The organism is Actinomadura vinacea (assembly GCF_039532545.1).
Classification (GTDB): domain Bacteria; phylum Actinomycetota; class Actinomycetes; order Streptosporangiales; family Streptosporangiaceae; genus Spirillospora; species Spirillospora vinacea.
Genome location: NZ_BAAARW010000021.1, coordinates 1 through 88,223 on the forward strand (window position 1 = coordinate 1; position 88,223 = coordinate 88,223).

Here is an 88,223-nt window from a genome sequence, read left to right on the forward strand (position 1 = left end):
GGCCTGCACCCCAGACCGGCTGAGATGCAAGCGATCCGGCCTCCAACATTGCCGGGGCGGTCCAACATGTCGTGGTTCACCGGGAAGTGCTCCGTTTCTCGTGTGGGCGGGTCAGGTGCCGAGCTGGGGCAGGACGGCGTCGGGGTAGCGGCCGTCGGCAGCGGCGCCAGCGGGTAGGGCGGTGTCGAGGTGGTCGAGGTCGGCGGCGGTGAGGTGGAGGTCGAGGGCGGCGAGGTTCTGGTCGAGGTAGCGGATCTGCTTGGTGCCGGGGATCGGTACGACCTCGGGGCCGCGGGAGAGCAGCCATCCCAGGGCTACCTGTCCTGGGGTGGCGTCGTGCCGAGCGGCGACGGAGCGGAAAGGGCGTCACCTCCCTAGACACGCAGCTCGTAAGACTGGGCCCGCCCGGGTCAGGCAGCATGTGGCGCCCTCCAGCCTCGCCCGGGTCCCACGGAACCATGCCGCCTCGCGCCCGTACGCGGACCGGCCGTAGAGGTCGTCACCGTCGCGTACCACCAACACCGTCCGTCGGGTGCGCAGCGCGCCGTCACGCCGGCGGGTGGCGATGGTGGCTTCCGGAGCATCGAGCTCGGAGAGTTGTTCCCCGGTCCAGCCAGACACGGCTTCCGCCTTCCGGTCGAGGTGTGGGAGACGTGTCTCCCACTTCGTCAGTAAGAGCCCTGGAAACAGAACAGGGGCAGATCGCGGACGCACGGGCAGTGACGATCACAGACCTGTGAGGTCATTCGAACGGGACACGCCGGGTCGACCGTCTCTTCTGCGTCAGAGCCTTTCAAATGACAGTCCTACCTGCACCCAGGGGTGAAGAAGCCTAGGGTTCGCAACGCCGAAGGTTGGGTCGGAAGCCGATGCGGTTCGCCAAAGGCGGCGTCGTGGCTTCGTCGACGAATCAGCGATTAGTCGACCGACTCGGCCATGCGGACTGGATGAGGTCACCGGGGTGTCATCCGGAGGGCGCCGTCCATGCGGATGGTTTCGCCGTTGAGGTAGTCGTGATCGGCGATCATGGCGACGAGTCGGGCGTACTCGAAGGGGTCGGCGAGGCGCTGGGGAAAGGTCACCGAAGCGGCGAGGCCGGCCCGGATGTCGTCACAGAAACCGTCCATCATTGGCGTGTCCACAATGCCGGGCGCGATGGTGACGACCCGGATGCCGTGCTGGGCGAGGTCCCGCGCGGCGGTGATGGTCATGCCCGCGACGCCGGCCTTGGAGGCGGCATAGGCGATCTGGCCGATCTGGGCCTCGAAGGCCGCGATGGAGGCGGTGTTGACGATGACACCGCGCTGGTTGTGCTCGTCGGCCGCGGTGGTGGCGATCTGCTCGGCGGCCAGGCGCATGACGTTGAACGTGCCGAGCAGGTTGACCTGGAGGACGGTGTGGAAGAAGTCAAGATCGTGCGGCCCGCTCCTCGACAGGATCCGGGCCGAGGGCGCGATCCCGGCGCAGTTGACGACCACCCGCAGCGACTCGGGGCCCTCGGTGGCGCAGGCGATGGCGTCGCGCACGGACGTCTCGGAGGTGACGTCTGCGGCCAGCAGGGTCACGCCCTTCGGGGGCGATGGGGCTCCGGCGACCGCCTTCTCGAGGTCCAGGCCGAAGACCGACGCGCCCTGCTCGGCGAGGTGGGTGGCGGTGGCGGCACCGAGGCCTGAGGCCGCGCCGGTGACGAGGGCGGCGACGCCGTCGAGCTGCATACGAAGATATCTCCTTCTCGGATGTGGCTGCATACGCGGGCGCCAGCTCAGTCGGGAAATCATGCCAGCCCGCGCTGGATTCGGCCGTTCTCCAGGGAGACGAAATCAGTGAAGGTGCCGCCCACGTCAACTGCGATCATGATTCAGGCCCCTTTCCCAGATGGTGTCCGAGAGCAGCTGCAGCGAACCGAGAAGGTTCCACCGCTCGCGGCCCAGCGAGTGCAGGCAGTTCTGGCACTTGACGACCTGGAACCAGCCGCCCTCGGAGTTGACCGGGTAGCGGCGCAGCTCCTGCACGCCACACTTTGGGCACGAGCCCTCGACGGGGTCCGTGACCAGCGAGACGGTCGCTTCCTGCGGCCGCGGGAACGGGGGCATGCACAACTCCTTCGTCGGGATGACGGTGGAGACGATCTGAACTGAAAGTTCCGACCGGTTGGAATGTTATGAACTATAGTGACTTGCTGCGCCAGTGCAAGACATGCGCCAGATCCGGTCGGCCCCGCGGATCGTCGCGGTTGTCCCCGAAGCCGTTGGCCAGCCGGGCCCCACATGCACCCGACTTCCACGGCGGCGGGGCTTCTGCACGACAGGGGACTGCCGCGACAGGGCATCCGCTACGACGAGCACCGTCTCACCTACGTCGGCGGAGCGATCGGCGAAGCCACGGTCAGCTGGCTACACGCTTCGCCGGACACGAGGCCCGACCGTTCCCGCCGATCGGCGCACGGGCTGGTAGTCATGCGGTCCATCCCTGTGAGGCTGGGGCCCAGCGCCGCAACGTTTCCTCGACGGGGCTGGGTTGCTGTGGTGGTGTGGGAGTCGCGGCCCCGCTGCGGGAGAAGCGGGGCGCGGGGGCGGGCTGGGTGATGCCGTGCAGGTCGAGGAACATCCCACGGGCCCGGGCGTGCGGATGGCGGGCCGCTTCGGCGAAGGACAGCACGGGCGTCACGCACGCCTCGAGCTCGGCGAAGACCGCTGCCCACTCGTCGCGGGTGCGTGAGGCGAACTCCCGGGCGAAGCGGTCGGTCAGGGTGGGCCAGCCCGTGCGGTCGTTCTGGTCGGGCAACTCCACGCCGAGCAGCCCGAGTCCTTTGAGCAGCTCGGTGTAGAACTGGGGTTCGATCGCCCCGACTGCGACGTAGCCGCCGTCGGCGCAGCGGTAGCTGCGGTAGAAGGGGGCGCCTCCGTCGAGCAGGTTCTGGCCCCGCTCGTCGCTCCAGTTCCCGATCCCGCGCCAGGCCCAGATCGACTGCATCAACAGCGCGGACCCGTCGAGCATGGCGGCGTCAATGACCTGGCCACGCCCGGAGCGCTCCCGTTCCCATAGGGCGGCGAGCACTCCGGTGAGCAGCAGCATCGAGCCGCCGCCGAAGTCGCCGGCCAGGTTCAGCGGAGCTGCCGGGGGGCCGTCGTGCGGTCCCATGGCGTGCAGGGTGCCGTTGAGGGCAATGTAGTTGATGTCGTGGCCGACCGCAGTTGCCAGTGGGCCGTCCTGGCCCCAGCCGGTCATCCGCCCGTAGATCAGCTGCGAGTTCTGTGCGGTCAGCTCGTCGGGGCCGAGCCCGAGGCGTTCGGCGACGCCGGGACGGAACCCCTCGAGGAGGACGTCAGTGTGGGCCACGAGGTCGCGGACCCGGTCGCGGTCGGCTGGGTTCTTGAGGTCCAGGGCGTGGTTGCGCCGACTGCGCAGCAGGTGGTCATGGGTCGGGTCGGTGAGCTGGAAGCCGTTCGGTCGCTGGACGCGCACGACGTCGGCACCGAGATCACCGAGCACCATGGCTGCGTGCGGCACCGGCCCGATGCCGCCGAGCTCGACCACCCTCAACCCGGCCAGGGGGCCCGGCTGAGGGCTCATGCCGGCTCCGTGTTGCGCGCATCCGAAGTAGCGGCCTCTTCGAGGGTCTGGTTCCGAGCGCCAGTCGTGCGGGCGTCTGTCATCGGGGCGCCGTCGTCGAGCTGGGTGCGGGCCGTCTCGGACATGACGACGACCGAGACGAACGAGGCGACGGCCGAAAGAACCACCCAACCGGCTACGGGCACGAAGCTGCCCCACTGCGCGTAGAGGGCGGTGGCGATCAGCGGGGTCAGCGCGCCGCCGATGAGGGTGCCGATCTGGTAGCCCAGTGACGCCCCCGAGTAACGCACCCGTGCGGTGAACAGCTCAGCGAACAGCGCGGCCTGGGGCCCGTAGACCAGCGCGACCAGGATCTCGCCCACGGCGATCGCGGCGATCACGGCGGCGGGGTTGCCGGTGCCGAGCAGCAGGAACGCCGGCCACACCCACACCGCGAGAGCGACCGCGCCGATCAAGTACACGGTCCGGCGGCCGATCCGGTCCGACAGGGCGCCGCACAGCGGGATCGCGACGAACTGCAGGGCGGCGCCGATCAGCACCCCGTCGAGCAGCAGCGCGCGGGGCAGCTTGAGCACGGTGGTGCCGTAGGAGAGGAAGTAGGTGCCGAACAGGTAGAAGCTCGTGCCGATCACCACGATGGAGCCGGCGCCGAGCAGGACCGTGCGCCAGTTGTGGACCAGCACGTCCAGGACCGGGGAGTGCGACTGCTCGCCCTCGTCCTTGACCTTCCTCATCGGCGCCGTCTCCTCGAGGGTGAACTGCGCGTAGAAGGCGATCCCGACCAAGACGACGCTGAACAGGAACGGCAGCCGCCAGCCCCAGGACCCGAACGCCTCCTCGCTCATGAGAGCGCCGACGACCAGGAACACCCCCGTGGACAGGAAGAGCCCCGCGGACACGCCAATCTGGGCAAAGCTGCCATAGAGGCCGCGCTTGTCCGGCGGGGCGTTCTCGGTGGCGATGAGTGCGCCGCCCGCCCACTGCCCGCCCACGGCGATGCCCTGCAGGAGCCGCAGGAGCACCAGGATGATCGGAGCGGCCACACCGATGGTGCCGTAGGTGGGCAGCACCCCGATGAGGGTCGTGGAGATCCCCATCAGGAAGAGCGTGGTGACCAGTGCCGGCTTGCGGCCGATTTTGTCGCCGACGTGGCCGAAGATCGCGCCACCGATGGGCCGTGCGGCGAACCCGACGGCGAAGGTGGTGAACGCTAGCAGCGTGCCCACAAGTGGGTCGCCGGCTGGGAAGAACAGCTTGTTGAACACCAGCGCCGCGGCGGTGCCGTAGATGAAGAAGTCGTACCAGTCGATCGCCGAGCCGGTGCCGGCGACGAGCAGGATTTTCCGCAGGGACATGGGGTCTCCAATTGAACGATTGTCGTTGATCGTGCGATCCGGTCCGGCCGCTCGGGCCGGAGCCGGATGGTGCCTCTCGGCGGGACGTGGGCCGGAATGAACCGGGGCGGGGACGGAGCCGCGGGTGGCTGCTCCGACCGGCACCCAGGCGCCCGCGCCGCCGAGGTCGGGGGGTCCTCCTGATGCCGGTGTCGTGGCTGGGGCGTCGCGGCCGTCGCTATGTCGCTGTCGTGGTCGTCGTGGCCCCGAGTTTTCGGTGGTCCCAGGTGCGGTAGCGGGTCGGGTGCAGGACCAGCCCGATCCGGCGCCGTCCGGCCGCCCGCAGCTCCGCGGCCCTGCCGTCGGCGGAGTCCGCGGAGAGCATCGCCGACCCGTAGCGGTCGGCGATGGCTGCTCCGATCGCGAGCACGTCGTCCGGGTCCTCGACGATCTCGACGTCGCAGTCGGCGGACAGCCCCTGCAGCGTCTCGTAGGTCGTCCCGCTCTCGACGAGGACGCTCGCCCGGCCGTGGCGCCGGGCCGAGACGGCCTTCTGGCTGCGGGCGTAGGTCCACAGGAGCAGGTCGGATCCGCGGCGGACGAACCACATCGCCGTCAGGTGCGGTGCCTCGGGCCGCTGGACCCCGAGGACGAGGGTCTTCTCCCGGTCGAGGAAGTCCGCGATCTCGGCAGGGGTCATCGTGATCTGGTGGCGTCTCGGCATCATCGCCTCCTCATCGGCCGGGTGGTCATGTCAGAGCGTCCGCACCGCGACCGGTGTGGCCTGGAAGTCGGCGAGGTCCGGCTCGCGGGTCATGGACCAGTAGTCGACGACCCGGTAGGGGGAGTTGGTGACGACACGACCACGGGAGTTGCGGTAGTAGGTGGTCATGCCCGGGTGGCTCCACACCATCCGTTGGTGGCGGGCGTCGACCTCGGCAACCCAGCGATGCAGCGCCTCGGGCCGGCACTCGAGTGCGCCGATGCCGTCGCGGGCCATGGTCGTGATCAGGTCGACGATGTAGCGGCCCTGGGCCTCGGCCACGAAGATGAAGCTGCCGCCGGCACCGGCGTTGGTGTTCGGGCCGTACATCAGGAACAGGTTCGGGAAGCCCGGCACCGTGATGCCCAGGTGCGCGACGGCGTCGTCCTCGCCCCAGGTGTCGTGCAGGCGCACCCCGTCGCGGCCGCGGACCTCGATCCCGGGCAGGTAGTGCTGGGCGTCGAAGCCGGTGGAGAGCACGACGACGTCGGCGTCGTGGCTCTCGCCTGCGTCGGTCACCACACCGGTTTCGGTGATCCGGGCGACACCGTCGGTGATCAGCTCGACGTCGTCGCGGCGCAGCGCCGCGAACCAGCCGTTGTCCAGCAGCATCCGCTTGCCGAAGGGCGGGTAGTCCGGCAGGCACTTCTCCAGCAGGTCGGGCCGGCCGTCGAGCTGCTTCTCCAGGTAGCGGGTGAAGAAGCGGCGGTGGCCGTCGTTGACGGCGTTGAGCGAGCGCTCCGGGTGCTCCCAGTTCTCGTCGATCTGCAGGGAGGCGTGCACCCGGTCGTTGAACACCCAGGCCAGCCGGAACCGGTACCAGGCGTGGTAGTAGGGCACGTGCTCCATCAGCCAGTGCACGTCCTCGCCGACCTTCGCGAAGTACTCGGCGTTCGGGGCGATCCACTGCGGGGAACGCTGGAACACCGACAGGTGGGCGGTGCGGTCGGCGATCGCCGGCACGACCTGCATGGCGCTGGCGCCGGTGCCGACGACGGCGACCCGCTTGCCGGTGACGTCCACGTCGGTGGGCCACTGCGCGGTGTGGAAGATCGGCCCGCGGAAGGAGGCCATACCCGGCAGGTTGGGGATCTTGGGGTTGTTGAACAGCCCGACGGCGCTGATCACGGCCGAGGCGTCCCAGGACCGCGAGCCCGCCGTGACCGTCCAGCGCTGCTGGTGCTCGTCCCAGGTGGCGGAGTCGACCGACACCCCGAACTCGATGTGCTTGCGCAGGTCGAAGTGGTCGGCCATCTCGGCGGTGTAAGCGGCCATCTCGTCACGCTTGCCGAAGTGGGTCGACCAGTTCCGCGGGAAGAACGAGAAGGAGTACAGGTAGCTGGGGGTGTCGACCCCGGCCCCGGGGTAGGTGTTGGTCAGCCATACACCCCCGACCTCGTCGTTGCGTTCGAGGATGGTGAAGGCCACGCCGGCCTGCTGCAGGCGCAGCCCGGCGATGAGCCCGGAGATCCCAGCGCCGATGATCACGACGGACAGGTCGCGCTCGGCGACCACGGCCGGTGCCACGACCGCGGGGCCGGGGTCGGGCTCGAAGCCCATCTCCTCGCGCATCAGCTTCTCGTACTCGTCGGGTACCGCCTCGCCCATGGCGATGGAGAGCATCCGCCGCAGCAGGTCCAGGTCGGGGTTGGGGACCGCCGGCTCCGCCCCGCGGGACCAGCTCGTGATCGCCTCGACTGCGGCAACGCGCAGCTCGGCGGCCGCGGTCGCGTCCAGGCCGCCGGAGTCGTTGGGCCCTAGTCCGCTGCTGCGCACCGGCCGGTACGGCTCCTCGAGCCAGCGGGGGTCCCCGGTCAGCTGGAAGGTGACCATGGCCAGGGTCGGCAGGTTGGCAGCGTCCACGGCGTCGCGCAGCCGCTGCTCGTCGAGCGGACGTCGGGGGGCGGGCATGAGGGGCACGTCATTCCTCCGGGGCGAGCGCACGGCTCGCGGTGGTCGCCGAGACGGGCGCGTACAGTGTTCGTCGGGTAGCGGAGCGGCACCGTCGCGACGCCGCCTCCATGAGGGCGGGGGGTCAGGTCGTTCTGGTCGGTCCGGTGCGGGTCATCCGCCATCCGGCGGCGGTGCTGACCCAAGTGTTCGGGCCGACCCCGGCGGTGCGCAGCTTGTACTTCTCGACCTTGTCGGTCGGCGTGCGCGGAAGTTCCTCGACGGTGTCGATGAAGCGCGGGGCAATGTGGTGCGGCATCGACTCGGCCGACCGCAGCACCATCCGGCCCCGGTGAGCAGACAGCCGAGCGTGGCGAACTTGCCCGAGATGTGGAAGAACGGGGAGTAGTTCAGCAGCACGTCGTCGGGGCCCAGCCCGTTGATCTCGGCGAAGAAGTGGCCGAAGGCGACCTGCTGGTGGTGGGTGAGCAGCACGCCCTCGGACGGTCCGGTGGTGCCCGAGGTGTACAGCGCGCAGGCGATGTCGCCCGGAGCGGGACCGTCCCACGCGGGGGCCTCGTCGGTGGCGGGGTGAGCGTCGTCGGGCGTGCCCAGCAGGTCCGAGTACGTTCCCGGGAAGCTCAGCACCCCCGTCAGTGACGGGACGTCGCCGCGGACGGCCTCGATGGCGTCGAGCAGCGGACCCTGGTCGGCGATCGCCAGCGACACCTTCGCCTTGTCCAGCTGGTAGCGGAGCAATTCGCCGCGATAGGCGGTGTTGATCGGCACCTCGACCGCACCGAGCTTCGCCAGGGCCAGCCATCCGTAGAGGTATCCCGGGCTGGTCGCCATCGACAGCGCCACTCGGGTGCCCTGGCCGACGCCGGCGGCGTGCAGGTTCCGCGCGAGCAGGTCGACCTGCGCGTCGACCCCGCGGAGGGGGTACTCGCGACGCTCGAAGAGGAACAGCACCTCGTCCGGACGAGCCGCCGTGGCCCGCTCCAGTACCCGGCCCACGGTCCGCTCCTCGAACGGCACCGCGGCCAGCCGGCCGGACGTGATGCCAGATCCGGGAGTTGCACTGTCCATCGTCACCGTCATCCGGGTCTCCTCTCGGCGGCATCGTCGCGTCAACAATCCGACCAGTTGGAATGTAGTTCGCGATTGGCGATGAGGCAAGGGTTGGGTCTGCCTGCTCGGCGCCGGCACTCCTTTTGGCGCCCTCCGGTCGCAACGACGTCGTGCCAGGGCTGCGTTGGAGCCAGCGGTGAGCCCATGACCTAGCCGCGGCCTGACTCGGCGACCGCCGCGAGGGGGTCCGGACCTCCCATGGTGCTCAGTAGCCCTTCCCCGCGGTCCACCCGTCGTCGACGAACAACGTCGTCCCGTTGACGTGGTCGGAGTCGGAGCAACTGAGGAACACGACCGGGCGAGCGATCTCCTCCGGCTGCGCCCAGCGTTCCATCGGAGCGATCGCGCGGATCGACGCCCTCATCTGCTCGGACCGGAGGTAGGCGCTGGTCATCGGGTCTCCACGACACCGGGCGCCACTGCGTTGCACCAGATTCCTGGGGCCCCGTACTCGAGCGTGATCGTTTTTGTGAGCGTGATCAGCCCAGCCTTCGTCGCGCAGTACGCGGCGCGATTCTGGAAGGCGAGATGCCCGGCCATCGACGCGATGTTGATGATCTTTCCGCGGCCCTGCTGCAACATGCCCGGGATCGCGGCCCTGGCCAGGGCGAAGGGGGCGGCGAGGTCGACATCGAGGCTCTTGCGCCACTCGGACGGCGACAGCTCGAGCAGTGGGGCGATCTGGCGCACCCCGCGTTGTTGACCACGACGTCAAGACCGCCGAAGTGTCGGCGGACCCGGTCGGGCAGCGCGGTGGTCTGCTCGTCGTCGGCCAGGTCGACGTCGGAGGCGGCGCCCGGTCCGAGGTCGTCTACGGCCTGATCGAGGGCGTTCTTGTCCAGGTCGGCGAGGGCCAGGCGCGCTCCTGCGTCCCGTGGGCGGCACAGATGGCCTGACCGATGCCGCCCACGGCCCCGGTTGCGAGGGCTACTTGTCCGTTCAGAGTGGTCATCGTCGTCCGCTCCATTCCATCCGGTCGGAACGCAACGGCTGCCGCACCTTCCCTTTGACCGCTAGAGGGGAGTGTGGATCAGTTCGACAGGACGGCGGCTGGGACCTGTGTCGCGCCGACGCTCTGCAGGGTCATGGCGGCGAACTGCTCGGCGATCTCTGTCGGCGTGCGCCGGCCCTCGGGGCGGTACCACTGATACGACCACACCCACATGCCGAGCAGTCCCAACGTCGTGACGGTCGGATCGAGGTTCTGGTCGAACTCCCCGCTGTCGATACCGCGTCGCACCGTGTCCTCGAACAGCGAGGTCGAGCGCCGGCGCTTCTCCAGTATCGCCGCCCGCACGTCGCCTGTGAGGACATGCAACTCGCGGAAGAACACCATGACGTGCTTCTGATAGGTGATGCAGATCATCGTGGTGTGGAAGGCCATCTTCGCCAGTTGCTCGGTCGGCGAGTCGTGGCTGGCCAGTGCTCGTTCCTGGGACTCGAGAGCTCGATCGATGAACTCGTCGTGGATCAGGTGCAGCACGTCGTCCTTGGTGGCGAAGTGGTGATAGAACGCGCCCTTCGTCACGCCGGCCCGCTGCACGACCTCCTGCATTGACGCACGGCTGAAGCCCTTCTCCGCGAAGAGGTCCAGCGCAGCCTCGACCAGGAGGCGCCGGGTCTCTTCCGGCGCGTAGCTTCGTTCAGGCGGCTTGCGCGGCACGACGCACTCCTCGGGTGTCAGATGTTCAGCCTCCCTCAGGCCTTCCGACCAGATGGTATCTGGGCGCTGCGACCGATGCTGTCGAACGCGCCCGATGGACGGGAGCCCTCTTCGATGTGCACGGTTCTCGTCCTCGCCTCCGACAGGCGCAGCCCGAGTGGGGCGAGCACCGTCGCGACCTGCAGGCGCGCCGGAAGCTGAACCTCGACGTCCTCGCCGCGGCCGTTGACCATCATCGCGAAGTCGTGCGTGTAGCGGACCAGGCGGTTGGTCGGCGGGCCGCCGCGGCGGCGCCGGTGCCGGGCGCTGGAATCGCCCATCGCCTCCCAGGCGCTGGTGAAGTGCTCATCCAGCGCGGAGAGGGCGATGTTGGCCAGCAGAGGGGACAGGATGCCGCCTTGCGGGGTCCCGGCACCGGTGTCGTGCTGGAACGCCGCAACGGCCAGATCACGCGAGAGTCAGTCCCAGGCACCGCCGCCGAGCCTGCGCGCCTCCCCCCGGAGACCACTGCAAGACACTCTCACAGATCACGCTGTGGCCGCCCCACACGACGTTCCGCCCATCACCGGGCTGGTCGCACACCACCTTGGCGGACGCCACTGGGCGCCAGTGTACAAGGCGGGCTCAGAGGGTGTTTGGTTTGAACTTTTCGCCCCGAGTATGTCCCTCGCCAGGTTGGTGTGGTTTCGCTGGTTATGCGCTGGCAAGCACCGCCGGCATGGGATGAACCTCCAGGTCATCGCAGGACCGGACGGAAAATGGCTGTGGGTCTCGGGGGAACTGCGCGGCGCCGTCCACGATATGAGGGCCGCGCGGATCTGGGGCATCATCCGGGCGCTGGCCGCAGCCGGGCTGCTCACCCTGGCCGACAAGGCCTATCAGGGAGCCGGTGAACACGTCCTGACGCCCTACAAAGGGCGCGGCAAGCCAGAGTCCCAGAAGGAGGCCAACCGCGCCCACGCTCGGCTCCGCGGACCGGGCGAGCGAGCAAACGCCCAGCTCAAAGCATGGCGGATCCTGCGCAAACTGCGGTGCTGCCCCTTCCGCGCCGGCCGCATCGCCAAGGCCGTCCACACCCTTCACCTCCGCGAAACCGCATCACGTTGAAAAAGGCTCACTGTGCAGATCGACACAAAGAGCTCGGCGGGCAAAAGCTGATCTGTACTGAAATAAGATACCCAAACGCCCTCTCAGGCGCCGGTTTATTTGCTTACTGGCCTATTCTCCTATCCGGAGCGCGGCCGGCTGGAGGCCACGATCGGCCCACAGCCCGATCAGGTCACGTGGAATGCATGGCGGAGCAAAAGGCCTATCGTTCGTGCAAGCTGCCGGGAACCCTGGACTCTGCCAGACGTCGTCATCCGCCGACGAGACGGTCACTACCCTCCCAATACTGGCGGCGTAGCTCATGCCGTTGAATCTTTCCGGAGCCGGTCTTTGGGAGATGGTCGAGGAACTCAATTGACCGTGGTCGTTTGTAGGCAGCGATACGTTCACGGCAGACGCGGTCTACATCCTCGATCGTGACGCTCTTACCCTTCTCAGGTACGACGAGGGCCTTCACCGTCTCGCCCCAACGCGGGTCCGGAACTCCGATGACTGCGACCTCGGCTACTGAGCCGAGCGTGGAAATGGCGCTCTCGATCTCAGCCGGGAAGACGTTGAACCCACCCGTGACGATCATGTCCTTCTTCCGATCGACGATGTGCAGATATCCATCTTCGAGCCGGCCGACGTCGCCAGTGGCCACCCAGCCGCCCTCGAGAAGGGTATCCGCAGTGGCTTTGGCGCGATTCCAGTAACCGGACATTGCAGTGTCACTTCGCGCTTGGATCTCGCCCTGCTCGCCAGGCGGGACTGACTCATTGTCGGGTCCGACGATTCGGATCTCAACAAAGGGGCTCACGCGGCCGGCTGATCCGAGCCGCGCTGGCAGGGCCTGCTGGATGTCGAACCGGTGGGAGTGCTTGGACAGTGACGTGATCGGGAACGGGATCTCGGATAGGCCGTAGGCTTGCACGAAGACCTCACCTAGATGTCCCACCAGGCGAGCGAGACGAGCGGGCGCGATCGCCGATCCTGCGTAGATGATCGTGTGCAGCGAGCTAGTGTCCCAGCGGCTGGTATCCAGAGCCGGAAGCAACATGTTGAGCATAGTGGGCACCATCGGCAGAACAGTGACCCTGTGCTCGGCGATCGCTGCGAGGGCCGCCTCAGGCTTGAACGAGCGCATTGCCACCTGGCTGGCGCCTCGCAGGGTGTACGCAACACCGGTGTAGCCGGACAGGTGGCTGAGCGGTGCCACGTGCAGCACGACATCGTCGCTCTCGATTGCCGGGAGTTCCGCCATCAAGTTGCGTGCGCAGGCCAGGATGGCGCGGTGGCTGAGCATCACACCCTTCGGCTCCCCCGTTGTTCCCGAGGTGTATGGAAGCCACGCCAGATCCTCGGGGTTTGGTCGGACCGGTCTGATGGCCGACGCTCCTAGAAGCTCGCTGTAGGGGGCGTCCGCCTTACCAGCGCCGGGGTCGAGTGCGACTACCATCGTCCTAAGGCCGACGTCTTTCAGCGCACCAACAACCTCGGCCTGGCGTTCGGCGTCGACGACGAGCACACTAGGCTCACAGTCGCGGGCGATATTGGCGACCTCCCGAGCGTGCAATCGAGTCGATAGCGGCACACGAACGAAACCGCCTGCCGCAATTCCGTGATCGACTACGAAGGTCTCTGGGCGGTTCGCGGACAGGACAATGACCCGGTCACCCGGGCGAGCTCCGAGCTCGGAGAGGCCACCCGCGAAGTGTCGGGCGGCCTCTCCGAGCTCCGCATAGCTCATCGATCCTTCGCTTCCGGCTATTGCGGAAAGCCTGGCGAATGACTCGTACCCGCGCTCGTAGCTGGTAGTAAGGGTTGCGGCTACCCTGTCGCTCATCTCTTTGACTCTTTCCTTGGTGCGCAAGGGGAAACTGACAGCAGGTGGAACAAGGCCAGACCGCGCAGAGCGCGCAATCGCCGTCAGTATCAGTGCTGCGTTGTCGGGCGAGATCTGGTTGTTGTCCCGCGCCGAGGGTCACTACTGTCGGTTTCGATCTTCTGTTGCGGCAGCACGGGCCTCAACTCCCGTCGAAGCAGCCGACCCCGGTGCCTGCGACCTGGTGACGGCGGCACCGGAGTACGGCCAACTCCCTGCTCAGTTTGCTACGGATCGGCAATGCTGAACGAGCGGGTCAACAGTGAATCACCTGATGCCGGGTCGGAACCGCCGCTCGAGCCGGCCCCACCGGGTTAGGAGGGAAGCGTGGTGTAGATCGACTTGTACTCGAGGTACGCGTCGATCGCCTCAGGCCCCAGCTCTCGGCCAATACCTGAGTCCTTGTTCTCGTCGAGGGATCGCCGACGACGAGGTCGCGCGCGTACTGCGCGACAGCCTCGACAACCTCGTCGTAGCGCTGCCGCGGCACGAGGATGCGGGACTGGGGCGTGCAGGTCTGGCTGTTGTTCATGAACGACGCGTTGCCGATGCCGGCGAGGAGCGTCCGCGCCGATGATCCGCCCCGCGGCCGTCGAGCCGGTGGAGGCGATCTTGCGGTGAGCTTCACCCGGATCTCGCCCTGGCGCGGATCGTCGAGGTCGATGTCGACGATCTCGAACTTCCCCGGAGTCTCACGGATGATTGCAACTCGAGTCCTCACGAATTGCCTCCTTGCAGCGTGAGCGGTTGCCCTGGTCAGCGGGCAGTTGGTCATTGATGACGGTATATGCATACCAGCTAGTCGGAATGTTGTGAAGTGTCCGCCTTCGCCGTCCCCTCCGCGCTACCGCCTCAACCAGCACAGCGGAGCGCACACCTCAACGCCGGCGACGCACTGACACACCGTGCCGAGCTCGCCGACCGTGACGCTGCCGCGGCTGGGCAACGTGCCGAGCACGACGCCGCGATCGAACGCCTCCGCGCCGAGGCGGCGGCCGCCGCGGAAGCCGCGTGCCGTGAGGAGAATGGCGCTCTGAACTGCGATGATACGGCTTGTCGAAGGCGGTAGTGGTCGCAGGTTCAGGAGCACCATTCAGGTGGGCAAGTGCTATCCGCGGCTGGCGGTAGGCGGGTCGGGTTCGGGCGGCGCGGGCCGCGGCCCGCGCCGTGGCGTGGGAACGCGCCGGTGACCGCGCACTCGGACAAGGAACGAGCCGCACCGAACTTCAAGCAGGGATACGGATTTCACCCGCTGGGCGCGTGGGCGGACCACGGCGCCGACGGGACTGGCGAGCCGTTGGTGATGATGTTGCGGCCGGGCAACGCCGGCAGCAGCAACGCCGCCGACCACCAGCAAGTCCTGGCGGCAGCGTTAAGCCAGTTGCCGTTCCAGCCCGGGTATCGGGTCGGCCAGAAAGTGTTGGTGCGCACCGACTCCGGCGGCGGGACGCACGAGTTCGTGCAGTACTGCCAGCAGCGGCGGCTGCAGTACTCGGTCGGGTTCACCCTCACCACGATCACCGCCGCCGCGGTCGACCGGATCCCCGAGCATGTGTGGGCACCCGCCTACGACGCCGGCGGCAAAGTCCGTGACGGGGCGTGGGTGGCCGAGCTGACCGGGTTGATCGACCTGTCCGCCTGGCGGTCCGGAATGCGCGTCATCGTGCGCGCCGAACGCCCGCACCCCGGCGCGCAACTGCGGTTCACCGACCGCAACGGGTTACGGCTGACCGCGTTCGCCACCAACACCACCCGCGGCCAACTGCCCGATCTCGAGCTGCGGCACCGCCGCCGCGCCTGCTACGAAGACCGGATCCGCGCCGCCAAAGACACCGGACTGCGGAACCTACCCCTGCACGGGTCCGACGCCAACCGGATCGGGATCGAGATCGTGTGCCTCGTGGCAGAACTGACCGGGCTGCAACTGCTCGTCCTGCACGACCACCACGCCCGCCACTGGGAACCCAAACGGTTACGCCTGCGGCTGTTCTCCACCGCCACTCGGCCCTGAACTATCTCAGCCCGGCCGAGCACGAGAAGCGATCAACTACGCTGACCGCTGCCGCATAGCAACCGGTGTCCACGATCAGGGTGGAAGTCCCGCAGGCCACACATCATTCGGCTGGAGCGCCAGGAAAGCTGCTGTGGGCGCACCGGCCGTGTTACGTCCCCTGTCTTTCTCCGGGTGCGCCGGTCTCGGCCTCCACCCGCTCTACAGCTCGGCCGCCTCCTCCGAAGACGAAGTCCCATCGCAGATCCCCATGCGCAGTCAGCCGGGCGTGCACCTCGCTATCCACGACGAGTTGAACGGGGTGATGGGGAAGTGACGCTCACCTTGCGCCTGGCCGCCGAGGTGAGTGTCGCCTTCCTGGTCGACAGACCCGCAGGAGACCCCACTCGATGCGAACCCGGCGAACCGGCACCAACCGCTCGGCCGGCGAACCCCAACGGCGGCCGGAATTCCGAGCCGCCGACCTGCCCAGCCAGATGTCCGGTTTGAGCGGATGCGAGCGGCGCACAGGGACCATGATCGTCCCCGGGTTGGCCCCGCGAGCCAACATGGAGCCAACACGGGAACGTAACGGGACGGAACGGGTGGGGGACATACCTGGGCATTCTCGCGTTTGCCCAGGTCAAACGTGGTGGGTCGCGTGGGACTCGAACCCACAACCTACGGATTAAAAGCGCGGTTCTTATGTCAGGCCGGTTATTTTGGTGCCGCCCGATACCATTTGGTCCACGTCCAGCCCCATTTCGGTGCCAGGCAATATCGCGATGTGGCAGCCCGTACCAATTCCGCCGAGCCAACAACGAGCCAACATGGCCATCGCTTGCTGTGGTCATTGGGCCAGCCTGTTTGGCGGGTGCGTCGCCGTATGCGGCCGCCGCCCGCAGCCATTCCATCCCCTCGTTGGGGCGGTCGTGGCACAGCATCAAGATGCCCAGCCGGCAGGCGGCCTCGGGGTCGCGGGCGAGGCCTTCGGTGGCCATGAGCAGGTCGACGCCATGCTGCCCCAGCAGCTCGAAATAACGGCGGTGCGCCATGGACTGCTGGCGTCGCAACCGATACATCAAGTCCGCCATCGCGGCGCCGTCGAGATCTTGCCAGCACAGGACCTGGGTGGTCAGCCGAGGCGAGAGGGAAACGAAGGCGGCAGGGTTGCGGTGGTGTGATGTGGACCTGGACGAGGGCACCGCGGTGATCTGCCGGCAACTGCAGCGGTGGGACGGGCGGTTGACGGTGTGCCCGCCTAAGACCGCGCACAGTACCCGGGTGATCGCGCTGGACCGCACCACTATTGCTGCTCTTCGTGCGCACCGCTCGCGGCAGCAGGCGGAGCCGGACGCCTACGGTGACGGATACCGCGACAGCGGGCACGTGTTCACCAACCTCAACGGCGACCCGGTCTCACCAGGTCGGCTCACCCACTTCATCCAGAAGCTGATCGTTGAGCACGGGGTTCCGCCGATCCGGCTGCACGACCTGCGGCACCGCGCCGCGACGCTGGCACTGGCGGCCGGGGGCAAGTTCCCCGAACTCTTCGACGCCGTCCAGGCCGATGCGGGCATCCAGGTGGTCCTGACCGGAGTGCGGATGTCCAGGATGAAGGCGGTCATGGAACGGTGGGTCCAGACCTGCCGCCGTGAACTCCTCGACCGAACCCTGATCTGGAACCGGCGGCACCTGCTCCACACTCTGCGCGAGTTCGAGGTCTTCTACAACCAGCACCGGCCCCACCAAGGCATCGCGAACGCCCGCCCGTTGAATCCGCTGCCGTAACCGGTCACCGACCCGGACCAGATCGCCAGCCTGACCGTACGAAGACACCGACGTCTGGGCGGAATCCTCAACGAGTACCAGCATGCTTCTTGACCTGCACGGACGAGATTTCGGCAAGCGCAGCGCCGTGGACCCGCGCGTCGCCGCGGAGGGGGCGGGCCGGTCAGGGCACTTCGGCCGCGATTGCGCGGGCGGCCTTCCGGAGGCGTTCGGCGATGGCCGGTTCATCGGTGTCGTCGGGGAGGAAGACCACCGCGATCGCGGCGATGGTGCCGAGCTTCCCGCTGACCACCGGCACGGCCACGGAGGCCAGGCCGGGGATCACCTCGCCGACGCTGTGGGTGTAGCCGTTGCGGCGGGCCTCGGTGACATCGGGGCGCTCGCCGGGCCGGGCCGGGCCTCCGGCCAGCAGCGCCAGGCCGGGGGCTCCCCTGGCCAGCGGATGGCGGGTACCGGGACGCTGGGCGACCGCTGCGACCGAGTGGCGGGGCTCGACGCTGACGAGGGTGACGCAGTCGGGTCCGTCGGGGACGACGAGGAAGGCCGTCATGCCGACCTCGTTGGCGACCTCGGCGAGTTCGGGCAGGGCCGCCGACTGCAGGTCGCCCGACACCGACCTGGCCAGGGTCGCCAAGCCGACGTCCAGTTCGCAGTTCCCGTCGGTGGTGCGCCGGACGAGCCGGTGGTCCTCCAGGGTGCGCAGTATGCGGTAGGCGATCGACCGGTGCACGCCGAGGGCGTCGGCCAGCGCGGCGATGGAGAGGGGACCGTCGGCCTCGGCGAGGACCTCGAGCATCCGGAGCCCCCGGTCGAGGGTCTGGGAGTGGGGCCGGGCCGCTGCCCGGCCGTTCATGTCCTTCGTGCGATCGGCCATTGGTCGCTCCTCACCCTTGCCCGCCGTTGTGAAGGCAATTAGCCTTATTCTCACATAGAACAAGCAGTTCTATTATAGAATAAGGAGCTCCATGGTGAAGCCGTTCGCCTCATCCGCCGATCTGGCGCCCAAATCCCAGACCCTGGAGGTGCTGGCCGACGGGGTGTACGCGCTGACCGCCGAGGGCGATCCGAATGTGGGGGCCGTCGAGGGCGAGGACTTCCTGGTCTGCTTCGAGGCGATGGCGACACCGGCCGCGGCGCGGACGTGGCTGGCCAGGCTGCGTGAGCACACGGACAAGCCGGTGCGCTATCTGGTGCTGTCGCACTATCACGCCGTCCGGGTGCTGGGCGCGAGCGCCTTCGACGCCGAGGTGATCGTCGCGCATGACAACACGCGCGCGCTGGTGGCCGAGCGCGGCCGGCAGGACTGGGAGTCGGAGTACGGCCGGATGCCGCGGCTGTTCCAGGAGCCCGCCTCCATCCCCGGGCTGACCTGGCCGACCGCGACGTTCTCCGACCGGTTCACCATCGACCTGGGCGGCGGCCGCGGCGACCTGGAACTGCGGTACTGCGGCCGCGGGCACACCGAGGGCGACATCGTGGCCTGGCTGCCCGAGCAGCGGATCCTGTTCGCCGGTGACCTGGTCGAGGCGCAGGCCGCGCTCTACACCGGCGACGCCTTCCACCGCGAGTGGTCGGCCGGCACTCTCGACGCGGTGGGCGCGCTCGGCGCCGAGACGCTGATCGGTGGACGCGGCGCCGTGGTGTCCGGCGAGGACGTCGACGCGGCGATCACGCAGACCCGCGACTTCCTTCGGGTCATGATCGGCGAGGTGGAGGCCGTGCAGGTCCGCGGCGGCACGCTCAAGGAGGCGTTCGAGGCCGTCCACACGGCGCTGGCGCCACGGTACGGCGGCTGGCCCATCTTCGAGCACTGCCTCCCCTTCGATGTGTCTCGAGTGTGGGACGAGCTGTCCGGAGTGGAACGGCCCCGGATCTGGACCGCCGAGCGAGACCGGCAGGTCTGGGATGAACTGCAGGGCTGAGCGGTCTGGGGAGAACAGTGGACACGGCGTTGACGCATGCGGTGGCGGTGATCGGGGCGGGGCCGGTCGGGCAGACGACGGCCCTGCTACTGGCCCGCTGGGGACTGCGGGTGATCCTTCTGGACCGGCGTCCGGAACGGGACCCGATCGGCTCGAAGGCCATCTGCCAGCAGCGGGACGTGCTGGACGTGTGGGCCACCCTGGGGGCGGAGGCGATCGCCCGCGAAGGGCTGACCTGGAGCACAGCCCGCACCTACAACCGCGACGCGGAACTGTTCTCTTGGAGCTTCGCCGATGCCGGCCGGTCCCCGCTGCCGCCATATGTGAATCTCTCCCAGGCGCGCACCGAGGAGATCCTCGACACCCGCATCGCAAGCGACGATCGCATCGAGGTGGGCTGGAACAAGGAGGTCACCGGGCTCCGTCAGGACGATGACGGCGTGTCGCTGGAGTGCGCCGACGGCAGCGTGACCCGTGCCGCGTACGCGGTGGCGTGCAGTGGGGCGCGCGGCGGCGGTATCCGCGAACTGCTGGGCTTGGACTTCCCCGGCCTCAGCTTCGAGGACCGGTTCCTGATCTGTGATATCCGGGCCGACCTGCCCGGCTGGGAGAACGAGCGGCGCTTCTACTTCGACCCGCCGTGGAACCCGGGCAGGCAGGTGCTCATCCATCCCTGTCCGGGTTCCACGTACCGGATCGACTGGCAGGTGCCCCCCGGATTCGACCTGGCGGCCGAGGAGGCGAGCGGCGGGCTGGACAGGCGGATCAGGCAGATCATCGGCGACCGGCCGTACGAGATCGTCTGGCGCTCGGTGTACCGCTTCCACTCCCGGGTCGTCGACCGGATGCGCGTGGGCCGCGTCCTGTTGGCCGGGGACTGCGCCCACCTGTTGGCGCCCTTCGGCGCCCGGGGCCTCAACTCCGGTGTCCCGGACGCCGAGAACGCCGCCTGGAAGATCGCCTTCGTCGCCAACGGCTGGGCTCCGCCGGAACTGCTGGAGACCTACCAGGCCGAGCGGCACGCCGCCGCCCTGGAGAACCTTGAGATCACCACGGCGACCATGCGGTTCCTGATCCCGCAGGACGAGGCCGGATGGCGAGCGCGCCGCGAGATCCTGGACGCCGCGGCGGGCTCACCGGCGACCGCCGCCGCGACCGTCGATTCGGGGCGGTTCGCCGAGCCCTTTTGGTACGTGGACTCGCCGCTGACGACGCCCGAGCCCGGCCGCCCGTTCGGCGGACGCCCCCCGAAGGGCCACGCACCAGCGCCGGCGCCCGGCGTCATCACGCCCGATGCCCCGGTGACCATCGCCGGCCGCCCAGACGTCTCACGTCTCCGGCAGATCGTCCGGGAAGGTCTCACCCTCCTGGTGGCCGGCGATCGCGACACCGGCTCGCCGGGGGACGCGGCGCGGCGCGCCGCCCGCGCGCCGCTCACCGTGCTCGGCATCGACGACGTCGACCCCTCAGGAGAGCTCGCCGAGGCGTTGGCCGCCCGTCCCGGCGAGTCCTGGCTGATCCGGCCCGACGCGCACATCGCCGCGATCCTGCCCGACGCCGACCCGGCACGGGTTACGGCCGCCGTGCGTCGCGCGCTTGCGATGGCATCGCCCGGCGACGCTCTACCTGCGGATGTGTGAGGCGACGCCCGTCGCAGGCTGGCTGGGCCGGCTCGGCCGCGTCGTCGCCGCGTCCGTGCGAAACCGCTGATGCGTCAGCGGTGACGGTCTGGGAGGGGGCGAGCGGGGGTCAGCCGATTGCGGAGGGTTCCGATGCCGCTGATCTCGACTTCCACGACGTCGCCGGGGCGTGCCGCGCGCGGGGGAGTCATGCTCGCCCCCACGCCGCTCGGCGTGCCCAGGGCGACCACGTCGCCGGGTTGGACGGTGAGGGCCTGGGAGATGTGGGCGAGGACCTGGCCGGGAGAGAAGATCATGTCCGCCGTGTCCGCGTCCTGGACGACCTTGCCGTTCACCCGGGTGACCAGGCGCTGGGCACGGTGGTCGAAGCCGGCGTCCGCGACGATCGCCGGGCCCATGGGCGCGGTGAGGTCGCCGTTCTTGCCGAGCGTCCACTGCGGCGTCCGGGTCTGCAGCCGCCGGGCGCTGAGATCGTTGAAGCAGGTCCACCCCAGGACGGCCGCCAGGGACTCGTCCTCGCCCGCGCCCAGTAGCGGGCGTCCGATGATGGCCGCCAGTTCGCCTTCCCAGTCGAGTTCGCCTTCACCCGGCGGTACCGGGACGTCGGCGCCGTCGCAGCTCAGGGTGGAGGCCCATCTCCCGAACACCGTGGGCACCGCGTCAACGGGGCTGACCTTGACTTCCTCGGCGTGGGCCCGGTAGTTGAGTCCCACGCAGAACACCTTGGCCGTCGCGGGAACCGGTGGCGCCGGCTCCAGGGTGGCGGGATCCAGGAATTCCCCCCGCGGGGCGGTGTCCGCGCCGTTGCGGAAGTACTCCTCGACATCATCGATCGGCCGGACCCCATCGGGGTGGAGTTCGCCGATCCAGCGTCGGCCGTTGTTCATGAAACCAACCAGTCGCACCTTGAGCTCCTCGCAAGATCGTAGCTTTAATCGAACACACTACCCTTACGTCTGCTCGATTCCAGTAGGACGAACCCTTGACATCAGCAGGATCAACGCAGTTCACTCGGGGCAGTACTGAGAGCAGAGCGTGGGCATGTCGTTCGTTTTGATGAACATTCCAGGTCTCTGCACTCGACTGGAGGTACCGATGAATCGAACGAACGCGAGGTCTTTCGCGGCGTCGCGGGAGTGGCTGGACAGGGCGGCCGCGGTCATCCCGACCGGGGCGACCTCCGCGGCCCGGCTCGGCGTGCGACCGACCCCGCTGGTCATGGCCGAGGCCGACGGCGCCCGTATGACCGATCTGGACGGCAACGTCCTCCTGGACTTCGCTCTGGCCAACGGGCCGCTGCTGCTCGGCCACCGGCCGCGGCCGGTCCTCGAGGCGATGGCGGCGCAGCTCGACCACGGCATGCTGTACGGCGCGCAGCACCGTCTGGAGGCGGAGCTCGCCGAGGCGCTCGTCGAGGTCGTTCCGAGCGCGGAGGCCGTCTGCCTGTCCACCACGGGCAGCGAGGCGGTTCATGCGGCGCTCCGGTTCGCCAGGGCCGCCACCGGCCGTGATCTCGTCCTGCGGTTCGAAGGCCACTACCACGGGTGGTTCGGCGACATCGCCTACTCGGGGCCTGGGACGCCGCCGGCCGCGCCGGGGGCGCGGGCGCCGTTCGCGCCGCTGCCGTCGGCGGCTGGGCTGGGCGCGCCGCCGCCGGCCCTGGTGGCGCGCTGGAACGATCCAGTGGAACTGGCCGCGGTGCTCGAGGAGCACGGCGCCCGGATCGCCGCGGTGGTCATGGAGCCGGTGCCTCTGGCCGGCGTCCTGGAACCGGCCTCCGGCTATCTGGCCGCGGTGCGGGAGCTCACCCGCCGGCACGGCATCGTACTGATCTTCGACGAGGTGGTGACGGGGTTCCGGCTCGGGGTTGGCGCGGCGCAGGCCAGGTACGGCGTCAGCCCCGACCTGACGGTGCTGGGCAAGGCGCTGGGTGCGGGAATGCCGATCAGCGCGGTCGCCGGGAGCCGGGAGATCCTCTTTGTCGCCGCCGGAACGTCCCCGCACATGGGCACGTTCAACGGCCACCCGCTGGCCGCCGCGGCCGCGCTCGCGGCCTTGGAGTGCTACCGGGAGCCGGACTTCGACAAGACGCTGGAACGGATGGCCGCGCGGCTCGCCGCCGGGCTGGCCGACCTCGGCGAGCAGCACGGGCTGCCGCTCCGGGTCCACCAGGCGGGCGCCCTGCTTCAGACGCTGTTCGCGACGGACGGAGGGCGGCAGGAGTTGCGCGACTACCGGGACGTGGCGACGAGGACCGACCGGGACCGCGCGGCACGGTTCGCCGAGGCGCTGCTGTGCCAGGGCCTCAACGTCCCTCCCCGCAACACTTGGATGCTGTCGGCCGCGCACCGCGACGACGACATCGACTTCGCACTGGAACGTGCCGACGCCGCGATGGCCCGGCTGCGGGAGGAGGCCGCATGACCCGCGTCGTGATCATCGGAGCCGGACACAACGGGCTCGTCTCCGCCGCCTACCTGGCACGGGCGGGACTGGATGTCACCGTTCTGGAGGCGCGCGACACGCTCGGCGGAGCCTGCGTGACCGAGGAGATCATGCCCGGGTTCCGCGCCTCGACCTGCGCCTTCGTGCTGGGCCTGGTACGTCCGGAGATCATCTCCGACCTGCGCCTGCGCGCGCACGGGCTGGAGCTGTACAGCTCGCCGGACGCGTTGGCGTTCACCACCGAGGAGTCCGGCCGGCACTTCTTCATGTGGAAGGAGCCCGATCGGACCATCCGGGAGATCCGCAAGCGTTTCGGAGAGCGCGACGCCGACGCGTTCGTTGAGTTCGGCGTCCACATGCAACGGCTCGGCGCGGTACTGCGGCCGATGATGCTGCAGCCGCCGCCGCGGCTGTCGACGTTCGTCCGGGAGTTCGAACAGCGCGGGTCGATGGACCTGTTCGGCCGGTTCATCACCGGCAGCGTCACCGACCTGCTGGACCACTACTTCGAATCCGACCTGCTTAAGGGATTCCTCGCCTTCAGCGGGGTGGTCTCGGTCCACGGGGCGCCGAGCACCCCGGGCACCGCGTACGTTTTGGCCCATCACAGCGTGGGCGAGTTCGAGGGGCATTTCGGCAAGTGGGGCTTCGCACGCGGCGGAGTCGGCGCGCTCACCGCCGCCATCGCCGACGCGGCGCGGAGCAGCGGGGCGGTGCTGCGCACCTCGGCCCGGGTCGACCACGTGACGATCCGCGGCGGCAGGGCGCGGGGCGTGGTGCTGGAGTCGGGCGAGGAGATCCCCGCGGACGTCGTGCTGTCCAACGCCGACCCCAAGCGCTCCCTCCTCAAGCTGGTGGACCGGGCGCACCTGCCCGACGAGACCGTGCGCGGCATCGAGGAGTACGACGTGCGCGGCTCACAGTGCCGGGTGCTGGTGGCCGTGGACCGGCTGCCGGAGTACGTCGGGCTGCCCGGTGGACCGGGCCCGCAGCACAACGGCCACGCCTTCCTCGGCCCGCGTCTGGACCGTTACGAGCAAGCCTTCGAGCGGGCCCGCAAGGGGCTGCTGCCCACCGACCCGGTGGTCGAGCTGACCATCGACTCGGTACGCGATCCGGCCCTGGTGCCGGCCGGCCGGCACATGATCGTCACAGGCGTCCAGCAGCTTCCGTTCGAGCTGTCCGGGCGGACCTGGGACGACGCCCGCCAGGACCTCACCGACCTGGTTCTGAAGCGGCTGTTCGACCACGCGCCGAACCTGGAGGGCGCCGTTCTCGGCACGCACACGATCACGCCGCTGGACCTGGAACGCGAGTACGGCCTGACCGGCGGCAACATCTACCACGGCGCGATGACGCTCGACCAGCTCCTGACGGGCCGCCCCGCCCACGGCCTCGGCGACTACCGGACGCCGATCGAGGGCTTGTACCTGTGCGGCTCGGGCACCCATCCGGGCGGTGGCGTCATGGGCGCCAGCGGCTACAACGCGGCCATGGCCGTGCTCACCGCGCAGGGCATGCCGACGCCACGGCCCTGGGGCCAAGAGCACGCCGCGCGGCTGTTGCGGCGGCGCGGGCTGGAGGACGCGCTGCACGCCGCCTACGCCTCGCCCCGCATCCGCAAGGCCATGAACACGGCGGCGCGGCAGCCCTGGCTGCGCGGCCTCACCAAGCTGGCCACACGCCGTCCGGGAGGCAGGCGATGAGCTCACAGGACCGCGACCGAACGTTGCGCAGCGGGCGCTGGTTCGGCACCGACGACCTCAGCGGGTTCGCGCACCGCAGTACGCTGACGCCCATCGGGCTGTCGCCCGAGCACTTCGACGGCCGCCCGTTCGTCGGCATCGCCCAGTCCTGGTCGGACTTCGCTCCGTGCAACGCCCACTTCAGGCAGGTCGCCGAGCACGTCAAGCGCGGCGTGGCCGAGGCGGGCGGCGTGGCGCTGGAGTTCCCGACGATCTCGTTGGGAGAGAACCTGGCCAAGCCCACGGCGATGCTGTTCCGCAACCTGATGGCGATGGACGTCGAGGAGTCCATCCGGATGTATCCGATGGACGCCGTCGTCCTGCTCGGCGGGTGTGACAAGACGCTGCCCGCCCAGCTCATGGGCGCCGCCAGCGTCGACCTTCCCACCGTCGTGGTGACGGCCGGGCCGACCAGCCCCCGGTCGTACGGCGGCCGGCGGCTCGGCGGCGGCACCGATGCGTGGAAGCTGGCCGAACGGGTGCGCTCGGGGGCCGCGGACGGCTCCGACGTCGCCGCGATGGAGGCGGCCATCATGTCCACGCCGGGGCACTGCAACGAGATGGGCAGCGCCTCGACGATCACGGCGGTGAGCGAGGCGCTCGGCCTGGCTCCCGCCGGGTCGTCCACGGTCCCGGCGATGGACGGCAGGCGGCTGGCGGGCGCCGCCGCGGCCGGCTGGCTGGCGGTGCGGATGGCCCGTGACGGCGGGCCGCAGCCGAGCCGGATCCTGTCCCGGGAGATGTTCGAGAACGCGATCACGCTGTTGATGGCGCTGGGCGGCTCGACCAACACGATCGTGCACCTGCTGGCGCTGGCCGGCCGTGTCGGAGTCGAGCTGGGCCTGGACGACTTCGCCCGGATCTCCGCGCGCACGCCGTTGCTGGCCAACCTGCGTCCCAGCGGCGAGTTCCTGCTGCAGGATCTGGACGCGGCGGGCGGGGTGCCGGCGATGCTGGCCGAGCTGGCGCCGTTGCTGCACCTGGACGTGCCGACCGTCACCGGCCGGACGCTGGGCGAGGAGGTCGCCGGGGCGAAGGCCACCGACCGGTCGGTGATCGCCTCGCTGGACGAGCCGCGCGCCCCCACCGGCGGGCTGGCCGTGGTGCACGGCTCGCTGGCCCCGGGCGGGGCGGTGATCAAGACCAGCGCGGCCAGCCCCGAACTGTGTGTTCACCGCGGGCCGGCCGTCGTCTTCGAGAACGTGCGTGACCTCGCCGCGCGGATCGACGACCCCGAGCTGGACGTGGAGCCGTCCAGCGTCCTGGTGCTGCGCAACTCCGGGCCCAAGGGCGGGCCCGGGATGCCGGAGTGGGGCATGCTGCCGATCCCGGCCAAGCTGCTGGCGCGGGGCGTCACCGACATGGTCCGGGTGTCCGACGCGCGGATGAGCGGAACCGCGTTCGGCACGAACGTGCTGCACGTCGCGCCTGAGTCGGCAGCCGGGGGGCCGCTGGCACTGGTCCGCGACGGCGACCCGATCGTCCTGGACGTCCCGGCCGGGCGGCTCGACCTGGAGGTCGACCCCGCCGAGCTCGAACGCCGGCGCGCCGAACTGCGGCCGCCCACGCCCCGCTACCGGCGCGGCTACGGCGCCCTGTACCTGCGGCACGTCCAGCAGTCCGACAAGGGATGCGACTTCGACTTCCTCGCCAAGCATCCGGAGGAAGGCCCGGACAACGAGGCGGAGGGCATCCTGGAGGGGTGGCACGGTGGCTGGTGAGACGCGGCCTCCGGCGCCCGAGGCGCCCGGCGCCCGAGGCGGACGCGGTCTGCTAGGCGAAGCCGCCGTTCGGGTTGCTGATCAGCAGAACCGTCTTGGCGTCGGTGTCGTCGAGTGCCTGGATCAGGTAGGGCTGTTCGGGCAGCCGGTAGGTGTCGCCCGGCCCGAGTATCTCCTCGGCGCCCGGCAGGCCGGCCCGCAGCCTCCCGGACACCACGTACAAGTGCTCGGTCATCCCCGGCCTCCCCCCGCTGGAGGCGTGCTTACGACCGGCCAGGAAGGTCACCTCGTAGACGTCGACGCCCGTCCCGGCCGGAATCTGGGCGATCATCCGCCCGAGCGAGGAGTCGCTGTCGACCCGCACGCCCTCGCCCGCCCGCAGCAGCTGCGGGATCTGCTCGTGGATGAGATCGGCGAGCGTGCAGCCCAGCGCCTCGGCGATGCTCCACAGCGTCTGCAGCGTCGGATTGCCGGTGCCGGACTCCAGGTTCGTGAACGTGGACTTGGCCATGCCGGTACGGCGCGACATATCGGAGATCGTCAGACCCCGCTGCGCGCGCAGCCGGCGGATGTTCGACGCCACCGTTTTCTCAATCGAACTCACCGCGTCCGACTCTCCTCGCGGTATCCCCGAGTCTCTCGGGAAATTTGTCATAGTCAACCCTTTTGACGATACCACGGTCATTCGATTAATCGAACGAATGTCGCTGTGTGTAGTCGTTGTGGAACCGTCCTGAAATTCCTGGAGGACCCCATGACCGAGCCCCTGGTGCGCGAAGAACTGTTCATTGGCGGCGAGTGGAAGACGGCCCGTGGCCGCGCCGTCCACCCGGTGGTCAACCCCGCCGACGGGACGCCGCTGGGAGACTTCCCCATCGCGTCGGCCGACGACGTGGACGCCGCGGTGGCCGCGGCCGGCCGGGCCTTCCTGGATTGGCGCCGCTCGACGCCCGCCGATCGCGCCCGCCACCTGCTGGCCCTCGCCGACGAGATGGACGGCGACCTGGAGACCCTGGTCGCGCTGGAGTCGCGCAACGTGGGCAAGCCGCGCCGCAACGCCCGCGCCGAGATCGGCTTCGCCATCGACCTGCTGCGCTTCTGTGCAGGGGCGGCCCGCACGATGGAGTCCAGCGCCGCCGGGGAGTACGTGCGCGGTCAGACCTCGATCGTCCGGCGCGACCCGCTGGGAGTACTCGCACAGATCGCCCCGTGGAACTACCCCATGGTGATGCTCGCCTACAAGCTGGGCCCCGCCCTGGCGACGGGGAACGTCACCGTGTTCAAACCGGCGGAGCAGACCCCGCTGTCCACCCTGCGCGTGGCCGAACTGGCCGCCGGGATCCTGCCGCCCGGCACGTTCAACGTGCTCACCGGCGACGGCACTACCGGCTCGGCCCTGGTACGGCACGCCGACGTCCGCATGGTCTCGCTGACCGGCGACTCGGCGACCGGCCGGACCGTCGCCCGCGAGGCCGCGGACTCGCTCAAGCGCGTCCATCTGGAACTCGGCGGCAAGGCGCCCGCCCTGGTGTTCGACGACGCCGACATCGAGCACACCGTGGCGGTGCTGCGCCGTGCGGCGTTCTACAACAGCGGGCAGGACTGCACGGCGGCCACCCGGCTCCTGGTCGCCGAATCCATCGCCGACGAGCTGGTCGACGGCCTGGTCGAGGCCACCCGCACCGTCCGGACGGGCGACCCCGCCACCGATGACGACCTGGACATGGGGCCGCTGGTCTCGGCGGAGCAGCGGGACCGCGTGCGGGGCTTCGTGGACCGGCTCGGTGCGGGCGACGCCAAGGTCGCCGTCGGCGGCACCGCACCCGAGGGCGCCGGGTTCTTCCACGATCCGACGATCGTCACCGGGGTACGCCAGCACGACGAGATCGTCCAGAACGAGGTCTTCGGCCCCGTGCTCACCGTGCAGACCTTCGCGTCCGAGGAGGAGGCCGTCGCGCTGGCCAACGGGACCCGGTACGGGCTGGCCGCCTCGGTGTGGACCAAGGACGCCGGGCGGGCGCTGGAGGTCTCCGGGCTGCTCGACTGCGGCGCCGTCTGGGTGAACGAGCACGACGTCGTCACCCCGGAGATGCCGCACGGCGGCACCAAGGCGTCCGGTTACGGCAAGGACCTGTCGATGTACAGCCTCCAGGACTACACGCTGGTCAAACACGTGATGATCAACCACCGCCGAAGCGCCTGACGGAACGCTCGGCCCGCGCGCACATCGGGGGACAGCGGCCCGCCGCGAAGGCGGGCGCCACGGACTCACTCGGCTCCTGCTCCAGGAGGGCACCATGACCGCGTCAACCCGACCAGGCGGATCGTCCGCCCCCGGAATCGGCTTCTTCCGCAACGTCGCCCAGCCGCTGTCGGTGTCCGGCCCCTCGGCGGGCACCGCGATCCTGCCCGCGACGATGGTCGCGGTCACCGGCACGGCGGGCGCCGGTTCGTTCCTGCTCGGCCTGGTGGCCGGGTCCCTGATCGTCTACGTGTTCGCCTCGCTCGCCCGGCAGTTCTCCTCGGCGGGCGCCGCCTACCACTACGCCGGAGTGCTGTGCGGCGTACGCGTCGCCATCCTCGTCGGCTGGGCCTACCTGGTGACGTACCTGGCCTTCGCGGGCAGCGTGCTGTCCAACGAGGCGAACTTCGTCGGCGTGGCGATCCGGTACGCCGACGGACCATCCGTGCCGTGGCCGCTGGTGGCGTTCGTGCTGTGGGCGGTCTGCATGGTCATCGTGATGCGCCGCATCGAGTTCAACACCGGCTTCCAGGTCAGCATGGAGACGCTCGGGGTCCTGTCCCTGCTCGTCGTGGGCGTCACCGTGCTCGTCAAGGCCGGTGGCGACGGCGGCGGCCTGGGCCTGGACGCCTTCTCGCTGGACGGGGTGTCGCCTGGCAGGCTGTTCCTCGGCATCGCACTGGCCCTCGGGGCCTTCGGCGGCTTCGAGTCGGGCGCGTCGCTGAGCGAGGAGACCGACCGTCCCGCTCGCACGGTCCCGGCCGGAATGTGGACGTGCCTGCTGCTCAGCGGCGTCCTCTACATCTTCGCCTGCTGGTTCATCAACATCGGCTTCCGCGGTGACGTGAAGCGGCTGGCGGCCTCTCCGGCACCGCTGTTCGAGCTCGCCGAGTCGCACTTCGGCCGCTGGGTCGCGTTCACGATGACGGTGGTCGTCGTGCTGGCCGGGCTGTCCACCGTCACCGCGGCGTCCACCGGAGCGATCCGCACCCTGTTCGCGATGGGCCGGGACGGCTTGCTGCGAGGTGGGTTCTCGGACTCGCCCGGCGCGGGGATCCCGCGGCGCGTCGTCCTGCTGTGCGCGCTGCCGATTCTCGGGCTCTCGGTGGGCTTCTTCTGGACCTCCGCCTACATGGCGTTCCAGTACGTCGCCACGGCCGCCGCGCTGATGCTCACCGCCGTCTACCTGAGCATCGTGATGATCAGCGTGCCGTGGTTCGCGCGGATGCGCAGCTGGCCCAGGGCGGCCGCAGGAGTGGCCGCCAGCGCCCTGCTCGGCTACGCGCTGTACGCCAGCGTGGACTCCCAGACCGCCCCGGCCCTGCGCGCGCTGCCCTACATCGACCTGCTGCTGATCGCCGTCGCCGGTGTGTTCGTGCTGGTCGCTGCGCCGGTCGTGCGGCGGGTCAACGCCTCCCCGCACTGGCGCGAGGGCCGCGAGCACCGGGACCGGCTCCTGGCCGAACGAGCCTCCGCCCCGGCACGGACGGCCTCGTCCGCGTCGATCGACACTTCGAGGAGCGCACCCTGATGACCCCCGAGACCGCGCCGGCTCTCGCCCCCGAGTTCGCCGAGATGCTGGCCGAAGAGGAGGCCGCGGCCGAGGACCATCCACAGCTGTGGGACGTCCCCCTCGCCGAGGCCCGCGAGTTCTACCGCGCGATGATGACGGACGGCCGCACGCAGGCCGCCCTCGCGCCCGTGGCCGAAACCGTGGACGGCGAGCTGCCGCTGCCGGGCGGCCCCCGGCCCACGCGCCTCTACCGGCCGCTCGCCCCGCGCGGGCGCACCGTCGTGTACTTCCACGGCGGCGGGTGGGTGCTCGGCGACCTGGACACCCACGACCCGGTGGCCCGGGTCCTGTGCGATGAGCTCGGCGCCGTGGTCGTCGCCGTGGACGCGCCCCTCGCACCCGAGACGCCGTTTCCCGGCCCGGTCACCGCCGCGAAGGCGGCGGTGACGCGCGTCGCCGCCGCCCGGGCGGACCTGGGAGGGCCCGGTTCCCCGCTGATCGTGGCCGGTGACAGCTCCGGCGCCAACATCGCCGCGGCCGCTGTCCGGCATCTGGCGCGCGAGGAGCCGGGGCTGGTGAACGCGCAGTTCCTGCTCTACCCGGCCACCGACCTGGCCGGCGGACATCCCGACACGCTGCCGTACGCCACCGGCCACTGGCTGGAGGCCGCGCATCTCCGCTGGTTCGTCCGGCAGTACCTGCCGGATCCGGCGCTGGCGAGCGACCCCGACGCCTCCCCGGCCCTCGCGCCCGGCCTGGACGTCCTGCCACCGACGGCCCTGGTCACCGCGCAGTTCGACGTGCTGCGCGGGGAAGGCGCCCGGTACGCCGAGGCGCTGCGCGAAGCCGGGGTGAGGGTCCGGTACCGGGATGTGCCCGGGATGATCCACGGCTTCTTCGGCTTCACCGGCCTCGTCCCCGCCGCGCGCGAGGCCGCCCGGCTCGGTTGCGCCGACCTCGCCGAGTTGCTCGACACGCGGTGACACCGGCCGCCGAACAGGAGGAACGAACATGACCATGGTGAGCGACATCACCGGCGAGGCGCTGTCCCGGGACCCGTACCCGATCTACCGGAGGCTGCGCGAGGAAGAGCCGTGGGCGTGGTCCGACCGGCTCGGGCTGTGGCTCGTCAGCCGCTACGACGACGTCGTCCTCGTCGACCGGTCCCCGGAGATCTTCACCGCCCACCAGGAGAACTCCCTGGCCGAGCGGGCGATGGGCCGGGTGATGATCCGGACCGACGGGGACGCGCACCGCCGGCTGCGCGCCGCGATGGACGGTCCGCTCAAGCGGCGCACGGTACGGGAACGGTGGTCGGCCGCGCTGCTGGCGAACGCCGAGGAGATCGCCGGCCGGCTGGCCGCCCGGCCCGGCTGCGATCTGGTGGCCGACTTCGCGGCGCCGTACGCGGCCCGGGCGCTGACGATGGCCGTCGGGCTGCCGGGCACGACCGTTGAGCAGGTCGTCGAGTGGTCCGGAGCGTTCATCGCCGGGCTGTCCAACCACTCCGGCGACCCGGCGGTGTGGCGGCGCTGCGAACTGGCCCGCGCGCAGGTGGGCGAGCACGTCGCCGCCGCGGTCGCCAGGGTGACCCGGGAGCCGGACGACACCGTCATCTCGACGATGGTCCACGCCGACCTCGCCGAACCGCTGACCGTCGAGGAGATCGCCTCGCAGATCCGCCTGCTGTTCAGCGGTGGTTTCAACGAGCCGTGGCACGCTCTGGCCACGCTCGTGTGGCAGCTGTGCGAGCGTCCCGACCTCGCCGAACGGTCGCGGGCGGACGCCGCCGCCCTCGACGCGGCGATCGAGGAGACGATGCGGTGGCTGACACCGGTCGGCGCGTTCCCGCGGCAACTCGCGGCCGACCACACTCTGGACGGGGTCACGTTGCGCGCCGGTGACAAGCTCCTGGCCCTCGCCGGGTCGGCCAACCGCGACGAGAGCAAGTTCGCCGACGCCGACGTGTTCGATCCCGACCGCGCCGACCTGAACGACCATCTCGCGTTCTCCCTGGGCGCGCACTACTGCCTCGGCGCCTACCTGGCGCGTGAGCAACTCCGCTGCGCGGTCCGCGTGCTCTGGGACCGGTTCCCGGGGCTGCTCGTGACGTCGCCGCCAGTGTTCGCCGGTTGGATGTTCCGCGGCCCTCGGGAACTCCAGGTCGCCTTCGCCGGCGCGGGCCGGGAGTGAGGACGCCATGCTGATCGAACTGTGTTCCGTCGACGACATCGTGCCCGGCATGGTCACCCGTGTCGCCGGCCCCCGGGTGCCGGTGCCGCTGGCCCTGGTCAGAGTGGGCGAGCGCGTCTACTGCCTGGACGACACCTGCTCGCACGAGACGGCCTCGCTCGCCGACGGCTGGCTGGAGGACCACACGATCGAATGCCCACTGCACGAGTCCCGCTTTGACGTGCGCACCGGCGCACCCGACTGCCCGCCCGCCAGGCGCCCCGTCCGCGTCCATGAGGTCCACGTCGTGGACGGGAAGGTCTGCGTCGAGGAGTCCTCCGTAGCGGAGGCCGGATGACCACCATCGCGATCGTCGGCACCGGGCTGGCGGGCGTGCGGGCGGCCGAGACGCTGCGCGCGGAGGGCTATCATGACCGCTTGGTCATGGTCGGCGACGAGGCGTGGACGCCGTACGACCGGCCGCCGCTGTCCAAGGCGTTCCTGCTCGGTTCCGCGGAGCGGGCCGACCTCCGTCTGCTCGACGAGGACGGGTTGGCGGCCCTGGGCGCCGAGTGGCGGCTGGGCACCGGGGCCGCCGCCTTCCATGCCCGCGACCGGATGCTCCGGCTCGACGACGGGCACCGGCTCACGGTGGACGGGCTCGTCATCGCGACAGGCGCCCGCGCCCGGCGGCTGGACGTCCCCGCGCCGCCCGGCGTCCACACGCTGCGCACCCTGGACGATGCGATCCGGCTTCGTGCCGACCTGCTCGCGGGCAGCCGGGCAGTCCTGATCGGCGGCGGCTTCGTCGGCGCCGAGATCGCCTCGACCGCGCGGCGCCTCGGCAACGACCTCACGATCGTGGAGGCGGGTCGGCTGCCGCTGCTGGCACCGCTGGGCGAGCCCGCCGCGTCACTGCTGGCCCGCCTGCACGCCGACAATGAGGTGCGCGTTATCACCGGCCGCACGGTCCGATCGTTCGAGGGACGGCGGCATGTGCGGGCCGTGATCCTCGACGACGGACGGCGGCTTCCCGCGGACACCGTGGTGGTCGGCATCGGCGCGGTCCCGAACGTCGAATGGCTGGACGGCTCCGGGGTCGGATGCGCAGGCGGAGTGCCGACCGACCCGTGGGGACGCACGAATGTCCCCGGCGTCGTCGCCGCCGGGGACGTCGCCGGACCCCTCGGCCGCCGCCTCGAACACTGGACCAACGCCCGGGACATGCCGGTCACCGCCTGCAAAGCCCTGCTGGCCGAAATGCGCGGCCAAGACGTCACCGCCTTGCCCTGCTACGACCCGCTGCCCTACGTCTGGTCCGATCAGTACGACAGCCGCATCCAGCTCGCGGGCCGACCCGCCCCGGACGACGATTTCCTGCTGGAGGAAGGCGCCCCCGAGGGAGCCTTCGTGGCCACCTATCGGCGAGCCGGCGCGATATCCGCCGTCCTGGCGCTGGACAGCCCCCGGACCTTTACCCGCTTCCGTCACGAGTTGCGCCGCGTCTGGGCCGCACGTCAGGACTCCAGGGCGTGAGCGCACGGGCGCGCGCGGGGGGACGGTCCCGACGACCAGGGCCTGCTCGCGGCGCACTCCCGCTAGGTTCTCGTTGTCCACAAGTGTGGATCGGCTGTTAGTCGGCGGGTGATGCGGCGGGCCGGTGAGGGGCCGGGGGTATACAGCATGGTTCGCGGAGCGGCTCGGTGCGGAACAGCAGCACGACGGGCAACAGCAGCCACCCCAGCACCAACGATCGCGATCAGCAGAACCGGGGTGATCATCATGAGGTCGCGGTTCATGGCCCGGTCGGTGTCCAGGCCGGTGGCGGCGGTGCCGCCGACCAGTACCCGGTCGTCCACCCGGTGCAGGGCGGTGCGCAGCTCGCCGACGGTGCGCCGGGCCGCGTCGGTCGTGGGGTGGTTGGGCGGCAACCGGCCGGTGAGGGCAAAGCGACCCGACCGTCAGCAGTGCCCCGGTCGCCCACGTCATCAGGGGTGGTTTGCGGAGAAAGACGTGCGTCAAGGACGGCAGTGCCTTCACGGTGGCCACCAAAGCCAGCACGGCCTCGCCGGGGGCGAGCCGGCCACCAACCGTACCGAGCAGAGCAGCCGCTTCGTGCGGAGGAACTTCCACCCCGACATAGGGCTGTGCCCCCAACGAAACCTCCGCCATCACGCCAGTTCATGCAAAGTGGACCCACCTTACGCAGCGTGTTGGACGACGGGACTGACCAAGTCTTGTGATGGCCAGAAGTTGCCGCGTCACGGGAGCCCACGATTTAGCACAGGGGCCATGTCGGTCAACGCACCCTGCTGCAGTGGACGGCGACGTGTTAGAGCGGAACCGCACCCATTTGAAATGGCCGTTCCCTCACGCTCGCCTGCTCGCGGATGTGTCGATACCGCGGGCCGTTCAGCCCATCGAGCCGCCTATCGGGAAGGGCCCGGCCTCGAATTCGGTCGCCGGGTCGTGCACGAAGTTGAACAAGTCGTCGAACCTGCGGCCGGGGTCGGCCGCTGTACCGCTCGGAAACTGGGTTTCATGCTGTGAGCTGGGGTTTCGCTGCGCGATCGGTGGCGTGGTTGCGACCATTTCGGGGTGTTGTTGTGGCTGCTGTACCGGTTGGTCCGGAGCCTGCTCGGCCTGATCGGGGTGCTGGTCCGCTCGGAGCTGTCCAAGGACGTGGAGTTGCTGGTGCTCTGGCACGAGAACCAGGTGTTACGCCGTCGGCTACGCGGCCGTCCGCGGTGGGAGCACGCCGATCGGCTCTGGTTGGCGGCACTGGCGCGGCTGGTGCACCGCCAGCAGTGGGCAGGGATTTTCCCGGTCACTCCGGAGACGCTCCTGTGCTGGCACCGTAACCTGGTAGCGCGTAAGTGGAACTACTCCGACCGCCGCCGACCCGGGCGACCACGCACCGGCGTGTCGGTCAGAGCGCTGATCCTGCGGATGGCGCGGGAGAACCCGACCTGGGGACATCCAGGGTGAGCTGACCCGTCTTGGGTACACCATCGCCGCGTCAACGGTATGGGAGATCCTGCACCGCGCCGGCATCGATCCCGCGCCACGCCGGGTCGGTCCGAGGTGGCGGGAGTATCTGGCCGCCCAGGCGCACGCGATCATCGCGTGTGACTTCTTCGTGGTGGAGACGGTCCTGCTGAAACGGCTGTGGGTGCTGGTATGCATCGAACACGGCACCCGCAAACTGCATCTGGGCGGGTGACCACGCACCCGACCGGGGCGTGGGCGGTGCAGCAGGCCCGCAACCTGGCCATGGACCTGGGCGAACGCGTCGGCGAGCTGCGCGTGGTGATCCACGATCGCGACCCGCTCTTCACCGCCGTGTTCGCAGAAGTGTTCAAGGCCGAGGGGCTGCGGACCATCACCACGTTGCCCCGGACGCCGCGGATGAATGCGGTCTGCGAGCGGGTCATCGGCACCCTCCGCCGCGAGTTGCCGGATCGGATCCTGATCCTCGGTGAGGGGCACCTGTCGCTGGTGCTGGGCGAGTACATGGTCCACTACAACGGTCATTGGCCGCACCAGTCCCGCCACCAACGACCTCCGGACGTCGACACCGGGCCGGTCCCGGAGACCACCGACCTTGCCGACTTGCGATCCATCCGGCGAAGACCTGTGGTCGGAAGCGTGATCAACGAATATCACCACGCCGCATAACCGCAGCTCAGATCTCGCAACTCAATATTCGAGCGGTACAGGGGCGGGGGACGGCTCACCCGACCCAACGGCTCCGGTGTGCCGGATCACCTGGGCTGAGGGTCCTTGCTCCGCGAGGGGCGCCGTGGTCGTTCGGCTATCGCGTCGCGTTGTCTGCCGATCTGCTTCTTCCCTGGGAGGCAACGGCCCGGCTCAGCTGTCGATGCCGTGGATGGACGGGTGTCCGGTTTGCCGCCACCGACCTGCCCAGGCTGCCCGCCCTTGTCCAGGTTCTGGACCGCATCCCGGATCCCAGGCGGCGACGCGGCCGCCGCTACCGGCTCGGCTCGTTGCTGGCGTTGTGCCTGGTCACAGTGCTGAGCGGCGCGACCACCCTGGCCAAGATCGGCAGGATCGCCGCCGAACTCGACCCGGCCGTGCTCCAGCGGCTGGGCCTGCCCGGGGGGCTCCCAGCCGTCACCACATTGGCGCGGCTGCTGGCACGCCTGGACGGTGACGCCTTCGACCAGGCGATCGGCTCCTACCTGACCACGCTGACCCAGGACCCGGCCGGCCGGGACACCCGGCAGGACGCGGCGGCGGTGGACGGCAAGACCATCCGGGACAGCCGCCACCGCGATGGAGCGACAACGTATCTGCTGGCCGCGGCGCTGCACGGCCACCAGGCCGTGGTGGCACAACGGCAGATCGACGCCAAGAGCAACGAGATCCCCGCATTCGTCCCCCTGCTGACCGGCCTGGACCTGACCGGCAAGATCGTCACCGCCGACGCCCTGCACACCCAGCGTGAGCACGCCCGCCACCTGGTCCAAGACCGCGACGCCGACTACATCCTGGTCGTGAAGGGCAACCAGAAGAACTTGCATGACCAGCTGAAACGCCTGCCCTGGTCGAAGATCGAGCTGCACGACCGCACCGTCGGCGACGGCCACGGGCGGCGAGAGATCCGCCGCCTGAAGGTCTGCACCGTCCGGCCAGGCCTGCTGTTCCCGCACGCCGCTCAGGCCATCCAGGTCAAACGCCGCCGCACCGACCGCGTCACCGGCAAGACCACGATCAAGACGATCTATGCCGTCACCAGCCTCACCGCAGGCCGGGCGGCCCCGGCCCGGCTCGCCTCCCTGATCCGCGGCCACTGGTCGATCGAAGCCCTGCACCACATCCGCGACGTGACCTACACCGAAGACGCCTCACGCATCCGCACCGGTCATGCACCCCGCATCATGGCCGGCCTGCGCAACCTGGCCATCGCCCTGGTCCGCCTCATGAGCTGGACCAACATCGCCGCCGCCAACGACCACTACCGAGCCAACCCCGACCACGCACTCCAGCTACTCGATCTCGCTATATGAGAACGCATTCGCCCTGCCCGGCATCCGGCCGTTCTGGCCGCACTGCGGCAAGCCGTCGAGTCCGGCCGCGACGCCGGGGTTCCGGTGCACGTGTTCGCGCTGGGCGTCGATGTGGACCACTACGTGCGGCACCTTCCGACGCGCCGGCTCATGATGTGCACCGCCGAGTTGCAGCAGCGCGCCCGGGAGGTCAGGGCCCCGGAGGCGGCCGCCTCGACACCGTGACGGCGTGGCTGCCGCGCTCACCGCCCGGCGCAGTCCACATGCGGCCAGCCGGGCGTGAAGCCTCCGGCACTTGCCTGGCATTCTCCCGATCAAAATTGTAGGGAAATTCATCCTCCCCGGTCGGAGGGTGGCGCCATGTCCAGCCCGCCAACACAACCGAATATCGCTCGGTGGAATCAGGTAGAGATGGTCTGCCGTGTTTTCACGAGCAACGGCCCCGGCGCCCGGGGGGCCGCATCCCTGGTGATCGGCACTCCACGTCCACATCTGGTGCGGCCATCTGCGGAAATGTCGTTTCCTGGGCGCCGGCGAGCCGACCGGCGGGGGGACAGCATGTGGACGTGGTTTTGTCGACGCACGTCCAGTTCTTCCACCGTTGACGACTTTGACCGATGTGGTTACTTTCATCCCGGATCCTGGATCAACGACCTCGCGCGCGTCTGCCGTACACCTATCCCAGCGAATTCATCGTGTGCCAGCGAATTCATCACTCCAGGTAAGAGGGATTTCATGCGCAGAGGGATGACAATCTCCGCCGCCGCTCTGGCGCTCACCGCCATGGCCGCCGCACCGGCGTCCGCCACCGGACCGAAGGCCCCCGGACCGGACAAGATCACTGTCGAGATCGTGACCGTCAACGGCTCCGGCTGCCCGCTGGGGACCGCCGCGGTGGCGGTCTCAGAGGACAACACGGCCTTCACGGTCACCTACAGCGACTATCTCGCCCGGACGGGCGGGAACTCCGACCCGACCGCCTTCCGGAAGAACTGCCAGATCAACCTGATCGTGCACGTCCCGCAGGGCTTCACGTACGCGATCTCGTCCGCCGACTACCGGGGCTTCGCCCAACTGCAGCCCGGCGCGACGGGCACCCAGCGGGCGGGCTACTACTTCCAGGGCATGCCCCAGACGGTGCAGACCACCCACACGGTCAAGGGGCACTACGCGGACAACTGGCAGTTCACCGATTCCACCGACGTCTCGCAGCTGGTCTACAAGCCCTGCGGCGAACACCGGAACTTCAACATCAACACCGAGCTGCGCGTGAACCTCGGGACTTCTGACCCCACCAAGACCAGTTTCATGGCGATGGACTCGACCGACGGAGGCATCAAGACCACCTATCACTTCGCCTGGAAGACCTGCCCGTAGCACTGGAGGGTCATCCAGAGGCCGCACCCTCGCCGATCCGCCGGGGGTGCGGCCGACCCCCGATCGATGAACCACATGTGACGAGCCGACGCCAACTGAGAGGGTTCTCATGCGCAGAGGAACAGCGATCTTCGCACTGACGCTGGCCGCGGGCACCGCGGCCGCCACGGCCGCCGCACCCGTGTCCGCCGCGGCCGCGCCCCCCGATCGCATCACCATCGATGTCGTCACGGTCAACGGCTCGGGCTGCCCGGCCGGAACCGCACAGGTCACCCCGCGGCCGGACAACACGGGCTTCACGGTCAGCTACAGCGACTATCTCGCCCGGACGGGCGGGGGTTCCGAGCCGACCGCCTACCGGAAGAACTGCCAGATCAACCTCGCCGTGCACGTCCCGCAGGGCTTCACGTACGCGATCGCCTCGGCCGATTATCGCGGCTTCGCACATCTTTATCATGGCGCCTCCGCGATGACGAGGGCGAACTACTACTTCCAAGGATCGTCGGAGAACTCCCCGGTCAGCCACTCGATCGCGGCACCCTATTCGGACGACTGGCGGTTCACCGACACGACGGATGCCGCGCAACTCGCCTACAAGCCGTGCGGCGTGGACCGCAACCTCAACATCAACACCGAGATCCGCGTGGACCGGGGCACCTCCAACCCGGCGCAGACCAGTTTCATCACGATGGACTCCACCCGCGGAAAGGTCGAGACCCTCTATCACTTCGCTTGGAAGGAGTGCTGACAGGGCGCGCCGCCCCGGCGAACTCCTCCAGGCACGCGGCGGCGTCGGCGAGGTCGGCCGAGGCCACCACGCAGGCGGTGATGTGGTCGTTCAGCGTGTGACACAGCCAGGGCGGCGCGGCGTCGTGCACCCGGAGCCGGACCGCGAGCCGGCGCAGCCGCGCGGCGCACTCGGCGAGCGCGTCGGCGTCGGCGCCGAGGACCCGGCCGAGGGCGGAGATGGCGTCGGTGCGTCCGGGCATGGGCTGCCTCCGTGGGTCAAGGACCAGACCTCACCTGCCACGGCGCGTGCCGGGCTCGCGGTCGTACAGACGGTAGAGCTGCGAACGGACGACCGGGCCCTGGAAGGGCCTCAGCCGTTCCTCCAGGCTGGCACTGGGAGGAAACCGTCTCGGACCGTGGCCACTCGGCTGAGTAGGGGCAGGTCGCGCTTGTGGGGTGGAAGGACCACGCCTCCTCGGATGGGCGGATTGGGTAGACGCCGTGGCACCCGTTGGCGACGCGGTCGGGGCGGTTCTAGGTGTAGGCGAGCCCGAGGGGTTGGCGGAGGAAGGAGGTGGGATCATTTCCACGTGCGATGTTGTCATGAAGTCCGGTTGTCGAGCGATCTTGTTCTGCTTGAGGCCTCGGGCCTGGATTGGTGAAGGCCTCCGTCGTTGCTGCGGCGCCAAGCGTTGATGGTCGGTCTACCGCCCCTCCCCCGAATCGCAATGTCCTAAATGTCCATTCCTGTAGAAGTACTTAAAATTGGTGTTACTCGCCGGTAGGAGGCCAGGTCGGCAAGTCTGCTCCCCGCGCACGCGGGGATGGTCCCGGGCACAGTGAGGTGATCTCAGAGGTCTCGACTCGGACAGCAAGGCATGGTGAGGAACAAACGGCGCCAGCCGGGGAGACACACAGACAGATCACACCTGCGCAGATAGGCGTGGAGCCCCCAGATAGAAGCGGTCTCACCACAAGAACTGCTTCAGCCTGGAAGGCTCCACGTGATCCCTTATCGTGCCACGCTCGACGTCTCACGCGAACTTGCCCAGTACCTCGCGCGGCTGCTGCAGGCCGAACGCCGTCGACGCGGCACTCCCAAGGCAAGCAGGGCGCTGACCTGCTTCTGGCACGCCGTACTGGTGCTGCGCTGGTTCAGAGACCGTGCCGATCCAGCCGCGCTGGCCCTCGACCACGGCGTGTCCAGAGCCACCGCCTACCGCTACATCGACGAAGCGATCGAGGTGCTGGCCGCTCAGGCACCCGACCTGCACCAGGCGCTCTGGCAGGCCAAGGACCAGGGCGCAGCCCACCTGGTCCTGGACGGCACGCTCATCGTCTCCGATCGATGCTCCGAGCAGACGATGAGCGTCAAGGGGCGGCCTGTCGACCTGTGGTACTCCGGCAAAGCCCGCCGACACGGCGGCAATATCCAGGCATTGTCGGCACCCGGCGGATTCCCGCTATGGCTCAGCACGGTCGAGCCCGGCTCGGTCCACGACATGACCGCCGCACGCAAACACCTCTTGGGCGCGCTCTACAAGGCCGCCGCCGAAGGGCTGCCCACACTGGCCGACCTGGCCTACGAAGGTGCCGGCATCGGGGTGTTCACCCCAAGCAAACCCCTCACCGGCGGCCAGACTCCCGACATCGACACCCGGGCACGTGACCTGCTGCTACGCGCTCTGCGTTGCCAGGGCCAACGCGGCTTCGCGCTCCTCACCCAACGGTGGCGCGTCCTGCAGCACATCACCGCCAGCCCCAGCAAGATCGGGATATCGCCAAAGCCGCGCTTGTCCTCACCCATTTCGAGCACGGCCGACTCCGCTAAACCAGTGAGATCACCTCATTGGCCGCACCAGTCCCGCCACCAACGACCTCCGGACGTCGACACCGGGCCGGTCCCGGAGACCACCGACCTTGCCGACTTGCGATCCATCCGGCGAAGACCTGTGGTCGGAAGCGTGATCAACGAATATCACCACGCCGCATAACCGCAGCTCAGATCCAACAACTCAATATTCGAGCGGTAAAGGGTTCAGCACAGGCTTTTAGGGCCACACGACCCCTTGGTCGGTCCATGTAACCCCTTTGTTGCGGCACAGGCAGAAGGGATGCCCGACCGGGTCGGTGTAGACCTGCCAGCCGTAGCCCTCGGGACCGATGAAGTCCTTCTGCAGTGTCGCACCGAGTTTGACGACGCGGCGTTGTTCGGGCTCGATTTCGTCCACTTCGAAGTCGAGGTGGTACTGCTTGGGGTGTTCGTCGTCGGGCCAGCGCGGAGGGCGATAGTCGTCCACCCGCTGGAAGGCCAGCTCGACCTCGCCGAAGGAGATGCCGGCCCAGTCGTCGTCGCTGCCCTCCTTGATCGGGCGGCCTGTCACCTCGGAGTAGAAGGCCGCCAGCCTCATCGGGTCCGGGCAGTCGATGATGAAATCCGTGAGTTGCAGCATCAGGCGATCCTGCCACAGGGCATGGCGTAGCCGATATTGCCCCGCGCAGCGCAGCGTCCAGTCGTCCCGGTGCGATGCGTCCGCCGCCTTGCTCTTTCAGTGCATATCCTGAACTGGCTGGGCCGGACGGCCCGGTTCGCCAGGACGCTCTGAGAGCCGTTCGGAAAGGCGTCACCGGGACGCTCGGACGAACGTCGCCCGCTGCCGCCTCTCGCGGAAACCGCGTCTGATCAACTTCAAGTCGGCCGTCTGAGAGGCCGGAGCCCCACGGTCTCAGCGGCTCGGTTCTGTGGTGCTTTGGAGATGGCGGCGTTTGGTCGCGCAGACGATGAGCTGATGAGAAGAGCGAGAGGTGTCGGTGGTGTACCGGCAATGTGGCTGCGAGGATCCGCGGACCGGCCGCGCCCTGGGCGGCAGGTGCCCGCGGCTGGCAGCGGGGCGCAGCCACGGAAGCTGGTATCTGCGGCTGGAGTGGGGGACTGGGGCGGACGGTCGCCGTCGCCGTGTCCGCCGGGGTGGCTTCCCGACCCGTAAGGTCGCGGAACAGGGGTTGGTGCGGTTGATGGTCCGGCGGGGAGCCTGCTCACGGTGGCCGGGTGGCTGCGGCGGTGGCAGGAGAACCACCCGGGTGCGCCGTCGACGGTGGGGGGATATGCCGATCACGTCCGGCGGTATCTGAACCCGCTGCTGGGCCACCTGCCGCTGGCGGAAACACAGACGCTTCGCTGACGCCCACGACGGGACTCGGCCTTCCAGCGGTCTATCTGCCGATGTGTGACGCTGCGCGTTGTAGGGCGGAAATGGCGCCAGTGAGCTGCCCCGGCTTCCATGACGGACTTCAAGCCAGCCTTTTCTGTGGTGCTTTCGAGAGGGCGGCGGCGCTTTGTCGCACACACGATGAGCTCATGGGAAGAGCGAGGAGTGCCGGTGGTGTGTACCGGCGATGTGGCTGCGAGGACCCGTTGACGGGTCGTGCGGTGGGCAGCCGGTGCCCACGGCTGGGCGCCGGACGCAGCCACGGCCGTTGGTACCTACGGCTGGAACTCGGAACCGGACCGGACGGCCACCGGCGGCGCGTCCGTCGGGGCGGCTCTGCCCATCCGCAAGGCCGCCCAGGAGGCGCTGGTGCGGCTGCGTGGCCCTGCCGGAAACCCACTCACGGCGGCCCAGTGGCTGCAGTGTTGCTGGAGAATCATCCGGGCGTGCCGTCGACGGTGGCCGGTTATGCCGACCATGCCCGGCGATATCTGAAGTGCAAGCTGGACTCGGCCCGGCCCAGCGCCGCCCAGCCAGTCCAGGCGTCGCAGAACAGTCCGACGGCCGCGACCGACGGGTCGATCTGGCTGGGCGAGACGGCCGAGGCCAACGGCAACGGCCTCGTGGCCCGGACGATCGGCACGCTTCGCTCGTTCACCACCAGGCGCGACGGCATCCTGGTGATCATCGTCGCCTGGTCGTCGTCACGTTCGGCTTCCGCCTTCCCGGCCGCAAGCGCCAGGCGTTCATCCGTTCGGTGGCCAAGATCAGTGCCCCGTTCGTCCTGTCACGTAGGCCAAACCTTGGTCCCTCGATCCTGGAGGCCGGTCCACCGGGCGGCGCTCCAAGGCCCGTGATCAAGGCAGCTGTTTGCCTTGATCACGGTCGTCAGGGGCGCGTGGAGCGGGGTTGTCGATCAGTCGGGGGAGGATTCCGAGGGTGCCTCCTGCTGCGGTTCCGGCGGCGAGGAGCGCCGCAGGCCAGCCATTCCCGTCAGCGAGGGCGAGGGCCGCAGTGACTGCGGCCACGAGCGCGGTAACGGTGAGGATCGTGAGAGCGCGCAGGGAGATCACCACAGCCTCCTGGGGGACGGTGCGGCGTAGGGCGGCTCGAGCTGGTCGTCCGCCCAGAACTCGATGAGTTCGTCGGGGCTGAGGTCGTCGACTGACACGGCGCGCAGGTGCCGGCCGGTGCGGACCGACCAGGTCGCGATGAGGGTGAGTGCGAGCAAGCCCAGGTCGGTGCATGCGCGGGTGCGTTCTGCGGGCTGAGTGGGGCGGTGGTGGCTGGCCCGCGGCCGTGGGGGTGCCATCAACATTGGCGTCCTTCGGGTCGGTTGAGTGGGGACGCTTCGATCGTTGCGGCTGACCGGAGCTGCGCGAGCCAGTCTGGACGGGCCCGGAAAGCGTCGGACGGGTCAGGTGTTCAGCCGGACCGTGCCAGAGGATCTGCGCGGCGGATCCCGTTACGTCCGAGCCCTTCCGGAACCTTCCGAGATGCTCCGGAGACGGTCTGCCTTGACCTGTTCGGTTCGGATCGCTTAAGCGGTTGTCAGGCGGACGCTCCCGGATGCGGCAAGATCTGTGATCTGGTCTTCTTGTGCGGGTTTGGGTGAGAACATTTCCCGCATCACTTCCAGCTGATCGGCTACCACTCTGTTCGTAGGCGGAGGCATGCCTGATGACCGCGCCGGCGGAACGGCGCAAAGATCTTTCATCTCGGAGATGAGACGGCTGCGGCGGCAGGCGGGTGACCCGTCGCTGCCGTCGATGCATCGCACCTCGCAGCGGTTGTACGCCGAAGGTGCGATCACCGTCGTGCTGTCCCGGTCGACGATCAGTGATGTGCTGTCGGGCACCAAGCGGGCGAAGCTGCCCAGCTGGCCGTGGGTATTCGGGTTCTTGGAGACGTGCCGGGCCGCCGCCGCAGAGACAAAGCTCGACCTTGAGACCCTGGGAAGCACCGCGGAGTGGAACGCTGGCTGGCAGGCGGCTCGGGCGGCCGAGGACGCCTGTCCCTCTGGGGTCGGCCCCTGCCGAGGACGCATCTGTCGATGCGGAGGTGGATCACCCTGAGCCCATGGCCGGCCTCAGCCGAGGAACGGGACATGAGTCCACGTGCGAGGCTTCTGCTGCCGGCGCAGAACTTCCCGACGAACGGCAGGAGGGCACAGAGCCGCCGACGGAGCCCAGCATCCGCCTGCAACGGTACCTGGAGTCGTTCGGTCGAACAGGTGCGCGGCTGCTGCGTCACGCGGAACGAGGCGACGCTGACGCCGCCTACCGGCTCGGGGTGCTGCTGTTCTGTGAACGCCGGCCACGCGAGGCCGGGGAATGGCTGCAGCTCGCGCGAGTTGGCGGGTACGACATACCGCCGATCGACCGGTTGTCGTTGGACTCTGCTGCCGATGCGGCCTTTGAGATCGGGACTGACTATGAGGCGGTGCGGCAGCCCCACGCTGCCCTGGTGTTCTTCAGGCGCGCTGGTGAGTGTGGGAACGCCGAGGCAGCGTACCGGGTGGGCTTGCACTATGCACAGAAGAACGACCATTGGGATGCGGCGACGTGGTTCAGTCGGGCGGCGATGGTGGGCCATCCTCATGCGCGCAGGGAGTTCGCTGTGGCGTATCGGGAGCTGAGTTTCAGCGGCGTGGTGTTGCCCAGTCCGGATGGCGCCTACTTCGCGTCACGCGGGGGCTCGTACGCCCCCAATGACCCGTTCAGCCTGGACGGCCCGGGGGTGCTGGTCGGGCTCGAGAGTACTTTGGATCCATTGGGCCTCCCGATGGAGTCGTCGCATGACTCCCCGGTCTATGGCATGGCAGATCCGTTGGGACCACCCGCGCACCGTGACACGGTTCGGCTCCCGACCGTTGATGAGCTTCTTCAGCAGATCCAGAGAGACCGGCAGGGGGAGTATGGCGACCGTTACCCGGATGCGGGGGACGGCCGGCCCTGAGGCGACATGCGGGGTGGCGTGCTTGGGTTTGACCCGTGCGGTGGATGTGGGACCCCTGCTTCGACAAGGGAATCCGGTGCTGGTGACCGGCCGCAGCGGTGCGTGAGGCCCCCGGGTTGCGGAGTTACCTGTTGAAGAGGTCGGCCAGCCACTCGGGCAGAGGCGCAATGACGGGGACCGTCGGCGCCGGGGGCCGCCGGTGTCGATCCCGAGGCCAGGCCGGGTGCGGCCGCGGGTCGATGACCTGGCGGCGCCGTCGCTGATCAGCCGCGCCCCGCCGCCGGCGGTCTTGCGCACGCCCACCGCCGTCATGTAGCGCTGGGACAGGTCACAGTTGCGGTCCTCCGCGACCGCGGTTTCGCTGTGAGATCACAGCTGTGGCCGGGATCATCTCGAGGTGTTGTCGCTGGTCCACCGGCTGGTCAGATGCCTGTTCGGTCTGCTCGCGGTGCTGGTCCGGTCGGATCTGTCCATGGACGCCGAGTTGCTCGTGCTGTGTCACGAAGGCCACGTGGCCGGCCGGGTGGGATCACGCTGACCGGTTCTGGCTGGCAGCGTTGCCCAGGCTGGTTCACCGCCGTTGCTGGGCGAGGATCTTCCCGGTCACCCTGGCCGCGATCCTGGGCTGCCTGATCGCCCGCGAGTGGGCCTGCACCGACCGGCGCCGGCCGGGCCGACCGTCCACCGGGGCTTCGATCAAGACGCTGATCGCGCCGATGGCGCGGGAGAATCCACGGCTACCAACGATCAAGAGGCCGGTTCTCCTAAGGCGGAGAAGCGGCCTCTGAACTGGTCTTTCTCTGTAGGAACGGCAGGGATTCGAACCCACGCCCCCTTGACCCCAACCACAAAAGGCCAGTCGATCTAGGTCGATCGGAGTCGAGCGGGGAGCCCCCCCACCTGCACTGATGATCCGGGATTGCCGCGGCGAGTCTGAGCACGATGGCTCCCCGATTGGCTCCGCGGCCGCCCCGCCCAGGATCAGATGGCGAACAAGATCGTTGGCTGTGGCTCATAGCTGGATGAAGTGCAGGGGCTTGCACCATTGTTGTGGGCGAGGGGGTCGCCGGGGCGCCACCGTCGCCGTGGTAGATGCCGCAGCGGTCCATACCGTGCACCGCCTAGCGGTTCGGACAGGACGCGACCGAGCCTGTGCGCCCTGATCCGGCCTCCCCGTTGGCATATGGTCTCGGCGGGACCGGAAGGGCGCCGCACGGGGTCTCTCCCCGCCATCGCGCCGATTCTGTCGAGCCCCTCTGACATCAACAGCGCGGGAGGTCAAGGCTCTGCCGTGAGATGGTCATCCCCGGTTAGTACTCCAGCCGTAGATCGTGATCTTGCTGGTGGGGTCGTGTGGCCGGGAGTGCTCCAGTTGGTTGTGGCCGCGCTTCCGTGATGACTACGACGTTCGACGTGGAGCGCTGACGGCAGAAGCCGTGGGTTTACGGGACATGGATCGAGAGAAGCATCCTGGACAACCTCGGGTTGGAATCGTGCCGATCGCGGGCGCGCGGCCGGATCGAGCCTCCGACGTGCACTGCTGCGGTGGAGGCCAGACCCGCGCGGCGCCCGCCGTCCGCTATCCGAGCGTGAGCATCGCCTCGGTGATCTCGCCGACCGCCGCATCGGGGATCGCAGTGGCGGCCTCCTTGAGGACGAGCAGCCGTGCCCCGGGGATCTCGCGCGCGATCGCCTCGCCGTTGCCGACGGGGAAGAACCGGTCGCGGCGGCCGTGGACGACGAGCGTGGGGACCTCGATCTCGGGCAGGCGCTCGCGCCAGCGGGGTTTGCAGTCGAGCCTGGAGAACACCATGCCCATCTGGTTGGCCATCTGGACCGGGGGTGCGGTGCCGGGCGTGCGGTCCCAGATGCGCGCAGCGATTGCGCGCGCGGCGACGGGGTCGTCGCCGAGGATCTCCGCGCCGGCGGCGGCGAACTCCGCAACCGCCTCGCGGTCGGTCCAATCGGGCATCGGACGCGCGAACAGCCGGCTCATCGTCGCCTGGTCATGGTCGGGGAGGTCATCGTCGGGCGGGCCAGGGGCGACCGCGCGGGTGCCGACCAGGGTGAGCGCCGAGAACGCGCCCGGATGGTCGAGCACGGCCACCTGGGCGACCATCCCGCCGACGCCGATCCCCGCGAGGTGCGCGGGCCCCCCGCCGAGCGCGCCGACAAGGGCCGCCGCGTCGGCGGCGAGGCCGCGCAGGGTGTAGGCGGGCGCCTCCGGATCCGTCGTCGTCGACTCCCCGCTATCGCGCAGGTCGTAGCGCACCGCACGGCGCCCGCCGGCGGCGAGGCGCTCGCAAAGCGCGTCGGGCCAGGAGAGCATCGTCGTCCCGCCCGCGAGCAGGACGAGTGGCGCGTCGTCGTCACCGAACGACTCGATGCCCAAGGTGATCTCATTGGCGTTGACAGTGGTCATCGGATCACCGGAAGACGTCGTAGGTCAGGTGCGCCGCGGTCGATGTCGAGATCACGCTCCGCTGCACCAGCGTGCGCGGCGCTCCGCCGGTGAACAGTGGTGTCCCGGCACCCAGCACGATGGGCGCGAGGTGCAGCGTCAGCGCGTCGACCAGCCCGGCGTCGAGCGCCGAGCCGATCGTGGCGCCGCCGCCCATGAGGATGACGTCGAGGTCCTTGCCGCTGTCCGACGACGCCGCCTCGGCTCGCTCGCGCGCGGCGGTGACGGCGTCGGGCAGACCGGTGGTGACGAACGTCCAGTCGAGGTCGGTTGTCCGCACCGACTCTGGCGGCGAACTCGTCACGACGACGAAGGCGGGCTTGCCGACCTCGCCGGCGCCGTAGCCGGACGTGTCGTCCCAGCCTTTCGTCCCGTCGACAACGTCGAAGAGGTGGCGGCCGAGGACGACGGCGCCCGAGCGGGCGGTCGCCTCGCGCAGGACCCGGCGGTCGTCGGGGTCGTCGGAGAACGCCCAGGTGTGCAGGGCCTCGCCGCCGGTGCCCAGACCGTTGTCCGGGCTGGGGTCGGGCCCGGTGACGAAGCCGTCGAGAGAGACCGAGATGTCCGCGATGATTCGAGTCATGCCAGGGCAGACCCGATCCGCCGCCCGAACTCATCGCTCACGCATGAAGCGTATGGCGGATGCGAACTCGATAGCACGACGCGCGAGGCAGCACGTCGGACATACAGCGGACGATCGTCCCCGAGTACCTCAGAGGCGCATATGCACAAGTCAAAGGGTATGGCCTCCTTGGTGCTCGGAACGGCCAGGTGAAGGGTTGCGGCCGCGCTTCCGTGATGACTACGACGTTCGACGTGGAGCGCGGCCACAACCAATTGGACGCTCAATACAGGTCGGCTGATTGACGGGTACGGCCACCGCTGATCGTCGATGTGTGAAGACTGAAGATCTTGTGGTGGCCGCGGGGCACAGCGTAGATCCTGCCCGCTGGCAGGAGGCGTTCGAGGTCCTGATGGGCCGGATAGCGGGCCGGTTCGCGCGGGTTGAGCCCCGGCGCCGGGTGTGGACGTGCGACCCGGACCGCCGCCGGGCCGCGGGCCTGGGCGAGGACACCGTCTTCGCGCCCAAGCCGGAAAATGGCCGCCCGCATGATCGGCCGGTTCCTCGACGCCGGGCACCGCCTGGACTGGGTCGCAGGCAACGGGTCTACGGCGGCAACCCGAAACTGCGGTCCGCACTGGAAGAGCGCAGGGGCGGCTACGTGCTGGCGGTCGCTTGCTCAGCCGAAGTCCGCCGCAACCGCACCACCGGTGAACTCGCCTACTACCGCTGCTTCTCGCCCGCCCCGGTGCCCCTGGCCATGCTCGCCCACGCCTTCCTCGCCGTCGTCCGCGCCGACGAACACACCCGCCATCCCGCCCCGGACGGGCTGATCCCGCTCACCTGTAACGAGATCCAGCGCCTGTTCACGATGCTTGTCGTCCAGCCCGTGCACGACGTGGCCCACCGGCTCCGCTGGTCCGGCACGCCTGCCGTATGGCGGAATCTGCTGCGAACTGGGCGGCCTCGGCTATCGGGTGGCGCCGTCGACGGTGTGGAAGATTCTCAAGGACGCTGGCATCGACCCCGGGCCGTTTCGCGCTGGCCCGTGCCAGCGGGATTCGGGAGCCTACGGCGTGTCGCGCAGATACCTGGGCGGCCGCAGTTCACTGGTCGCGGGCGCGTCGCTGATCATCGACTATGTGCCCAACGTGGCGGTCTCGGTGGCCGCCGGCACGGCCGCCCTGACCTCGGCGTTCCCGAACTGCTGCCCTACACGGTGTGGATCTGCCCGGCCGCGCTCGCGCTGGTCACCGGGGTCAACTACTGGGGGATCAAGCAAGTTCACCGAGGGTGGCTGGCTGATCCTGGTGGCCCTCCCCGCCATGGTGGCGCTGATGGAATGGGTGCTACGCCGGGATCGCGCAACGGCTTGAGCTGAACCGGGTCCCGCAGGCGCCGCGGCCGCGGCGCGCGCTGGTGGTGGTCCCGGTCGGCGCGGTCAGCCGGCTGACGCGGGAGGCCCTGGCGGCCGCGCTCAGCCTGGGCGACCGAGTCACGACCGGCGTTTCGTCCGCGAGTGGGAGGCCTGGGCCCCCGAGGTGGAACTGGTCCTCATCAACGACGAACGGCGGCGGTTGGTCGAACCGATCGTGCGGTACGTGCGCGGCGTGCGTGAGCAGCACGTCTTCGTGTTGATCCCCGAGGTGGAACCCGAGCGCGTCTGGCAGCGGATCCTGCAGAACCAGCGCGGCGGCGTGCTGGCCCACGCACTGCGCCGCGACACCGAGGCCGTGGTCTGCCGGCTGCGCTTCCGGATGGCCCCGCCCACCACCCGCGCCGATGGGCCGCCGGGACACACTCTGCAACCGCATCGTGCGAACGGCCCGGGAAGCGACCCTCACCAAGCGGGAGAACCATATGCCGCGGGTTAGCCCAACCAGCCCGTGCAGGGACGCAGCATTTCGGCGACGAGCGGGCCTCTGCCGCTGGGCGCGCCCGCCTTGGAGTTCCTGGACGTGGTCGTGCCTGCCGCTCTTGCGCTCACCAGGCCTTTGAGGCGGACAGGCAGTGGGCGCATGGCTTGTTGGCAGGGTCCCGTGGGCGCGGCGGCAGGTCGATGGGAACCGATCCGGACGGGCCCACTCTTACTCGGGGGCCGGTGCACGGCTGGGGTGGCATGGGCGCATGGGCGGGTCTCGCCGGGCTGTCGTCAGCAGCAGCCCTTCTCGTCGGCGTCGACGCAGGTGCGGTCGGTCTCGACGGCCACCACGGCGGTGCGCAGGTCGTCCAGCGCGTGGCCGAGGCGTTCGTCGGCCAGCTCGTAGCGGGTGCGGCGGCCGTCGGGCACAGCGGTGACCAGGCCGCAGTCGCGCAGGCAAGCGAGGTGGTTGGACAGCCGGGTGCGGGAGATGCCGAGCGCGTCGGCGAGATCGGACGGGTAGGCGGTGGCTTCGCGCAGGGCGAGCAGGACGCGGCAGCGGATCGGGTCGGCGAGCGCGCGGCCGAACCGCGCCAGCACCTCGACCTCGGTAGCGAGAGTCAGCACACCTCAACGTACAGAGCATCCTGAATTCAGGAAACCATAATCAATGTAACGCCTGCTACATTTTCCAGTGTGACGAACAACGGCGCACGGATACGGTGGCTCGTCCTCGTCATCAGGCTGCCCGCCGCCCCATCGCGGCACCGGGTGGCGGTCTGGCGTGAACTGCGCAAAGTCGGCGCGCTCTCGCTGGGCCAGGGCACCTGGGCAGTGCCGGACGTGCCGGTCTTCGCCGACGGCGTGCGCCGGGCGGTCGAGCTGACCGAGCGGGCCGAGGGCCAGGCAGTGGCGCTGCACGCGTCCGGGCGCTCCGCCGAGGACGCGGCCCGCTTCGAGGCGATGTTCACCGCCGCTCGCTCGGAGGACTGGACGGAGTTCCTCGCCGACTGCGGCAAGTTCGATGAGGAGATCGCCAAGGAGATCCGGATCGGCAAGTTCACCCTGGCCGAGCTGGAGGAAGAGGAGCAGAGCCTGGAGCGCCTGCGGCGCTGGCACCGGGACCTGACGGCCCGTGATGTGTTCGGCGCACCGCAGGCCGCCGAGGCCGCCGAGCGGCTCAAGCAGTGCGCGGCGGTGTGCGAGGACTACGCCGAACGCGTCTTCACCGCCCTGCACCATGCTGAGGGGGAGGACGCATGACCGCCCACAACGCTGCCGGCGTCGGGCAGGGGCGGGCGATGTGGCCGCTGTACGCGGCCGGTTTCACCACTGCCTTCGGCGCGCACGGTATCGCCGCCAACCTCGGTGGCTTCTCCGCCGACGCGGTCACGTCCTTGCTGGTCCTGGGCGGCCTGCTCGCCCTGTACGACGGCGCTGAGGTCGTCCTCAAGCCCGTCTTCGGCGCCCTCGCCGACAAGATCGGCGCCAGGCCCGTCCTGCTCGGCGGGCTCATCGCCTTCGCCGCCGCCTCCGCGCTGTATGCGATCGCGGATAGCCCCGGCTGGCTGTGGGCTGCACGCCTGGGCCAGGGCGCGGCCGCTTCCGCCTTCTCCCCCTCGGCCTCCGCACTGGTCGCCCGGCTCAACCCAGCCGCCAAGCACGGCCGGGCCTTCGGGAGTTACGGCTTCTACAAGTCCATCGGCTACACCCTCGGCCCCCTCCTTGGCGGCGTCCTGGTCTGGGCCGGCGGACTGCGCCTGCTGTTCACCGTCATGGCCGTCCTCGCAGCGGCCGTCGCCGCCTGGGCCACGCTCGCCGTCCCCGCCTTGGCCCCACTGCCCAAGTCCCGTCAGACCGTGCTCGACCTGGCCCGTCGCCTCACCTCCCGCACCTTCCTCGCCCCCACCGCGGCCCTGGCGGGCGCGACCGCCGCACTGTCGGTCGGCGTCGGCTTCCTGCCCGTCTCCGGCGCCGCCGCCGGACTCGGCACCGTGGCCACCGGCGCGGCCGTCTCCGTCCTCGCCGCCACCGCCGCACTCGTCCAGCCCTACGCGGGGCGGGCCCTGGACGCCGGGCGCATCACCACCCGCACGGGACTCGCGACCGGACTCACCATCACCGCCGCGGGTCTCGGCTGCGCCATGCTCCCCGGCCTGACCGGCGTCCTCACGGGTGCGGTCCTGATCGGTGCCGGAACCGGCCTGATCACCCCGCTCGGCTTCGCCGCCCTCGCCGCCGCCACCCAGCCCGAACGGCTTGGCCAGACCATGGGATCAGCCGAACTCGGCCGCGAACTCGGCGACGCCGGAGGTCCCCTCCTGGTCGCCGCCGTCGCCACGGCATCCACACTGACCTACGGATTCGCCGCCCTCGCCGCACTCCTGGCAGTCGGCCCGCTCCTCACCCTGGCCGCGCACCGCCGTACCATCCCCGCACGGCAGTAGACGCGCACGGCGACAAGCGGATGCCCCGCCCGGTGGTCTTCAGACAACTAGGCCTCCTCGATCGGGTGGACGGCGGTCCGGTACGAGGCTCGGGGCGTTCAGGTCAGCCGACGTCGCGGGCCATGAGGTCTTCGATGGTCTCGCGGCGGATGATGAGGCGGGCGCGGCCGTCCCGTACGGCGACCACCGGCGGACGGCGGACCATGTTGCGGTTGGAGGCCATGGAGTGGTGGTAGGCGCCCGTGCACGGCACGGGCGCCTACGGGGCGCACGTCGGCGGGTAGCCGCACGTCAGGGGCGACCACGTCCCCGGCCTCGCAGTGCCGGCCCACGACGGTCGCGGTGCGCTCGCCCCCGGCGCCGCGGCGGCCGATCAGGCGGGCGGCGTAGCGCGCCCCGTACAGGCTGGGCCTGGGGTTGTCTCTCATTCCGCCGTTGACCGCGACCAGCAACCGGCCTGCCGGGCCGTGCTTGACGCTGACCACCCGGTAGACGGTGATGCCGGCGTGCGCCACGATCGCCCGGCCCGGCTCGACCGTCAGGCGGGGAACAGGGAGCCGAGGCGCGGCACAGGCCGCCTGGACCGTCCGGCGCAGCCGGACGGCCGCCATTTCGAGATCCGGTTCGGGGTCACCCGGCCGGTAGGCGACGCCGAAGCCGCCCAAGCCGTTCGGCGTCGACGAACTCCTGGCCCGCGTCCGCGCCATCACCCGCAGGGTGCCCGCGGACCAGGTCTCCCCGATCGTGCAGGTGGGCGACTACGCCGTCGACCTGGTTCGCAAGACCGTGAGCGGCCCGGGCGAGGTGGCGGTCCACCTGACCCCGATCGAATGGGAACTTTTGGAGATCCTGCTGCGCAACCCGGTCACGCTGGTGACCCAGCGGCGCCTGCTGGCCCAGGTCTGGGGACCCAACCACGTCAAGGAGACCAACTACCTGCGCGTCTACATGGCCTCGCTGCGCCGCGAGCTGGAGCGGGAACCCGCGCGCCCGCAACATCTGATCACCGAACCGGGTATGGACCACCGCTTCGAACCGTGACCCCGGCGAAGCGCGGCGGGGGCATGGCCCGTACTCGGCGAAGTGGGGACGGATCTCCAGGACGAGACCGATCACCGCGACCGTCGCCAGGCCTGGTACGACCCCGCAAGGCTTCAGCGCCCGCTCGCCATCGCGGATCACCTCGTCAAGTGCCGCCGGTCGACCCGCCCTGCGGGAAGTGTTCCTCGCCTATGACCAAGCCCATCGTCGGCGCGACCCGCGATCGACACGGTTCCGACGACCTGCCCGGACAAGGCCTCATCTCTGACATTCCTGAGCTCATCCAACGGACCGTCAACGCCTCCTCACCGGCATGGCCGCGAGTCCCGACGGGTAGACGAAAGTGGTGCCGGTGAACGAGCCGACACGGCCACCTGGTGGTTCACCCGCGCGGCGCTGGCTGCTGCACGGATTGCACCGCGCCGGCGGCACGAAGGCATCCGGGCCGCATCACGGGTGGTGGCAGGTGATGTGCCTCACCGGTGTCGACTACTTCTCCACCCTCGGCTACCAGCCCTGCATCGCGGCTCTGGCCGCCGGAGCGCTCAGTCCGGTGGCGACACTGCTACTGGTGGCGCTGACCCTGTTCGGGGCACTGCCGGTCTACCGGTCGGTAGCGGGGCAGAGCCCGCACGGGCTCGGATCGCTGTCGATGCTGGAGAGGCTGCTGCCCGGCTGGCGCGGCAAGCTCCTGGTCTGTTCCGGACTCGCGTGACCAACGAGAGTATCTTGAGAAGGCAAGCGAGGTCTGGGAAAAGCACCGGCTGCGCAGCAGCGAGGGTGTGATGTTCCTCGAGGTCACGGTCACCGACGCCTCCGAGTTCGAGACCGACCTGCACGTCAAGGGCGAGGCATTGCACGGCTACCGCATCCTGGAGGTCGGAAGCCCGAGCGTGTCCAACGCCATCGCTACCTGATCTTCGGCGGCGGTGACGTCCCCCCGATGACCAGGGAAATCCTCCGGAAAGCCGAGCCGAATCCAGAACGCCGCCCGGTCGTTCACGTGGGTTGACCTCGGGCTCCCCAAAGCTGACCACTGTTGGTGGCCGCCCATGCGGACACGGGGCCGCCGCCGCATTCAGGGCGCGAAACGCTTTATCGCGAAGGCGGCGTGTGTCGGGAAACGATCAAATTTCTCTGGACACTGAAGCTGTCGAAGCGCTTTGCGGGTGCGGTATGCGAAAAGGTTCAGGGCCGTCAGACCTGTTGGTCTGACGGCCCCTGTTCGGCCGGCTCATGGTCAGGCCTTGTTGAAGGTGTTCTTGGCCCAGAGGTAGGAGGCGGCGGCGATGCCTGCGCACCAGGCGGTGGCGATGGCGGCGCCGTTGCCGATCGGGGTGCCGAGGAGGAGGCCGCGGACGGTTTCCATGATCGGGGTGAAGGGCTGGTATTCGGCGAACCAGCGGAGGGCGGTGGGCATGGAGTCGGTGGGGACGAAGCCGCTGCCGAGGAAGGGCAGCAGGATCAGGGGCATCGGGGCGTTGCTGGCGGCTTCGGGGTTCGGGGACTTCAGACCGAGGGCGACCGACAGCCAGGTGATGGCCACGGCGAACAGGGTGAGCAATCCGGTGGCGGCCAGCCATTCGGCGGCGGTGGCGTTGGGGCGGAAGCCGATCGCCAGGGCGATGCCGATGAGGACGGCCATGCCGAGGAGCTGCTGGATGACGCTGCCGACGACGTGGCCGGTGAGGACCGAGGCCCGGGAGATCCGCATGGTGCGGAAGCGGGCGATGATGCCTTCGGTCATGTCGGTGGCGACCATGACGGCGGTTCCGGTCGCGGCCGTGGCGGCCGCCATGAGCAGGATGCCGGGGACGACGTAGTTGACGTAGGCGTCGCGGCCGCCGCCCAGCCCGCCGCCGAGGGTGCCGCCGAGGACGTAGACGAACAGCAGCAGGATGATGACGGGCGTGGCGACCAGTTGCACGGTCATGGACGGGTAGCGGAGCAGGCGCTTGAGCTGGCGCCGGACCATGGTGGAGGAGTCGCGCGCGGCGAGGGTGAGGGTGCTCATCGGGTGGCCTCCTTCTGCTGGCCGGTGAGGGTGAGGAAGACGTCGTCGAGGTCGGGGGTGTGGACGCTCATGTCGTCGATGTCGATCGAGCGTTCGTCCAGGAGGACGAGCAGTTCGCGGATCGCGCGGACGCTGCCGTCGCTGGGCACCTGCAGGGTGAGCGCCTCGGGGTCGGCGGTCCCGGTGCCGAGGAGCCGGTGAGCGGCGTCGAGTGGGTGCGTGTCGGCGAAGGTGAGCTTGACGTGGCCGCCGGGGATGCGCCGCTTGAGTTCTTCGGCGGTGCCTTCGGCGATCAGCCGTCCGTGGTCGACGAGGGCGATGCGGTCGGCGAGTTGGTCGGCTTCCTCCAGGTACTGGGTGGTGAGGAAGATGGTGACGCCGCTCGCGACGAGTTCACGCACGATCTGCCACATGGTGCGGCGGCTGCGCGGGTCGAGGCCGGTGGTGGGCTCGTCCAGGAAGATCAGGCGGGGGTCGCCGACCAGGGTCATCGCCAGGTCGAGCCGGCGCTGCATGCCGCCGGAGTAGGTGGCGGCGGGCTTGTTGGCCGCCTCGACCAGATCGAACTGCTCAAGCAGCTCCTTGGCCTTCTGCTTGCCCTCGCGCTTCGGCAAGTGCTTCAGGTCGGCCATGAGCAGCAGGTTCTCCACGCCGGTCAGCAGCTTGTCGATCGCCGAGTACTGGCCGGTGACCCCGATCGCGCCGCGCACATCGTCGGCCTGGCGGTCCAGGTCGTATCCCGCGACCTGGACCTGGCCGGCGTCGGCGCGGATCAGCGTGGACAGGATCTGGACGGTGGTGGTCTTGCCGGCGCCGTTGGGGCCGAGCAGGGAGAAGATCGTTCCTTCGGGGACGGCGAGGTCGATGCCGTCCAGGACGACCTTGTCGCCGGTTTTGTCGCGGTAGGACTTGCGCAGCCCGGTCGCCGCTATGGCCAGGGGGGTCATGGTGGGGGCTCCTCAGAGAGTGCGGGTCAGAGGCTGCGGGCGGTGATGTCGCCGTGGGCGGTGGTGGCGTGGATGTCGAGTTCGGCGGTGCCGTCGTTCTTGAGGGCGTTGCTGATGCGGCCGTGGGCGGTGCCGGCGTCCATGGAGGCCGAGACGCCGGCGGCGGCGTGGACCGAGATGTCGCCGGACTGGGTGCGGAGCACGACCGTGCCGCGCACGGCCTCGGCGATGCGGATGTCGCCCCTTTGGGTGCTGATCTCGGCGGGGCCGCCCAGGCGGCCGACTTCGATGTCGCCGTCGGTGGCGGTGAGGCGGAGGCCGGCGGCCTCGTCCACCTTGATCTGGTGGTAGGCGCCTTCGAAGGCGACGTCGCCGAGGCGGCCGACGGCCCGGAACTCGGCGCTGGCCGCCTTGGCCTCGATCCGGGAGCCGGCGGGTAGCTTGACCGTCACCTCGATGGATCCTGAGGGGCCGAGGTGCTGGTTCTTGGCCGGGGTCTGGATCCGCAGGACTCCGTCGGCGTAGTCGACCGTGGTCTGCTCGGCCGCCTTCACGTCGCGGCCCTTGGAGGCGTTGGCGGGCAGGACCTCGACCGTGGTGTCGGCCCGGTCGGCGGCGAGGAACTGCACGCGCCCGGCCGGGATGTCCAGGACGGCGGCGATCGGTGCGGGGGTGTCGAACTTGTGCATCGTGCTCTCCCTTGCGCTTGCGGCTCGCTATTTCCAACGCCGGAAACGCTACGTTGCTTTCCAGATCTACACAACAAGTTCGTTGCTTGAAAACAGTGTTTGTCCAGGTCAAGGCGTGATAATCATTGCAATGGCCTCTCGTTTAATGCAACGATAGGCGGTCGTGTCGTTGCAATGTATTGAAGATGAACGCTAAAGTGGAGGCGTCAGGGAACACCGAGCAGCGCCATGGAGCACCCGTGGGGCATGAAGGGGGTCGTGATGCCGGGAGGCAGGCTCACCCAGCAGGAACGCCAGCAGATCGCGCTGGGGCTGGCCGACGGCCTGGCCTACGCCGAGATCGCCAGACGCCTCGACCGCCCCACCTCCACGATCACGCGTGAGGTGACACGGAACGGCGGCGCCACCGGCTACCGCGCCGACCTGGCCCACCGCGCCACCCAGCAACGCACCCACCGGCGTACGCAGGCCACGCCCTGTGGGACGCAGGCCCGCCCCCAGCCCTACGGACGCGACGCCGAGGCCGTGCGCGACTTCCAGGAAGCCCTCACCACCGTCTTCATGACATCGGGCCTGCCCAAGATGATGGCCCGGGTGCTGGGCTGCCTCTACACCACCGACTCCGGCAGCCTCACCGCCGCCGAACTCGTCCAGCGCCTCCAGGTCAGCCCGGCGACCGTCTCCAAAGCGATCACCTACCTCGAGAACCTGGACCTCATCCGCCGGGAACGCGACGAACGCCGCCGCGAGCGCTACCTCGTCGACGACGACCTCTGGTATCAGTCGATGATCCGCAGCGCCCGCGACAACGACCAACTCGTCGAGACCGCACGGCAGGGCGTCGGCGTCCTCGGCCCCGGCACCCCGGCCGGGGCCCGCCTGGAGAACATCGCCCGCTACATGGACTTCGTCACCGAGAGCCTCATCCGCGCCGCGGAACAGGCCCGCGAGATCCTCTACACCAAAACCGAAACGACCCCGGACGGCACCGACAAGACAAGTTCAGATCACGGATAGGCGGCCGTCCCGACGGCCACGGCATGAGACGAAGCCGACCGTGTCGGTAATCGAGCTGTCATGAGGTAGACGTGTGGACGTTCACCCATGTCAGCCGGGGTCTACGGAGCTGATTCGGGGTTCTGGTGACCGCTCTGATCCTGTGCGGTCAGTATTGATCCGGACGAGATGTCAAGGCCCGGATACCGCGGTGTCCGGGCCCTGCGGCGCCTGCCAGCGGGTGTTGAGCCGGCCGTGCCGCAATCGGCCTACCAGGCGGACGTGAAGCGTCTCCGGCGTGTTGTCGCCCGCGTCCCTGCTGATCTCCAGGCTGCTGTGCCGCACCGACAGCTCGTTGGCGTCCACCACCATGCCCGGCGCGAGGACCAACTCCACGTTGCCGCCGCTCACCCGCAGCTCGATGACCAGCTCGGGTGCGCTGCGCACCGCGCTGGTCAGGTCCAGCATCACGTCGCACCACGCGGTGCGCAGCGCCAGCCGGTGCGGCAGCGTCCATCGGCCGTCTCGGCGCACCGAGCCGTGCTTCTCCTTGATGGTGAGCAGTTCGGCGGCCGGCTCGGCCGGCGTCCCAGCGAACGGCAGCGTGAGTGCGCCTGGCACCGCGATCAGATCGGTGGTGAGCGGCGTCAGCGCGTCGATGGTGCGGGCGGCCAGCGCCGTGTCCAGCCGCTCGTCGAATTCGACCGGGTCGAGCCGGCCGTCGGCGAGGGCGGCGTGCAGCAGTTCGATGACCCGGTCGCGGTCCGCGTCGGACGCGCGCAGCGCGGGTGAGCTGGGCGGATCTGCCGGCATCCGGCCTCCTCGGCGGCGAGGTGGTGGCACCGTGCCACCGAAATTGCTGACTGATCGGTATAAGGAGACTGTACCTAGGTGATATTGCGGTGGTAGCTGGCCATGGCAAGGGCGTACGCGGCGATGAGGATGCCGAGGCACCACGCGAGTGCGGTCCAGATGTCGGTGTGGACTGGCTGTTGTGCGAACAGGTCGCGGATCGCGTAGACGATGGATGTCACGGGTTGGTCGTCGGCGAAGGCGCGCACCGGGGCGGGCATGGTGTGGGCGGGCACGAATGCCGAGCTGATGAACGGCAGGAAGATGATCGGGTAGGCGAAGACGCCCGCGCCGTCCGAGGTCTTGGCGGTGAGGCCAATGAACTGCAATTCCTGCTGGTCACGGCCCCCACCCCGCTCCGCGAACAGCTCGCCGCACACAAAGGCGCCAAGCTCGCCGAGGCCTGTGCCCGGCTACGGCCCGGCAGCGACCTGGCCGACCCGACCCAGGGCGCCGAAGCCGCACTGCGCCACCTCGCCAACCGCCACCGAGCTCTCGCCACCGAAATTCGTCAGGCCGACGCCCAACTCGGCGCGCTGGTGAAGAAGGCCCGGCCTGACCTGCTCGCACTCAGCGGCGTCGGCGCCGAGACAGCCCAGCTGCTGTCCACCTGCGGCGACGACCCCGACCGGCTCCACTCCGAAGCGGCGTTCGCGGCACTGTGCGGGGTCTACCCGATTCCGGCCTCCAGCGGCAGAACCCGATGCCATCGGCTGAACCAGGGAGGCGACCGCCAGGCCAACCGCCCCCTCTTAACGGCAATCGGAAATATGTGCGCATCCCCATGCCTGAATCGAATGTGCGCCATGGGAGCCACGCCCGTTAATTTTCCGTGTGAAAGGCGCTAAGAAGCCGTCAATATCGGCCGCGAGTATTAATTCAGAGTTTGACTGGATTGAGAAGCGCGAGATGTGCCTAGGAGGGTCATGATGCAGCGCCTTGAATCGGCCGTCTGGCCGCTGGCCGGCGGCACGGCGTGCACGTTCGTCCTCGCGGTGGTGCTGAAGGAGGCCGGCTGGCAGGTCGCGTTCGCCGTGGTCGCGACGTCCGTGGCCGGGCGGGCGCTGCTGGCGCCGCCCATCGTGGGAGCCGCACTGGGCGCCGTCGCCTGGACCTTCGTGACCTCCTTCGATGTGAACAAGTCCGGCGACCTGACCCTCACCGGCGCCGGCGACACGGCCCGCGCCGCAACGCTGATCACGCTGGGCCTGATCGCGGCCTCCGCCGGAAAGTGGTTCACCTCCCGGTCAATCCCTTGACCGACTGCCGGTTTCGAGAGTTCTGCGGCGACTGAGGAGTCGGCTGGTCTGCCGCGATGGGCCCTGGACCATGCCGTTCTGTCCCGACATCAGGGTGGCCCACGCGCCTCGCGAACGCGGTGGTGCTCGCGTCGGCCGCTGCGAGCGGGAGACGTGTGATCAGACTGCCCGTCGAGAGCGATCGCCCCCGAAGCTCTGCCGGAGTTGACGCTCAGTCGTTCGGCCAGGCCCGATATGGCGAGGCCTGGCAGTGAGTTGAAGGCCGTTCTTCAAGGGCTCGCCGCCGACGTAGTAGTGGTGCGGGGCCAGGGTGCGCAGCCAGTCGGAGCCGACCTGGGGGCGAAGCCGTGCAGGGCGTTGCGGCGGCCTCGCATCCGGGCGGCCGCAACGGCGCGGGCGGCGTTCATCTTACGGGTGTAGGCGGCCCGCACCGCCACGGGCATCTTCCGGCCGATCATCGCTCCTCCGGGCCGGTCTGGTGGCCGCAGCAGCCATCGGTGCAATCGGATGGGCCAGGCGCGGTGGTGCGGGCGGATGCGGCGGTCCCGGCGGCGGGCACGGCGCAGCAGGCGTCCCCGCGCCAGGCTTCGCGGCCTTCCTTGACGGCGATGGCGGCGATGACGAGGGCGGCGATCGGGTCGGCCCAGGCCCACCCGAGCAGGCTGTTGAGGGCCAGGCCCACCAGCAGTACCGCCGACAGGTAGGTGCACAGCAGCGTCTGTTTGGAGTCGGCCACCGCGCTGGCCGACCCCAGTTCGCGTCCGGCCCGGCGCTGGGCGTGCGACAGCACCGGCATGATCGCCAACGACAGGGCGGCCAGCACTAGCCCGGGGGTAGAGTGCTCGGCCTCACCGCCGCCGAGCAGGGCCCGCGCCGAGTCGGCGGTGACGTAGGCGGCCAGCGCGAAGAAGGAGACCGCGATGATCCGCAGCGCGGTGTGTTCCCGGCGTTCGACCGTCTCGGGGTCGCGGGCGGAGAACTGCCAGGCGACCGCGGCCGCGGAGGCGACCTCGATGATCGAGTCGAGGCCGAAGGCCACCAGCGCGCCGGAGGACGCCAGCGTCCCGGCGGTGATCGCGACGATCGCCTCGATCACGTTGTAGGTGATGGTCGCGCCCACCAGCCAGCGCACCCGCCGGGTCAGCAGGGCACGGCGCCGGGGCGAGGGCCCAAGGGTGATCGTTGCTGTGCTCACACCGGGGTTCACGGTCGCGCTCCCGAACGCCTCGTCCCGCTACCAGCCTGAGCGGTGGGGGTTTCAGCGGTACTGATCTGGGCGGTGGTGGGTTCGGCGGGCGGGCAGCAGTCGTCCTGGTCGGCGCACACGGTGGCGTCGGGGTGGGTGATCACCAGCACCAGGGACGCCAGGTCGGCCAGGGCGTGAGCCAGCCGCGGGTCGGCCATCTGGTAGCGGACCCGGCGCCCCACGGGGGCGGCACTCACCAGCCCGCAGCCGCGCAGGCAGGCCAGGTGGTTGGACACGTTGCCGCGGGTCAGCTCCAGCCGGTCGGCCAGCTCGGCGGGAAACGCCGGGCCCTCCAGCAGCGCCAGCAACAGTCTGCGGCGGGTTCCGTCGGCCAGCGCCACCCCGACCCGCTCCAGCGCGTCGGCGTCCACCGCCACCGCCGCGTCCACCGCTGGATCCGGCCCCCTGTCCGGCGCTGCGTCTGCCGCCGTGGTGGCCGGGGGCATCACCACGGCCGGATCGTGATTTGTCGTGATTTCCACACCTCAAGGGTAAAGCCTTGGCTGAATCCAGTCCATGATGAATCAAGTAAGGGCTGTATCGATCGTCTCGTTCGGGGGGTGATGGGGGCGCAGGACTGCCAGAATGCTCCTCTATGTCTGGTCCCGCCATGGTCGGCTGGGGTGCCGACCCCGCCGACGAAGACGAGCTGCCGCCACCTTCCTGGGGGCGGCGCGAACCCGTTTCGGCCCGGCGCACCACCGGCAGCCCGCACTGGCGCGCCCACGGCCCCGCCGTCACGGTTGGAGAAACGCTCCGGCTCTTACCGGCCGCGACCGCCACGTGGAGATCGAGATCCGCGTCCGCGAACCACGCCGACCCAATTCGTCGGGAAACCGCCCTCACGTACGGCGCATCGACGTCATCACCGGCAACATCACCGGACCCGCAGGCGACCGAACCGCCGACACCAACCCCAGCACCCGCGTCGCCGGACGATACGGCCCGCGCGACTGGCGGCACGACGACGGCTTCATCGTCGTACGGCACGTCGTGCGCGACATCGACGGCCCCATGTAACGTCCGCTGCGGGGTACGAACACCGATGAACTGGAGCCGAAGCCGGACCCGCACGGCGCCGCCCCCTGGGCCGATCTGTGGTTCTACTCCAACCCCGTATTCATCGCACGCTGATCAGCAAGGCAAGAAACTGAGTTGTGGTTGAGGGCGCCCTCCGGGGCGCCCTCGCCCGCCTTCAGTCTCACCAAGCCCGCAGTCTCTCAACACTTGGGTCCGGAAAAACCGGGAGACACCAGGCGTGTCGGCCTGGGTCCTGGTCGCCACAGGTTCAGGGCGTGGAGGGGGTCGGCCGCTCGGGGAAGAGGCTGGGGGGTCACCTGTGCCGGATGTGCCGGACTGGGGATGCTGCGGTTGAGGCGGACGGCGCCCGCTGGGTCCGGCAAGCGTCAACGCGCGCTCGTCCAGTCGGCCGTCCGGGGTCAGGACAGCCGTTATCGCCGAGAATGATCTTGGTGGGGTGGTTTAGAGGCTGTCCAGCAGCAGTTTGGCCAGCAGGAGTTGCACGTTGATGTCGATGTCGTCGCGGATGCGGCGGGCCTGTTCGGGGGGCGCCGGTCAGGTCGCCGGTCTGCCAGGCCATGTGTGTGTGCCCGCCGGGTCGATGAGGCAGGTGTCGTCGGCGTGCAGGGTGACGGCGAGGTCGGGCGGGTGGGCCATGGCGCGGACCAGCGGTTCCGTGGGGTGCGCGGCCAGGTCCAGTCCGAGCTCGTCCAGCACAGGTGCCTGGGGGAAGGCGTCGGGGATGGTGGGGCTGGCGGCGCGGGCGGGGACCCCGGCCCCCGGAGTGGTAGCTGAGCAGAGCGGCGGCGATCTGGGCGGGTGCGGCGCTGTGCACGCAGACGAACAGCACCGTGGGGATCGGCGGGGCCGTACTCAGCAGGCCGGGCCAGGCTGGCACGGGGGCCTCCGGCGGGCGCGGCGGGATCACCGGGAGGAGCGATGGGGCGGCCGGTCAGCCGGTGACCGGGATGTGGAGATCGGTGAGCAGGGCGCGGACGCGGCGTTCGATCTCGTCGCGGATGGGGCGCACGCCTTGCAGGTCGAGTCCTTCGGGGTCGTCGACGCTTCAGTCTTCGTAGCGTTTGCCGGGGAAGATGGGGCAGGCGTCGCCGCAGCCCATGGTGATGATGACGTCGGCCGCTCGGGCGATCTCGTCGGTCCAGGGCTTGGGGAACTCGCGGGAGATGTCGATGCCGCGCTCGCGCATCGCGGCGACGGCGGGGTTGACCTCGATGCCCGGCTCGGACCCGCCGGACCAGCCGATGCCCGCGTCCCCGGCCAGGTCCTGGAAGAAGCCCAACGCCATCTGCGAGCGGCCGGCGTTGTGCACGCACAGGAACAGCACGATCGGGGCGTGCCCGGCGTCCTTGCCCTCCAGCCGGGCCAGGGCCTGCAAACGCTGGCGGGCGAACCGCTCGGCCAGCAGCGGCAGGAAGTTGGGGATGGTCGAGCGGCCGGCGAACTGGTCGTAGCTGGAGTGCAGGAACCGTTCGATGGTCTCGGCGCCGAAGGTTCCGGTGAACTGGTCGGTGAGGTTGCGGGCGGCGGTCAGCAGGGCGTGCTGCTGGTCGATGCTCAGGTCGAGGTGGCGGTAGATCTCGGTCACGGCGGCTCCAGGGCGCTTGGAGGCGTGGCTTCAGGGCTCTTGGTGATGGCGGGGGCGAGCCGGTCGACGCGGGCGGCGATGTCGGCGAAGGCGGCCTGGAACGCCTCGTCGGTCCCTGCGCGGACGGGGTCGGGTACCGACCAGTGCAGCGCCGAGGTCTTCCGGAGGTCCTCGTAGGCGTTGTCGCAGACCGCCACTACCAGGTCGCCGGGCTGCAGCACATCGCGGATGTGGGTGGGGCGGGCGGCGTCCAAGGGCAGGTCGTGGCCCTGGGCGAGGTCGAGCGCGCGCGGGGATGCACCCGTGGGCTGGGGTCTGTCCCGGCCGAGGCGGCCGGGACTGGGGCGCGGTGGCGGCCGTGCTGGTTCCACAAGGCGGCCGCGAGTTGGGACCGGGCGGAGTTGTGGGTGCACACGAGCACAACCCCGGCGGCGGCTCGGGTCAGGACCGACACCGCGGGGTTGAGCCCGGCCAGCGCGGCGGGCACCAACCGCACGTAGGTGCGTCGGCGGGCCGTCAAGGGTCGGCCGCCAACCCGGGATGAGAGGTGCCGGTTGAGCGGAGCGGGCTGGGGTTAGGTGTCGAGGAGTTCCTTGGCCAGGTGTTCCACGCGGGTGCGGATCTCGTCGCGGATGGGGCGGACGGCTTCCACGCCTTGGCCTGCGGGGTCGTCGAGGGTCCAGTCCAGGTAGCGCTTGCCGGGGAAGACCGGGCAGACGTCGCCGCAGCCCATGGTGATGCACACATCCGAGGATTGGACCGCGTCGACGGTCAGGACCTTGGGCACTTGGGCGGTGATGTCGATGCCGACCTCGCTCATCGCCTCGACCACGGCGGGGTTGACGGCGTCGGCGGGGGCCGAGCCCGCGGAGCGGACCTCGATGCGGTCGCCGGCCAGGTGGGTGAGGAAGGCGGCGGCCATCTGGGACCGGCCCGCGTTGTGGACGCATACGAACAGCACACTGGGCATGTCGGACACCGGCACGATCCTCTCGATTCGGCGGTCGCCGGGGCGGTGGCCTGGGCGAACCGGGCACTGCTAACGTAACAGCCCATGATGACATCAGTGGAAACTGATGCGTTGGATCTCGCGACGCTCAAGCTCCTCGCCGACCCGCTGCGCGCCCAGATCGTCGTGCTGCTGGCTCGGGAATCGCTGTGCGTGTGCCACATCGTGGAGGAGACCGGCGCCCAGCAGACCAACGTCTCCAACCATCTGCGCGCCCTGCGCCGCGCCCGGCTCGTGGAGACCGAACCGTCGGGCCGCTACGTCTACTACCGGCTGCGCACCGAGGCCATCGAGGCGCTGGCCGCCCAGCTCGGCGAGCTGGCCGGCCTCGCCGCCCGCTCCACCGACCAGAAAAGGCCCTGTCCATGACCGCCCCGCCGGACCAGACCGCCGTCCCCCGCCAAGGCCCCGCACCGGGCCAAGACGCCGCGATCGACCCCAAGCAGCTGCCGTTGGCGCGCCGGGCGCTGGCCGAACTGGTCGGCACCGCGCTGCTGGTGACCGTGGTGGTCGGCTCGGGGATCATGGCCGTGGAGCTGTCGCCCCGCGACACGGGGCTGCAGCTACTGGAGAACTCCACCGCCACGGTGTTCGGCTTGGCCGCGCTCATCCTGATCTTCGGCCCGGTGTCCGGGGCGCACTTCAACCCGGTCGTCACGGCCGCCGACTGCACCCTGCAGGGCCGGCCCCTGCGCGACCTGGCCGCTTACGTCCCCGCGCAGGTCGCCGGCGCGATCGGCGGGGCCGTGCTGGCGAACCTGATGTTCGACCTTCCGGCCGTCACGGCCTCCCAGCATGACCGGGCCGAGGCGCACCTGTGGCTGGGCGAGGTCATCGCCACCCTAGGGCTGATCGTGCTGATCTTCTCGCTGGTCCGCACGGAACGAACCGCACTGGCCGCCCCGGCGGTCGGCGCCTACATCGGCGCCGCCTACTGGTTCACCAGCTCGACCTCCTTCGCCAACCCCGCCGTCACCATCGGACGCGCGTTCAGCGACACCTTCGCCGGGATCGCCCCCACCTCCGTCCCCGGCTTCGTCCTCGCCCAGCTGGCGGGCGCCGCTGCCGGCGTTGCGCTGGTGTTGATCTTCTACCCCGGCAAGGTGCCGGTACGGCGCTGAGCAACAGCGGATGGGCCTGCGCAGGCAGCACCCGATTCCGGCGCCGCGGCCCCCGGCCGCACCAACAGGCAGGGCGCCGCCCGGGGCGGCTGCTCGGGCGGGGGCTCCTGCTCGACCTCGCTGACCGCAGCGCGATGATGCGTCGGGCCCGGCTCTCGGCTTCGGTAGGTCACCGAGTTGGCGCATGCAGCGAGCGGTTTCGCTGGCCAGCGCGCCCGCGTCGAAGGGGCTGACCCATGGTGCCGGCACGTCGGCGGGGGAGCGTTCAAGAGCTTTCTCCGCCTGCCTCAGCGCGTCTGTACAGGCATCATCGTCGGCGAGCGCCGCCAGGCCGCGCGCCTCCATCGCATAGAGCCGTGCGGAGAGCGCTGGTGCTGGCGTGGCGGCGGCGGTGAGTGCGGCATGACCTTGACGTGCAAGCGATATGGCGTCTTCCGGCTCGTTCAGGTGTAGGGATAGGTGGCTCATGCTGGCGTAGATATGGGCGCTGAGTTGTGGTTCCCCGCCCATCTGGGCCAGGTCGAGTGAACGGTCGAAGTGCTGGCGGGCGATATGGTCGTGGCCAGTGAGCCATCAAGCCCGCCATTTCAGTCAAGCCACCTGCTGCGATGAAGACGTTCACGCCTCCCTATGCCGTCCGGCTTCCGAACAACTGGGGTGCGAGCGTGGTTTGCAGATAACTCGTGACAGTTGGGTAGAGGTGGCCGCCGCCGAAGGCGCGGCGGGGGAAATGCCGCGGGTGCGTGCCCAGGGGATGAGGCGGTCAAGGCCGGTCACCGGCGGGCCGCTCTCGACACGGCTGAGCTGGGCCTGAGTGATGTTGAGCCGGCGGGCGACCATGACTTGTGGCAAGGCGCGGGTGCCATGGTGGGGGTGGTGACGGTATGACCGGATGATCTGCCCCATGTGTCAAATGTCCAGGGCCGCTCGCAGCGGGTCAGCGCTCCAGAAGTCAGCGGGCACGGTCGGCGGCATGAAGAACCGGTGACGCGCTTTCACCTGACATGGAGCGCACCGAACGTCCGAATTATCCCGTGCGAGACACCTGTCGCAAGTATGGCAAATGCACACATTAGTCCTGGTGCTCCAGCACTCCGGCGTCCATGGCCAGCTTCCTGGCCGGTGCGGGCCAAGTCTCTGCGGTGTCGTCCTGGTTGTCGGGCATCCGTTCAGGAGTGTTGCACCGGTCGGGATTGCCGGGTGGGGGAGTAGGTGGGGTCATGCTCCCGCACCGTAGAAGCCTCCAACCGTGGGACGTGATGGGATCCCGTAGGTGGCCAGACCTAGAGGCAGCCTTTCTGTAAGGGCGCATAACTGGACACCCTTCCCGCGCCCCAGAGTGCCATCCCCCAGCATTGGCTCCATCCCCGCAGCCCGGGCGCAGCCGACTCACAGGCCGCTGCGGCTCCGCACCACCTGGGAACCCGCTGGCACACTGTTCACGATGCCCGAAATGTCCAACCCTTCAAAAGTGCTCGAGATTCGCTATTACTCGCCGGTGCAATACCAGGTCAGCGAGTATCCCCCCGCGCACGCGGGGGTGGTCCCACCCAATTCACCCTGGGGACGCAGGAACACCGGAAGTCCACGTAATGCGGTGATCTTCACTTGGAATGCCGGTGCGGGGGTGGCAGGGCGGTTGGCGGCGGCCCGGACACCGGCGGTTGCGGTCGTACGCCGGTGGGAGAAGCGGCGGCGGCGTTTAACGCCGGTCCGAGTAACGGAGAAGCCTCCCCTCGTGTGATGACCGGACGGGAGCGGTGGCGCAGGATCGTGGCACTCATCTCCGGCGGCGGGAAGACCGATGGCGCGAATGGTGCGGCGGACGGCGATGGTCATGGTGTTCGGGGCGGTTCTGGCGGCCGCGGGCGTGGTCCCGGCAAGCGGTCAAGGACGTCCGGCGGGTACGGAGCGTCCGGCTCCAGAAGCAACGGTGTCAGGCCGGAGCCCGTTCGCCGATTGCCCGAAGGGGACGCTGGACGATCGGCTGCCGCCAGGGGCGGTCGAGCCCTTTGTGGTGGCCGATCCGGTACGCCCGGGACTGGCGGCGGTGGCGTGGCCCCAGGACCGGTTCCGCGGGCTGGTGGTGGGTGTGAGCCGCGACAGTGGTCGGAACTGGAGTCGGGTGGTCGTGCCCGGGGTCAGCCGTTGCACCGGCGGCCGGTTCGACTATGTGGACGACGTGCGGCTGTCGTACGGGCCCGATGGTGTGCTGCACCTGTCGGCGCACGTGTTCGACGGGCCGGGCACGAGCCCGAGCGGGCTGATCGTGGCCAGGTCGGCCGACGGCGGGCTCACCTGGAGCCGTCCGGTCGAGGTCGCGGTGAGCACCGACGCGCGGCACGGGAACTACGTCGGCGGGGCGATCGCCGTCGATCCGCGGCGGCGCGGGCGGGTGTACGCGGTCGTGCCGCGCATCACTGAGCCCACCGCCGACGATGAACCGTTCCGTGGCGTGACCGTGCTGGCCCGCAGCAGCGATGGTGGTCGCAGGTGGTCGGTCAGCGAGATCCACGACCCGGGTCCAGACCGGTTGACCACCGCCCACCAGATTCAGGTGCTGCCCGACGGCACTCTGGTCGATGTGTTCACGCATGTCGACATGACCGGCGGCGGGCAGCGTGTCACGCTGGCCGCGATCCGCTCCACCGACCAGGGCCGTACCTGGTCACGTCCGGTCACCGTGGCGCCGGTGCACCTCGCGAACGTCACCGACCCGCAGGACGCGGGGCGGCCGGTGGCCTACGGGAGCGCCCTGACCGCGGACGTCGCCGTCGACCCGGTCACCGGCCGGCTCTGGGTGGTCTGGCAGGACGGCCGGTTCGGCGGCGAGACCAGCGCCATCGCACTGGCCGGCTCGGCCGACGGCGGCCGCACCTGGACCGCGCCGATCAAGGTCAACGCCACCCCCGAACGCATTCCCGCACCCAACCAGCAGGCGTTCACCGCATCGGTCGAGCCCGCCGGCCGGGGCGCCGTGGTGGTCGCCTACTCCGACTTCCGGCACAACGATGCCGCCGCCTCCCTGATGACCGACCGGTGGCTGGTCCGGTGCAGGCCGACCGCGGCCGCCTGCTCGCAACGCCGTGAGACCCGCCTGACCGCGTCCTCCTTCGACATGACCCGCGCGACCTTGCTCACCGACGTCGGCCCGCCGGGCTACTTCCTCGGCGATTACAACGGCCTGGCCATCACCGGTGACACCGCGCTCGCCCTGTTCGCCCGCCCGACTGCCGGCACCCCCGGCGCGATCTTCGCCACCCGAACCCGATGAGCTTCGGGTCGGCGCTGGACCGCCCCGGCAAGGTTGGAGTAGTCGCGTGTGACCGGTGGAACGCTTCCTCGTACTGCACAGGTTCTGCGAGGAGTTCTGCGAACGGCGACCTGCGTGAACACGGCCGCCCGACACGGGTTCGCCGTGCCCGCAGAAGTGGTCATTTCTGCGAGCACACACCGTCACCACACATGGCTACTCTGCGGCTCATCGTAGTTTCCCGAGTCCCGGGCCTGGCTGGAGGCGCCGGCCCGCACCCGTGGTCGGCCCCCGCGCAGGATCCCGCCGAGCACCTGTCCAGCGAACCGTTCGGCCGCTGGTTCGACGTCGTCGCGCACCGCCGGAACGTGACGCACGTCAGCTGGTGACGGAAGCCCTTCAGGAGCCGCCCCAGCCCGCGCCCGGGGTTGCCAGGCCGGACTCGTAGGCGAAGACGACCAGCTGGGCGCGGTCGCGGGCGCCGAGCTTGGTGATCGAACGGCTGACGTGCGTCTTCACGGTGGTGTGACTGATGACCAGATGCGCGGCGATCTCCTCGTTGGACATCCCGGTCGCGACCAGCGCCACGATCTCGCGCTCGGCGCGCGGTCAGCCGCTCCAGCTCCGCGCGGCCGGCCGGACGCGGGATGGTGGTGGGGGGCACGCCGACCGGCCCCAATCCGGTCGATCGGGGCAAGAAGGGCAGCAAACTCCACGTCCTGACCGATGCGGCAGGGCTGCCGCTGGTGGTCGCGGTCTCGGCGGCCAACGTGCACGACGGTGACCGCGTTCTTGAACCCCGCGTCCACCCACGCCCTGCTCACCGACGGGTTGTCGATCGCGACCCGGTCCAGCAACTCGATCCCGATGGCGTTGTGGTGCACGCACGGGGCGGTGACGAACAGCGCGATCAGCGGCCCCGGCTCTTCCTACCCGCGTCCAGGCCCGTCATGTCGGCCGGGACACTGGCCGCGGCGTGCACCGTCTGGGAGTCCATCGCCACCGCGCTGGGGGCTCCTCGGCGCGTCCGGCGGCCTCCCGCACCCGCGGAATCCTGACCGACCGCCCAGCACCCTACTGAGGATGGGGCTTCGTTCCTGATCAGATGGAGGGCCCTGACGTGACGACAACGGCCGCCATCCGAACAGATCATCGCGATCAGCGAGCACGAATCCACCATCGCCTTGGCCGTCAAACCCGGCGAGACCTCCGAGCACGAGCGCTGACGAGCAGGTCGCTGACCTGCGAAACTTGACAGCACCTGATTCAACATATCGACGTGCTGCTCGCTTTCTACGACTACCTGGCCGAGCACTGGATCCACCTGCGCACCACCAACCCGATCGAGTCGACCTTCGCCACTGTCCGACTCCGCCAGCGGGTGGCCAAGGGACCCGGCTCCCGCGTCGCAGGCATCGCCATGGCCTTCAAGCTCATCGAGTCCGCACAAGCCCGCTGGCGCAGTCAACGCACCCCACTTGTGGCCCTGGTCCGCGCTGGTGCGAGGTTCGAGAGCGGCCAGCTCGTCGAACGATCTGACGAATCAGGAGGCGATCAGCAAGCCGCCAGGGTTGTCGGCGTACTCCTTGGCGTGCAGAGCTGGGTACGGATAAACGTGCAAAGCTGTTGAGCCGTCATACTCGGCGAGTTCGATTCGATCCTTGTGCCTTGGGGGTTCGATGCGTGCAGGCGTCGTGGTCACCGCGCACCCCGGCGTGGAGGACCTCGCCGTGCGGGCCGAGGAGTTGGGCTTGCACAGCTTCTGGGTCAACGACACCCCGATGGTCCACGGCGACCCCTTCGTCGCCCTGGGACTGTGTGCGAAGGCCACCAGCCGCATCAGGCTCGGCATCGGCGTGACCTCACCGGCGCTGCGCTCGGCCCCGGCCGCCGCCAGTGGACTCGCCAGCCTCAACGCCCTGGCCCCGGGCCGGATCATCTGCGGAGTCGGCACTGGAAACACCGCCCGGCGCACCCTGGGCATGCGGCCCACCACGGCAGCCACGCTGGAGAACTTCACCGCCGCACTGCAGGACCTGTGCGCCGGACGCTCGACCGAGTACCGCGAAGGTGACCGGGGCCGCGACATCCGGTTCCTGCACGCCGGGGCGCACGTGAACACCGCCGACCCGATCGAGTTCGTCGTGGCCGCGCTGGGCGGACCGAAGGCCGCCGCCGTCGCCGGCCGCCGCGGCACCGGCCTCATCTCCTTCGGCCTGCTGGACCCCGCCGCGTGGCAGGCGTTGCACGACGCCCGCCGCACGGCCCGCGACCCCGACTCCCGGGCGAACTCTTATGTGGTCACCGCGCTGCACATACTCGACGAGGACGAGGACCCTCACGGCGACGCGGCCCGGGACGCGACGGGCCACCTCGTCCTGTCGCTGCTGGCCTTCGCCGCCGACACCGCCGCCGACACACCCGCCTTCGTCGAGCAACTCGGCCCCGCCGAACGCGAGGCGGTGCGGCGACTCCTCGACCGGCGCGGCACCACCGCCACCGCGCCGGACAGGCACACCAAGCTCTACCCCAACTACCTCGGACGCATCGCACCGCAGGACCGGGACCTGGTCCTGCCTTCGCTGATGAACACCCTGGCCCTTGTCGGCACCCGCGGCGACCTCCTCGCCCGCATCACCACTCTGGAACAGGCCGGCATTGACGAACTCCTCATCCAGCCGGTGATCAACCCACCCACCGAAATGGCCCAGCTCGCGAAACTCCTCACCTGACTGGGCCCGCCGGCCGCGCGCACGGAGACACGCGAATCCCTGCCGGTGAATGTGGACGAGACGGAAGGCCATGGGGGTCTTCGCTGATCAACTCTGCATGTTTACGTACATGGCTCTGCACAGGAAGCCGTACGCCGACAAGGGTGGCCATGAGACCGGTCGGCATGTCGGTCAGCGGGAACCTCCGGTCAGGTTCGGCTGCTTGAAGGGGTGGGATGCATGGATGGACTCAGGCATGCAGGGTGGGCCGGTAGATGAGCTCTTGGATGTGGCCGTCGAGCGTCCGGCTCTCGATCAGCTCGAGGTCGAAGTCGGCCGCACCCTGGAAGATCGGGTCCAGCCCGGTCTGACCGGTGATCACAGGGAAGAGCGTCACCTGGACGCGGTCGACCAGACCGGCGGCCATCAGCCCCCGGTTCATCGACAGGCTGCCGTGCGAGCGCAACGGTACCTCGGACTCCTCCTTGAGCCGGGCGACGACGTCGACGGCATCGCCGCTCACGACGGTCGCATCCGGCCAGTCGAGGGGGCCTTCCAGTGTGGTCGACACCACCGTTGCCGGCAGGCTCCTCATCCGGGTGACCCATGGGTCACGCACCTCGGACTCCTCGGTGCTCGAGGCCAGCATCCGCGTGAACGCCCGATACGTGTTGGCCCCGAAGACCATCCGCTGCTCCTCGCCGTACAGGGCGAGGCGGTGGTCGAGGAGCTCGGGGCCTTGCTTGCCCCAGTAGCCGGTCCAGTTGCCGCCGGCGGCGCCGAAGGCGTCGAGGCTGGAAAAGACGTCGAATGTGTAGGTAGCGGTCATGATGCTCTCCTCGAGTGCGGTTGATCGCGTGTTGTCGGCGGCGACACTGAACCGGATCCGGGCCACGCTGCGGGTCGCGTGGGACGCCGCGATCCGGCAGGGCCTGATCATCGAGAATCCGGCGGCTCTGGTGGAGTTGCCCAGGGAGCCGCGTCGGCGTGCGGTCGTGTGGACGCAGGCACGAGTGGGGGAGTGGCAGCGGGCCGGTCGGCGGCCCGTGGTGGCGGTGTGGACGGCGGCGCAGACCGCCGAGTTCCTGCACGCGATCGCGGACCACCGGCTGTATGCGGCCTTCCACCTGATCGCGCTGCGCGGGCTGCGCCGTGGTGAAGCGGTCGGGCTGCGCTGGTGCGATGTCGACCTCGACCACGGCGTCGTCGTCATCTGCCAGCAGATCCAGCAGCATCGCGGAATGCTGGCGGTGTGTGCGCCCAAGACCAGCGCCCGCGTCATCGCGCTGGACCGCACCACCGTCCAAGCGCTGCGCGAGCACCGGGATCGGCAGTGCCGCCGATCCGGCTGCACGATCTGCGCCACGGGGCGGCCACGTTGGCGTTGGCGGCTGGGGTGGAGTTGAAGGTGGTGCAGGACATGCTGGCCACTCCAGCATCGTGCTGATCGCCGACACCTACACCTCCGTGCTCCCCGAGGTCGCCCACCGCGCCGCGGAGAAGACCGCCGCGCACGTGAAGAAGGCGCGCCGGCTGGTCCCCGGCTCGAAGCCTCGCGCCAAGCGCGGCAGCAACCGGCCGACCCCGCCGGGGCCAGGCCGCCAACGCCGCGGCGGGAAGAGGAAGAGGCCCCGATCACCGGCCCTGGAGAGCCTGATGCCTCAGCAGAGCCGCCCGCAGCGATGCTGAACGACGGGCCTTGAGGGAGGCCGGCACAGCAGGCCGCCTTCCCGCGTTGATCGAGAGCCTCGGCTCCCCGTCCTTGCCCATCGACCTTGAAAGGCCAACCCACAAGAATCGCATCGGCCGACTACAGGTCGCTGCGGCAGCAGCCCTGCGCCTACAGAAACCGGGCCACTGCTGCGCCGATAGGGCGAGCTGGCGCCTGGTTTACGTGAGATGTCCGGGACTCAGGTCGGCCACATGCCGGCCCCAGGCGCCCAGGGCAGCGATCAACGGGGTTGTGTCTGCCCTGGTGAGGGGTGGCGCGCCCAGAGGGATTCGAACCCCCGACCGTCGGTTTAGAAGTGCAGCTGTGTTAACGAGGGTTTCTGTGTGCCCGCTTATCTCATTTATTCCGCATTCGAGCCCGCAGTGCTGTCCTTTTATGTTGAGCCCTGTCGTGTTGTGCCGGTGTCCCCGAGCGAACAACGAGCGAACATAGGTCCGGATGCGATGACATCGGGCTACGGGTTCGGGTGCGGGGTTCATCCAGCCTGAGCGTCAGGTCGAGGGAACTGGCCGCGTTCGCTCCTGGGTAACTCCTCGGCCAGTCGCGACGGGTATTCGCAGGGCGCGTGAGGTGACATAGTTTCCGGCACGCACAGGTCCGTTCTGTGTGCTCAGGTGGGCAGTAGGCGGCGGGCCAGGCAGGAGCCGGCGCCAATGCATGCGCCAGCCGCCCACAGAGCCAGCCCCGTGGCGGCGGACCTGGCCCGGCGTGCGGGGGAGCGGGAGACGCTGTGCGGACGCGTGAAAGGAGTCGGGCAGCGGAGCCAGGGTGAGGTCGGGCTCGGGTCGGCGGTCGCAGCTACCTGCGCGGCATGCACGGTGACCGTGCCGGACAGGGCGGCGGTAGCAAGACCGTCACTGTCCCCGACGGCGAAGGCGGCACCCACACCGACGCCGAAGGCCTCGACGGCAGCGCGTCCACCAGGCCGGCGCGGGCCTGCTCATCGTTCCAGGCGATGCGCGGCTTGCCCGGATCGGTGAGTCATGCGCGATGCACCGGGCGGCGGCGACCTCGGCCGCACCCGGCACCTCCCGGATCACCGTCCGGACCGCGGCGATCAGCTGGGTGACGGTGTCCTGGGTGGCCACCGCATCGTCCAGCAGTCGAGTCCAGGGCCCGCCGCTGCCGGCCCCCAAGCACCCCGGTGGCCTCGACGACCTGCCGGACCCGCTCCAAGATCCGGTCCTCGGTGACTCGGGGTGGCCGTTTGCCGACGGTCGGGCCTTCTGGGGGTGGGCCATTGATCCCCATGCCGAGCTTGCCGACCCGGATGAGGACCTTCTCCTGCGGCATCCGGACGGACTGGAGTTGCTGGTGGCCGCCGCCGACCAGGAAGACTGTCCCAAGAGCACCTACTGTGCCAACGTCCTGGAGGAATACGCCTGCGACATTGTCGCCTGGGACCAGGACGCCGCGTACGCGCCGTTGCGTGCTGCCGCCGCCTACGCGGCGATCGGCGTGGGCGAGCGGACGCGCGACTGGGCGGAGTACGTGGCGCGGCTGCTCTCCTACCGGGAGGAGCCACGGCCGGTGAACCGGGCCAGGGCCGAGCAGATGGCCACGGACCTGTTAACGACTCCGCGCCTGGGCGAGCTGCTGCGTACAACGGGAGGCCTGAGCGTTCGTCTCACGCCCAAGGCCCAGCATTGGGAATGCCGCTGGGGCGACTCCGTCTCGAAGTACCTCTACATCAACCGGCGGACGGGCCGGTTCCGCACGGGGCGGCTGTCGGACGTCGACCTGGCGGCCCTGGTCTGAGCAACGCGCCGGAACGGCGGAGCGCCACTCAGGCGCGCATGCATCTGATCCTTGACGATGTCCCCGATCCCCGGCGGCAGGCCGTCGTGACGCCGCAATGGGTGGGTAGGGACGGATCGTGGCCTCTGGGCGACGCATTCGAACATGGGGCATATATGGGGACAATCGAGGGATCTGGGACAGGTGGGACGGGCGAGCGGCTACCTTCCGATCGCTGAGCACGGTCTGATCGGTGATCTGCAGACGGTGGCCCTGGTGGGCACCGACGGCACGATCGACTGGTACTGCTGCCCGTGCTTCGACTCGCCCAGTGTCTTCGCCTCGCTGCTGGACGCCGAGCGGGGCGGCTGCTTCGAGCTCGGGGCGGCCGTACCGGCGACGACCAGGCAGTTCTACTTCCCTGACACCAATGTGCTGATCACCCGGTTCCTCACCGAGGAGGGAGTGGGGGAGGTCCAGGACTTCATGCCGGTGGGCCGCGATGTGCGGGAGGCGACCGGGTCCGAGCCCAGTAGGCATCGGCTGATCCGGCGTGTGGTGTGCGTGCGCGGAACCATCGCGTTCCGGGCGCGGGTCGCTCCCCGTATCGACTACGGGACCGCCACGCACACGCTCCGGGCGGTGGGCGAGACGTTGGTATTCGAGTCCGCCGGACTGTCGCTGGCGCTGACCTCCACCGTGCCCCTGGAATGCGACGATCGGGACGCCTGGGCGGAGTTCAAGGTCGCTGAGGGCGAGTCCGCGGTGTTCGCGCTGGACCAGGTCGGCGCCACCGTGACGCCCCGGGGCTGCCCCAGCGCGGAGGCCGCGGACGAGTTCGACGCCACGGTGGCGTACTGGCGGCACTGGCTGTCAGCGTCCCGCTACCGCGGCCGGTGGCGCGAGATGGTGCACCGCTCGGCGCTCACGCTGAAACTCCTCACCTACGCGCCCACCGGCGCGATCGTGGCCGCGCCCACCGCGAGCCTGCCCGAGCAGATCGGCGGTGAGCGCAACTGGGACTACCGCTACGTATGGATCCGGGACGCGGCGTTCTGCGTCTACGCCCTGCTGCGGCTCGGTTTCACCGGCGAGGCCGAGGCGTTCGTGAACTTCATCGCCCAGCACATCATCTGCGGTGACGGCGGCCCCTCCGGCCCGCTGCAGATCATGTACGGCATCGACGGGCGCACCGAGCTGCCTGAACGCGAGCTCGATCACCTGGAAGGCCACCGGGGCTCCGCCCCGGTGCGGGTCGGTAACGCCGCCGCCCGGCAGCTCCAGCTCGACATCTACGGCGCGCTGGTCGACTCGATCTACCTCTACGACAAGTGGGCCCGGCCCATCTCCAGCGACCAGTGGGACGAGGTGTGCGCGCTGGTGGACTGGGTCTGCACCCACTGGGACCAGCCTGATGAGGGCGTGTGGGAGACCCGCGGCGGGCGCAAGAAGTTCCTGTACTCGCGACTGATGTGCTGGGTGGCCATCGAACGGGCCGTCCGCATGGCCAACCGGCGCGGCCTGCCCGCGGATCTGCCCCGCTGGCAGCGGAGCCGGGACGCGATCTACCGGCGGATCATGACCCGCGGCTGGTCGGTCTCCCGCCAGGCGTTCGTCCAGCACGAGGACGGCGACGTCCTGGACGCCGCCGTCCTGATGATGCCCATGACCAAGTTCATCGCCCCCACCGACCCCAAGTGGCTGTCCACTCTGGACGCGCTCACCACCGAACTGGTGTCGGACTCCCTGGTCCACCGCTACGACCCGCAGGCCAGCCCGGACGGCCTGCGCGGCGAGGAGGGGACGTTCTCGATCTGCTCGTTCTGGTACGTCGAGGCGCTGACCCGTGCTGGACGGATCGACGAGGCGCGGCTGGCGTTCGAGAAGATGCTCACCTACGCCAACCATCTGGGCCTGTACGCCGAGCAGATCGGCCACGCCGGCCAGCAGCAGGGCAACTTCCCGCAGGCCTTCACCCACCTGGCCCTGATCAGTGCGGCGTTCAACCTGGACCGCGCCCTGGGCTGACACTCACCGTCGACCGCGGCCGATCGTCTTTCGGTCCCTTGCACCGTCGGGCTCGTCCAGGCTGGGGGAGGTCCGGCTTGTTTGCGCACCCGGACCACGGGTACCCGCTGCCAATTGGACAGACTCCGCAGCTCAGGAGCTGATCGAGCCTGGGTTTTGCCGCACATGGCCGCGGCACTGGCAGGTGTCCACCGCTCGTCGACCGGTACGAGCCGGAGATCGCGGTCACGCTGTCCGCGGGTGGGAGGTTCGCCGGGCAGGGCCCCGGGCCGGCGGCAGAGGAGAAGTGGTGGAGTTCCAGCACGTCGTGGACCTGGTGGGCAAGAGCATCGACGCGGTCGGCGTGGCGGTGATCGTCGTGGGAGTGCTCGCCGCCACCTGTTCCGCGGCTCTCGGGCTCGCCCATCACCAGGTGGACCTCTACCGCGGCTACCGCCGTCGCCTCGGGCGATCGATCCTGCTCGGGCTGGAGTTCCTCGTCGCCGGCGACATCATCCGGACCGTCGCGGTCTCACCCACGTACACGAGCGTCGGCGTGCTTGCGCTGATCGTGGCCATCCGCACCTTCCTCAGCCTCTCGCTCGAACTGGAGATCTCCGGGCGGTGGCCCTGGCAGAAGAGGACGAGCTCGGCCGAGTGAGCACGGGCGCACCGCGGACGTCCTCCGGCGCCAAGGGAGCCGTTCCCGACCGCTGTTTCAAGGCGCAGCACCACCAGGGGATGTCTGGCGGCCATGGTCTAGGACGTAGGTGCGGACGGGGCGGGGGCCGGGCTTTCCCAGATGTAGCCGAAGCGAGAAACGTGCAGGCGGAGGGGGTGCACGAGGTATCCGGCCTCCGCCTCGGCGCCGAACAGGCGCAGTCCGCGCGCCCGCAGCCCGGCGAGGAAGAACGGCAGATTGGCCGCCCACATCACCACCGTGGCGATCAGTCCACCGACCAGGAACGTGCCGGTGCCCGCGGTCTCCAGGGGCGGGCGGAGCGCCGTGCTCGACCATGACACCAACCACAGCACCAACGCGTTGGCCACCAGGGAGTACACGGCCAGCATCAGCATCCCCCAGAGCAGGCGGCGGCGGTCGTAGTCCCACGGGTAGGTGCTGGACATCGAGATCCGCAGGTTGGCGACGTTGAACAGCGCGGCCAGCACGACCGTGGTGATCAGCGTCCGCCACCACTGCTCGGCGCCGAGGCGAACGCCGTCCAGGACGGCCACCAGAAGCCACAGGACGCCCAGGCACGCGGCGAACCGGACCAGCCTCCCCAGCCCGCCCGGCTTTCTCTGCTCGCCCACCGACCGCAGCAGGAAGTCGATGACGATCTTGACCAGCGGAGCCACCACGAACACCCAGAAACCCGACATGCGCAAGGGCAGGTCCAGGGCCCGGCACATCGCGGTCGCCGCCCACCACGTGAGCGGTTCGAGCACGACCGCCAGGGACAGGCCCCCGACGACGAACGCGGACACGGTGGTGCCGGGGTGACTCCGTGCCCAGCGGTTGCGCCACAGCGGTCCGGATTGGAGTTTGCGCAGCCCCTGTGATCCCAGCGTCACCAGCCAGGTCAGCCCGAGGACGACCAGGACCGCCGCGGCCTGGCGTCCGGCCGAGCCCTCCAACCGGACATCGCGCAGGATCTGTGCGGTGCACCAGATCGCGATGCCGTCCCGGACCAGCTTGCCCGTCCAGGAGAGGACGCTGTTCGCCCGCTTCTCGTCACGCTGCCCTTCGCCCGACGCCTGCTCTTGTCCCGCCTCGACCATCTGGTACGCCCTCCATCGCCGCTACCACCAATGTTCCCGAGTCGCGCCGCGACCGCCTGACCAACAGTGGACGCAGCACCATGGGCGAGGCGTTCCGGCAGCGATTCGCCCTGGAGGTGGAGGCGGCGCCGCAGGGAGGTGGCGGCCCTCCGCGAGCCCGGCTCGGCCTTCTACCGGAGGCTCCGGGGCTTGATCAAGTTCGTCCCCGGGGTTTGCGGCGGCGGCCTTCGGGAGTGAACGTGAAGGTCTCGCCGAACGGGCCGTCCCCGAAACGCACGGCGAGGAGGACGGCCTCCTCCTGCTCGGGCGGCCAAGTGACCTCCGCACCGGGTTCGGGGCCGTTCCACAGGTGGAACCACACGATCGGGTCGTCCGGGTCCTCGGTCAGGTAGCCGAGCACCTTGCCGTACCGCCGATTGCCGCCTCCCAGTTGCACGGACGGCGGCCCGAACTCGGCGGTCACGTCCGTCCACACGCGGTCGCGCCCCGCCCACGGACGGGCCGCCGCACGCAACGTGACGTACTCCGCCCTGGCCAGGACACGATCGGGCTTGAGCCAGCCGCGAGCGCGCGCGTACTCGGCGTAGACCGACGCCATGTCATGCTCGTGAGGTTTCGGCAGCAGCCACCAGAACGCCCCCGTCGCCCCCGTGCTCGTCCATATCCCGCGCTTCTCCCAGGCGGGCTGCCGCTCGGTCCAGTCGTCCTGGTCGCGCTCCACGAACAGCAGATGACGCAGCAGCAACCTGAGGGCGATCTCGCCGCCGTACATTCCGGGACGGCGCAGGGCCAGATTCATCTCGTCGACGAGGTAGGCGCGTATCTCGGCCGCAGGCGCGAGTTCAGACGACGCGTTCATGTCTCGTACTAGAGCACATTCGTCGGGTCGTCGCGCCATACCTGCTGGCCATCGAGCCCACGGTGAGGCCGAACCTCTCGCGTCCGGGGCTCCCCCAAGCCCGAGGTGGACGTAGGAGCGAACGCATCCCGGCGGACGGAATCGCCCGACGTCCCACCGGAGGAGGCGGACAGGCCATGACGACCGTCGATTGGCTCGCATTCGTCCCTATAGCGCTCGGAATCTCCCTCGTTCCAGGCGCCAACCAACTGCTCGGGCTGCGCAACAGCTACCGGAACGGGCTGCGGACAGCGATGATCGCCGTCGGCGGTCGCCTCGTCGCATTCGCGATCATGATCGTCTTGGTCGCCTTGGGCCTCGGCGCGGTCCTCGTTCAGTCCGAAATGGTCTTCAGCACGGTGAAGTGGGCAGGAGTGGCGTACCTGTTCTACCTCGGCGTGCGAAGGCTGTGGTCATCGTGGCGGCGCCCAGCCGAGTCGACCAGCCCGGTCGGCACAGACCCGACACCGGGGGGAGTCCTGGCACTCGGTCGCGAAGAGTTCCTCGTCGCCGCCGGCAATCCGAAGGCCGTGCTGCTGTTCGCCGCCCTGCTGTCCCAGTTCGTCTCGGGACCCGGATCGACCGTCGGCGGCCTGCTGCTGGTCGGCACCGGTCACCTCGTGGTGGAGACCCTCGTCGCTCTGCTCTACGCCGTCCTGGGCTCCCAGCTGCGGCGCATCGTGATCTCCGCCCGCGTCGACCGCCTGGTGGCGCGAGTCACCGGTGTCTGCCTGATCGGCTTCGCCGCCTACCTCGGGACGAGCCAGCGACCTTCCTGAGCAGGTGATGTCACGAACAGACGCCTGGTGTCACACTCCGTAGGATCGTTACGCCTGCCATCGCCCCGCACGGTACAACAGCACCTCATTGGACCAGTGGTGGATGTGGTGTCGGTCGGTGGGTGGTCGGGCGAGTGCGGTGAACGAGCGGCGGATCGCATGCGCCGCGCTCTTCCTGAACCGTCTCCAGTGGTGCGTCCTGCACGCGGACATCAGGATGGGGAGACGTCGCTGTCGGAGAGGATGCGGCAGACGTTGGCGAGGAGGGATTTCTCTTGTTCTTGCCGACGGGGACCAGGCTTACAGTGATCGCAGTATGAGGGACAGGCCGTAGTCGAAGCGTTCGTTGAACGAGGCGTCCTCCAACTGCGGCAGCACCTTGGCCAGTGAGGGGAAGCCGCCTGTGCCGACGGCTTCGACCAGACGGCCGTCTCCCGGTAGCGGGGCGGCCTGTTCTTCTTGGGCCAGCCCCAGCGTGAAGTACACGATGGTCCAGCAGGTCCAGGCCGCTTTCCGCGCGTCGAGGCCGCCGTCGAGCAGGGCCTCGACCATTGTGTCGGCGAAGTGCAGGGTCGCGGGTTTGGCCGCGTAGGTTCCGGTCACGACGGCGGCCCCGTCGCGGTGCGCCAGGAGCGCGGCGCGGTAGCGGCGTGCGAGCTCGTGCACCCGTTCCTTCCAGGGTGCGGGGAGATCTCGCGTGGACGCCTCGGCGACGATCGCGTCGGCCATGAGCTCCATCAGGTGGGCCTTGGACTTGGCGTGCCACAGCACGGTGTTCATCCGTACGCCCAGGCGCTCGGCGATGGCGCGCATCGACACCGCCTCGACGCCCTTGTCCTCCAGGATCTCCAGCGCCGTCTGGACGACCGCCTCTTGCTTTTTGGTCACCGACCAAGTTTATTGTTGGTCACTGACCAAGAGGAGGGTTTCATGGAACAGGTCATCGTGGTCGGAGCGGGCCCGGTGGGACTGTGGCTGGCCGCCGAGCTGCGGCTGGGCGGCGTGCAGGTCATGGTGCTGGAGGCCAGGCAGGAGCGCGATCCGCACTCCAAGGCGCTCACCATCCATCCCCGCACGCTGGAGATCCTGGCCTTCCGCGGCATCGTGGACCGCTTCCTGGCCGAGGGGCCGCACATCCCCAGCGGCCACTTCGGCGGGCTGGACGACCGCATGGACTTCAGCGTGCTGGACACGCCGTTCCCGTTCACGCTGGCGCTACCGCAGGCCCGCACGGAGGAGCTGCTGGAGGAGCACGCGCTCGCCGCGGGCGCCACGGTACGGCGCGGCCACCGTGTCACCGGCCTCACCCAGGACGCCGACGCGGTGACGGTGACCGCAGAAGGTCCGGCCGGGCCGTACACGCTGACGGCGGCCTACGTCGTGGGCTGCGACGGAACGGCCAGTGCCGTCCGCCAGGCGGCGGGCATCGGCTTCCCCGGCACCGGCACCACCGTGTGGGGCTGGCTCGGCGACGTCGTGCTCGACCGGCCCCCGGCGGGCATCGCCAACCTGTCCGGCCTACACGGCGGCCTGATGATCGTTCCGCTTCCGGGCGGCGTCCACCGGATCGTCGGCAGCGACCCCGCCAGTGTCCGGTCCGACCGGCCGGGCGAGCTCACCCTTGACGAGCTGCGCGCCAAGGTCACCCGCATCGTCGGCACCGACCACGGCATGCGCGATCCGCGATGGCTGTCCCGCTTCGGCAACGCCACCCGCCAGGCCGAGCGCTACCGGGCCGGCCGGGTCTTCCTCGCCGGGGACGCCGCGCACATGCACTTCCCGACCGGCGGCGTCGGCCCAACGTGGGTGTCCAGGACGCCACCAACCTCGGCTGGAAGCTGGCCGCGACCATCACCGGGACCGCGAAGGACGACCTCCTGGACACCTACCAAGCCGAACGCCACCCCGTCGGCGCCGACCTGCTGGTCAGTACGCGGGCGCAGACCGCGCTCATGACGGCGTTCACCCCCGAAGGGCAGGACCTGCGGGCGCTGCTCAGCCGCCTCATCGCCACCGTGCCCGAGTTGTCCAGGGAGCTGGCCGAACGGTTGTCGGGACTCGCGGTCGCCTATGAGCGCCCTCCGGGTGTGCATCCGCTGACCGGGAGGCGGGCACCCAATCTGCGGCTGCCGGACGGCGAACTGTTCACCCTGCTCCACCCAGGGCGCCATGTGCTCCTGGACCTGACGACCACACCGCACGAAGGATGGCCGGCGGCCGCGCTCATCCGCCCCGACGGCCACGTGGCCTGGGCCGGCGACGACCCCTCCAAAGCCTCGCGAAGCTAGACGGTGTCGACGACGCGTGAAGACTGACCCCCAGGCGGCGGCCGAAATCTGACCCCCTCCACTCTCTGAAGGGTGATCAAGGTGGAGGACTGGGCGGAGATCCGCCGGTTGCACCGGGCCGAGCAGATGCCGATCAAGGCGATCGCCCGGCGGCTGGGCATCTCGAAGAACACCGTCAAGCGGGCGTTGGCGGCTGACGAGCCGCCCAAGTACCGGCGGGTGAGTAAGGGGTCGATCGTGGACGCGGTGGAGCCGCAGATCCGGGCGCTGTTGGAGGAGTTCCCGGACATGCCCGCCACGGTGATCGCCGAGCGGATCGGCTGGGACCGGTCGATGACGGTGCTCAAGGACCGGGTCCGGCTATTGCGGCCGCAGTATCGGCCCGTCGACCCGGCATCGCGGACCGCCTATGAGCCTGGTGAGCTGGCGCAATGCGATCTGTGGTTCCCGCCGGCCAAGGTGCCGATCGGGGCCGGCCAGCAGGCCAGCCCGCCGGTGCTGGTCATGGTCAGCGGGTATTCGCGGTGGCTGATGGCGCAAATGCTGCCCTCGCGGGCGGCCGGTGACCTGTTCGCCGGGATGTGGGCGCTGCTGCGCGCGCTGGGCGCCGTCCCCAAGACGCTGGTCTGGGACAACGAGAGCGCGATCGGCCAGTGGAAAGGCGGCCGGCCCCAGCTGACGGCCGAAGCCAACGCGTTCCGCGGCACGCTGGGCGTGACGATTCTGCAGTGCCGGCCGGGTGATCCCGAGGCCAAGGGCCTTGTCGAGCGGGCCAACGGCTATCTGGAGACCTCGTTCCTGCCCGGCCGGTCGTTCGCCAGCCCGGACGACTTCAACACCCAGCTGACCCGCTGGCTGGGCCATCGGGCCAACGTGCGTCATCACCGGCGGATCGAGTGCCGGCCCGCCGACCGGATCGTCGCCGATCGGGCGGCGATGGTCGCGCTGCCGCCGGTCGCCCCGCTGGTCGGCTGGCGGACGGCGACCCGACTGGCCCGCGACCACTACGTCCGCGTCGCCTCCAACGACTACTCGGTCCACCCCACGGCGATCGGCCGGCTGGTCGAGGTCGTCGCCGACCTGGAGCAAGTGAGGGTCACCTGCGGCGGACAAGGTGTCGCGTCGCACCCGCGATGCTGGGCTGCCCACCAGACCATCACCGACCCCGTTCATGCCCAGGCTGCCACGGTGATGCGCCGCTCCCGCCTGCAGATCGCCCAGGCTCCAGCCGACACCCCGGTCGAGCAGCGGCAGCTCAGCGACTACGACGCCCTGTTCGGCGTCGACGGCGCCGAGGGAGTGGCGTGATGGCGACCACGCGAGCTACCAAGAACACAGCGACGGCCACGGTCGCCGCAGCCGTCGGCAGCGGCCGCAACCTCACGGCCGAGCTGGCCTACCTCACCCGCGTGCTCAAGGCGCCGTCCTTGCATGCCGCCGTCGAGCGGCTGGCCGAGCGAGCACGGGCCGAGTCCTGGACTCATGAGGAGTTCCTGGCCGCCTGCCTGCAACGCGAGGTCGCCGCCCGCGAGTCGCACGGCGGTGAGGCCCGCATCCGCTCAGCCCGGTTCCCCGCCCGCAAGGCATTGGAGGATTTCGACTTCGACCACCAGCGCTCCCTCAAACGCGAGGTCATCGCCCACCTGGGCACCCTGGACTTCGTTGCCGCCCGCGAGAACGTGGTGTTCCTGGGCCCGCCGGGCACCGGCAAGACCCATCTGTCGATCGGGCTGGGCATCCGGGCCTGCCAGGCCGGACACCGGGTTGCGTTCGCCACCGCCGCCGAGTGGGTGGCCCGCCTTGCCGACGCGCACGCCGCCGGACGCCTGCAAGACGAACTCACCAAGCTCGCCCGCATCCCCGTGCTGATCGTCGATGAGGTCGGCTACATCCCCTTCGAACCCGAAGCCGCCAACCTGTTCTTCCAGCTGGTGTCCAGCCGCTACGAACGGGCCTCGCTGATCGTCACTAGCAACAAACCCTTCGGACGCTGGGGCGAGGTATTCGGCGACGACGTCGTCGCAGCAGCCATGATCGACCGCCTCGTCCACCACGCCGAGGTCATCAGTCTGAAGGGAGACAGCTACCGCCTCAAAAACCGCGACCTGGGCCGCGTCCCCGCGGCCGACACCAGCAACGATCAGCAGTAACAACCAACAAACAGGGGGTCAACTTTCAGACGTCCCCAGGGGGTCAGGATTCGCGCGACGTTGACAGACGGCTCCTCCGGCCCGTTGTCACCGGGCCGCCGGCCATGCCTCACCGGAGGCCACCAGCAAGACTCGCACTGCGCGTGGGCGCGCAGAAACTGAGCCGTCCGGTGAAGGTCAGCCTGCCTGGATCCATCCGCGCCGCGACTGCCCGTTGCACCATCCGCCACACCGCTGAGCTGATTCTCCCGAGCGGCCCCATCCGGACCACGTGCCGTTGCAGTACGAGCCCGCGACCGATTCGCGAGCTCGGGCGGCCGACGTAGGTTCGGGCACGCTGAAGGGGCCTTTGGCTCACAACCCGATCGAGGAGTCGACTGCACCACCCGGCACGTCCTCGAGAAGAAGACCAGCAACGGCCAGCTATGGGGGGAGCGGCTGGCGGGAGCCACCAGCCAGACCAAGTACCACGCGTACACCGTGCTGGAGTCGATCCGCCTGGAACGGCCCGGCCCCGACTACCGCTTGCGGGGAGAGCACCCCGGCCCTTCCAGACCTGACGCCACCCGACCGTCATTCCGCACCGAGATTAAGGACCAGGACATGGCAACCGCCACCGTCGGCACAGAGAACAGTGCCCCCATCGAGATCGCGTACACCGACCGCGACAGCGGCCAGCCCGTCGTCCTTATCCACGGCTATCCCCTGGACCCGAGTCGGGAGCGCCAGGAGCGGGACATCATTGACGCCGGCTACCGGGTCATCACCTACGATCGCCGAGGCTTCGGGGATTCGACGAAGGTGGGAAGCGGTTACGACTACGACACGTACGCCGATGACCTCAACGTCCTGCTGAGGACATGCGTGACGTCATCCTCGTCGGCTTCTCGATGGGAACGGGAGAGCTTGCCCGCTACGTCAGCCGCCACGGCCACGAGCGCGTCGCGAAGCTCGCTTTCCTCGCTTCGCTCGAGCCGTTCCTCGTCAAGGCCGACGACAACCCGACCGGCTTGCCCCAGGACGTCTTCGACGGCATCGCGAAGGCCGCGGAGGACGACCGCTTCGCGTGGTTCACGCAGTTCTACGAGAACTTCTACAACCTCGACGAAACGCTCGGCTCGCGCATCAGCCAGCAAGTCGTGACCGCCAACTGGAACACCGCCACGAAGTCGGCGCCGGTCGCCGCGTACGCCGTCGTGCCATCCTGGATCGAGGACTTCCGCCGCGACGTGGGAGCCGTCCGTGAGAGTGGGAAGCCGGCGTTCATCCTGCACGGGACCGCGGACCGGATCCTGCCGATCGACGCGACCGCCCGACCGTTCCGGGATCTGCTTCCCGAGTCGGAGTACGTCGAGATCCCCGGTGCTCCGCACGGGCTCCTGTGGACGCATGCGGACGAGGTGAACAGGCCGCTGCTCCGCTTCATCGTCGAGGGCTGAGAGGTCGCCCTGCGCGGCCGTCCGCATCGGCTCCCACGAGAAGCCCTCCAGCCCCGGCACCACAGCGCGGAGCGTGTCCAGGACACGGGTGAAGCGCCCCGGTTTCGATAGAGGCTCTAAGTTGTGACTGTGACCTGCGGTTCTGTGCGGTTCTGGAAGTAGCCGACCTCGTATTCGTCGGGTGGGACGTGGCCGATCTCACCGTGCAGGCGGGTGGTGTTGTACCAGTTGACCCATTCGGCGGTGGCCAGTTCGACGCCGGTCAGGTGCTTCCACGGGCCACCGCGGTTTGATCAGCTCGGTCTTGTACAGGCCGATCGCCGACTTCATCAGCGCGTTGTCGAGCGCGTCGCCGACGGTGCCGATCGAGGCGTCGATCCCGGTCTCGACCAGGTGGGCAGTGAAGCGGAAGCTGGTGTATTGGGTGGGCTCAACCGGTCGTCGGAGTGGTGCACCAGGCCCGGGCCGACCGGCCGTCCGGCCCGGTCACGCCGCCACAGCGCCATG

89 protein-coding genes and 13 pseudogenes are annotated in these 88,223 nt (G+C 69.5%); 54 read left to right on the forward strand and 48 right to left on the reverse strand.

Annotated features, from left to right (window positions below):
- Positions 1 to 111: 111 nt before the first annotated feature.
- The 12 genes and pseudogenes from ABD340_RS29295 to ABD340_RS29355 form a co-directional block, all read right to left on the reverse strand.
- Positions 112 to 348 (reverse strand): annotated as a pseudogene (locus tag ABD340_RS29295) (aldo/keto reductase); the annotation flags it as partial.
- A gap of 18 nt (positions 349 to 366) precedes the next feature.
- The gene (locus ABD340_RS48105; RefSeq protein WP_425547463.1) at positions 367 to 714 is read right to left on the reverse strand and encodes a DUF2255 family protein; all 348 of its coding nucleotides are present in this window, start codon (positions 712 to 714) and stop codon (positions 367 to 369) included.
- A gap of 239 nt (positions 715 to 953) precedes the next feature.
- Positions 954 to 1,715 carry an SDR family NAD(P)-dependent oxidoreductase gene (locus ABD340_RS29300; protein WP_344593273.1) on the reverse strand — a complete coding sequence of 254 codons (762 nt, stop codon included), beginning with the start codon at positions 1,713 to 1,715 and terminating at the stop codon, positions 954 to 956.
- 126 nt (positions 1,716 to 1,841) lie between these two features.
- Positions 1,842 to 2,093, reverse strand: a complete 252-nt coding sequence (locus tag ABD340_RS29305; RefSeq protein ID WP_344593275.1) for a hypothetical protein — start codon at positions 2,091 to 2,093, stop codon at positions 1,842 to 1,844.
- 361 nt (positions 2,094 to 2,454) lie between these two features.
- Entirely contained in the window at positions 2,455 to 3,573 is a 1,119-nt protein-coding gene (locus ABD340_RS29310; protein ID WP_344593276.1) for a CaiB/BaiF CoA transferase family protein, read from the reverse strand.
- Positions 3,570 to 4,928 (reverse strand): MFS transporter, encoded by a 1,359-nt coding sequence (locus ABD340_RS29315; protein WP_344593277.1) that lies wholly within the window; start codon positions 4,926 to 4,928, stop codon positions 3,570 to 3,572. The genes ABD340_RS29310 and ABD340_RS29315 overlap by 4 nt, the downstream gene beginning before the upstream one ends.
- A gap of 217 nt (positions 4,929 to 5,145) precedes the next feature.
- Positions 5,146 to 5,634, reverse strand: a complete 489-nt coding sequence (locus tag ABD340_RS29320; RefSeq protein ID WP_344593279.1) for a pyridoxamine 5'-phosphate oxidase family protein — start codon at positions 5,632 to 5,634, stop codon at positions 5,146 to 5,148.
- A 27-nt stretch (positions 5,635 to 5,661) separates the two neighbouring features.
- Positions 5,662 to 7,581 (reverse strand): flavin-containing monooxygenase, encoded by a 1,920-nt coding sequence (locus ABD340_RS29325; RefSeq protein ID WP_344593280.1) that lies wholly within the window; start codon positions 7,579 to 7,581, stop codon positions 5,662 to 5,664.
- Between the two features lie 153 nt (positions 7,582 to 7,734).
- Positions 7,735 to 8,661, reverse strand: coding sequence for an AMP-binding protein (locus ABD340_RS29330; protein ID WP_344593281.1), 927 nt, complete (start codon positions 8,659 to 8,661; stop codon positions 7,735 to 7,737).
- A 235-nt stretch (positions 8,662 to 8,896) separates the two neighbouring features.
- A pseudogene (locus tag ABD340_RS48110) lies at positions 8,897 to 9,578 on the reverse strand (SDR family NAD(P)-dependent oxidoreductase).
- A gap of 143 nt (positions 9,579 to 9,721) precedes the next feature.
- On the reverse strand, positions 9,722 to 10,354 hold the full coding sequence (locus ABD340_RS29350; protein ID WP_344593288.1) for a TetR-type transcription factor C-terminal domain-containing protein: 633 nt from the start codon (positions 10,352 to 10,354) through the stop codon (positions 9,722 to 9,724).
- A 35-nt stretch (positions 10,355 to 10,389) separates the two neighbouring features.
- Positions 10,390 to 10,674, reverse strand: coding sequence for a hypothetical protein (locus ABD340_RS29355; protein WP_344593290.1), 285 nt, complete (start codon positions 10,672 to 10,674; stop codon positions 10,390 to 10,392).
- A gap of 379 nt (positions 10,675 to 11,053) precedes the next feature.
- Here ABD340_RS29355 and ABD340_RS29360 point away from each other — a divergent pair.
- Positions 11,054 to 11,461: pseudogene (locus ABD340_RS29360) on the forward strand (transposase family protein); the annotation flags it as partial.
- A gap of 250 nt (positions 11,462 to 11,711) precedes the next feature.
- Here the strand turns inward: ABD340_RS29360 and ABD340_RS29365 are convergent.
- Together ABD340_RS29365 and ABD340_RS29370 are read right to left on the reverse strand one after the other, a co-directional pair.
- On the reverse strand, positions 11,712 to 13,286 hold the full coding sequence (locus ABD340_RS29365; protein WP_344593292.1) for a class I adenylate-forming enzyme family protein: 1,575 nt from the start codon (positions 13,284 to 13,286) through the stop codon (positions 11,712 to 11,714).
- A 295-nt stretch (positions 13,287 to 13,581) separates the two neighbouring features.
- On the reverse strand, positions 13,582 to 14,046 hold the full coding sequence (locus ABD340_RS29370; RefSeq protein WP_344593294.1) for an aldehyde dehydrogenase family protein: 465 nt from the start codon (positions 14,044 to 14,046) through the stop codon (positions 13,582 to 13,584).
- Between the two features lie 465 nt (positions 14,047 to 14,511).
- Here ABD340_RS29370 and ABD340_RS29375 point away from each other — a divergent pair.
- The 3 genes and pseudogenes from ABD340_RS29375 to ABD340_RS29385 form a co-directional block, all read left to right on the forward strand.
- A pseudogene (locus tag ABD340_RS29375) lies at positions 14,512 to 15,330 on the forward strand (transposase); the annotation flags it as partial.
- 917 nt (positions 15,331 to 16,247) lie between these two features.
- A complete protein-coding gene (locus ABD340_RS29380) occupies positions 16,248 to 16,499 on the forward strand; it encodes a hypothetical protein (RefSeq protein ID WP_344593296.1) in 252 nt (83 codons plus the stop codon).
- 1 nt (position 16,500) lies between these two features.
- Positions 16,501 to 17,106 (forward strand): integrase core domain-containing protein, encoded by a 606-nt coding sequence (locus ABD340_RS29385; protein WP_344593297.1) that lies wholly within the window; start codon positions 16,501 to 16,503, stop codon positions 17,104 to 17,106.
- Between the two features lie 163 nt (positions 17,107 to 17,269).
- Here ABD340_RS29385 and ABD340_RS29390 read toward each other — a convergent pair whose 3' ends face one another.
- Complete coding sequence (locus ABD340_RS29390) at positions 17,270 to 17,980, reverse strand: IclR family transcriptional regulator (protein ID WP_344593299.1); 711 nt, start codon at positions 17,978 to 17,980, stop codon at positions 17,270 to 17,272.
- Positions 17,981 to 18,071: 91 nt separating this feature from the next.
- Here ABD340_RS29390 and ABD340_RS29395 point away from each other — a divergent pair, with 91 nt between their 5' ends.
- Together ABD340_RS29395 and ABD340_RS29400 are read left to right on the forward strand one after the other, a co-directional pair.
- On the forward strand, positions 18,072 to 19,028 hold the full coding sequence (locus ABD340_RS29395; RefSeq protein ID WP_344593300.1) for an MBL fold metallo-hydrolase: 957 nt from the start codon (positions 18,072 to 18,074) through the stop codon (positions 19,026 to 19,028).
- 17 nt (positions 19,029 to 19,045) lie between these two features.
- Positions 19,046 to 20,668 (forward strand): FAD-dependent monooxygenase, encoded by a 1,623-nt coding sequence (locus ABD340_RS29400; protein WP_344593302.1) that lies wholly within the window; start codon positions 19,046 to 19,048, stop codon positions 20,666 to 20,668.
- A gap of 74 nt (positions 20,669 to 20,742) precedes the next feature.
- On the opposite strand, the gene ABD340_RS29405 is transcribed toward ABD340_RS29400, so the two are convergent.
- The gene (locus ABD340_RS29405; protein WP_344593303.1) at positions 20,743 to 21,573 is read right to left on the reverse strand and encodes a fumarylacetoacetate hydrolase family protein; all 831 of its coding nucleotides are present in this window, start codon (positions 21,571 to 21,573) and stop codon (positions 20,743 to 20,745) included.
- Positions 21,574 to 21,763: 190 nt separating this feature from the next.
- On the opposite strand from ABD340_RS29405, the gene ABD340_RS29410 reads away from it, so the two are divergent.
- Genes ABD340_RS29410 through ABD340_RS29420 form a run of 3 tightly spaced genes read left to right on the forward strand, consistent with a single transcriptional unit; the run spans position 21,764 to position 26,579 of the window.
- A complete protein-coding gene (locus ABD340_RS29410) occupies positions 21,764 to 23,092 on the forward strand; it encodes an aspartate aminotransferase family protein (protein ID WP_344593305.1) in 1,329 nt (442 codons plus the stop codon).
- On the forward strand, positions 23,089 to 24,819 hold the full coding sequence (locus ABD340_RS29415; RefSeq protein ID WP_344593307.1) for a phytoene desaturase family protein: 1,731 nt from the start codon (positions 23,089 to 23,091) through the stop codon (positions 24,817 to 24,819). The genes ABD340_RS29410 and ABD340_RS29415 overlap by 4 nt, the downstream gene beginning before the upstream one ends.
- A complete protein-coding gene (locus tag ABD340_RS29420; RefSeq protein WP_344593309.1) occupies positions 24,816 to 26,579 on the forward strand; it encodes a dihydroxy-acid dehydratase in 1,764 nt (587 codons plus the stop codon). Before ABD340_RS29415 ends, ABD340_RS29420 begins: the two co-directional genes overlap by 4 nt.
- 52 nt (positions 26,580 to 26,631) lie before the next feature.
- Here the strand turns inward: ABD340_RS29420 and ABD340_RS29425 are convergent, their stop codons facing one another.
- Positions 26,632 to 27,183, reverse strand: a complete 552-nt coding sequence (locus ABD340_RS29425; protein WP_344593310.1) for a helix-turn-helix domain-containing protein — start codon at positions 27,181 to 27,183, stop codon at positions 26,632 to 26,634.
- 150 nt (positions 27,184 to 27,333) lie between these two features.
- On the opposite strand from ABD340_RS29425, the gene ABD340_RS29430 reads away from it, so the two are divergent.
- From ABD340_RS29430 to ABD340_RS29455, 6 genes are all read left to right on the forward strand, one after another.
- Positions 27,334 to 28,782, forward strand: a complete 1,449-nt coding sequence (locus tag ABD340_RS29430) for an aminobutyraldehyde dehydrogenase (protein WP_344593312.1) — start codon at positions 27,334 to 27,336, stop codon at positions 28,780 to 28,782.
- A 94-nt stretch (positions 28,783 to 28,876) separates the two neighbouring features.
- Positions 28,877 to 30,352, forward strand: a complete 1,476-nt coding sequence (locus tag ABD340_RS29435; RefSeq protein WP_344593314.1) for an APC family permease — start codon at positions 28,877 to 28,879, stop codon at positions 30,350 to 30,352.
- Positions 30,352 to 31,317 (forward strand): alpha/beta hydrolase, encoded by a 966-nt coding sequence (locus tag ABD340_RS29440; protein ID WP_344593315.1) that lies wholly within the window; start codon positions 30,352 to 30,354, stop codon positions 31,315 to 31,317. The genes ABD340_RS29435 and ABD340_RS29440 overlap by 1 nt, the downstream gene beginning before the upstream one ends.
- Positions 31,318 to 31,345: 28 nt before the next feature.
- The gene (locus ABD340_RS29445) at positions 31,346 to 32,527 is read left to right on the forward strand and encodes a cytochrome P450 (RefSeq protein WP_344593317.1); all 1,182 of its coding nucleotides are present in this window, start codon (positions 31,346 to 31,348) and stop codon (positions 32,525 to 32,527) included.
- Positions 32,528 to 32,534: 7 nt separating this feature from the next.
- Positions 32,535 to 32,864: a bifunctional 3-phenylpropionate/cinnamic acid dioxygenase ferredoxin subunit gene (locus tag ABD340_RS29450; RefSeq protein WP_344593318.1), complete on the forward strand. Its 330-nt coding sequence runs from the start codon at positions 32,535 to 32,537 to the stop codon at positions 32,862 to 32,864.
- Positions 32,861 to 34,042: an NAD(P)/FAD-dependent oxidoreductase gene (locus ABD340_RS29455; protein ID WP_344593319.1), complete on the forward strand. Its 1,182-nt coding sequence runs from the start codon at positions 32,861 to 32,863 to the stop codon at positions 34,040 to 34,042. Before ABD340_RS29450 ends, ABD340_RS29455 begins: the two co-directional genes overlap by 4 nt.
- 62 nt (positions 34,043 to 34,104) lie before the next feature.
- Here the strand turns inward: ABD340_RS29455 and ABD340_RS29460 are convergent, their stop codons facing one another.
- Positions 34,105 to 34,437 (reverse strand): hypothetical protein, encoded by a 333-nt coding sequence (locus tag ABD340_RS29460; RefSeq protein WP_344593321.1) that lies wholly within the window; start codon positions 34,435 to 34,437, stop codon positions 34,105 to 34,107.
- A 481-nt stretch (positions 34,438 to 34,918) separates the two neighbouring features.
- Positions 34,919 to 35,098 carry a hypothetical protein gene (locus ABD340_RS29465; protein ID WP_344593323.1) on the reverse strand — a complete coding sequence of 60 codons (180 nt, stop codon included), beginning with the start codon at positions 35,096 to 35,098 and terminating at the stop codon, positions 34,919 to 34,921.
- A gap of 6 nt (positions 35,099 to 35,104) precedes the next feature.
- On the opposite strand from ABD340_RS29465, the gene ABD340_RS29470 reads away from it, so the two are divergent.
- From ABD340_RS29470 to ABD340_RS29495, 6 genes are all read left to right on the forward strand, one after another.
- On the forward strand, positions 35,105 to 35,494 hold the full coding sequence (locus ABD340_RS29470) for a hypothetical protein (RefSeq protein WP_344593324.1): 390 nt from the start codon (positions 35,105 to 35,107) through the stop codon (positions 35,492 to 35,494).
- 231 nt (positions 35,495 to 35,725) lie between these two features.
- Complete coding sequence (locus ABD340_RS29475) at positions 35,726 to 36,184, forward strand: integrase core domain-containing protein (RefSeq protein ID WP_344593326.1); 459 nt, start codon at positions 35,726 to 35,728, stop codon at positions 36,182 to 36,184.
- A gap of 149 nt (positions 36,185 to 36,333) precedes the next feature.
- Entirely contained in the window at positions 36,334 to 37,536 is a 1,203-nt protein-coding gene (locus ABD340_RS29480) for an ISAs1 family transposase (RefSeq protein ID WP_344593327.1), read from the forward strand.
- A gap of 84 nt (positions 37,537 to 37,620) precedes the next feature.
- Complete coding sequence (locus tag ABD340_RS29485; RefSeq protein WP_344593329.1) at positions 37,621 to 37,761, forward strand: hypothetical protein; 141 nt, start codon at positions 37,621 to 37,623, stop codon at positions 37,759 to 37,761.
- Between the two features lie 522 nt (positions 37,762 to 38,283).
- Positions 38,284 to 38,913 carry a DUF4360 domain-containing protein gene (locus tag ABD340_RS29490; RefSeq protein WP_344593331.1) on the forward strand — a complete coding sequence of 210 codons (630 nt, stop codon included), beginning with the start codon at positions 38,284 to 38,286 and terminating at the stop codon, positions 38,911 to 38,913.
- 109 nt (positions 38,914 to 39,022) lie between these two features.
- Positions 39,023 to 39,661, forward strand: coding sequence for a DUF4360 domain-containing protein (locus ABD340_RS29495; protein ID WP_344593333.1), 639 nt, complete (start codon positions 39,023 to 39,025; stop codon positions 39,659 to 39,661).
- On the opposite strand, the gene ABD340_RS29500 is transcribed toward ABD340_RS29495, so the two are convergent.
- The gene (locus tag ABD340_RS29500) at positions 39,597 to 39,902 is read right to left on the reverse strand and encodes a hypothetical protein (protein WP_344593335.1); all 306 of its coding nucleotides are present in this window, start codon (positions 39,900 to 39,902) and stop codon (positions 39,597 to 39,599) included. The two genes, ABD340_RS29495 and ABD340_RS29500, sit on opposite strands and share 65 nt — an antisense overlap.
- A 744-nt stretch (positions 39,903 to 40,646) precedes the next feature.
- On the opposite strand from ABD340_RS29500, the pseudogene ABD340_RS29505 reads away from it, so the two are divergent.
- Positions 40,647 to 41,473: pseudogene (locus tag ABD340_RS29505) on the forward strand (transposase family protein).
- Positions 41,474 to 41,693: 220 nt separating this feature from the next.
- On the opposite strand, the gene ABD340_RS29510 reads toward ABD340_RS29505, so the two are convergent.
- On the reverse strand, positions 41,694 to 42,095 hold the full coding sequence (locus ABD340_RS29510) for a VOC family protein (protein WP_344593337.1): 402 nt from the start codon (positions 42,093 to 42,095) through the stop codon (positions 41,694 to 41,696).
- 1,178 nt (positions 42,096 to 43,273) lie between these two features.
- Here ABD340_RS29510 and ABD340_RS29515 point away from each other — a divergent pair.
- Positions 43,274 to 43,708, forward strand: coding sequence for a hypothetical protein (locus tag ABD340_RS29515; protein WP_344593339.1), 435 nt, complete (start codon positions 43,274 to 43,276; stop codon positions 43,706 to 43,708).
- A 212-nt stretch (positions 43,709 to 43,920) separates the two neighbouring features.
- On the opposite strand, the gene ABD340_RS29520 is transcribed toward ABD340_RS29515, so the two are convergent.
- Entirely contained in the window at positions 43,921 to 44,163 is a 243-nt protein-coding gene (locus ABD340_RS29520) for a hypothetical protein (protein WP_344593340.1), read from the reverse strand.
- Positions 44,164 to 44,930: 767 nt separating this feature from the next.
- Between ABD340_RS29520 and ABD340_RS29525 the strand changes: the two genes are divergently transcribed.
- Both ABD340_RS29525 and ABD340_RS29530 read left to right on the forward strand, forming a co-directional pair.
- Positions 44,931 to 45,809 (forward strand): tetratricopeptide repeat protein, encoded by an 879-nt coding sequence (locus ABD340_RS29525; protein ID WP_344593342.1) that lies wholly within the window; start codon positions 44,931 to 44,933, stop codon positions 45,807 to 45,809.
- Positions 45,810 to 46,206: 397 nt separating this feature from the next.
- Positions 46,207 to 46,347, forward strand: a complete 141-nt coding sequence (locus ABD340_RS29530) for a hypothetical protein (protein WP_344593343.1) — start codon at positions 46,207 to 46,209, stop codon at positions 46,345 to 46,347.
- A 33-nt stretch (positions 46,348 to 46,380) separates the two neighbouring features.
- Here ABD340_RS29530 and ABD340_RS29535 read toward each other — a convergent pair whose 3' ends face one another.
- The 3 genes from ABD340_RS29535 to ABD340_RS29545 all read right to left on the reverse strand — a co-directional run bounded on the left by ABD340_RS29535 (position 46,381) and on the right by ABD340_RS29545 (position 48,853).
- The gene (locus tag ABD340_RS29535; RefSeq protein ID WP_344593345.1) at positions 46,381 to 46,560 is read right to left on the reverse strand and encodes a hypothetical protein; all 180 of its coding nucleotides are present in this window, start codon (positions 46,558 to 46,560) and stop codon (positions 46,381 to 46,383) included.
- 828 nt (positions 46,561 to 47,388) lie between these two features.
- Positions 47,389 to 48,231 (reverse strand): alpha/beta fold hydrolase, encoded by an 843-nt coding sequence (locus ABD340_RS29540; RefSeq protein WP_344593347.1) that lies wholly within the window; start codon positions 48,229 to 48,231, stop codon positions 47,389 to 47,391.
- A 4-nt stretch (positions 48,232 to 48,235) separates the two neighbouring features.
- Complete coding sequence (locus ABD340_RS29545; protein ID WP_344593348.1) at positions 48,236 to 48,853, reverse strand: dihydrofolate reductase family protein; 618 nt, start codon at positions 48,851 to 48,853, stop codon at positions 48,236 to 48,238.
- Between the two features lie 436 nt (positions 48,854 to 49,289).
- Here ABD340_RS29545 and ABD340_RS29550 point away from each other — a divergent pair.
- Positions 49,290 to 49,754: pseudogene (locus ABD340_RS29550) on the forward strand (transposase); the annotation flags it as partial.
- A 619-nt stretch (positions 49,755 to 50,373) separates the two neighbouring features.
- Complete coding sequence (locus ABD340_RS29555; RefSeq protein WP_344593349.1) at positions 50,374 to 50,706, forward strand: hypothetical protein; 333 nt, start codon at positions 50,374 to 50,376, stop codon at positions 50,704 to 50,706.
- 278 nt (positions 50,707 to 50,984) lie between these two features.
- Here ABD340_RS29555 and ABD340_RS29560 read toward each other — a convergent pair whose 3' ends face one another.
- A complete protein-coding gene (locus tag ABD340_RS29560) occupies positions 50,985 to 51,320 on the reverse strand; it encodes an ArsR/SmtB family transcription factor (protein WP_344593350.1) in 336 nt (111 codons plus the stop codon).
- Between the two features lie 69 nt (positions 51,321 to 51,389).
- Between ABD340_RS29560 and ABD340_RS29565 the strand changes: the two genes are divergently transcribed.
- Entirely contained in the window at positions 51,390 to 51,956 is a 567-nt protein-coding gene (locus tag ABD340_RS29565) for a Chromate resistance protein ChrB (protein WP_344593351.1), read from the forward strand.
- On the forward strand, positions 51,953 to 53,140 hold the full coding sequence (locus ABD340_RS29570) for an MFS transporter (RefSeq protein ID WP_344593353.1): 1,188 nt from the start codon (positions 51,953 to 51,955) through the stop codon (positions 53,138 to 53,140). The genes ABD340_RS29565 and ABD340_RS29570 overlap by 4 nt, the downstream gene beginning before the upstream one ends.
- A gap of 98 nt (positions 53,141 to 53,238) precedes the next feature.
- Here the strand turns inward: ABD340_RS29570 and ABD340_RS29575 are convergent, their stop codons facing one another.
- On the reverse strand, positions 53,239 to 53,847 hold the full coding sequence (locus ABD340_RS29575; RefSeq protein WP_344593355.1) for a type III PLP-dependent enzyme domain-containing protein: 609 nt from the start codon (positions 53,845 to 53,847) through the stop codon (positions 53,239 to 53,241).
- A 10-nt stretch (positions 53,848 to 53,857) separates the two neighbouring features.
- On the opposite strand from ABD340_RS29575, the gene ABD340_RS29580 reads away from it, so the two are divergent.
- From ABD340_RS29580 to ABD340_RS29590, 3 genes are all read left to right on the forward strand, one after another.
- On the forward strand, positions 53,858 to 54,181 hold the full coding sequence (locus ABD340_RS29580) for a winged helix-turn-helix domain-containing protein (protein ID WP_344593357.1): 324 nt from the start codon (positions 53,858 to 53,860) through the stop codon (positions 54,179 to 54,181).
- Positions 54,182 to 54,533: 352 nt separating this feature from the next.
- The gene (locus tag ABD340_RS29585; RefSeq protein ID WP_344593359.1) at positions 54,534 to 54,896 is read left to right on the forward strand and encodes a hypothetical protein; all 363 of its coding nucleotides are present in this window, start codon (positions 54,534 to 54,536) and stop codon (positions 54,894 to 54,896) included.
- Positions 54,897 to 54,966: 70 nt separating this feature from the next.
- Positions 54,967 to 55,098 (forward strand): hypothetical protein, encoded by a 132-nt coding sequence (locus tag ABD340_RS29590; protein WP_344593360.1) that lies wholly within the window; start codon positions 54,967 to 54,969, stop codon positions 55,096 to 55,098.
- Positions 55,099 to 55,421: 323 nt separating this feature from the next.
- Here ABD340_RS29590 and ABD340_RS29595 read toward each other — a convergent pair whose 3' ends face one another.
- From ABD340_RS29595 to ABD340_RS29605, 3 genes are read right to left on the reverse strand one after another with little or no spacing between them, the layout of a single operon-like run.
- A complete protein-coding gene (locus tag ABD340_RS29595; protein ID WP_344593361.1) occupies positions 55,422 to 56,195 on the reverse strand; it encodes an ABC transporter permease in 774 nt (257 codons plus the stop codon).
- Positions 56,192 to 57,142 (reverse strand): ATP-binding cassette domain-containing protein, encoded by a 951-nt coding sequence (locus ABD340_RS29600; protein ID WP_344593363.1) that lies wholly within the window; start codon positions 57,140 to 57,142, stop codon positions 56,192 to 56,194. The genes ABD340_RS29595 and ABD340_RS29600 overlap by 4 nt, the downstream gene beginning before the upstream one ends.
- A gap of 26 nt (positions 57,143 to 57,168) precedes the next feature.
- On the reverse strand, positions 57,169 to 57,831 hold the full coding sequence (locus ABD340_RS29605) for a DUF4097 family beta strand repeat-containing protein (protein WP_344593364.1): 663 nt from the start codon (positions 57,829 to 57,831) through the stop codon (positions 57,169 to 57,171).
- Between the two features lie 261 nt (positions 57,832 to 58,092).
- Between ABD340_RS29605 and ABD340_RS29610 the strand changes: the two genes are divergently transcribed.
- On the forward strand, positions 58,093 to 58,848 hold the full coding sequence (locus ABD340_RS29610; protein WP_344593403.1) for a GbsR/MarR family transcriptional regulator: 756 nt from the start codon (positions 58,093 to 58,095) through the stop codon (positions 58,846 to 58,848).
- Between the two features lie 171 nt (positions 58,849 to 59,019).
- On the opposite strand, the gene ABD340_RS29615 is transcribed toward ABD340_RS29610, so the two are convergent.
- Both ABD340_RS29615 and ABD340_RS29620 read right to left on the reverse strand, forming a co-directional pair.
- A complete protein-coding gene (locus tag ABD340_RS29615) occupies positions 59,020 to 59,640 on the reverse strand; it encodes a DUF1707 SHOCT-like domain-containing protein (protein ID WP_344593366.1) in 621 nt (206 codons plus the stop codon).
- Between the two features lie 74 nt (positions 59,641 to 59,714).
- Positions 59,715 to 60,059 (reverse strand): ABC transporter permease, encoded by a 345-nt coding sequence (locus tag ABD340_RS29620; RefSeq protein ID WP_344593411.1) that lies wholly within the window; start codon positions 60,057 to 60,059, stop codon positions 59,715 to 59,717.
- Positions 60,060 to 60,218: 159 nt separating this feature from the next.
- Here ABD340_RS29620 and ABD340_RS29625 point away from each other — a divergent pair, with 159 nt between their 5' ends.
- Both ABD340_RS29625 and ABD340_RS29630 read left to right on the forward strand, forming a co-directional pair.
- The gene (locus ABD340_RS29625; protein ID WP_425547467.1) at positions 60,219 to 60,527 is read left to right on the forward strand and encodes a transposase; all 309 of its coding nucleotides are present in this window, start codon (positions 60,219 to 60,221) and stop codon (positions 60,525 to 60,527) included.
- 78 nt (positions 60,528 to 60,605) lie between these two features.
- Positions 60,606 to 60,938, forward strand: a complete 333-nt coding sequence (locus ABD340_RS29630; RefSeq protein WP_344593368.1) for a hypothetical protein — start codon at positions 60,606 to 60,608, stop codon at positions 60,936 to 60,938.
- A gap of 454 nt (positions 60,939 to 61,392) precedes the next feature.
- Here ABD340_RS29630 and ABD340_RS29635 read toward each other — a convergent pair whose 3' ends face one another.
- Complete coding sequence (locus tag ABD340_RS29635) at positions 61,393 to 62,133, reverse strand: cation efflux transmembrane domain-containing protein (protein WP_344593369.1); 741 nt, start codon at positions 62,131 to 62,133, stop codon at positions 61,393 to 61,395.
- 8 nt (positions 62,134 to 62,141) lie between these two features.
- Entirely contained in the window at positions 62,142 to 62,666 is a 525-nt protein-coding gene (locus tag ABD340_RS29640; RefSeq protein WP_425547465.1) for an ArsR/SmtB family transcription factor, read from the reverse strand.
- A 301-nt stretch (positions 62,667 to 62,967) separates the two neighbouring features.
- Between ABD340_RS29640 and ABD340_RS29645 the strand changes: the two genes are divergently transcribed.
- Positions 62,968 to 63,204, forward strand: coding sequence for a hypothetical protein (locus ABD340_RS29645; protein ID WP_344593371.1), 237 nt, complete (start codon positions 62,968 to 62,970; stop codon positions 63,202 to 63,204).
- Positions 63,205 to 63,759: 555 nt separating this feature from the next.
- Here the strand turns inward: ABD340_RS29645 and ABD340_RS29650 are convergent.
- The 5 genes from ABD340_RS29650 to ABD340_RS29670 all read right to left on the reverse strand — a co-directional run bounded on the left by ABD340_RS29650 (position 63,760) and on the right by ABD340_RS29670 (position 65,780).
- On the reverse strand, positions 63,760 to 63,921 hold the full coding sequence (locus ABD340_RS29650; protein WP_344593372.1) for a hypothetical protein: 162 nt from the start codon (positions 63,919 to 63,921) through the stop codon (positions 63,760 to 63,762).
- A 349-nt stretch (positions 63,922 to 64,270) separates the two neighbouring features.
- Positions 64,271 to 64,810, reverse strand: a complete 540-nt coding sequence (locus tag ABD340_RS29655; RefSeq protein ID WP_344593373.1) for a three-helix bundle dimerization domain-containing protein — start codon at positions 64,808 to 64,810, stop codon at positions 64,271 to 64,273.
- The gene (locus tag ABD340_RS29660) at positions 64,807 to 65,064 is read right to left on the reverse strand and encodes a hypothetical protein (RefSeq protein WP_344593412.1); all 258 of its coding nucleotides are present in this window, start codon (positions 65,062 to 65,064) and stop codon (positions 64,807 to 64,809) included. The genes ABD340_RS29655 and ABD340_RS29660 overlap by 4 nt, the downstream gene beginning before the upstream one ends.
- A complete protein-coding gene (locus tag ABD340_RS29665) occupies positions 65,007 to 65,306 on the reverse strand; it encodes an arsenate-mycothiol transferase ArsC (RefSeq protein ID WP_344593406.1) in 300 nt (99 codons plus the stop codon). The genes ABD340_RS29660 and ABD340_RS29665 overlap by 58 nt, the downstream gene beginning before the upstream one ends.
- A 78-nt stretch (positions 65,307 to 65,384) precedes the next feature.
- Positions 65,385 to 65,780: an arsenate reductase ArsC gene (locus ABD340_RS29670; RefSeq protein WP_425547468.1), complete on the reverse strand. Its 396-nt coding sequence runs from the start codon at positions 65,778 to 65,780 to the stop codon at positions 65,385 to 65,387.
- Positions 65,781 to 65,876: 96 nt separating this feature from the next.
- Between ABD340_RS29670 and ABD340_RS29675 the strand changes: the two genes are divergently transcribed.
- Entirely contained in the window at positions 65,877 to 66,188 is a 312-nt protein-coding gene (locus ABD340_RS29675) for an ArsR/SmtB family transcription factor (RefSeq protein WP_425547466.1), read from the forward strand.
- Positions 66,185 to 66,940 (forward strand): aquaporin, encoded by a 756-nt coding sequence (locus ABD340_RS29680; RefSeq protein ID WP_344593376.1) that lies wholly within the window; start codon positions 66,185 to 66,187, stop codon positions 66,938 to 66,940. Before ABD340_RS29675 ends, ABD340_RS29680 begins: the two co-directional genes overlap by 4 nt.
- A gap of 165 nt (positions 66,941 to 67,105) precedes the next feature.
- Here ABD340_RS29680 and ABD340_RS48300 read toward each other — a convergent pair.
- Both ABD340_RS48300 and ABD340_RS29685 read right to left on the reverse strand, forming a co-directional pair.
- A pseudogene (locus tag ABD340_RS48300) lies at positions 67,106 to 67,492 on the reverse strand (NsdA family TPR-like regulatory protein); the annotation flags it as partial.
- Positions 67,493 to 68,012: 520 nt separating this feature from the next.
- Positions 68,013 to 68,162: a hypothetical protein gene (locus ABD340_RS29685; RefSeq protein WP_344593377.1), complete on the reverse strand. Its 150-nt coding sequence runs from the start codon at positions 68,160 to 68,162 to the stop codon at positions 68,013 to 68,015.
- 711 nt (positions 68,163 to 68,873) lie between these two features.
- Between ABD340_RS29685 and ABD340_RS29690 the strand changes: the two genes are divergently transcribed.
- Both ABD340_RS29690 and ABD340_RS29695 read left to right on the forward strand, forming a co-directional pair.
- Positions 68,874 to 70,214, forward strand: coding sequence for a sialidase family protein (locus ABD340_RS29690; protein WP_344593378.1), 1,341 nt, complete (start codon positions 68,874 to 68,876; stop codon positions 70,212 to 70,214).
- 191 nt (positions 70,215 to 70,405) lie between these two features.
- Positions 70,406 to 70,582, forward strand: a complete 177-nt coding sequence (locus ABD340_RS29695; RefSeq protein ID WP_344593380.1) for a hypothetical protein — start codon at positions 70,406 to 70,408, stop codon at positions 70,580 to 70,582.
- 10 nt (positions 70,583 to 70,592) lie between these two features.
- On the opposite strand, the pseudogene ABD340_RS29700 reads toward ABD340_RS29695, so the two are convergent.
- Positions 70,593 to 70,793 (reverse strand): annotated as a pseudogene (locus tag ABD340_RS29700) (response regulator transcription factor); the annotation flags it as partial.
- A 56-nt stretch (positions 70,794 to 70,849) separates the two neighbouring features.
- Between ABD340_RS29700 and ABD340_RS29705 the strand changes: the two are divergent.
- The 3 genes and pseudogenes from ABD340_RS29705 to ABD340_RS29715 form a co-directional block, all read left to right on the forward strand.
- A pseudogene (locus ABD340_RS29705) lies at positions 70,850 to 71,020 on the forward strand (transposase); the annotation flags it as partial.
- A gap of 446 nt (positions 71,021 to 71,466) precedes the next feature.
- Positions 71,467 to 71,823: pseudogene (locus ABD340_RS29710) on the forward strand (hypothetical protein); the annotation flags it as partial.
- 49 nt (positions 71,824 to 71,872) lie between these two features.
- Positions 71,873 to 72,925: an LLM class flavin-dependent oxidoreductase gene (locus ABD340_RS29715; protein WP_344593381.1), complete on the forward strand. Its 1,053-nt coding sequence runs from the start codon at positions 71,873 to 71,875 to the stop codon at positions 72,923 to 72,925.
- 229 nt (positions 72,926 to 73,154) lie between these two features.
- Here ABD340_RS29715 and ABD340_RS29720 read toward each other — a convergent pair whose 3' ends face one another.
- On the reverse strand, positions 73,155 to 73,733 hold the full coding sequence (locus ABD340_RS29720) for a dihydrofolate reductase family protein (RefSeq protein WP_344593383.1): 579 nt from the start codon (positions 73,731 to 73,733) through the stop codon (positions 73,155 to 73,157).
- A gap of 31 nt (positions 73,734 to 73,764) precedes the next feature.
- Between ABD340_RS29720 and ABD340_RS29725 the strand changes: the two genes are divergently transcribed.
- Together ABD340_RS29725 and ABD340_RS29730 are read left to right on the forward strand one after the other, a co-directional pair.
- Positions 73,765 to 74,310: a tyrosine-type recombinase/integrase gene (locus ABD340_RS29725; RefSeq protein ID WP_344593385.1), complete on the forward strand. Its 546-nt coding sequence runs from the start codon at positions 73,765 to 73,767 to the stop codon at positions 74,308 to 74,310.
- Positions 74,311 to 74,344: 34 nt separating this feature from the next.
- On the forward strand, positions 74,345 to 74,593 hold the full coding sequence (locus ABD340_RS29730) for a hypothetical protein (protein ID WP_344593386.1): 249 nt from the start codon (positions 74,345 to 74,347) through the stop codon (positions 74,591 to 74,593).
- A gap of 952 nt (positions 74,594 to 75,545) precedes the next feature.
- Here ABD340_RS29730 and ABD340_RS29735 read toward each other — a convergent pair.
- Positions 75,546 to 75,821 (reverse strand): annotated as a pseudogene (locus ABD340_RS29735) (IS5/IS1182 family transposase); the annotation flags it as partial.
- A gap of 129 nt (positions 75,822 to 75,950) precedes the next feature.
- Here ABD340_RS29735 and ABD340_RS29740 point away from each other — a divergent pair.
- The 3 genes from ABD340_RS29740 to ABD340_RS29750 all read left to right on the forward strand — a co-directional run bounded on the left by ABD340_RS29740 (position 75,951) and on the right by ABD340_RS29750 (position 79,041).
- Positions 75,951 to 76,394 (forward strand): hypothetical protein, encoded by a 444-nt coding sequence (locus ABD340_RS29740; protein WP_344593387.1) that lies wholly within the window; start codon positions 75,951 to 75,953, stop codon positions 76,392 to 76,394.
- Positions 76,395 to 76,577: 183 nt separating this feature from the next.
- Positions 76,578 to 78,401 (forward strand): glycoside hydrolase family 15 protein, encoded by a 1,824-nt coding sequence (locus ABD340_RS29745; protein ID WP_344593389.1) that lies wholly within the window; start codon positions 76,578 to 76,580, stop codon positions 78,399 to 78,401.
- 289 nt (positions 78,402 to 78,690) lie between these two features.
- Positions 78,691 to 79,041, forward strand: a complete 351-nt coding sequence (locus ABD340_RS29750; protein ID WP_344593391.1) for a DUF1622 domain-containing protein — start codon at positions 78,691 to 78,693, stop codon at positions 79,039 to 79,041.
- Between the two features lie 98 nt (positions 79,042 to 79,139).
- On the opposite strand, the gene ABD340_RS29755 is transcribed toward ABD340_RS29750, so the two are convergent.
- Positions 79,140 to 80,162 (reverse strand): hypothetical protein, encoded by a 1,023-nt coding sequence (locus tag ABD340_RS29755; protein ID WP_344593393.1) that lies wholly within the window; start codon positions 80,160 to 80,162, stop codon positions 79,140 to 79,142.
- A 193-nt stretch (positions 80,163 to 80,355) separates the two neighbouring features.
- Complete coding sequence (locus tag ABD340_RS29760) at positions 80,356 to 81,021, reverse strand: hypothetical protein (RefSeq protein ID WP_344593394.1); 666 nt, start codon at positions 81,019 to 81,021, stop codon at positions 80,356 to 80,358.
- Between the two features lie 176 nt (positions 81,022 to 81,197).
- Between ABD340_RS29760 and ABD340_RS29765 the strand changes: the two genes are divergently transcribed.
- Positions 81,198 to 81,839, forward strand: a complete 642-nt coding sequence (locus tag ABD340_RS29765; protein WP_344593395.1) for a LysE family translocator — start codon at positions 81,198 to 81,200, stop codon at positions 81,837 to 81,839.
- A gap of 300 nt (positions 81,840 to 82,139) precedes the next feature.
- On the opposite strand, the gene ABD340_RS29770 is transcribed toward ABD340_RS29765, so the two are convergent.
- The gene (locus ABD340_RS29770; protein WP_344593397.1) at positions 82,140 to 82,727 is read right to left on the reverse strand and encodes a TetR/AcrR family transcriptional regulator C-terminal domain-containing protein; all 588 of its coding nucleotides are present in this window, start codon (positions 82,725 to 82,727) and stop codon (positions 82,140 to 82,142) included.
- 42 nt (positions 82,728 to 82,769) lie between these two features.
- Between ABD340_RS29770 and ABD340_RS29775 the strand changes: the two genes are divergently transcribed.
- The 5 genes and pseudogenes from ABD340_RS29775 to ABD340_RS29795 all read left to right on the forward strand — a co-directional run bounded on the left by ABD340_RS29775 (position 82,770) and on the right by ABD340_RS29795 (position 87,716).
- Positions 82,770 to 83,795, forward strand: a complete 1,026-nt coding sequence (locus tag ABD340_RS29775; protein WP_344593398.1) for an FAD-dependent monooxygenase — start codon at positions 82,770 to 82,772, stop codon at positions 83,793 to 83,795.
- The gene (locus ABD340_RS29780; RefSeq protein ID WP_344593410.1) at positions 83,690 to 84,127 is read left to right on the forward strand and encodes an FAD-dependent monooxygenase family protein; all 438 of its coding nucleotides are present in this window, start codon (positions 83,690 to 83,692) and stop codon (positions 84,125 to 84,127) included. Before ABD340_RS29775 ends, ABD340_RS29780 begins: the two co-directional genes overlap by 106 nt.
- A gap of 72 nt (positions 84,128 to 84,199) precedes the next feature.
- A complete protein-coding gene (gene istA, locus ABD340_RS29785) occupies positions 84,200 to 85,435 on the forward strand; it encodes an IS21 family transposase (RefSeq protein ID WP_344593399.1) in 1,236 nt (411 codons plus the stop codon).
- Positions 85,435 to 86,277: an IS21-like element helper ATPase IstB gene (gene istB / locus ABD340_RS29790; RefSeq protein ID WP_344593401.1), complete on the forward strand. Its 843-nt coding sequence runs from the start codon at positions 85,435 to 85,437 to the stop codon at positions 86,275 to 86,277. The genes istA and istB overlap by 1 nt, the downstream gene beginning before the upstream one ends.
- A gap of 603 nt (positions 86,278 to 86,880) precedes the next feature.
- Positions 86,881 to 87,716 (forward strand): annotated as a pseudogene (locus ABD340_RS29795) (alpha/beta fold hydrolase).
- Positions 87,717 to 87,832: 116 nt separating this feature from the next.
- Here ABD340_RS29795 and ABD340_RS29800 read toward each other — a convergent pair.
- Positions 87,833 to 88,223: pseudogene (locus tag ABD340_RS29800) on the reverse strand (integrase core domain-containing protein); the annotation flags it as partial.

Coding starts and splice junctions, on each gene's coding strand:
- ABD340_RS29300 (WP_344593273.1), bottom strand. CDS start 1,715: ATGCAGCTCGACGGCGTCGCCGCCCTCGTCACCGGCGCGGCCTCAGGC.
- ABD340_RS29305 (WP_344593275.1), bottom strand. CDS start 2,093: ATGCCCCCGTTCCCGCGGCCGCAGGAAGCGACCGTCTCGCTGGTCACG.
- ABD340_RS29310 (WP_344593276.1), bottom strand. CDS start 3,573: ATGAGCCCTCAGCCGGGCCCCCTGGCCGGGTTGAGGGTGGTCGAGCTC.
- ABD340_RS29315 (WP_344593277.1), bottom strand. CDS start 4,928: ATGTCCCTGCGGAAAATCCTGCTCGTCGCCGGCACCGGCTCGGCGATC.
- ABD340_RS29320 (WP_344593279.1), bottom strand. CDS start 5,634: ATGATGCCGAGACGCCACCAGATCACGATGACCCCTGCCGAGATCGCG.
- ABD340_RS29325 (WP_344593280.1), bottom strand. CDS start 7,581: ATGCCCGCCCCCCGACGTCCGCTCGACGAGCAGCGGCTGCGCGACGCC.
- ABD340_RS29330 (WP_344593281.1), bottom strand. CDS start 8,661: ATGACGGTGACGATGGACAGTGCAACTCCCGGATCTGGCATCACGTCC.
- ABD340_RS29355 (WP_344593290.1), bottom strand. CDS start 10,674: ATGGGCGATTCCAGCGCCCGGCACCGGCGCCGCCGCGGCGGCCCGCCG.
- ABD340_RS29365 (WP_344593292.1), bottom strand. CDS start 13,286: ATGAGCGACAGGGTAGCCGCAACCCTTACTACCAGCTACGAGCGCGGG.
- ABD340_RS29390 (WP_344593299.1), bottom strand. CDS start 17,980: ATGGCCGATCGCACGAAGGACATGAACGGCCGGGCAGCGGCCCGGCCC.
- ABD340_RS29395 (WP_344593300.1), top strand. CDS start 18,072: ATGGTGAAGCCGTTCGCCTCATCCGCCGATCTGGCGCCCAAATCCCAG.
- ABD340_RS29410 (WP_344593305.1), top strand. CDS start 21,764: ATGAATCGAACGAACGCGAGGTCTTTCGCGGCGTCGCGGGAGTGGCTG.
- ABD340_RS29415 (WP_344593307.1), top strand. CDS start 23,089: ATGACCCGCGTCGTGATCATCGGAGCCGGACACAACGGGCTCGTCTCC.
- ABD340_RS29420 (WP_344593309.1), top strand. CDS start 24,816: ATGAGCTCACAGGACCGCGACCGAACGTTGCGCAGCGGGCGCTGGTTC.
- ABD340_RS29430 (WP_344593312.1), top strand. CDS start 27,334: ATGACCGAGCCCCTGGTGCGCGAAGAACTGTTCATTGGCGGCGAGTGG.
- ABD340_RS29435 (WP_344593314.1), top strand. CDS start 28,877: ATGACCGCGTCAACCCGACCAGGCGGATCGTCCGCCCCCGGAATCGGC.
- ABD340_RS29440 (WP_344593315.1), top strand. CDS start 30,352: ATGACCCCCGAGACCGCGCCGGCTCTCGCCCCCGAGTTCGCCGAGATG.
- ABD340_RS29445 (WP_344593317.1), top strand. CDS start 31,346: ATGACCATGGTGAGCGACATCACCGGCGAGGCGCTGTCCCGGGACCCG.
- ABD340_RS29450 (WP_344593318.1), top strand. CDS start 32,535: ATGCTGATCGAACTGTGTTCCGTCGACGACATCGTGCCCGGCATGGTC.
- ABD340_RS29455 (WP_344593319.1), top strand. CDS start 32,861: ATGACCACCATCGCGATCGTCGGCACCGGGCTGGCGGGCGTGCGGGCG.
- ABD340_RS29465 (WP_344593323.1), bottom strand. CDS start 35,098: ATGGTCGCAACCACGCCACCGATCGCGCAGCGAAACCCCAGCTCACAG.
- ABD340_RS29490 (WP_344593331.1), top strand. CDS start 38,284: ATGACAATCTCCGCCGCCGCTCTGGCGCTCACCGCCATGGCCGCCGCA.
- ABD340_RS29495 (WP_344593333.1), top strand. CDS start 39,023: ATGCGCAGAGGAACAGCGATCTTCGCACTGACGCTGGCCGCGGGCACC.
- ABD340_RS29500 (WP_344593335.1), bottom strand. CDS start 39,902: ATGCCCGGACGCACCGACGCCATCTCCGCCCTCGGCCGGGTCCTCGGC.
- ABD340_RS29510 (WP_344593337.1), bottom strand. CDS start 42,095: ATGCTGCAACTCACGGATTTCATCATCGACTGCCCGGACCCGATGAGG.
- ABD340_RS29520 (WP_344593340.1), bottom strand. CDS start 44,163: ATGGCACCCCCACGGCCGCGGGCCAGCCACCACCGCCCCACTCAGCCC.
- ABD340_RS29525 (WP_344593342.1), top strand. CDS start 44,931: ATGGCCGGCCTCAGCCGAGGAACGGGACATGAGTCCACGTGCGAGGCT.
- ABD340_RS29540 (WP_344593347.1), bottom strand. CDS start 48,231: ATGACCACTGTCAACGCCAATGAGATCACCTTGGGCATCGAGTCGTTC.
- ABD340_RS29545 (WP_344593348.1), bottom strand. CDS start 48,853: ATGACTCGAATCATCGCGGACATCTCGGTCTCTCTCGACGGCTTCGTC.
- ABD340_RS29570 (WP_344593353.1), top strand. CDS start 51,953: ATGACCGCCCACAACGCTGCCGGCGTCGGGCAGGGGCGGGCGATGTGG.
- ABD340_RS29575 (WP_344593355.1), bottom strand. CDS start 53,847: ATGGCGCGGACGCGGGCCAGGAGTTCGTCGACGCCGAACGGCTTGGGC.
- ABD340_RS29590 (WP_344593360.1), top strand. CDS start 54,967: ATGTTCCTCGAGGTCACGGTCACCGACGCCTCCGAGTTCGAGACCGAC.
- ABD340_RS29595 (WP_344593361.1), bottom strand. CDS start 56,195: ATGAGCACCCTCACCCTCGCCGCGCGCGACTCCTCCACCATGGTCCGG.
- ABD340_RS29600 (WP_344593363.1), bottom strand. CDS start 57,142: ATGACCCCCCTGGCCATAGCGGCGACCGGGCTGCGCAAGTCCTACCGC.
- ABD340_RS29605 (WP_344593364.1), bottom strand. CDS start 57,831: ATGCACAAGTTCGACACCCCCGCACCGATCGCCGCCGTCCTGGACATC.
- ABD340_RS29610 (WP_344593403.1), top strand. CDS start 58,093: ATGCCGGGAGGCAGGCTCACCCAGCAGGAACGCCAGCAGATCGCGCTG.
- ABD340_RS29615 (WP_344593366.1), bottom strand. CDS start 59,640: ATGCCGGCAGATCCGCCCAGCTCACCCGCGCTGCGCGCGTCCGACGCG.
- ABD340_RS29630 (WP_344593368.1), top strand. CDS start 60,606: ATGATGCAGCGCCTTGAATCGGCCGTCTGGCCGCTGGCCGGCGGCACG.
- ABD340_RS29670 (WP_425547468.1), bottom strand. CDS start 65,780: ATGCCCAGTGTGCTGTTCGTATGCGTCCACAACGCGGGCCGGTCCCAG.
- ABD340_RS29680 (WP_344593376.1), top strand. CDS start 66,185: ATGACCGCCCCGCCGGACCAGACCGCCGTCCCCCGCCAAGGCCCCGCA.
- ABD340_RS29685 (WP_344593377.1), bottom strand. CDS start 68,162: ATGACCCCACCTACTCCCCCACCCGGCAATCCCGACCGGTGCAACACT.
- ABD340_RS29695 (WP_344593380.1), top strand. CDS start 70,406: ATGGCTACTCTGCGGCTCATCGTAGTTTCCCGAGTCCCGGGCCTGGCT.
- ABD340_RS29715 (WP_344593381.1), top strand. CDS start 71,873: ATGCGTGCAGGCGTCGTGGTCACCGCGCACCCCGGCGTGGAGGACCTC.
- ABD340_RS29720 (WP_344593383.1), bottom strand. CDS start 73,733: ATGACCGCTACCTACACATTCGACGTCTTTTCCAGCCTCGACGCCTTC.
- ABD340_RS29755 (WP_344593393.1), bottom strand. CDS start 80,162: ATGGTCGAGGCGGGACAAGAGCAGGCGTCGGGCGAAGGGCAGCGTGAC.
- ABD340_RS29760 (WP_344593394.1), bottom strand. CDS start 81,021: ATGAACGCGTCGTCTGAACTCGCGCCTGCGGCCGAGATACGCGCCTAC.
- ABD340_RS29765 (WP_344593395.1), top strand. CDS start 81,198: ATGACGACCGTCGATTGGCTCGCATTCGTCCCTATAGCGCTCGGAATC.
- ABD340_RS29775 (WP_344593398.1), top strand. CDS start 82,770: ATGGAACAGGTCATCGTGGTCGGAGCGGGCCCGGTGGGACTGTGGCTG.
- istB (WP_344593401.1), top strand. CDS start 85,435: ATGGCGACCACGCGAGCTACCAAGAACACAGCGACGGCCACGGTCGCC.